Here is a 115,343-nt window from a genome sequence, read left to right on the forward strand (position 1 = left end):
CGGGTGTTCACCTCTTCCCATTCCGAACAGAGTCGTTAAGCCCCGGTGCGCCTATGGTACTGCCTTCACCGGTGGGAGAGTCGGTCGCCGCCAACCTTACAACAGGAAACCCTCTTGGATGCTTTCACCAGCAGCCAAGAGGGTTTTTGCTTGTAAATAGGCCCCCAAATGGCAATTCGCAAATGAGAAAATGAAATTGCGCAACAGAGCATAAAATCATTCAGTAGCAAAGGATAATAGGTCGTATTTTTGAGGTCTATTACTAATTAAACTGCAGTGCAAGTTTCACCGGCGCGTTACAGCCGAAGCGTTGATTGGATAACAGTACTCCTGTACGTAGTGCTAGTTGGATTGGGATGGGTTTGTATCTATGCTTCCAGTTATTCGCCAGATGCACCGAATAATCCGTTGAGTAGCATGAGCTTTGATAAGCTTATGGCCTTCAACTGGTTTAAGCAATTATTGTGGATTGGGACGGCATTGATGCTAATAGTTGTTCTGCTCGTGGTGGACTACAAGGCATACGACACCTTGGCGTATGGCCTTTATGCGGGGATGATAGTGTTGCTGCTGGTGACAATGGTGGTAGCGCGGCCAATTGCAGGCTCACGGTCGTGGTTGGAATTGGGGCCAGTGCGGCTGCAACCGGCTGAGTTCGCCAAGTTTACGACGGCATTGGCGGCTTCTCGGTTTATGGCGAGCATCAATTTGCGTAATCAGAACTGGCGTGACCAGTTGGTGCTGGCAGGCATTACTTTGTTGCCACCGCTTCTGATTGTGGCTTCGAATGAGTCGGGGCAGGCGCTGGTTTTTGGGGCTCTGCTGCTGGCTTATTTTCGTGAGGGCATGTCGCCACTGATTTTGCTGTTGCTGGCAGCGGCTGGAGTGATTCTGTTGTTGGCTTTGCTAGTGCCAAAACTCTGGCTCGTAATTGCGTTTACGGTGCTGCTGCTGGCGGTACTCGGGCTGAACCGGCGCATATTGCGCCACCATTTGCCGGTAGCGTTGGGGGTGTGGCTGGCCGTGATTGGGATGGTAGTGGGCGTCGACTTTTTCTATAACAAAGTGTTGCAGCCTCATCAGCGGCAGCGCATTGAAATTTTGCTTAATCCTTCTTCAGACCCGTTGGGTAAGGGTTGGAACGTAACCCAGAGTAAAATTGCGATTGGCTCGGGTGGGTTGGTAGGGAAGGGTTTTTTGCAGGGGACGCAAACGAAATTTGATTTCGTGCCAGAGCAGAGTACTGACTTCATTTTCTGCACGGTAGGGGAGGAGTTTGGCTGGATGGGCAGCTTGGTCGTCATCGGGCTGTTTATGACGTTGCTTTGGCGTATTATTTATGTGGCGGAGCGCCAGAAATCGGTGTTTGGGCGCACGTATGGTTATTGCGTGGCCAGTGTACTATTCTTCCATATGACAGTGAATATGGGCATGACGATGGGGCTGGCCCCGGTGGTAGGCATTCCGCTGCCATTTTTCAGTTATGGAGGTTCGTCGCTGTGGTCGTTTACTATTTTGCTGTTTAGCCTACTGGCTTTGGATGCGTACCGCAAACAGGATTTGGTGCGCTAATGGAGCGCGCGCGGGTACCGGGCTGGGTGTGGGTGCTGCTGGGGCTGGCGCACGTGTTGGCACTGACCTGGGCCTTGCACAGCGGCCGTTGGAATTTTCCGGACTCGGGACGGTATCGCCAGGCTGCCGCTAATTTGGTAGCGCACGGCCAATTATATGCCCGGAGCTGGCCCGCTGACGGTCCGCGCGGTCCAGAAGTACAGGAATTTACGATTCGCCCGCCAGCGTATCCGGCGGTACTGGTCGCTTTGGGGAGCTTTTCGACTAATCCGTGGCTGGTGTTGCTGGTGCAAAACGGCCTCAGCCTGCTGGCTTTGGGAGTTGTACTGAGTTGGTGGGCACGGCGAACGCAGCCTTTCCTCAGACATTGGGTCGGGGCGGTGGCATTAGTGCTCACATTTCCGGCGCAGCTGATTTACGCTAATGCGGTAATGAGCGAGGAGATGTTGCAGAGCCTTTTGCTGGTGGCGCTGGCAGCTGCCCTCGCATTCCATCGAACGGGCCGATTCCGCTACTGGCTGGGAATAGCGGGCGCGGTGACGCTGGCACTCCTGCTTAAACCGGTTTGTGGCATGCTGGCCCTGGGTATGGCAGTAGGCGGGCTGGTAATTGGTTGGCGAAAGCGTCAGTTGTCGTTGGCGGTTGTTGGGATGCTGCCATTAATAGTGATGGGAGCATATATGGCTTGGAATCAGCAGCGCACGGGCTACTTTCACTTTTCCAGCATTACGGAAATTAATCTGCTGCACTATAACGCGGCGGGCGTAGTGCGGCAAGTAGAAGGGCCGGCGGCTGAAGATGCCTGGGTGGCCAAAGTACTGCGCGACGCGAATGCGCAGGGAAATTTTGCTGCCCGGCAGCAATTTATTCAAACGAAGGCGGGAGCGGTGTTGCTGGCCCACCCGTTGGTATACGCCCGGCAGCATCTGCTGGGGATGGTCGCGTTTTTCCTCGACCCTGGCCGCTTCGATGTAAGTGAATTTCTGAACTTAGCGCCTTTGGCGGGCGGTGGGTTGCTGGCGCAGGCGCGGGCGGGCGGCTTGTGGCCCGCCATTACGCGGCTGCCGTTAGGAATGCTGACGGCTTTGCTGGTAATACTACTGGCTAATATTATCCGGCTGGTGCTGGCCGTGCGGGGCTTTCGGCGGCTTGGGCGGGAAGCGGGGGCCGGGCGGGCGGAACGATGGATTGCCGTAGGCTTGCTGGCGTATCTGGCGCTACTAACGGGACCGCTCGGGGCGGCCCGTTTCCTGATGCCAGTTTGGCCCCTGTTGTTGGCGCTGGCGCTGGTGGGGCTACGCGCGCCGACTACGCCTGCAGCAGGCGCCGCCAATGCGTGAAGACCAGGGCGAGCATGGTGCAGAAGACGGGGGCAACCAGATAGCCCATGCGGCCCAGGTCGCCGGACAATAGCATGTGCACTCCAACTACGGCAATCAGGCCGATTTCAGGGCTGCCCAAGGTTGTGAAGACGTTCGGCGACGGGCTTGAGGCGCGCCGTTGGAATGCCAGCGCCAGCGGCGGGATGAGGGTGAACAAGCCAAAGATGCTAAGTAGCTCGCCCAGGCCTTTGAGGGAAGCCGCCCGGCGCAACGAGTATGCAATGTTATCGAAGTGAGAGAGGGCATTGCTGACGGACTGACTGGCCGGCACGCCCAACTGGCTATCAATTAGCTGATGAACAATGAAAAACAAAAACAGCCCCCCCGCCAACGCCCCAAGCTGCCGGGGCCACGCCAGGGCCGGCCGCCCGAACCACAGCAGCCAGGGTACCAGAAAAAGAAAGGATTCTTTGGCTATCGGCCCGAGCAACAGGGCCAGCACTATTGCCCAGCCGCCGCCGGGGCCGCGCCGCACGGCATAGTAGCCCAAGCCGAAGACGAGTAGGTACAAACTGTCGGTGAGGGGCAGGCCCGCGGCGTACTCAGCCCAGCGGCTGGTGAGCACGGCCAGCATGGCCAACACAGCGGCGGTGGGAGCGGCACCGGCCTGCCGGGCAGCATTGAACCAGCAGGCCCCGGCAGCCCCCAACAGCAGGCAATTCACTAAGTAAAACGCGAAGCGCAACGGCCATTGGCCCGCGGGCCGGTGCGGCCAGACGCGCGCATACGCCCGGGCGATGGGGGCCGCCACGGCTGCCGCCGCGCCTGGCACCAGCACGCGATAGCGCCGCGTGACATTAACACTATCGAACCGCCCGCTGGCCATGCGCAGGTAGCTGCGGGTGTCGAGCGAGTGCGAGAAATCGTAGTGCACGTACATCGGGTAGGCCAGGTTGGCCAGGGCCGCTACGGCCAGCAGCCACGGCAGCAGCCAGCGGCGCAGGCGCGGGCCAAATGAGGGCACGATGGACGCGAGACTAGGCAAACTTGCGCTCGATGAGCTTCAGCAGCTTGTTGACGTGTTCTTCCTTGCGGCTCCAGTCGTAGCGCTGCGAGAGGTCGCCGCTGACGTAAGCGCGGGCCTGCTCGGTGGTGGGCAGCGAGTCGAGGTGCTGAATGGCGGCGTGGTAGTCCATGTTCTCCCCGTTGAACAGCTCGTTGATGAAGCTGAAGCGTTGGTTGATGGAAATAGCTTCGCGCAGGGTTTCCACCTTGGGGCCGGCGCGCTCGGCCAAGGTGGCGGACGCAGTCGTGGAGCGGAATGTATCGGCCAGAGCGGGCGCAGCGGGCTGGCCGGCCTTCAGCTTTTCGTGAAGCGGAATCGCAGTCAGGTCGGTATCGGGCAGCGGGCGAGCTGGGGTGGCTATGGGGGCGGGAGCAGCTACCGGCGCGGCAGTTGGGACAATCGTTTGAGGGGCGGCGGGAACTGGAGCCGGAATGGATACGAACGAAGGTGTAGCCACGGAAGCCGGCTGCGCGACTGGTTCGGCGGGGGTAGTTGCCGGCGCTGGTTCGGTCGGAGGCGCGTTCAGCGACGATACCGGGCCATCTTCCAGCAGGTCGGCCGTAGTGAGGGGCAGCAGGGCGCTGAGCTCTTCGACCAACCGCTGCATGGACTGAGGCGCGCGGTAGTTGGCCGCGTGGTAGAGTTCGAAGCGGTGCGTGAGGAAATCGCGGCTCAGGGCATTGTTGGCCGAAAGGCTGTCGAAGAATCCCTGGTAAAAAACTTTGTCGACATCGATGTACCGCAGGGCATCGCGCAGGCTGGCCAGCGTGGGTATTTCGCCCGCGCCCGATAGCAGGCGCTGGAAGCTACCCAGTGGGTCGGCCACCAAGCCCAGCGTACCGGCAGCGGCCTGGGCCAGCAAGGGCTCGAAAGCGGCGCGTCCGAGGCGAATGTGGCGCGAGAGCACGTTCATGAACTGCGTGAGGGCTAGCTGCACGGGCTCGGTTTCGAAGTTGAAGTAGGGGCTGCGCAGGCGGGCGGTTTCGGCCTGCCACTGGCCCAGCAGCTGGCGCACTACCAGCAGGTTGAGCTGGCGCACGGGCGTAAACCTGAGCACGGCCGGGCCGTCGAGCGTGGCATCGGGTTGGGTACCAAAGTGCTGGTCGCAGAGCCGGGCGGCCAGGCGGCGGCCGTATTGGGCGCACTTGGCGAGGCTATATTTGTCGTTCATAAAAAGGCCGGTTTCGGTGGCCGAAGTTAGGCACAAATGCCCCTGCTAACGATTGAAAACTTGCCCGGCATCCCCGTTGAGGTGCCGGCTGATGCGACGCTGCTGGCGGCCCTGCAAGCCGCCGGGCACGACTGGATGCACGCCTGCGGGGCCAAAGGCCGCTGCACTACCTGTCGCGTGCGCGTGTTGACCGGAGCCGAGCACTTGGGCCCGCTCACCGCCGCCGAGGAGCGCTACCGGGCTGCCGGCCGCCTGCTACCCACCGAGCGCCTCACCTGCCAGGCCCGGCTGCCGGCCGGCAACGTAACCGGCCGCGTGCCCGAAGCTACCAAACTGCCGCACGTGCGGTATTGCTAGCAGCTCGGCAATTCGACCCGCTCTAATGCAGCCGAGAAGCCAGCCAGTCAGCCGCTTTGCTTTTTTACGGGGTAACATTCGTTGCGGGGAGCCCTTTTCGCTTGGCCGTTCGTTGCTAACTTTAGGTTTCCAACCCACCTCAAACGCGCTGCATTTTGTTTATTGAACCCCGCGTCGGCAACCGGCACAACGCTCCGCGCCGGGGCTGGATTGAAGTGGTGTGCGGCTCCATGTTCTCGGGTAAAACCGAGGAGTTGATTCGCCGCCTCACCCGCGCCCGCATTGCCCGGCAGCGGGTCGAAATCTTCAAGCCCGCCCTCGATACCCGCTACCACGCTGAAGACGTGGTGAGCCACAACGCCGCCCGCATTCGCTCGACGCCGGTGGCTGTTGCCTCCGAAATCCTGCTGCTCGCGGCCGGCTCCGACGTGGTGGGCATCGACGAAGCGCAGTTTTTTGATGACTCGCTGGTAGATGTGTGCGCGCAGCTGGCCAATAATGGCACGCGCGTCATCGTGGCCGGCCTCGATATGGACTACCTCGGCCGGCCCTTCGGCCCCATGCCGGCGCTGCTGGCCACGGCCGAATACGTGACTAAAGTGCACGCCGTGTGCGTATGCTGCGGCGAAATCGCCTCCTATTCCTACCGCATTGCGGCCAGCGCCAGCCAGGTGCTGCTCGGCGAAACCGATTTGTACGAGGCCCGCTGCCGGCCCTGCTTCCTGGAAGGGATGCAGGCCAAGGCACCAGCCGCGGCCGAGCCGGCCCAGGCCGCGCACTAAACGGCCCCGCCGGGCGTTGGGCCCCGGCGGCTGGCGGGCCGGTATTCCTTTCACGTTGCCTTTTTTTTGCTGCGCGTATGTTGCACCTTTTTCGTTGGTTGGCGGGAGTAGTTGGGTTGATGCTGCTGGCCGGAGCGGCGCAGGCCCAGGGCACGGCCGGCTACGGCGACTGGCAGCTGCATTTGCCCTCCAGCCATCCCACCCGCCTGGCCGACGACGGCGACCGGATATACGTGGTGGCTGAAAACGCCTTTTATTTCTTCGACCAGAAGCTGAGCACCACGCAGGTGCTTTCGCGCCGCGATGGCCTGAGCGACGTGGCCGCCGTGGCCGTGGCCTACGACTCGACCACCCGCCAAACTGTAGTTGCCTATCGCAACACCAACATCGACGTGCTGACGGCCGGAGGCCGCGTGCGCAACCTGAGCGACATTCTACGCAAGTCGATACAGGGCAGCAAGGCCATCAATAAGCTGTCCGTTGAGGCCGGCAAAGCCTATCTGTCCACTACGTTCGGGCTGGTCGTTCTCGACCTCAATAAGCTGGAGGTGAGCGATACGTACAGCAACATTGGGCCCGGCGGCACCGTTGTGAACGTGTACGACGCGGCCGTGGCCAACGGCTATCTCTACGCGGCTACTTCGGCTGGCCTGCTGCGTGGCGCCCTGACCAGCAACCTGCTCGACTACCGCAGCTGGACGCAGTACCTGCCCGTGCCGCTGAGTGCCACGCAGCAGGTGTACCACTACGTAGCGGCTTACGATGGCAAGGTGTACGCGGCTGTGGGGCCCATGTTTTCGGGCTCGCTCTACGTGTTCAATCCGGCTGGGGCCGGGACTTGGCAGGGAGTGGCCAACACGTATACGGCGCAGTTTCGTAACCTGCGGGCCAGTAGCATCGGTGTGCTGATAATTGACGACGACTATGGCGTACGCCGGGTCGACCGAACCGGTGCCGTGAGCGTGGCGGTGGCTCCCTCGCGCGGTACCTCGATTCAGGACGCTGTGCGCGCACGCGACGGCAGCTATTTTCTGGCCAACTACGAGCAGGGCCTGAAGCGGCTGCGGCCCGGGCAGCCGGCCGAAACCTTCCTCGCCAACGGCCCCGAAAGCAGCCTGGCTTTTAGCCTACTCACCGATGCCCGCACCAGCACCGTGGACGTATTCACGGGCGGCTATTCCGAGCGCTATCAGCCCAATTTTTCGCGGGCGGGCTTCTACGAATATGCCAATGGACAGTGGACCAACATAACCGCTACCACTTTCCCCAACACTACTGATTTTCCTAACCCCACTAGCCCCGTGCGCGGCACCCGCACGCCCGATGGAACTTTGTACGTAGCCAACTACGGCGGCGGTCTGCTCGAATGGCAGGGGCCGGGCAAGTTCCGGCGCTTCGGCCAGAACACACCAATGGCTAACCCGCTGCTGGGCACGTTTGGCGATGCCAACCGCGTTGAAATTACCGACGTAGCGGCCACGCCCGAAGGCAAGGTGTGGGTGGTGAACCGCCACCTGCGGGAGGGAATTTCCGGCCTGTCGATTTTCGACCCGGCTGCTACCACCTGGAAAGTCATCCCCACCACGCCGGGCTTTGATGCGCTCGACCGCATTGCACTCGATAATTTCGGTTACGCCTGGGTGTCGGTTGCGCGCAAGTCGGACCGGGGCGGCGGGGCGGGCTCGGCTGCTTTGGGCATTTTTGCGGTCGACCCCGACAACGTTAGCCCACCGCGCTTCTTCACCAAAGCCAATGGCCTGCCCGATGACCAGATTTACGAACTGGCCAAAGACCGCCGGGGCTACATCTGGGCTGCCACTATTAAGGGGGTGGCGGTGTTCAACGACCCCAGCGGGCCTTTTCAGTCCACCCTTGGGTTTAACGCTCCCACCGTGCAGCGTGGCGAAGGTTCTGGCTTCCCGGCCCTGTTTACGGAGGCAGTACGGGCTATTGCCATTGATGGAGGCGACCGCAAGTGGTTTGGCACCGACCACGGCCTGTGGCTCTTCAGCCCCGATGCCGACGAGGCCCTGCTGCACTTTACGACCGCCAACAGCCCGCTGCCCTCCGACCGCATTGTGGATGTGAAGGTGAACGACAAAACCGGCGAAGTCTGGGTGGCCACCGACGCGGGCGTGGTGGCCTACCGCGGCGGCTCCACAATCACCGAAGGCGCGCCGAAGTGCGCGGCGGCCTTTCCTAACCCCGTGCGGCCCGATTTTCAGGGCCTGGTGGGCATCACTGGTTTGGCCAACAACGCCATTGTGAAAATTACCGACGTGGCCGGCCACCTCGTGTACGCTACCACGGCCGCCGGTGGTGCCGTGACCTGGAACCTGATGATGCCCGACGGCCAGCGCGTGCGCTCGGGTATTTACCTGGTGCTCTCGACCGATGCCGACGGCAAAAATGGCTGCGTGAGCAAAGTAGCCGTACTGAGCAAATGATTTGAAAATGTGCTGATGTGGGGAATGCGGATGAAGTGAACCTAGGAAAAAGGACCCGGCTCCGTGTTTCAACGGCCGGGTAAACTTGCACATCACGTACATCGCCCGGCTCTTCATATGGAATAAGATATGCTAATTAAAACGCGGGGCATCGTCCTCAGCTACCTCAAATACCGGGAAACCAGCATTATTGCCCGCGTGTATACCGAGCGCCTGGGCGTGCAAACCTACGTGGTGAACAGCGTGCGCAAGGCTAAGCCACCCGGGCGCATTGCCCTGTTTCAGCCCTTCACGCTGCTGGAGCTGGTGGCCTACGTGGCCCGCGGCAGCAGCGGCCTTACCCGCCTCGCCGAGTTTCGCTGCGCCGAGCCGTTTCAGACGCTGCCCTACGAGGTGGCGAAAAGCAGTGTGGTGCTATTTCTGTCGGAAGTGGTGGGCCGGGCTGTGCGCGAGGAAGAGCAGAACGAGCCGCTGTTCGCGTTTCTGCACGACTCCATACTGGCATTCGACCGCCAACCTCACGGCGCGGAGAATTTTGCCCTGGTTTTTCTGCTGGAATTGGCTAATTACCTAGGTTTCGGTACCAGCTCGGGGGGCGAGCTGACCGACCAGGTAATTATGGCCGGCCACGCGGCTACCGTTTCCGGGAGCACTGGCCCGGCTACCCTGCGCCTGCGCGAATTCGACCATTATTTCGACGAGCTGCTGCGCGACCCGGCTGGCAGCACCATTCCCAACGGCCGCGTGCGCCACGAGCTGCTGAACGTCCTCATCCGCTACTACCAGCTGCACGTGGAGCAAATGGGAGAGATTCGCTCCCTCGATATCTTATCGGAAGTGCTGAATTGATTCGCTGGCAGTTATTCGTTGCCAGGCAATAAAAGTCTGACAAATGCCAACGAATAAGTAGTCGCGCAGAAGTAGGCGCATTGATTCTAGAACGTCATGCTTAAGCGGACGCCAGATAAGCATGACCGCCTTTTGGGCTACGCTTACTTTTGCGTGACTGCGCTACCGCCAACTATTTAAAATCGAGCAGCTCGACTTCGAAGCGTAGCACGGTGTTCGGCGGAATGTCGGCCCCTGCCCCACGCGCCCCGTAGGCCAGCGGCGAGGGGATGAGCAGCACCGCTTTGCTGCCTTTGGTGAGCATGGCAATGCCCTGGTCCCAACCCGGAATTACCTGGCCCACGCCCAGCGTGAAGCTGAACGGGTCGTTGTTGCGCTTGGCTGTCGAGTCGAACTCCTTGCCCGTGCTGAGCACCGTGCCGCGGTAGAGCACGCGCACCGTCTGGCCCTTTTTGGGCGGCAGGCCGGTACCGGCTTTCTTGATGATGTAGTAGGTGCCACCGGCCGTCTTTTTGGCGGTAGCGTGGTTTTTCTTCAGGTAAGCCCCGATGAGGGCATTGTCCTTCAACAGCTGGCCGGCCGAAAGCTGCACGGCTTTCTTTTGCATTTCGGCCTGCAGCTGTTGCTGGCGGGCCTGCATCTGCTCCATCGTCAGCAGCTCGCGGGCGCTGGCCAGCACCGTGAGCGTATTGCCGCCGCGCTTAACGAAGGGCGGCACGGGCTGGCGGAAGGTTTTGGCGAATACCGTATCGGCCGGGAAGCGGAACACGGCGCTGTCGCCGGGTAGCAGCAGGCCCAGGGCCTCTTCGAGGCTACCGGGCGTAGTTTGGGGCGGCAGGGCCACGGGCTGAGCTGTGGGCTGCATGCGGCGCGAGCTCATAAGCACCGAGTCGCGCCCGGTGCGGAATTCCATGAACACGGTGAGCACCTGGCCGGCCCGGCTGGCGTAGGGCGCATCGGTAGGGGCCAGGGCGCGGGGCTGGTACTTGCCGGTCGCATCGGCCCGAAACAGGCGGTACTCGGTACCCGAAGGTAGGCGGGCGAAAGGCTGGTCCTGCGCCTGAGCGGGCCGGGCCAGGCCCAGCAAGGCGGCCAGCGCGCCCAAAAGAAAGTGTCGCATAGCGAATAGAAAAACAGAATAAATAGCCGGGTCCGTTAGCGGACACCGACAATCTCCAGCTCGAAGACCAGCGGCGTGCCGGGCGGTACCAGGAAACGGTCATCGTCGTCGGGGTGGCGTACGCCCTTGGCGGCGTAGCCCAGCGCGGCCGGAATCCAGACCCGCACGCGTGAGCCCACCGGCAGCAGGAGCATCACCTCGTCGAGCCCGGCAATGACTTCGTGCCGGCCCACCCGAAATTTCAACAGGCCACCCTGGGCCTCGGAAGCGTCAAAAATGTGGCCGTCGGGCAAGAAGCCGGTGTAGCGGGCACTCACGCGCTGGCCAGCCTGGGGCAGCGGCCCGGTACCACGCGCCCGAAACACGTAGCGCACGCCGTTGGGCGTGCGCTGCGGGGGCGTTTGCAGGGTATCGAGCGGCGGCAGGGGCGAGGTTGCGCCCGGCCCGGCTTGCGCCAGGGCGCTGCCAACCGGCAGCGCTAGCAACCCCAGTCCCAAAAACCAGGCGCGGAGCCAATCTTCGCCGGAGGTCCTCGTCGCCATGCGAAAAACGATTTACTGAATGCCGAGAATTTCCACGTCGAACAGCAGCGCCGAATCGCTCGGAACAATTACCTGCCTGGTGTTTGGGTCAGTGTAGCCACTGGGCCCGTAGCCCAGGCGCGAAGGCAGCAGCAGCAGTTTGCGGTCGCCCACGCGCATCAGCAACAGTCCTTCGTAAAAACCTGGTGCTAAGCCAGTACCAGCTACAAACACCGCGCAGCCGCACTGCGTGTTTTTGTCTGCCGAGTTGTCAAAAATAACTCCCTGCGGAAAGCGCGAGTCGCCCGGCGAAGCGGGGTAGCCCGTCGAGGACGGGTGGGCCCCGTTGCTCAGGACCCTGCCGATGTATTTCATGCGCACCCGGTCGCCGGCTTTCACCGTCGTTCCGGTCCCGTCCACTAGGTTCACTACGTACAGTCCCGAGTTGGTCTTGGTCGCTTTGGCGAGCAGATTGTTGCGCCGCAGGTAGCTCTGAATCGTATCATCGTCGATTTGCTTGAGCTGGTCCTGGTGCTCGCTCAGCTGCTTTTGCAGGGTGGTTTTGCTGTTGCAGCTCCACATGGTGGGAATAGCCAGCAGTAGCAGGGCTGCCAGCAGCCAGTGGCGCGTCCGAAGCAGGGAAGTATTCATGTCGACAAGAGCTAACATAATTCCGGCCAGCAGGGGCCCGGGCCGTGGCACCGTGCCACCCGTTGGCCGGAATCGGGAGAAATAAAAAGAACTATTGAACCGCTACCAGCTCCACTTCGAAGCGCAGGGGCGAGTTGGCCGGAATGTCGGCCCCCGCACCACGCTCACCGTAGGCCAGCGGCGACGGAATCAGCAGAATGGCTTTGCTGCCGGGGTTCAGCATGGCAATGCCTTCGTCCCAGCCCGGAATTACCTGGCCCAGGCCGATGGGAAAGTCAATCGGATGGCCCTGCTTGTCCGACGAGTCGAACAGCTTGCCGCTCAGCAGCGTGCCGTTGTAGTTCACGCTCACCACCTGGCCGGTTTTGGGCTTTTCGCCCGTGCCCGGCTTCAGCACCTGGTAGTACACGCCCAGGGGCGTTTTCTGCATCGTCAGGCCGTTTTTCTTGATGTATTCCTGCAGCAGGGCATCATCTTTCTTCATTTGCTCGGCCACCTTGGAGGTGCCCAGCATGGTCTTCAGCGCCTGCTGCTGACCGGCTACCTGCTTCTGGAAATCGGGCGAAGCCATGCGCTTCTTAATCTGGGCGGCCATCGAGCGCTTCTGCAGCTCGGGCTCCATCGCTTTTTCTTCCTCGGCCGTGGCCAGCTTAGGCGTGGTCGACACAAACATCTGCACGAACGGGCCGCCGCGCTTCAGGAAAGGCGGTACCGCCTGGCCCGACTTCGGCTTGATGAGCGAATCGACCTGGAAGCGGAACACGCCGCTGTCGCCGGGCTGCAGCAGCGAAAGCGCCTCGTCGGGCATGCCCTTCTGCTTCAGCTCCTGCAGGGGCATCGGCACGGCCATGCCCATGTCGGTGCGGGTGTTTTGCAGCACCGAGTCCTTGCCGGTGCGGTATTCGGTGTAGCCCATCAGGAACTTGCCCACCCGGTTCTTGTAGGTGGGGTCGCCGTCGGGGCCGATTTCGCGGCGCTCGTACTTGCCGTCCACTTTCTTAAAGACTTTGTACTCGATGCCGGACTTGGTTTTGGCAAAGTCGCCACCGCCTTTGTTGCAGGCCGTGAGCGAAGCGAAACTGAGCACGCCAGCCGCCAGGGCCAGCTGCCGCGCAGAGCGGGAGGAAAAACGCATGAAAATAATTAAAGGGGATGAAGGGTCAGAAACGGTGTAAAGTTACACCACCGGCGGCGCTACGGCGGCGGGCACGCCCGTCAGCTGCTCCTTGTACTCGGGCAGGATGCCCAGAAAGCGCTCCACGGTTGCATCGAGGGGCTCGTAGCTGATGCCACCGGAGGCATTGTGATGCCCCCCGCCGTCGAAATGCTTGCGCGAGAAGTCGCTGACGGAGAAGCTGCCCACCGAGCGGAACGAAATTTTGACGGCCACGCCGCGGTCGATAAATACCGCCGCGAACACGATGCCTTCGATGCTGAGCGCGTAGTTCACCAGGCCTTCGGTGTCGCCGGTTTTGCTCTGGTACTGGCGCAGTTCGTCCTGCGTGATGGCGATGTAGGCCGTGTTGAACTCGCGGTTTACCACCAGCTTATCCTTCAAAATAAAGCCCAGAAAGCGCAAACGAATTTCGGAGTGCGAGTCGTAGATGCGGCGGTGCACCGACGATAAATCAATCTGCACCTTCAGCAGCTCGGCAATAATAAGGTGCACGTTGCGCGAAGTGCTGGGATGGCGGAACGAGCCCGTATCGGTCATAATACCCGCGTACAGGGCCTCGCCCATGCCCTTGGTGATGAGGTCCTGGTCGCCCAGGTCGCGGATAATCTCAAAAATCAGCTCGGCCGTAGCCGCTGCCGTGGGCACCGAGAATACGATGTCGGCAAAGTCCTCGGGCTGCTGGTGGTGGTCGATGAGCACCTTGGTCGCGCTGGCCTGGCGGATGTACTCGCCCAGCTCGTTGATGCGGCCCAGGCAGCTGAAGTCGAGGCAGCAGATAACCTCGGCGCGGGCGATGAGGTCGCGCACCTGCCGGTCGTTCTGGCGCTTTTCGTAGATAACCACCTCGTCGTTGCCCTCCATCCAGTTCAGGAAGGCGGGGTAATCGGACGGCGTCACGACCGTGACGTGATGGCCCTTTTGCTTGAGGTAGCCGGCCCAGGCCAGCGACGAGCCCAGCGCGTCGGCGTCGGGCTTGTGGTGGGTAGTGATGACAACCTGCTTGGGCTGCGCCAGCAACGCCCGCAGGGCGGAAATGGAACTAGACATCGACAACGTGAATGGCCCTGTTAGAAACGGCGGGCCGGTGGCTTACAAAGAATTGGGCCGGCAAAAGTCGGAAGAAATCTTGTCTTAACAGCTAAAGCCCGCCGGAAGGTTCGCGCAAAAGTGCCGAACGGCTCCCTGCCGAAGCCCGGTAAATAACTTTACCGGGCCATTAGCCGCCTATTTAAAAATTTTATGCCTCCTCCTTTCGAATTGTCGCCACCGCCGCCGATGCCTAATCACCGGCTGAAACAGGGGTTGGCGGCCGGAGTGGTACTCCTGGGGCTCTGCGCGTGGTTCTATCACGATTCCATTACCAGCAACCCGGCTTTTAACCACGCGTGGGCCCAGGCCGACTGGTTTGCCCTAGCCTTAAAATTTCGCCAGGGGGGCTATGATTTTTTTCATCCGGCCACTTTCAACCTGCTCACCGACCAGGGAGTTACCGGGGCCGGCTTTCCGGTGCCCGCGTACCTGGCAGCCTTGCTCATGGGCCTGGTGGGTACCGATTCGCCGGCGGTGATGCGCCTCGTGACACTGGGATTTGGCCTGAGCGGGCTGCTGGCCCTGTTTAGCCTCATCAGGCGGGCCAGCGGGTCTTTTTGGAAAGGGTTGGCGGGGGCAGTATTCGCCTTGGTTTCGCCGATTTACGTGTTTTATCAGGCCAATTTCCTGCCGTCCGTGTCGGCTTTTGGCGTGGTGCTACTGGGCTATTACTGCTTTGTGCGGGCCCTGGAAGCCACGCCAACCGGCCGCGAGCCCGCCCCTCGCCGCTGGCTGGCCATCGGGGTGGGCCTGATGGCGGCGGCGGCGGCCATGCGCACCCCGTTTGCTGTTCCGTTGCTGGCTTCGCTGGGCCATCTGGTTGTTTTGCGGCCCCGGCGCCCGGCGGCTATGCTGGGTCGTGGCTGGGTAGCGGGGTGCTATGGGCTGGCTTTTGCGTTCGTGGCCGGCACGCTGCTCTACAACGCGCATTTGGCGGCAGTTTATCACGGCAGCATGTTTCTGGCCCAGCCGCTCCCGTTCACCTCCCTTGACGAAGCCCGCCAGATATCCCGCAACGTATTCAATGCCTGGGCCGGCAGCTTGCTGAGCCCGCCCCAATGGGGAGCGCTGGCCACGGTGGTAGCGGTAGTGCTGGTTCAGCAGGGGCGCCGGCTGGGGCGCTGGGAGTGGAGCGGGCACTGGCAGCTGCTGCTAAGCGGTAGCTGCTGCTACTACGTGCTGATGGGCAAGCAATACGAAGTGCACGATTATTACCTGATTGACACGTTCCTGCTGCCGCTGGTGCTGCTGGCGGCCGGCAGCCTCGTGTTGCTGCGCCGCCCGCCCCTGCGCGCCGTGCGGGTAGCGGGTGGGCTGGCCGGGGCCGGGGCGTTGCTGCTGGCCGCGTTGGCGGCCCGCTCCGAGCAGCAAAATCGCATCACGCAGGCCCCCGACGATGCCGGCCGGCTCACAGAACTGAATTTCCGGACCAGTGCCCGGTGGCTCGACTCGCTGGGGGTGCCCCGCGCGGCTACGCTGCTCGTGCTCGATGCCCGCTCCTACAACCTGCCGCTGCTGCTGGCCCAGCGCTCGGGATGGACGGTCGTGAACACCGCCGCGCATTTTCTGACCGATGCGCTCCAACTGCCGGCCGACTACGTGGTGACCCAAAACTTCAGCTACCTGACCGATATCGTCTACAATTATCCACTCATCACCGAGCGGCTGCAACCGGTGGCCACCAACGGCCACCTCACGCTGTGGCGGCTGCGCCCTACGGCAGTTGTCCCGCAGTGGCAGTGTTTCACCGACCTGGAAAGCCCCGACCCGGCCATGTGGCGCAACCTGCCGCCCGCCGGCCAGGGCCCGGCCCTGTCGGGCAGCACGGCGGCCTGGTTGCGCGATTCCCAAACCGTTGGCCTGACGTGGTACCGCACGGCGGCGGCGCTGGGCGTCGGCGGCGGCGAACGCCTGCTGATGACGGCGCGCTACCAGACCGAAGGCGACGCGCAGGCCCAACTCGTGTGCAGCCTCGAGCCCGCGCAGGGCGGGCCAGCCTACTGGCACCGTTCAATGCCCTGCCAGCCCACTTCGTCAGGCTCGTGGTGGAGCGTGGGCGGCGCATTTCCCCTGCCCAGGCCCCGCAATCCGGCCGATGTCCTCAAAGTGTACCTGGCGAAGGCCGGGGCGGGCGCAGTGGCGGTTGATGATGTTGAAATACAGTTAGTTCGATAACTGCTGCTCAATACCCGCCGTTGTGCCGTAATTTTGCGGCTGATTCCTATTTATCACTCACTCCTTAGCCCTTAAGATGGCCACCAACCGCACATTCACGATGATTAAGCCCGATGCCGTTCAGGAAAACCACATTGGTGGTATTCTGAGCATGATTGAGGCCGGCGGCTTCCGCATCGTGGAGCTCCAGAAAATTAACCTCACTGCCGAGCGCGCCGGCGAGTTCTACGCCGTGCACGCCGAGCGTCCGTTCTACAACGACCTCGTGAAATACATGTCGAGCGGCCCCATCGTGGCGGCTATTCTCGAAAAAGAAAATGCCGTGGCTGATTTCCGTACCCTCATCGGTGCCACCAACCCGGCCAATGCCGAAGAAGGCACCATCCGGAAGAAGTACGCCAAGAGCATCGAAGCCAACGCCGTACACGGCTCCGACTCGGACGAAAACGCCCAGATTGAAGGCGAGTTCTTCTTCGGCAACAAGTAAGCAGCCAGCGTGTGCCAGCCTAACCGCCGGTGCAATAAAGAAAAAGCCCGCTCTGCGCATGCAGGGCGGGCTTTTTCTTTATACTAAAAACAGACTGTTTTTATACCAATCTTGTATTGCCGAGCTTACTCAGGCTTGCTCAACCGAGAGTAGCGGCGCAACGTGCGACGCATCCTCGACCGACTGGGTGGTGTGCTTGTGCTTGAAAATGAGTACGAACAGCACGGCAATGGCCAGCGAGTAGCCCGCGAACGTGAGCCAGATGCTGTGCCAGTCCTTCACGCCGTTGGCATTGGTGAAGTAGTGCTGAATGATGAGGCCGCTGAGCGAGCTGCCCAGCACGGCCCCGAAGCCATTGGTCATCATCATAAACAGGCCCTGGGCGCTGGCCCGGATGCTGGGCTGCGTCTGGGTTTCGACGAACAGCGAGCCCGAGATGTTGAAGAAGTCGAAGGCCATGCCATACACGATGCACGAGAGAATAATCATCCAGAGGCCCTGACCGGGGTTGCCGTAGGCGAACAGGCCAAAGCGCAGTACCCAGGCAATCATGCTGAAAAGCATCACCTGCTTGATACCGAAGCGCCGTAAAAAAAACGGAATGGCCAGGATGAACAGCGTCTCGGAAATTTGCGAGATAGACATGATGATGGCCGGGTACTTCACCGTAAGGGTGTCCTTGTACGCCGGGTTCTGGTCGAAGTCGTGTAGGAAGGTGTCGCCGTAAGCGTTAGTGAGCTGCAGGGCGGCTCCCAGCAGCAGGGCGAAAATAAAGAAGGTCGCCATTTTGCGGTCGCGCAGCAGGGCAAATGACTTGAGACCCAGAATTTCTACCAAGCTCTGGCTCGACGAATTGGCCGACTGCGGTGGGCACTTGGGCAGCGTGAACGCATACAGCCCCAGCAGGATGGCAGCCCCGGCGGCCACGTAAAACTGGTTGGGTGATTTCTCGAAGCCGAGCAGGCTCACCGTCCACAGCGCCACGATGAAGCCGATGGTGCCCCAGACCCGGATGGGCGGGTAGTCCTTCACCACGTCGAGGCCTTCGGTCTTCAGCACCGAAAACGAGACGGCGATGGACAGCGACAGCGTGGGCATGTAAAAAATCATATTCAGCAGCATCACCCAGAACATGGTTGTGGGGTTATCGACCAGCGGGACGGTGAGCAGCACGATACCGCCCAGAATGTGCAGGATGCCGTAGAGCTTCTCCGCGTTCACGTACTTATCGGCCACGATGCCCATAAGCGAGGGCATGAAGATGGAAGCAATGCCCATGGTCGAGAAGATGGCCCCAAACTGGGCCCCGGACCATTGCTTCGTTTGAAACCAATAAGCGCCAATCGTAATCAGCCACGAGCCCCAGATGAAGAACTGGAGGAAACTCAGGACAGTAAGGCGCAGCTTCGTATTCATGCGGGAACGGGGCAAAAGGGGTGGGATAAGACAGATGCAGGCGCGGCGCACGGCCCACGACCGTCAAAGATAAATAAAAAAGCCCCTGCGAAGCGCCCGGCCGGGGGCGAGCTTCGCAGGGGCTTTATTTAGCCGTTGAGGGCTATTTTACGCCTCGTAGGTGGGCGAGAACGTGCCGGCGGGCTGGCCGTCGGCCGTGGGGTAGTCGGTGTAGCCGTCGGCGAAGCCGTTGGGGCCGGGGGCGTAGTAGGTAGCCTGGTCGCTTTCGGCCAGGGGCAGGCCTTTTTCGAGGCGCTCCACGAGGTCGGGGTTCGAGATGAAGGGACGGCCAATGGCCACGAGGTCGGCGTTGCCAGCTAGAGCGGCATCAATCTGCTCGACGTTGTCGTACCCGCCGCTCAGGATGAGGGTGTTGGTGAATTTCTCGCGGATGAGCGGAACGACTTCGGCCGGTACGGCCGGGGCACCCATGGCCTGGTGGTCGACGAGGTGCAGGTATACGATGCCGATTTTCTGAAGCCCCTCGGCCAAGTAGGCGTAAGTTTCGTTCGTCTCGGGATAAGCCGCCATGTCGTTGAACACGCCCCAGGGCGAGAGGCGGATACCGGTGCGCTCGGGACCAATTGCCTCGGCTACGGCCTTGGTAACTTCGAGCACGAAGCGGGCGCGGTTCTCAATGCTGCCGCCGTACTCGTCGGTGCGCTCGTTGCTGGCGGGGTTCAGGAACGTTTCCAACAGGTAGCCGTTGGCTCCGTGCAGCTCCACGCCATCAAAACCGGCTTCGATGGCCAGCTTGGCGCTTTGCACAAACCCGTCGCGCACTTTGGCAATTTCCTCCGGGCGCAGGGCGCGGGGCGTGGGCTGGTCCTGCATCTGCTGCTGGTCGGTCCACATCTGGCCTTTGGCGGCAATGGCGGATGGGGATATCCCCTCGGCCCCCTCGGGCAGGTTGAGAGGGTGGAACACGCGGCCGGCGTGCATCAATTGAATGAAGATATGGCCGCCGTGGTGGTGCACGGTTTCTGTAATGCGCTGCCAGTTGGTGGCTTGCTCCTGGTTGAACAAGCCGGGAATACGGGCGTAGCCCAGGCCATCGGCCGAGGGCGACGTGCCTTCGGTAATGATGAGGCCAGCGGTAGCGCGCTGGCGGTAATACTCAGCCATCAGCTCGTTGGGCACGTTGCCCAGGGCGCGGCTGCGCGTCATGGGGGCCATTACAAGGTGGTTGGTGAGGGTGAGGTTGCCCAGTTTGGCGGGCTCAAAAGCTTTGCTTGACATAAGGTCGATTAAAGTGGCGGCGTGCGTAGGCCACCGGGTTTGATGAAGCGCGGTGATAAAGCAGGTACGTACACGAATTGTTTTTGACTGATTTTCTGGCGTTATCGCACATAAAAAAAAGGCCCGCCTCCGGGGGGAGACGGGCCTTTTAGGGCAATAATATCAAATTGCTACGCCCGAAGCTAAGCGGCGTAAACTTCGGCAAAACGCTTGTTCACTTCGTCCCAGTTGATGAGGTTGAAGAAGGCCGCGACGTAGTCGGGACGGCGGTTCTGGTACTTGAGGTAGTAGGCATGCTCCCACACGTCGAGGCCGAGCACGGGGATGCCCTTGCAGCCCGACTCGGGCATCAGCGGGTTGTCCTGGTTCGGGGTCGAGCAAATTTGCACCGAGCCGTCGGCCTGCTTGCACAGCCAGGCCCAGCCCGAGCCGAAGCGCGTGGTGGCGGCTTTGGTGAAATCTTCCTTGAATTTGTCGTAGTTGCCGAACGTTTTCGTGATGGCTTCGCCCACCGCCCCGGTGGGCTGCCCGCCGCCGTTAGGCGACAGAATGGTCCAGAACAGGGAGTGGTTGTAGTGGCCGCCGCCGTTGTTGCGCACGGCCACGGGAGCCTTGGCAATGTTGTGCAGGATTTCCTCAATGGATTGGTTCTCCATTTCCGTGCCCGCGACGGCCGCGTTCAGGTTGGTCACGTACGCCTGATGATGCTTGCCGTGGTGAATTTCCATGGTTTGCGCGTCAAACGTAGGTTCGAGCGCATCGTAAGCGTACGGAAGTTTGGGAAGTTCGAAAGCCATAACTAAAAGGGTTTGGGTTGGTGAAGAGAGCGTGGGAAGTGTAGCTGTTTAACTCGCCGGCCGCGCGCATGGTTGCGCTTATCATCGGTTATGCTTCAAAAGTAGATTATTTCCGCTTCATACTGAAAAATTGCTGCATCAGTCCGGCGCAGGCCGCCGCCCGGATACCGCTGCGCAGCTGCGTGCGCCGGTGCAGCAGCTGCCCGTGGCGTCGAAAACCCACTTTGGGCTCCTCCGCGCCAAACACCACGGCCTTTAGCTGGGCCCAGTAGCTGGCCCCGGCGCACATTACGCAGGGCTCGATGGTGACGTACAGCGTGCAGTCGGCCAGGTATTTATTGCCGAGGTGATTGGCGGCAGCCGTCAGGGCCAGCATCTCGGCGTGGGCGGTTACGTCGCGCAAACGCTCGGTTTGGTTGTAGCCCCGTCCGATTATCTGGTTTTCGAACACAACCACGGCCCCGATGGGAATTTCATCGGCGGCGAGGGCTTTTTCGGCTTCGGCCAGGGCCTGGCCCATAAAATACTCATCGTCGGGGGCAGCCACGGCTTACTTCTTCATCACGATGGCTCCCATCACGGCCTGGGCCGTGGGTTGCCACTGGGCCTGCTCATCGGCGGGGGCCACAAAGGTGAACACATAGAGCTGCGTGCCTTCGATGGCATACTGCACCACCTGGTACCGTCTGATGGGCGTCAGCTGGCTATTGCGGCGGGTATCCGACACGGTTGATACAAATTCGAAGTAAATGAAGTCGCGCCCGTTCACGGTGCGGATGTCCTCCTTGATGAAATCGACTTTGGTGTAGAGCCGTTGGATGCTGGACTTATAAATCTTCAGCAGTACGCCGTAGTCGAAGCTTTCGAAAGTGGTGGGGCGCACGGCCACGCTATAATCAACGCGCCCGCTCGGGTTGGAATACACGGCCAGCGGCTTGCGCGGCGAGGGGTATTTCACGGCAATGCCGTCGTCGGGCAGGGCCGCGAACTCCTTGGGCACGCCCACCGACAGGGTGGAGGCCAGCTTCACGGTGGTGAGCTTGGGCTTGGGCGCGAAAGCCGTGAGGGCCAGCAGAAGGAGTAGAAACGGGGTGATTTTCATAGAAGCGTGGGAATAAAACAATGCAAAAGAACGGTAAAATGCACGGTTGCCCGCCGGGCCAAAAAGAACGTCATGCTGCGCTTATCGAAACATCTATACCGCGAAGAGTAATCAGTTACTGCTGCGGTAGAGATGCTCCGACAAGCGCAGCATGACGTTTTGGGAAGCGCTAAAGGGCAACTAGCGGCGCATCGCGGGGTATTTAATACGCACCTTTTTCCAATACACGTAGTTGCCGGTTTTGGCCTCCACGAGGTAAGTACCAGCCGGAATTTTGCCCAGGTTCACGGGCGCACCGGTGTTGTTGGCCGGGTCCAGCTCGGTCTGGTACATCACCTTGTTTTTGTAGTCGGTCATCACCAGCGTACCGGGCTTGGTGAACTGCTGGGTGAAGCTCAGCAGAATGTCGGTCGAGTTCGGCTTGGGGAAAACGTCGATGCCCGAGAGCGTTTCTACGCGCTTAATGGGGCCATCGAGCGTGACCGCGCCGGCCGTGCCCTTCGATTTAATTTCCATCCCGGTGGCATCGGACTTGGTTTTGGTTTTGATTTTAGTTTGGGCCTGGGCAGTGCTGGCTGCGAATAGGGCGGTGGCCAGGGCGAGCGCGGGGAGGAATTTCATGGGGATGTGAGGAGATTGAGAGAACAAAGGAACGCCGTTGTTAGCGGCCATTACATACTCCGTACCAAATTTCGAGTTTCGCCCCGGCGGCCTAGTGGCTACCTTCGCGGCAGATTCATTTAGCAATTATCCATTAACATTTAACAGGTGGTTGTCGACCGGAAGACCGTCGGAAGCTGCCAGAGGAATGTCGATAATTGTTAATTGCGAATTGTTACCTGTTAATTGACAAGATGCTACGTACCCATACCTGCGGCGAGCTCCGCCCCGAGCACATCGGCCAAACCGTCACCCTTTGCGGCTGGGTGCAGCGCACCCGCGACAAGGGGGCCATCCTCTGGATTGACCTGCGCGACCGGTACGGCCTCACCCAAATCACCCTCGAAGAAGGCGTGGAGGCCGAAGCCGTGCGCGAAACCGCCCGCCAGCTCGGCCGCGAGTTCGTGCTGAGCGTGACCGGTAAGGTGACCGAGCGCTACTCCAAGAACGACAAAATCCCGACCGGCGGCATCGAAATTCGCCCCGAGAAAGTCGAAATTCTGAATCCCGCCAAGCTGCCGCCCTTCCTCATCGAAGACGACACCGACGGCGGCGACGACTTGCGGATGAAATACCGCTACCTCGACCTGCGCCGCACCCCGGTGCGCAACAACCTGATGCTGCGCCACAAAATGGCCCAGGCCGTGCGCCGCTACCTCGATGGCCAGGACTTTATTGAAGTCGAAACGCCGGTGCTCATCAAATCCACGCCCGAAGGCGCGCGCGATTTCGTGGTGCCCTCCCGCATGAATCCCGGCGAGTTCTACGCCCTGCCGCAGTCGCCCCAGACGTTTAAGCAGCTGCTCATGGTATCCGGTTTCGACCGCTACTTTCAGATTGTGAAATGCTTCCGCGACGAAGACCTGCGCGCCGACCGCCAGCCCGAATTCACGCAGATTGACTGCGAAATGGCCTTCGTAACCCAGGAGGACATTTTGGACATGTTCGAAGGCCTGGTGCGCTACCTGTTCAAGGAAATCAAAAGCCTCGATTTCCCCACCGTGCCCCGCATGACCTACGCCGACGCCATGCGCGACTACGGCAACGACAAGCCCGACACCCGCTTCGAAATGAAGTTCGCCGACCTCACCGCAATGGTACGCGGCCAGGGCTTTCCCGTGTTCGACAGCGCCGAGCTGGTGCTGGGCATCAACGCCGCCACCTGCGCCGCTTACACCCGCAAGCAAATCGACGAGTTGACCGAGTGGGTGAAGCGCCCCCAAATTGGGGCCACCGGCCTCATCTACGCCCGCGTGGAAGCCGACGGCCAGGTGAAATCCTCGGTCGACAAGTTCTACTCGCAGGAGGAGTTGCAGAAGTGGAGCGTTGCCTTCCACGCCAACCCCGGCGACCTGCTGCTGCTGCTGGCCGGCTCCGAAGCCAAGACCCGCAAGGCCATGAGCGAGCTACGTCTCGAAATGGGCCGCCGCCTGGGCCTGCGCGATGCCAACACGTTCTCGCCGCTGTGGGTGGTCGATTTCCCGCTGCTCGAATACAGCGAGGAAGAAAACCGCCATTTCGCCATGCACCACCCCTTCACCTCGCCCAAGCCGGAGGATTTGGCCCTGCTCGACAATCCGGCTACCATCGGCCAGACCCGCGCCAATGCCTACGACCTCGTGATAAACGGCGTGGAAGTGGGCGGCGGCTCCATCCGCATCCACGACCGCGCCGTGCAGGCCCGCATGTTCTCGCTGCTCGGTTTCACGCCCGAAGAAGCCCAGGCCCAGTTCGGCTTCCTGCTCGATGCCTTCGAGTATGGCGCGCCGCCCCACGGCGGCCTCGCCTTCGGCTTCGACCGCCTGTGCAGCCTCTTCGGCGGCTCCGACAGCATCCGCGACTTCATCGCCTTTCCCAAAAACAACTCTGGCCGCGACGTGATGATTGATTCGCCCTCGCCCATTTCGGAGGTGCAACTCAAGGAGCTGAGCATCAAGACGGCCGTGGTGGCGAAGTAGGAATTTTAGAAGCTTTAGTAACCAGAAGCGGCGACTGATATTTCAGTCGCCGCTTCTGGTTTTGCCGTAGTTTACGTACTAATGTGGCAGGCTTTTCCTAACCATTTCTTATCGGGCAACAAATTTTACAAATGCGTAGCGGAAAATGTGAAAAACTATTGCCGTAATTGGATGGCGACTTTGCTTCTCGCTAAAATCAAGGTGATTCGATGATTTACAATTGGCATCATGCTCTCCGACCTCGACCGCACTACCCAACCCGCCAGCCTTCACGAGCTAAAAACTCAGCGCCAAGTCAGTCCGCAGCCTTCCCGGAGTTTGCGTGGCGATACAGCGCGGGTGCAAGCCATTGACGTGGTGCGCGGGTTGGTGATGGTCATCATGGCTCTTGACCACGTGCGCGAGTTCTGGAATCCTACGCTCATGCGGCCGGAGGACGTGGCACAGGCTTCGGTGCTGCTATTTTTCACGCGCTGGGTCACGCACCTCTGCGCGCCCACGTTCGTTTTTCTGTCCGGTATCAGCATCTACCTCTATCAGCAAAAGCAGCCCAGTCGCGCTTTAGCAAGTCGATTTCTGTTGACGCGGGGCCTGTGGCTGGTAGCGGTAGAACTCGTCGTTATCACCTTCATTCTGCAATGGAATTATAATCTGTTGCTATTGGAAGTGATTTGGGCCATTGGGGCAGGAATGGTGCTGCTTGCCGGGCTAATCTGGCTGCCCCGCTGGCTGCTGGCTGTGTTGTCCTTCGTCATTCTTGCGGGGCACAACTTGCTGTCGCCCATCCAGCCCGTAACGGCAGATAATGCCGGGTGGGCTATGCTGCACAACACCCCATTTGTATTGCCACTGCCCGGGTTGCCCCCGTTGCTGGTGGCCTATTCTCTGGGGCCGTGGCTGGGCGTGCTGGTGGCGGGCTACGTGCTGGGGCCGTGGTTCAAACTGCCGTTGGCCCTGCGGAACCAGCGGCTGCGCTGGGCCGGTATCGGTCTGCTGCTACTTTTTGTGGTACTGCGCGCCACCAATTGGTACGGCGACCTCACGCCGTGGAGCGTCCAGCCGCGGGACCTGGTGTATACCATCCTCTCCTTTCTGAACGTAACCAAATACCCGCCATCGCTGCTATTTCTCAGCCTCACCCTCGGGGTAGCGCTCTTGTTGCTCAGCGGTGCGGAGGAAACGGTGGGGTGGCTTAGCCGCCGGCTGCGGACGTTCGGTCAGGTTCCTTTTTTCTATTTCCTCCTGCACTTGCTGCTCATCAGCAGCAGTGCCTGGCTTTGGACGACCCTGGCTTTTGGCAAGGCCATTAACCTTTCGTTTGCTGCCGCCAAAGAGTACCCGCCTGCTTACGAACCGAGCCTGCTGCGAGCTTATGTGGTATGGGTCAGTGTCGTGGTGGTGGTGTATCTGCCCTGCCGCTGGTACCAGCGTTTCAAGCAGCAGCATGCTTACTGGTGGCTGTCGTATCTGTAAGTGCCATTGATACTTGTAAAACGGAAGCGGCTACTGATGCATCAGTAGCCGCTTCCGTTTTAGCCAATCTGGCCTGCCATGCCTCCAAGCGTCCGCACGCTGCCTAGCCCAACAGTGGATGTAGCCTGCGGCTAAAACCCGGTAAACTATCCCAGCCTGATGGCTTTCGCCGCACGTCAGCCTGCGCACCGCATTGAGTACGGTCCTGCACATAGTTCGGAATTGATGCCATAAAATCAATCGTTTACCGGGTAATTAAGCGTCTTTAACGAACGGCGAGTCTATTTGGGCGAAGTTGAAAATCCGCCGGTGCCCCGACTTAGTAGGTTTGTATCAGTTAACCACTTAAGCACTCGCATCCATGTCTAACCTGTACATTTTCGCCGCCGTCTTCCTCTTCTGGACTGCTCTTACTGCCTCGCTCATGCAAGTGCAGCTGGTGGCTTCGCCGGTACATGAGATGCGGGTGCCAACTTACCGTTCCAAGCCCATGCACGCCACGGTTATTGCGCAGGTGCAGGCGGGTGCCGCTACGGGCTCATATAATTAATTATGGACCCACCAACTATGGTAAGGCCAATTATGTGATAACTACCGATTGATAGTTCGTTCAATAAATTATGGATAAATAAAAGAGCCGTGCCCATTAGGCGCGGCTCTTTTGCGTAGTGGCCAAAACGAGAGCCAAGAAAGGCCGCTTCTGTATTTTTGCCAACACCTGCTGCTATTCAAGCCACGCGCTATGTTTACGGAAGCTGATTTAGAAGCCCTGGTGCCGCGCAAGATTTTCGAGCGCGGTAGCGCGTACTACGAAGACAATGCCGTAGGCCTTATTCGTCGCACCGACGACGTCTTCAAAGCCAATGTAGAAGGCACCGAAACTTACCGCGTCGAGCTAACTATCCGCGCTGGCAAGCCGCCGAAAATCTATTGCGACTGTCCCTATGACTACGGCGATGTGTGCAAGCACGGCATCGCCCTGGGCTTAGCCGTGCTCGACTGGTTTAGCAACGACGAACCCGAGATAGTCCCGATTGCCTCCGCAGTATTGACTGAAAAAGACCGCCGTGCCCGGTTGCTAACCGCCGCCTGGAACCGCACCAATGACCGCGAACGACTGGGGTTTCTGCGGCAGCTCCTGTTGCAAAAGCCCAAGATGCTCCGCCGTTTCCTGGAGGCATTCGAGTTTGATGAAGCCTTGTTGTTAGCGACGACGAATCATCCGCCGGCCCCCGTATCCCAGCCACGCGGCCGCCGGGCCGGGCCGCGCCGGCTGCTCACCTTCGTGGAGCAAGCCCATGCGCTTATCAACAACAACAGGCGTTCTGAGCTGCTGTCATTACTTCTATCGGTAGACTGGCTGCGCCAGCCCGAGGTTTACGATACCCAAGCCTGGCCCTACCTGCTGGCCGAGTCGGCCCGCGCCCAGCCCGAAGCGACCTTCGACGCGGTGATGGAACGCTTCGAAGGCTACCTGAATAATCAGGCCTTGCGCGGCAGTCCGCTCTATCAGTTCATTGCGACGATTTTGCGCAGCTTGGTGTCGCTACCAGCCCTTGCGCAACAGGTACTACTATTCGCTTCGGAACTAATGCAGCAATTTCACCGGCTTTCCTCGCTGCAAAAGGCCCTGACTACAGCTGGGTTTTTCCCAATTGAAAATGAGCTGGCTACGGGCCTGCCACCTAGAAAGAGGGGTCGCCCGCCCCAAAGCCCGAGTCGCTGAAAAGCAAAAAGAGCGCCCGACCGGACGCTCTTTTTGGGTTAGAATTCTTTCAGGAACGTTAAAAATTTCGCTCGCCCGTTTCGCGCTTGCCCAGCATCACCGAGCCCACCATGGCGGCTAGCAATAGGATGGAGGCCAGCTCGAATGGCAGCGCGTAGTCGCGGAACAGCACCATGCCTAGCTTATCAACCATGCCGATTTGCGAATCGAACGTCGCCGCATCGTAGCCAGCAGGATTGATGTTCCGCATCGCGGCCACCAATATTAGCAGGAGAGAGCCGCCGGCGATGGCGGCCGCGAATTTAGCCAAAGCCGGCTTGTGCGGCTCAGTATCTTCGTTCAGGTTCAGGAACATAATCACGAACAGAAACAGCACCATGATGGCTCCCGCGTACACGATGATGTTCACGGCGGCCAGGAACTGCGCATTTAGCAGCAGATAGTGGCCCGAAAGCGTGAAGAACGTGAGGATGAGGAACAGAACGCTGTGCACCGGATTTTTGGCCAGCACTACGCCCAATGCACTCAGCAGGGCCACGAAGGTGAGAAAGAGAAAAAGAGACATAAATCTGTCATGTTGAGCGCAGCGAAGCATCTTATCACGCTTGCGCCGCTCGGCGTTATAACTAAATCTGACGAAGGCAGCGGTGATAAGATGCTTCCTTCGTCAGCATGACAGGCGATTACGCCAGCTGCGTGCGCAGCTTATCGGCTTGCTCGGGCGTGAGCTGAATGCCGCGCTTTGAGCGGTTATCCGGCGTCACGGGCTCTACCAGTCGGTCTTTGCCGTAGATGAACTCGTCGCGCTCGAAGCGCGGCGGGGCCATTTTATCGGCTTGCAGGTACACGGCGGCTTTGGGGCAGGCTTCTTCGCACAGGCCGCAGAAGATGCAGCGCAGCATGTTGATTTCGTAGCTCACCGCGTATTTCTCCTCGCGGTAGAGGCCTTCTTCGCCCTTCTTACGCTCGCCGGCTACCATGGTAATGGCTTCGGCGGGACAGGCTACGGCGCAGAGGCCGCAGGCCGTGCAGCGCTCGCGGCCGGCTTCATCGCGCTTTAGCACGTGCAGCCCGCGGAAAACCGGGGAGAAAGGGCGCGTCTCTTCGGGGTAGCGAATGGTGATTTGCTTCTTGGTCGCCGCCCGGAAGAAGTGCTGCATCGTAATCGACAAACCCTGGAAAATTGCCGGCAGGTAGGCCCGCTCGGCCAGGGTCATGGGCTTCTTTTCGAGAACTTTGGCGCGGTTGCTTAAGGATTCCATAGGTCGTTATTTAATTACGCCGAACGTAATCAGGCCGCCCGTGAGCAGGATGTTAAAAATAGCCAGCGGGATGAGGATGGTCCAGCCCAGGCGCATCAGCTGGTCATAGCGGAAGCGCGGGAGCGTCCAGCGCACCCACATGAAGAAGAAAATGAAGGCGAAGATTTTGCCGAACAGGCCCAACAGACCCACAATGGTGATGATGTTCTGGGCCGTCACCAGCTCCAGCCCACGGCTCGATACCAACCAATCGCGCAGTTCGTACTGGAACGGAAAGTTGAAGCCGCCGAAGTATAGCACGCTCATCACGGCCGAAGCCACAAATACGTTGATGTATTCAGCGAACAGGTACAGGCCCATTTTCATCGAGCTGTACTCGGTGTGATAGCCGCCAATCAGCTCCGTTTCGCACTCGGGCAGGTCGAAGGGCGTGCGGTTGGTCTCGGCAAAGGCGCACACGATAAAAATGATGAAGCCCAGCGGCTGCTTCATCACATTCCAGTTGAAAATGTCGCGCCACACAAACGGCGCTTCCGAAGCCTGCTGGAACGTGATTTCGCGCAGCGACAAGGTGTGTGAAATCATCAGGATAGCAATCAGGGCCAGGCCCATCGCCAACTCGTAGCTAATGTTTTGTGAGGCGGCGCGGATGGCACCGAGCAGCGAGAACTTGTTGTTCGAGGCCCAGCCACCAATCATAATTCCGTACACGCCCAGCGACACCATGCCGAACACATACAGCATCCCAACGTTGATTTCAATGCCCTGCAGATGAATAGCGGTTTCGCCAAACTGCAGCACGTTGCCGAACGGAATGACCGCCGACGACATCAGCGCGGTGGTCATGGCCAAGCATGGACCGAACACGAACAGCGCCCGGTTGGCCCCGGCGGGAAAGAATTCTTCCTTGGTGAAAAGCTTCACGGCGTCGGCCAGCGGCTGCAACAGGCCGAAAGGCCCGGCACGGTCCGGGCCCACCCGGTCCTGCAGAAACGCGGCAATCACGCGCTCGGCGTAGGTGGAATAGGTGGCAATCAGCAGCGAAACGCCGAATACTACCAGAACGACGAGGCCTTGCCAGCCCAGAGCGGGGAGAGTCATAGTGTAATTGTCATGCTGAGCTTGCGAAGCATCTTATCACGTTCGCAGGGCTCGGGTAACTTATTCTGACGAAAGCAGCGGTGATAAGATGCTTCCTTCGTCAGCATGACAGACGATTAATTTAGTTATTCAGGCCACCCAATCGCAACGGCGGGTTGCGTTCCAATTCGCGGGTAGTGCTTTCCGGCAAGTCAGCCAGCACCTGCGGGTTCACTACCGGCAGCTCATAATGGTTTTGGGCAATAACCGAGGAACGGTTGATATGCGCCGGGCCTTCCAGCGTCCAGTCCGAGGTTTCCTTTTTATCGAAGCGGCAGGTGTTGCAAATCCACTCCTTCACTTCGCCGTATTCGTCCTTGCGGGCGGTTACGCGGAGCACGTCTTTTCCTTTATACCAGAGCGTGACGTGGCCGGCGCACTTGTCGGTTTCGCAGTCGCGGTGGGCATTCACGGGCTTCGTGAACCACACGCGCTGCTTGAAGCGGAAGGTTTTATCGGTCAGCGCGCCCACCGGGCACACGTCGATGACGTTGCCGCTGAAATCGTTGTCAATGATGTTCTCGATGTAGGTGCCAATTTCCGAGGCATCGCCGCGGCCCAGTACGCCGTGCACGCGCTCGGGCGTAAGCTGGTCGGCCACGTACACGCAGCGGTAGCACAGGATGCAACGCGTCATGTGCAGCTGGATGAGTGGGCCAATGTCGATTTTCTCGAACGTGCGGCGTTCTTCCTCGTAGCGGGTGGTGCTGAGGCCATGCTCGAAGGCAAAGTCTTGCAGGCTACACTCGCCGGCCTGGTCGCACACCGGGCAGTCGAGTGGGTGGTTGATGAGCAGCATCTCCACAATGCCCTTGCGGACATCCATCACCTGCTGGTTGATGGTGTTTTCGACCACCATGCCGTCCTGCACCGTCGTGATGCACGAGGCTACCAGTTTAGGCATGGGACGCGGGTCTTTGGCCGAGCCGGCTGAAACCTTCACTAGGCAAGCGCGGCACTTGCCGCCCGAGCCCTTCAGGGGGGTGTAATAGCACATGGCGGGCGGCACGATGCTACCGCCAATCTGGCGGGCCGCGTTCAGGATGGTCGTTCCATCCGGAACTTCCACCTCAATGCCGTCGAAGGTTATTTTAGCCATTGGTTTATCGGATTATTAGGTCATGCTGAGCGAAGCGCAGCGTAGCCGAAGCATCTCTACCTAGTAAGTAATTCAATCAACTCAACGAAGCGGTAGAGATGCTTCGGCAAGCTCAGCATGACGTTTTTTTAAGAGGGTTACGCCAATACCGCCGCGCCGCGATAAACTGCGCCGGGAGCCGTAGCTTCTTTTGGATGCTTCACGTGCCATTCAAACTCGTCGCGGAAGTGGCGCACTGCTGCCGCCACCGGCCACGCGGCCGCTTCGCCCAGCGGGCAAATGGTGTTGCCTTCAATCTGCTTGGCCACGCTCACGACCAGGTCGATGTCGTGCATCGAGCCGTGGCCGTGCTCCAGGCGGTGCAGCACTTTCTCCAGCCAGCCAGTGCCTTCGCGGCAGGGCGAGCACTGCCCGCACGACTCGTGGTGGTAGAAGCGGCTATAGTTCCAGGTGTTTTTCACAATGCACGTCGTTTCGTCCATCGCAATGAAGCCGCCCGAACCCAGCATGGTGCCCGTAATGAAGCCGCCGTCACTCAGCGACTCGTAGGTCATCAGGCGGGGCTCACCGGCGGCGGTTTTTAGAATGAGCTCCTTCGGCAGAATCGGCACCGACGAGCCACCGGCTACTACTGCTTTCAGGTCTCGGCCTTTCCAGATGCCGCCGCAGTACTCATCGGAGTAGATGAATTCTTCGACCGGCACGCCCAATTCAATTTCGTAGATGCCCGGCTTGTTGACGTGGCCGCAGGCCGAAATCAGCTTGGTACCAGTACTTTTCCCGACGCCGATTTTGGCGTACTCGTCGCCGCCCTCGTTCACGATAATCGGCACCGCCGCGATGGTTTCCACGTTGTTCACCACCGTGGGGCGGGCGTATAGCCCCTGCACGGCCGGGAATGGCGGCTTGTTGCGCGGGTTGCCGCGCTTGCCTTCCAACGATTCCAGCAGCGCGGTTTCTTCACCGCAGATGTAGGCACCAGCGCCGGGATGCACGTGCAAGTCGAGCGAGTAGCCCGAGCCGAGGATGTTCTCACCCAGGAAACCCGCCGCGTAAGCCTCCGCAATGGCCTTTTCCAGAATGCGCAACACGTACAACAACTCGCCACGGATGTAGATGTAGCTGGTGCGTGCGCCCAAAGCGTAGCTGCCCGTAATCATGCCCTCGATGAGCAGGTGGGGCAGTTTCGACATCAGCTGCCGGTCCTTAAAGGTGCCGGGCTCCGACTCATCCGCGTTGCAGACGAGGTAGCGCGGCACGCCCTCCGGCTTGGCCAGAAAGCCCCACTTCATGCCAGCGGGGAAGCCCGCGCCGCCACGCCCGCGCAGGCCCGACTTCTTCACTTCCTCCGTGACCTCATCGGGCGTCATCGTTTTGAGCGCCTTCTCCACGGAGCGATAGCCGCCGTGCTTGCGGTACACTTCGAAGGTGTTAATGCCTTCGACGTTGATGTGTTCGGTTAATAGCTTGCGTCCCATAATGGTAGGCGTTGGGCTGGAGACCAGCTGTTTAGTTATTTTGAACGGAGTTGGGCAGGCTGTTTTCTTCCCACGACAAAATGGGGCGGTGCACCAGACTGCGCAACTCGTTGAGCATGGCATCCACCGCTTCCGGCGTGTGCAGCTCCTCGTAATATTTCTCGCGCACCTGCACGATGGGGGCGAAGCCGCAGGCAGCCAGGCACTCCACTTCTTTCAGCGTGAACAGGCCGTCGGGCGAGGTTTCGCCCACTTTAGCTCCGGTGATGCGCTCCAGGTGCTCGGTCAGTTCGTCGGAGCCGCGCAGCATGCAGGGGCCCGTGCGGCAGATTTCCAGCACGTGCTTGCCCACCGGCTTGAGGTTGTACATGGTGTAGAACGAGGCTACTTCGTACACTTCAATCGGCTTGATGTTCAGCGTTTCAGCCACCAGGTCCTGCACCTCCGGGCTCACCCAGCCGCCGAATTCGGCCTGCGCGATGTGCAGAATCGGCAGCATCGCCGACTTGCTCCGGTCGGCCGGGTAGTGCGTGAGCAGGCGCTTGATTTCCGCTTGGCCAGCGGGCGAGAATTGCAGTTTCGTGGGCGAGGTCGTCGGCTCCATAGCAGTCAGTTTCAACAAAAACTAGGCGTCCAGCTCGCCGGCGATGACGTTCATGGACGAGAGAATAACAATGGCATCGGAGAGCGTGGTGCCCACGGCCATTTCGGGATAAGCCTGGTAATAAATGAAGCACGGCCGGCGGAAGTGCAGGCGGTAAGGCGTGCGGCCCCCGTCCGAAACCAGGTAGAAACCCAGCTCGCCGTTGCCGCCTTCCACCGAGTGGTACACCTCGCCAACGGGCGCGTCAATCTCGCCCATCACAATTTTGAAGTGGTAAATCAGTGCCTCCATGTTCTTGTACACGTCCGGCTTGTCGGGCAGATAGTAGTGCGGGGCGTCGGCGTGGTAGGGGCCTTCGGGCAGGTTGTCGAGCGCCTGATTGATGATGCGCAGGCTCTGCCAGATTTCCTCGTTGCGCACGATAAACCGGTCGTAGGTGTCGCCGTTGGTGCCCACCGGAATATCGAACTCGAAGTCCTCGTAGGAGGAATACGGGTTCATGGCGCGCACGTCGTAGTCGACGCCCGCGGCCCGCAGGTTGGGGCCGGTGAAGCCATAGCTCAGTGCCTTTTCCGCCGAAATAGGGCCCACGTTCACCACGCGGTCCATGAAAATGCGGTTGCGGTTGAACAAGTCCTCGAACTCCTTCATCACCACCGGGAAGCTTTTCAGCCAGGCGCGGAGCTTGGCGATAGCGGCTGGCGAAAGGTCGCGCTCCATGCCGCCCACGCGGCCCATGTTGGTGGTGAGGCGGGCCCCACACACCTCTTCGTAGATTTCGTATACCTTCTCCCGTTCCTGAAACAGGTAGAGAAAGCCCGTGAACGCGCCCGTGTCCACCCCCAGAATGGAGTTGCAGATGAGGTGGTCGGTAATGCGGGCCAACTCCATCATAATCACCCGGATGTACTGCGCCCGCTTGGGCACGGTCACGCCGAGCATCTTTTCCACCGTCATGTGCCAGCCCAGGTTGTTGATGGGCGACGAACAGTAGTTCATTCGGTCGGTGAGCGTTGTGATTTGGTAGAAGGGCCGGCGCTCGGCAATCTTCTCAAACGCCCGGTGGATGTAGCCAATGGTGGGCACGCCGGATACGATGCGCTCGCCATCCATTTGCAGGATGTTCTGGAAAATGCCGTGCGTGGCGGGGTGCGTCGGGCCCAGGTTCAACGTCGTCAGCTCCTGGCTGAAGTCGTTGAGAATGGGCATCAACTGGCCGGGGCGCTGGGCAGCGGCCTCTTCGATGATTTTGTGGGTGCCTGCCAGGGCGTCGTTTACTGCCATTGTTATTGGTGCCTGGTGCTTGGTTGTTGGTGCTTGGTAGCTAATGTCTGATGCTAATGCCTGGTCACGCTTCTGTTTGTGCCAAGCACCAAGCACGAACAACCACCAAATTTTATCGTCCGAAAAACAGGTCGGTTTTGTCTTCGCGGGTACCGTCTTCTACCGGGTACTGCTTGCGCATTGGGAAGTAGTCCATGTCCTCCACGTTGAGGATGCGAATGAGATTGGGGTGGCTGGTGAAGACGACGCCGTAGAAATCGTAGGCTTCGCGCTCCATCCAGTTGGCGGAGTTGTAGAGGTCAGTCAGGGTCGGAACCACCGGGTCAACGATGGGGAAGAAGATTTTCAGGCGCAGCCGAATGTTCTTCGTCATGCTGTGCAGGTGGTAAATCATGCCCAGCTCCTGGCCCGGATTTTCGGGGTAGTTGATGCCGCACATCGTGGTCAGGAAGTGAAATTTCAACTCCTGGTCCTGCTGCAGGCCGGCAATAACTGCGTGGATTTTCTCCCGCGTAGTGGTCGCCGTGAGCAGGCCGTAGGGCTCGTGCACGTCGGTGAACGTACCCTCTCCGAACAGGCGGGTAAGCAATGCCAATACCTGCGCATTCTGGGCCTTTATCGGGTCTTCGGCAACGGGCACTTCGGGCGCGGCGGCAGCATCTTGAGGAGTCATTTCTTAGCTGTTAGCTGGGAGCTATTAGCTGTTAGCTTGTCGTATAACCGTTGTCTGCTTTGCCCCACGGAGCTAACAGCTAACAGTTAATGGCTAACAGCTCAATTACTTGATGTTGTAAGACGCCAGTAGCGCCTGGTATTCGGGGGCGTTGCGGCGGCGGAAGGATTCGTTGCGGGCCAGGTCCTGCACGCGCATCAGGCCGTCGATGACCTGCTCGGGGCGGGGCGGGCAGCCGGGCACGTACACGTCGACCGGGATAATGCGGTCGATGCCCTGCAGCACGGAGTACGAGTCGAAAATGCCGCCCGAGCAGGCACAAGCGCCCATGGCCAGCACCCAGCGGGGCTCGGCCATTTGCTCATACACCTGCTTCACAATGGGGGCCATTTTCTTGGCAATGGTACCCATCACCATCAGCAAATCGGCTTGGCGGGGCGAGAAACTGGGCCGCTCGGAGCCGAAGCGCGAGATGTCGTAGTGCGAGCCCATGGTAGCCATGAACTCGATGCCGCAGCAGGAAGTGGCGAAGGGCAGGGGCCAGAGCGAGTTGGCGCGGGCCATGCCCACCACTTTTTCCAGCGAGGTAGCAAAGAAGCCAGCACCCTCAACGCCCTCGGGGGCTTCAACGGTTTTAATTTCGGGAACGCGGGTGTCAACCATAGGGATAGAGAACTAGCGGATTAGGCCGCCTTCGATACAGAAGCGGGCTGCTTTTCCAACATCGGGGCGGTAGCGAAAGTTTGGCTGGCCGGTGCTTCATTCCAGCGCAGGATGCCCTTTTTGATGATGTAGAAAAAGCCCGCCAGTAGCAGCGCCATAAACAAAATCATCTCGATAAAACCGGCCCGGCCGAGGGCGCGGAAATTCACGGCCCAGGGATACATGAAAATGACTTCCACGTCGAACAGCACGAACACAATGGCCGTGAGGAAGTATTTCACCGAAATTGGGGTGCGGGCGTTGCCCACCGACTCGATGCCGCACTCAAAGGAGGCGTCTTTCACGGTGCTGTGGCGCTTGGGGCCCACGAGGTGCGAAACAATCATGGCGAAAGCTACAAAAGCCAGCGCCAGACCAAACTGAATGAGTATCGGGAGGTAATCGGACGGCTGATAACCGTTGACGGGCAGGGCTAGGTACATAGCGGTCAATTATATAGTGCACAGGCCTCACGGGCGCTGAAGGGCAAAGGTAACGCCCACGGGGTTGGGGCGCAATGCCAAAGGAAACGGACGGGTTTGCGGGGGTATCTTTGGGGATAATACTCCGACTTATGGAACAGAAAAAACCCGCAGTCAGGCGCTACACGGTGGCAGAATACATGGCGCTGGAAGAGCAAAGCAGCGTGCGCCACGAATTCTTCGAAGGCGAAGTGTTTGCGATGGCGGGCGGCACGGCCCGGCATAATTTGCTCATCGGCAACTGCTACTCGGCTTTGCGCGCCGGGTTGCGCGGCAAAACTTGCCGAACGTTCTTCGAAAGCGTTCAGCTAGCAGTTGAACACGGACGCTACTACAACTACCCGGACGTAATGGTGACTTGTGCGCCCGACGACCTGTTGGCCGAGCGTACCATGAAATCGCCGACGCTGGTGATTGAGGTGCTCTCGAAATCGACCGAAACCCGTGACCGCAGCTGGAAATTCAATCAATACAAACAATTGCCTTCGCTACGCCACTACCTGTTAGTGTCGCAAGCAACCTGCCTGGTCGAATGGTTCCGGCGCGAGGAAAGCGGATTGTGGTCGTTTACGGCGCTGACGCTGTTCACGGATGAGCTGCTGATTCCTGAACTCGACCTGACGCTGCGCCTGCACGATATTTATGAAGACACCGGAATTACGCAGCTAGCTATTCGATTTGATTCGGAAGACCCCGATTATCGGAACAGAGAGGATATATAGCAAAAAGGCCCGCATCACTCGATGCGGGCCTTTTTCGTTGGGCTTACAAGCCTTTATCGCGGTTCAAATCCTCGGCCGGAGCGGCCCCCAGGAAGGGATAACGGTAGTCCGTTACAGGTACGAAGGTTTCTTTGATGGTGCGGGGCGATACCCAACGCAGCAGGTTAAGGATGGAGCCGGCCTTGTCGTTGGTGCCGGAAGCGCGGGCCCCGCCGAAGGGCTGCTGGCCCACGACCGCGCCGGTAGGCTTGTCGTTGATGTAAAAATTGCCGGCAGCGTGCACCAACTTCTTAGAGGCCAGGTCGATGGCGTACCGGTCCTGGGCGAAGATGGCCCCGGTTAGGGCGTAGGGCGAGGTGGTGTCAACTAGCTCCAGGGTTTCCTCGAATTTATCGGCATCGTAAACGTACACCGTGACGACGGGACCGAACAGCTCGTCGCACATCGTGATGTACTTCGGGTCTTTGGCCAGGATGACGGTAGGCTCGATGAAGTAGCCTTTCGACTTATCGTAGCCGCCGCCGGCGATTATTTCAGCGTTGGGGTCGGCTTTGGCTCCGTCGATGTACTGGGCGAGTTTATCGAAGGAAACTTCGCTGATAACGGCGTTGATGAAGTTGCCAAAGTCTTCCACGTCGCCCATTTTAAAGGAGGCGAGGTCTTCCTTCACGTAGCCGAGGATTTCATCGGCCAGGTTCGAGGGCAAGTAGACGCGGGAAGCGGCGGAGCATTTCTGGCCCTGATATTCGAACGCGCCGCGCGAAATGCCGACGGCCACGGCCTTGGCGTGGGCCGAGCGGTGGGCCACGATGAAGTCCTTGCCGCCGGTTTCGCCCACGATGCGCGGATAGGACTTGTAGTTGGCGATGTTCTGGCCGATTTCCTGCCAGATGGTTTGGAATACCTTGGTGGAGCCGGTGAAGTGGATACCCGCGAAGTCGCGGTGCTTGAAGATGACGTCCCCTACCACCGGGCCGTCGGCGTAGATGATGTTGATGACGCCGGCCGGTACGCCGGCTTCTTCGAACAGTTCCATCAGCACCTGGGCCGAGTAGATTTGGGTATCGGCGGGCTTCCAGACCACCACGTTGCCCATCATGGCAGCAGAGGAGGGCAGGTTGGCGGCGATGGAAGTGAAGTTGAACGGCGTGAGGGCGAACACGAAGCCTTCGAGGGGACGCTGTTCCAAGCGGTTCCACATGCCGGGCAGGCTCTCGGGCTGCTGCTGGTACACCTGCTGCATGAAGTGCACGTTAAAGCGGAAAAAGTCAATCAGCTCGCAGGCGGCGTCGATTTCGGCCTGGAAGGCATTTTTGCTCTGGGCCAGCATGGTGGCCGCGTTGATGCGGGCGCGGTAGGGGCCGGCCAGCAAATCGGCGGCTTTGAGAAAGATGGCGGCGCGGTGCTCCCAGGGCATATCGGCCCAGGCGGTGCGGGCAGCCAGAGCCGCGTCGATGGCTTGCGTAACGTGGGCAGCCGTGCCGTAGTGGAAGTGGCCAAGGGTACGCTGGTGGTCGTGCGGCGGGCTCATGCGGCGCAGGTCGCCGGTGCGGACTTCCTGCCCGCCGATGTGCATGGGAATATCCAGCTCCAGATTCTTCAGATGCCTGAGCTGCTGCTGAAGCTCCAGCTTCTCTTTCGAGCCGGGCGCATAGCCTTTGACGGGTTCGTTAATCGGGACGGGGACGTTGAAAAAGCCGGTGGCCATAGTGGGTTTCGGATTGGTTTGAAAGAGAATTCTGGGTGGGATGGGACAAAGGTAGGACGATAAAATAGCAGCTATAGTAGCGGATGCTCGACAAGTCAAGGTGCGGTGAATGATTTAGGGTCAATCTCAAGATTGCCTAATAGAACATACAGTTCGGTAACATTAGCCGCGTAAGACGTTGTTTGATTAACAATTGCTAAATCTTCATCCCCAAACTCCGTATGCTGTTTCAAGAGCGCAGTATCAAATTCTGTGTCGATAACACAATAGCGATGCGGTGGCTGCACTGCAATAGCATGCCCGTTGGTAGCGTAATGAATGGCTACCCAGCGGTTTCGATTGCTTGCTGATGAGGGGGCAATAGCCGCAATCGGATGGTGCAGCATTTCTATCCAGTTCCAGACTTTTATCGGGATAGTTTTCATCATTCTAACTTCTACAGCCGCGCCAGCAGCTCGCGCACCTGTTGGGTTAGGTCGTCGCGCGAGCCGGTGTTGTGCAGGGTGGCAGCGAAGTGCGGGTAGTCGTCCATGGCGACTTCGCTGGGGTGGTTGTCGTCGCGGGTGCCGTCGCCGCGCTGGTGCAGCGGGTCGCCCTCCACGCGCAGCATGAGGCCGCCGCGGGCCCGAATGGGGTCGGCCTCGTTGGGAAAGCGGATGTCGGGCACCAGCACGAAGGCATCGGGCGGCAGGGCGGCGAAGAAGGCATCGACCCAGACCAATGGTTCCCACGCGCGCAGGGCCAGGCCCACCTGCTGCAGCATTTCGCCCCGCGTGCGGTGGAAGGTGGGCACGATTTCGGCCTTGCCGCGCTGGGAGTAGTACGGGGCCACATCTTCGCCCGTGAGGGCAGCGCAAACGGACTTAATGGAGTCGCCGAAGGAGCGAATCTGCCAGATGCGCTCGGGCTGGAGCTGCTGCAGAATGCGGGCCACGGTGTCCTTGCCGCTGCCCCGGCGGCCCGAGAGGCCAATGAGGTGTACCATGGGGTGGGGAATCAGAACGCCAGATGAGCATGACGTTCTTTTTATTCAAGGTTCTTACAAAAACTCCTTCAGCTCGCTCAAACAGCTGATTTCGTGGGTAATATCATTAAAATGACGCCGCTTATCGGGGTTAAAATACACTTGGTCGATGCCGGCGTTGTATGCGCCCAACACATCGCATTCCAGGTTGTCGCCAATCATCAGGCTCTCGGTTGCCGTGGCACCGGTGCGCTCCAGGGCGTGGGCGAACATGCGCGGGTCGGGCTTGAGATGGCCGCTGTGCTCGGAGGTGATAACTTCCTCGAAGTAATGAGCTAGGTTGGAGGACGCCAGCTTGAGGCCCTGCACGTCCTGAAAGCCGTTGGTGATGAGGTGCAGCCGGTAGTTGGGCTTCAGGTAGTCGAGCACTTCGTGGGTATAGGGAAAGACTGCTGATTTCTGCGGCAGAATATCCGTGAACTCGGCCGAGATGGTGGCCGGAATATCCGCTTCGGGCACGCCAAGCCGCGTCAGGGTACGCACAAAGCGTACCTCGCGCAGCTGGGTTTGCGTGATTTTATTGCTTTGGTACAAGCGCCAGAGCGCGTGGTTGATGTCGCTGTACAGCCGGATAAACTCCTCCACCGAAAACGTGCCGAAGCGAGCAAAATCGTGTCGCTCGTAGAGGGTGTGCAGGGTTTCGTTGGCATTTTTCTCGAAGTCCCACAGCGTGTGGTCGAGGTCGAAGAAGAGGTGACGGTATTTCATTAGCAGTGGTTAATGATTAACGATTAGTGGTTAATAGTCGAAGCGGAACGGGAAAGTGGGTCACTCATTGATACTAGTAATTAATCACTGACCGTTAACCATTATAATGAGCCGGCAAGGGCCATGCTCAGCACGCCGGCCAGCATGATGCCCTTGCAGAACGTGCTGAGGTGCCGAAAGTGCCGCCGCCGGTCGGCCCGGATGAGCAGGCGCGCCAGCTGAGCCATAGGTAGCAGCACCAGCAGCGTCAGCCACAGACCCAGCGGCCAGTGCCCGCTCGCAAAAAGCCGGCCCGTCGCCCCAAGGGTGAGCAGCGCCAGGCAAGCCAGGAAAAAACCGGCTACCCACTTGGTGCGCGCCACGCCCCAAACCAGCGGCAGCGTGCGGCAGCCGTGCTGCGCGTCGCCGCGCATGTCTTCCACGTCCTTCATAATCTCGCGCACCACCGTTAGCAGAAACGCGGCCAGCGCGTAGGGCCACACCACGCTGTGGCTGTCGTTGCGCTCCAGCTGCAATTGCAGCTCGGGCAGCAGCACCAGCGCCGCCGTGAGGGTGGCAATGCTGACATTGCCCACCAGCGCCACCCGTTTGAACCGCGCCGAATAGCCCCACAGCAGCAGCGCCGTGCCCAGCGTAACGGCCCCCAGCACCGGATGCAGCCAGCCCGCCACCAGCACGCCCACCCCGCTCAGCGCCAAGTGGGCCAGCATGGCCATGCGCCGGTTCACCACGCGGCCAATCACCAGCCGGTCGGGCCGGTTGATGGCGTCAATTTTCACATCGTAATAGTCGTTGATGATGTAGCCCGCCGCGGCCACCAGCAGCGCCGCCCACACCAGCAGCCCGAAGCGCGGGGCCAGCAGCGACTGGCGCAGCGGCAGCTCCGGCAGCAGCAGGCCCGCCCGCACCAGGGCCAGACACAGCAGCATAATCAGCAGGTTGGGCCAGCGCACCAGCGTGGGCAGCGCCGTGCGCAGGTGCTCGGCCGGGGGCGGCGGCGGCAGGGCAGGGGGCTTGGGGGGCAGCGGGTTCATCGGTGGGGGCGCGGAGCGGAAGCGCAAAGGTCGGCGAAAGAGGCGGGCTTGCGGGAGCGGGATGAGGGTGGGCGGGATACAAAAAAGCCTCTCCGTGACGGGAGAGGCTTATGCGATGGCGCGGGGCGCGGCCACCAATTTGCTTTCAAGCTCAGATTTTGCGCACGTTGACGGCGTTGATGCCTTTGCGGCCTTCCTGCGTTTCAAATTCCACCCGGTCGTCTTGCTGCACGGTGGCCCCGTTCAGGCCGGTTACGTGTACGAAAAAATCTTCTTTCGTTTGGTCGTCGGTCACGAAGCCATAGCCCTTGGCTTCGTTGAAAAATTTAATGATGCCGGTTTTCATGCAAAAAAACAAAAAGGAAAAGAAAAACCGCCCGGGTAAAGGCTGCGGAAAGGCCTAAAACGGCCGCAAAGCGCCATTTCAAACCCGCTTACGCGGGAATCCGGCGTGGGGTTGGCTGGCCAGCGGCCCCGGCACTTCCATTATTGGTTATCGCGCCACTCGTATACCCACTTGGCTTGGATTTGCTCCAGATGGCCCTCCGTCGATTGCTCCCGGGTGCCATCGAAGTTGTCCAGGGTCAGTATCCACTCAATTAGCTCGGTAAAGCGGATGCGGTAGATTTTGGCCTCGGTGAAGTCGTTGCCGAACTTCTCGTAAAGGGCCATGGCGATATCCTCGTGGTCGGCCCAATGCATGGGCGGCTCGAAATGGGGCATTTTGTTAGGGTATGAGGGTAAGGGGGTAGGAGGGTAGGAGTTGCTGCTAGCAGAATGAAAAAGGGCAATAAAACGCATGCCTTCCTACCCCTACACCCTCTTACCCCAAAAACTAGTGGCCCAGGAAGTGCTGGGGGGGGATGCTGACGACCAGCTGCATATCCGGCTCCACTACGCACTGGCAGGCCAGGCGCGAGTTGATGCGCGGGTTCTCGGCGCGGTCGATGAAATCTTCTTCCTTGTCGGAAATCTCGGGCAGGTCGTCGCCGCCCGCGTTGATGTAAACGTGGCAGGTGCTGCACCCGCACACGCCACCGCAGTTGTGCTGCAGCTGAATGCCATTGTTCAGGGCCACGTCGAGCACCGACTCGCCGGCGGCCGCCACGTGGGTTTGGGCCGGCTGGCCGTCGCTGAACTGGAAGGTGATGGTGGTAGCGGGAACAGCCAAAACAGGAATCAATAAAGACGAATAATACACGGCATTTGCCGCCGCAAAGGTACTCCCCCCGGTCCCGGCATCAAAGCTGCGCCTGGATGCTGGCCGTGAGCTGCACATACAGGGCCTGCCAGGCCGGATGGGCGGCCAGGGCTGCCTGGTGGGCGGCCAGCGTGGGCGCATCGTGCCGCACGGCCGGGCCGGTTTGCCCTTCGAAAGGGGAGTTGGCCAGGGCTTTGGCAATTGTTTCGCGCACCAGCGGGGCCAGGAGCGCGGCGGGCAGGTCGGCTTCGGCCAGCAAGGCATCAGCAATTCCCAACAGGTGGTTGGTGAAATTGTTGGCGAAAACGGCCGCCACGTGCAGCTTCAATCGTTGGGCGGAATTGAGGCGGCGCACGTTGCGGCTCAGGCTGTGGGCCAGGGCCAGCAGAGTAGCTTCGGTCTGATTATCAGCTGCCTCAATGCACAGCGGCACCGTGGGCCAGTCGATGGACCGGCCGGGACTAAACGTTTGCAGCGGGTAGAACACACCGGCACGCACGTCCGGCTGCGCTTCAAGAACCGCTAGCGACAGCGCCCCGGCCAAGTGGGCCACCAGCGCCCCGGCGGGCCAGGTGGTGGCGGCCAGCAGCGGGGCCACGGCGGCATCGGGCACGGCCAGGAGGTACACGTCGGCCGGTGGCAGGGGCGGGGCGGGGGTGGGCAGCGCCGTTGTGCCGGGCAACTGGCTCGCCAGAATTTTAGCAGCGGCCGGCGTGCGGCTCCATACAAATACTACCTGATGGCCCGCCGCTACCAGGGCTGGACCCAACTGGCTGGCCACGCGGCCCGCGCCAAACAAGCCAATGCGTAGCGGGGTGGCAGGAAGCACTGAAGATTTAATCATGAATGATAGTAGCAAAAAGCCGCTCCGTTAGCTGGAGCGGCTTCTTGCCTCAGATATGGTCGGAACTAGCCCGCCGGTTGGGGCCGCACGGCGCGGCCCGTGGGCGCGGCTGAAACTTCAACTTCGGCCGCCACCTCGTTGCTGAGCACGCCTTTGCCACCGCGCTGGCGCACGCTCAGGCCGAAGCCAATGGCCATGAGCAGGGTACCGCTCCAGAGTAAATTGATGAAGGGTTTCTCCATCGCTTTCAAAATCACGTAGTCCTTCTGGGTGGTGCTCACCCCGAAGGTGAACTTGCCTTTTACCGGGTCGATGGCGTTCAGGCTCAGGCGCACGCCGAGGTCTTCGACTTCGTCGGGCACGCGGCCCACCATGCGGTTGCGCACCACAAACACGGGGTGGGCGTGGTATTCACGCTTCTCGCCGCTCACAATCATGTCGGCCTGCAGGGCGAGGTCGCCCTTTTGCATGTTGAGACCAGCGGTTTCGTGGGCCGGCTCAATGGCCCGGAACACGGCGAAGTAGTCGTTCAGGAAGATGGTGTCGCCCACGCTCAGCGTGTATTCTTTGGCCTCGCTCCAGGGCTTTTCCTTGCGCGGGTCAAGCACCGAGTTGATGTGCGTGTAGATATCGTGGCCCCAGAATTTCTTGATGGCCGGGGAAGCTAATAGGCCGCCACCGCCCATCTCGTCGTTTATCTGGGCGCGGGGGTATAGCACGAATTGCTCGCCCGACTTCTGGTCGCGGTAGTTGATGCGGTAGTAGGTGTTTTCCGGCAGGATGTTCACTGTGTCGCCGGTGGCGTAGTACGTTTTGCCTTCTGCGGCAATGGGGGCGCGGGCTACGGCTTTATAGTCGTCATCAGTGCGGAAGAGGAACTGCTTATCGACGTAGCCGGGCACGCCGGGTACCTCGAAATACTGGCCGGTGTAGGTGAGCTGATAACCGTGCATGGGGGCGGTTTCGTTGCGCCACAGCAGCACATTATCGCGGTTCAAATCCTCGCTGAATTCGCGCGAATACAGCAGGCCCGACACGTTGCGCGAGATGATGTTGGAGTAGCCCGACGAAGCCAGAATGCCCAGCAGCATCAGGGCAATGCCCAGGTGGGCCACCGCGCCGCCCGACAGGCGCACGCCGCGCCGCAACAGCGTGAAAATCATCCCAAAGTTGGCCAGCACGCCAAACAGGCCCGCCAGCGTGAGCACCACGTAGGCCGGCGAAATGCTGAGGCCATTGTAACGCACCAGCAGGACTACCAGGGCCGTACCCAGCAGGGCCAGCAGCGTGGGCGCGGTGAGGGAGTTGATGAGCGTTTCCTTGTTGTTGCGCTGCCACCACATCACCTGCGCGATGCCCGAAAGCAGGGCCACGCCCACGCCCATCCACAATTGCAGCTTGGAGTAGTGGGCAATTTGGTCGGCGGGCAGGGCCACGTTGGTCTTGATGCCAATGAGCCCCATAAACGAGTTATACACCGGAATACTGGTTGTAAACAGCACCTGGAACGCGCCGAGGCATAGCACCGTGGCTCCCACAAATACCCACAGCTCGGGATTGTAGGCATCCAGCTCCTTTGCCGAAATCGGGATTTCCTTCCAGCGCGAAATCAGCAGCGCCACGGCCAGCACCGTGAAAACGGCCATGTAGATGAACAGCTGGCCCGACAGGCCGAGGTCCGTAAACGAGTGCACCGAGGCGTTGCCCAGCACGCCGCTGCGCGTGAGGAAGGTCGCGTAGAGGATGAGTACGAACGTAGCCACCACCAGCGCAAACGCGGTGCGCAGGCCCGTGCGGCGCTTCTGCCACAGCACCAGGCCGTGCAGCGAGGCCACCAGCACCAGCCACGGAATGTACACGGCGTTTTCGACCGGGTCCCAGTTCCAGTAGCCACCGAAGTTTAGCGTTTCGTAGGCCCAGTAAGCGCCCATCACCACGCCCACGCCCAATACTCCGCCGCCAATGAGCGTCCAGGGCAAGGCCGGTTTCACCCAGGCCGTGAGCTCACGCTTCCAGAGGGCGGCGATGGCGAAGGCAAAGGGCACGAGCGTAAGCGCGAAGCCCAGGAACAACGTGGGTGGGTGAATCACCATCCAGTAGTTCTGAAGCAGGGCGTTGAGGCCGGTACCGTCCTTGGGCACGAAGTTGGGGTTCATCTTCCACACCGGCAGGTCGGTGAGGAACTCGCGCAGCAGGATAAAGGGCGACGAGCCAATGCGCACGCCACCGACCACCACGCCCACAATCATGCTCACCAGAAACACCTGCACGCCGCTGAAAACGGCCATCACCGGGGCTTCCCACTTCTTGTTGTAGCGCATGATGAACAGGCCGATGACGACGTGCCAGAAAATCCAGAGCAGGAACGAGCCCTCTTGGCCTTCCCAGAAACAGGAAATCATGTACTGCACCGGCAGGTGGTTCGAGCTGTGGCTCCAGGCGTAGTAATATTCGTAGCGGTGCGCGTGAATGATGTTGAACAGGCACACTATCACGGAGATGATGGCCGCGCCGTGCACGAAAAACGCGCCGCGCGCCAGCCGCAGCCAACTCGGGTCTTCCTGGCCCAGCGCCCGGCCCCGCGAGGCCTGGAAATAGCCATACGCCGCCACCAGCGCCGCCGCGAAGGCCAGAATAACGCTGAAATGGCCGATTCGTCCTACTAATAAGTTCATAAGCAAATAATATCGGGCAAATTTACGGCCGCGCCGCCGGAGCCGGGAGACTCAATAACAAACGGTCGACGAAAAAGTCGCCGCTCGGGGGATGACAAATGATTTCGACGGCAATTTTTTTTAGCCCCCCGTCCTGCCATTTGCTTACCGGGAGCCAGCCTTGGCTTTTGTCGTCGGGCTTGCTCACCAGTTGCCGCGAGAGCAGCACCTGCCCATTGGCCGGGTTGGAGATGATAACCGACAGCCGGGCATTGCGCGGGTACTTGCCCAGCGGCAGCACGAGGTGCGGCACCTGAGGCGGCTGGTCCAGCAGCGGGTTCAGCTGGCTGAACGACACCCATTGCTGCCGCAGCAGCGCGGGCGGCTGGCCGTCGGGGCCGGCATCAGCGACTATTTGGTAGAGGTAGTAGCCCGGGTGGGGCAGGGTATCGGTGGCGGTATAGGCAGTAGGCTGGCCGCCCAGCGTGTTGCGGCCCACTGGCACCCGCACCCGCTCGCTGCTTCTGAACTCGCGCAACTCGCGGCGTAGCACCCGGCAGCGCGCGGCGGCCGCCAGCGAGTCGGGCAACGTCCATTCGAGGTGAACGACGCGGTTGCTGCCCGGTAGTGCGCCGGCTATCGTAGCGGGCAGCGGCACGGCTGGTACGCCCACCGCACGGTCGCTCACCTGCAGTTTGAACTGACAAAAATCCTTGAGGTAACCATCCACGTCCAGCAAATAGGGCTGGCCGGCGCGCAGCGAATCCAGCGTCACGAACACGTCGTCCTGGGTGCCGAGCGAAGTGCAGCTGAGCACCCGGTACGTGGCTGGCTGGCACGGCTGCCCGGTCGTAACCACCAACTGTACGCCCCGCACATCGCGGCATTTTTGCCCCCCGATGTTCACAAAATAACGCCCCGCAACCTTTGGTGTGAACTCAAACCACTGGTCGTTGTGGTATTCGATGCACTTGCCGGTCAGGCGCTCGTCCACGCAGCTACGCTGCACGGTGCAGCCGGCGGTGCTGGAGGTAATGGTTTCGCCGGCGCGCAGCATGCGGCGGTTTTCGATGTTGTCGTTGGCTACCTGAGCTAAGGCGTTGCCAGCTAAGAAGCCAGCCAGCAGCAATGAAAACAGCACCCGTTTTCCGACGCGACGAAGCGTGACAGAAACCGGGTGCTGCAAAGGGAGTGGGCTCGCCAGCAATTAATTGACCGAAGCCGTCGCGCCCTGCAAGTCCTTCTTCACGTACTTGCTGGGGCACTTCAGCAATATGTTATCGGCCATGAACACTTCTCCCTTCATGCAGCCCGTGATAACTACCTGCTCGGAAGCGTCGAAATCCTGCGGCTTGGGGTTGTTGTACACCACGCGCTGGGCTAGGTGGGTGGTATCAACCAGCGTAAAGGCAAAGTAGTTGGGGTCCGTCACGGGGTCGTATTCCAGGCCCATGGGGTGCTTTTGTGCGTCGCGGGGGAGCTTGCCCACCACGTGCACCTTGGTGCTGTTGCCCTCGGCGGCACGGGCGCGGGCCTCGCCGAAGCCCACGTACACACTGGCATCGGCGGTGGTGCTGAGAATGATGGCGGCGGCCACCGCAATGATGGCGATGACAAACAGGTGCGTCTTCTTCATAAACGACGGTTTAGCACGGTTTTAAGCGGATTTCACAGAGTTCAGCTCACGCTTACTTTCGGTTGCAAACGGCGCTGTTGCCGGGCAGTTATTTAAGTATAGACTATGATGAGATGATAACAAGTCTGGTGGGGCTTGGGTGCCCGGCTAGGCCTTAATTTCTTTTTCGAGGCGGCTCACCTTCCGGTCGAGCGAAATGAGGTAGGCCAGCAACCCCGCCACGATAACGGCCACCACGGCCACCACCACGTAAATTTTGCCGCTGGCGCGTAAGTCATCGGCCATGGCCGGGGCGGCCTCGGGCGTTTGGGCAAAAGCCATTGAGGCTAGAAACAGCAGCGGTAGGAGTAGTTGAAAGAAGTAACCCAGCGGGCGGGCAAAAAGCTTATTATTCATCGTGTTTCAGTTTCAGGAAAACGTAGCGGCTGCTTACCTGGGCCACCCAGAAGGCAAACAAAATCCAGCCGATAACGGCGGGGTAAAACACCTTGCGCATGGTGTTGTCGAGGTCGTATTGGTTGAAGCCGGGGTTGCCGGTCTGGCCCGGGTGCAGCGAAGGCCCGCTCAAACGGGGCAGTACGAAGAGCAGCGGAATGACCGCCGCGAAGGCGAAAATGTTATAGATGGCCGACACCCGTGCCCGCTGCTGCTCATCCTGAAAAGAGCCGCGCAGCACCAGGTAAGCGCCATAGATGAGCATGGCTACGGCCGCGCCGTTCAGGCGCGGGTCGGGCGTCCACCACGCGCCCCAGGTGTAGCGCGCCCACAGGCTGCCGGTAGCCAGGCCCAGCAGGCCCAGCACAATGCCGGTTTTGGCCGACTCGTGGGCCAGTACATCGAGCCGCGCCGACGGCTCGCGCAGGTAGCGGATGGAATACCACACCGACACGAGCAGCACCATTATCATGGCAAACCACATGGGCACGTGGAAAAACAGGTTGCGAATGCTTTCATTCACGATGGGTAGGGCCGGCACCGGGGCCAGCAGGCCGGCCACCGAGGCCCCCACAATCAGGAGCACGGCCAGGCCTTTCCACAGTGCGCCGCCACCGCGCTGCTCCACCAGGCGCTGCCCGCCCCACACGCCGCCCACCGTCATCACGATGCCCGATACACTGCCGATAATTGCCGCTGTACTCATAAATAAGTGCTTAGTAAAGAATAGTAAGTAGTGAGACCGTCATCATGCGAGAAGCCGGGCGATAATTGCTGTCTTACTTCTTACTACTAATGACTTAATCCGCAAGAGAGTTTTAGCCGCGCCATAAAAAAGGAAACAGTACGTACGAAGTCGCGCCCACTATCATGTTCAGGGCCAGCAGCGTGAGTAGCGCTTGCTGGCTCAGGCCGCGGTCCAGCCCATCGAGGGCGTTCTTACTCACCTTGATGAGCAGCAGCAGCATGGGCACCATCAGCGGGAAGCCCAGGATGGCCATGAGCGTGGCCCCGTTGCCGCCCGCCTTGGCCGCGATACCCGACACCAGCGTGAGCGTAGTAGCAAAGCCCACGGCCCCCAGCAGCAGGTTGGCCACGAATAGTGGTGCATCCTGAATGGGGTTACCCAAAAACACGGTGTAGAGAAACAGCCCGAGCAGCGCCACCGCTATCAGCAGCAGGGTGTTGTAGAGCATCTTGGCCAGAATAACGGCCTGGGGCCGCACCAGCGTGTAGTAGTACAGCCGCTGCCCGGGACTTTCCTGCATGAAGCCTTTGGCCACTGCATTTAAGGCCGCGAATAGTAGAATCACCCACAGCAGGGCATTCCAGGCCGGAGGCGGGGGCGTGCCGCCGCGCAGGCTAAAGCTCAGAAAGCATACGAACACCGTGCTGCCTACGTAAAGCAGCAGGCCGCCCAACGCCGCGCGCTGCCGCCATTCGAGGCGGAAGTCTTTGGCCAGCAGGGTGGATATTTCGCGGAGCAGCACGGACGCAGGTTGGGTTTCGGGCCGCAAAGATACGCCCGAACTGCCCAGCGGGGGGATAAAAAACAACGCGCCAGGCGGAGCTAATCCGGCCTGACGCGTTGCTTGATACCAGGGATTGGCGGCCGCGACCTTAGAAGTCGTAGCCCAGCGTGAAATAGTAGTGCGGGCTGGTCGTCACGTAGTTTTCCTGGCCCCAGGCCACGTCGAACTTGCCGTAGAAGCCCAGCAGCGTGCTCCGCACTCCCGCCCCATAACCAATCAGGAAGGGGTTGCGAAAGTTGATAACCGTGGCCGAGAAGTACTGGCTGTACTCCCGCCGGCGGGTATTGGCCGAGTTGTCGGTGCTGAAGGGGTTGGTGCCCGAGTAGGCGGTGCCCGCATCGGCGAAGCCCGAAAGCTGCAGGTTGCGGAAAAAGCCCGAGTAAATGGGCCGCCGCGCGAAGTACTGCACAATCGGAAAGCGCAACTCACTATTGAAGACCAGATAGCGCGGGCCGTTGCGGGCTCCGTAGTCGAAGCCGCGCATGTTGGTTACGAACTCCTGCCCGAATACCTGGTCGACGGCACTGTAATTGGGCAGGAAGCGAGAGTCGGCGTAGCCGGCATTCAACCAGTCATCCATGCCGCCGAGGCGGAACACCTGCGCGCGCGGACCAAAAAACTGCCCGTAGCTGGCCCGGTTAGCCCACACCAGCGAACGGCTGATTTTCTGGTAGTGGCGCAGGTCGACGACAAACTTGCCGTAGCTCAGGCCGCCGTCGTTCAGGTTTTTCAGGCTCAGCACGCTGGCCTTCATGCGGGTGCCTTGCATCATGTTTACCCCGGTTATCAGGGTGTTATCGAAAACCAGCTCCGCATTCACCCCGGCATAGTTGAACGACTGGTCGTTATCCGTCGAGATATCCCCCAGAATAGTGCGCGAGATGTTCATGAGCCGGGGCCCACCGCGCACGCTCAAATTATGCGTGAGCGGGTAGCTGATGGTGGGCGCAACCTCGTGCCGGCCGTAGCGCAGGCTACCACCGTTGCCGGCTTCAAAAAAATAGGCCTGTTTCTGGTAGGATACGCCCCAGTCGTAGCGGTGGGTGAGGTTGGTGTAGGCCAGCCGGATGTTGCTGGTGCGCAGGTCGAACAGGCCAAACAGGCTGGCATCGAGCCGCTGGTTTTCAAGCACGTCCGTGAGCACAGCCTTGAACTGCAGGCCCAGGCCCAGCAGCGGGTCCACGTACAGCGCGCTCGACACGTTGTCGACCATGAAGCGGGTATCGTAGCGGTAGGGGCCGGCCACGGGGTTGGCAGTTTGCGCGGCGGTGGCCGCAACAGCGGCGTTAGACGCCGCCGTTGGCGTGAGGCGTCGCCGCCGGGCTGCCGCCGAAGGAACGGTACCGTTGGCCGGCGTCGGCTCGTCTTCCTCGAACTGGTAGTCGCTGGTGTTCACGGCGGTGTCGGTCTTTTTGCGGCGGCGGGCCGGTACCGGCGTAGCGGTCGAATCGGTGACCATGCCGGTCGTAGGTGCCGCCGTTGCCGGCTCGGCCGCCGTGGGTGCCGGAGCCGGCTTGGGGGCTACAGCCGCTACCGACCGGTCCTCCAGGGTTTTCTGGCGGGCGGTTTTGGTGAGGGGCAGCGCCGGGGGCAACTCATACTGCGGGTACACATACAGGATGTCGCGGGCCTGAGCCGGGGCCACGAACACCAGTGCCTTGCTTGTGGTGTTATAGTCGAAATCCTGGGTGTTGGGCAGCCAGTTGCTAACCAGCGTTTGCTGCTTGGTCGTTAGAGAGTACCGGTAGAGGGCACGCACGCCGCTTTCCTCGCCGAGGTACATAATCTCGTCGTCGGACAGGGCGCGGGGCCGGGTTTCGTTCGAGATGGTGCTCACCAGCGTTTCCACGGGCAGGGCGCGGCCGTCGAGGTGGTAGGCAAACAGGTCGTAGTTGTTCACCACGTTCTGGAACGAGGCCGGCCGGGCGCGGCCCAGCGAATCGAGGTAGCGGTTCGAGCTGAAAACCAGGCTTTGCCCACTGGGCAGAAATACCGGCTGCACGTCGTCGAACAAGTCGTTGGTAAGCTGCTCAACTTTGCGGCTGCCGGCGCGCAGGATAAACAAGTCGTTCTGCCCGTTGCGCACGGCGCTAAACACCAATGCCTTGCCATCGGGTGAATAGCTCATGCTCAGCACCTGCTCGAAGCCCGAGAACACCGACTCGGGCCGCGACAACCGAATGGCCTCCCGCACCCGCGCTACCAGCCCACGGCCGCCGGCATCGTAGAGGTGCAGGTCCATTTCGCCGTGGCGCATCTCGGCCACGGCTACCTGGCCGTTGCCGCGCCAGGCCACCAGGGGCAGGCGGGTTTCGACCTGCTGGTCGGGGGTTTTGTAGCCGCCCCGGCGCAAAATGCGGCGGTGCTTGCCATCGCGGTCCACCACCATTACGCGGTAGCGGCCGCCCTCGTTCTGGGCATAGGCAACCAGCTGGCCATTGGGGCTGATAACGGGCTGCGAAAACACGTCGGCGTGGCGGTTGCGCCCGTTCTGGCGAAATTTGGCATCGGGCTCGACCAGCGTGGCCACGGGCTGGCCGTTCAGGTCGCGGTAGTAGCCCAGCCAGTCTTTAAGGAAGACCTTATAAGGCACGTTCAGCGACGAGCTGATGCCCACCTCCACGTCGCGCGTGATGCGCGTCAGGTTCAGAATGTTCTGGATAGTGGTGTAGCCGTAGCGCTCGGCCACGTAGTTCCAGATGCTTTGGCCGGCCAGCGTGGGGCTGCGCAGAAAGAACGGGGCCGTGCGGTTGCCGGCGGGGTAGCGCTTGGTCATGTCGCGCATGTAGCCGTCCATGTCCACGCTCCAGCCTTCGGCGGCGTAGGCCGAAGCCCCGCCGATAAACCAGTCGGGCAGCTGCAACAGGTAGCTGCTTTGCAGCACTTCCTTCAACGAGCCGCCGTACATCATGTCGTTGAGCAGCACCTGGGTTATCTGGGTGCTGAGCTCGCGCTTAAACTCGGTTTCCTGGCCGCTGAAGGCAATCTGCACCTTGCTCATGCGGGCCAGCGGGGTTTCGCCGCCGTTAATCTGCTGCTGCGTGGCCGTCAGGCCAATGTTGCTCTGGCGCAGGTCGCCCACCGAGTTGTAGAATAGCAGCGTGGTTTTCGAGTACGGGTAGTAGCCAATGAGCGCCGTGATGCGGCTCAGCTCCTTTTCGGCGTACTCGGCGGCGCGGCGGGCACTGGCTTCGCCCCCCTGATAATACAGAATATTGAAATTCTGGGTCGTGAACTGCTGCCAGCGCGGCTGCTGGTACTGCACCCGCACCCGGCCGAAGGGCTCCTGCGCCGTCTGGGCCTGCGCGGTGGGGGCGAGCAGGGCTCCGGCCAGCCCCAGCAGTCCGGCCAGGGTCGCTTTTGCGAATACTGAGTTAGTCATAGTAGGAGGGCAACGAGCAAAAGCAAAAAATTAATCCGTCGGCGTAGAAAAAAAATTCCAGTCCGGGTTTAACCCCGTCCGCAGCCGTTTGGAGCGGGTAACAAGCCGGGTAAGGTAGGGGCGAAAAGGTAGAGTTGATGCCGGGTGCTTGCGGAGGCTGCCCCGCGCTCACCGTACGCCGACGGGCTGCAAGGCGTTGTAGCGCTGCACGCTGGCATCGGGCCAGAGTTCGGCCTGGCCCACCAGCCAGTCGGCCAGCAGCGTAGCCAGGCGTGGGGCCAGCATCACGCCCTTCGAGCCGTAGCCGCCACAAAAGCTGAGGCTGGGCACGGAGGGGTGGGGGCCGATGAGCGGCCGGCGGTCGCGCACAGCGGGCCGAACCCCGGCACGCTGCTCCACTACGGCAAACGGTAGGTCAGTGACCACGGTGAGCCGCGCCGCCAGCTCCTCGCGCCCCACAGCCGTGATGCCCGGGGCAAACGGTGGCCAGCGGTAGGTGGCACCCACCCGAAAGCGCCCACCGCCCACCGGCACTACGTAGGCCCCGCGGTTCAGTACCTGTGCCGGGCTCAGGTCGGCGCATTCCACGTCGAGCACCTCGCCCTGGTTGGGCGTGAGCGGCAGCCAGCTGAAATAGGGATTGCGCACGGCGGCTGCGCCTTCGCAGCACACCAGATGGCGGGCGCGTACCTGCCCCGCGTAGGTAGCCCCGGTGGCATCAAACTGCACCTGCGTCCAGTCGAAGGCCTCTGGTCGCAGCCAGCCGGCTTGGTGGCCCTCTTCGGCCAGGGCAGCCAGCAGCTCGCGCACGGCCACGTGGCCGCCGTGCCGCAGCCAGGCCCCGCCGAAGGGCGCGTGCACGCCGGGCAGGCCCGGGTCGGTGGTGGCGAGCGAAGCCACGAAATCGCCCCAGGGACGGTCGGCGCTGCGGGCCAGCACGTTGTTTTGCTCTTCGGGCGAGCTGAAAATTTTGAAAATCGGGGTCTCCGTGAAGAAGGACTGGCCGAAGCGCTGCCCGATGGCGCGGTAGAAAGTAGCGGCGGCGGGCAGCAGCTCGGCGGCGCGCCAGCTCAGAGCGAAGCGCTTGCCGGCCACCGGGTTCATCAGTCCGGCCGCCACGTTAGAGGCCGAATTGGCCTGGCCGGGGTCGTACACGAGCACACGATGACCGCGCTCGCGCAGCACATAGGCCAGCGTGGCACCCGCGATGCCATGGCCCACCAGCAAGAAGTCACAGTCCGTCATGGCTGGCAAGGTAGGGAAATGGCCCGGAAAGCACCAGCTTTGGGAGCACTTAATTTTGGCAACATACTGATGTTTATATTCTAACGGATTCTATGTCAAAGCAGCCTGCGGAGCCTCGCGCTTCGGGCGTATCAGCCATTGGTAGTAGCACCAGCCCACGCAGAAACCGGCGATGCTATAAATCAGCAGCAACCATACATCATAGGGCCACTCAAGCCAAGTGTACCAGGGTTTTTGCGGTTCGCCGGCCAGCGCGTGCAACGCATAGATACGTCCGTAGCTGTAACCCCTGAACAAGCAGTAGCCCGCCAGTAGCAAAGCACCGAGGGCGGTGCCAAGCAGCAGCGCCACGCGCCGGGCCTGCGCCGTGCGGGCTACCCAAGGGGCCAGCACGGCCAGCACGCCAATGCCCAGCAGATAGTACGGCCACAGCCGGAACAGCTCAAACAGCGCCACTCCCGTAGCGAGCCCCAGCTTATTGCGCAGCGGTTCGGCCCACCAGATGGAAATCGGCACTTTCAGCCAACCGGCTACTGTAGCCCCCACCAAGGCCAGCAGCAAGTAGTAGAGGAAGGATTTGAGACGCATAAAAAGGGGGCGTTGGCATACTAATCGAAGGTAGCCAAAGGGCAGAACAAGAACATAATCAATCAGGCGTGTCGGGCGCGGAGGGGCCGGGGCCGGGGCTTCGGGGGCACGGGGCATTCGGGTGGCGGTTGTACCTTTCCGCTTTGCATATCTACACCTAGAAGTCGCTATGACGGTCGCCGGTTTCACGTTCAACGCTTTTTCCGAAAATACCTACCTGCTCATCGACGAGGCCACCCAGCAGTGCGCCATCGTGGACCCCGGCTGCTACTCGGCTGGCGAGCAGCAGGCCCTGCGCAGCTACATCGAGGAGAATAACCTGCAGGTGGCGCTGCTGCTGAACACCCACGCTCACATCGACCATGTGCTTGGCAACCAGTTCGTGCTGAGCACCTGGCCGGGTACGCCGTTTCTGCTGCACCCGCACGATTTGCCCACCCTGCGCGCCGTGCCCAGCTACGCCGGCAACTACGGCTTTCCGCAGTACCAGCCGGCTGAGCCCACCGGTGAGTTGGCCGCCGGCCAGCCCGTACGCATCGGCCAGACCGAGCTGGAAGTGCGCTTCGCGCCGGGCCACGCCCCGGGCCACGTCGTCTTCTACCACGAGCCCACGGCGACCGTTATCGGGGGCGACGTGCTTTTTCAGCGCAGCATTGGCCGCACCGATTTGCCTGGCGGCGACCATGCCCTGCTGCTGCAAAGCATCGCCACCGAGCTAATGACCCTGCCCGATGCCACCACCGTATACCCCGGCCATGGCCCCGCCACCACCATCGGCGAGGAGCGCCGCGGTAACCCGTTCCTACAATGAGTAGCGAGCAGAAAGCAATGAGCAAGGCTGTTCGTTGCGCTGCATCTTTGCTCGTTGTTTATTGCTAACTGATAATTGACCTTTGAAAAGACATCTGCCCAACGCCGTTACCTGCCTCAACCTGCTGTGCGGCTGCCTGGCGCTGAAATACGTTTTTGCCGGAGAACTCGAAACGGGTGCCTGGCTGGTAGCTGCGGCGGCCTTGGCCGACTTTGCCGATGGCCTGCTGGCCCGGGCATTGCGCGTATCGTCGGCCATCGGCAAAGACCTGGACTCGCTGGCCGACATGGTATCGTTTGGCGTGGTGCCGGGCGCGATGCTGTTTAGCTTGCTGTATATGGCAACCGGGCAGGAACCCGGCGATGCGGGCTACGCCTTACGAAGCACGGCCCTGACCGAAATACTGCCTTACGTGGGGTTCTCAGTGAGCATCTTTTCGGCCCTGCGGCTGGCCAAGTTCAACAACGACACCCGGCAGACTACCTCCTTCATCGGCCTGCCCACCCCGGCCTGCACGCTGGTGGTGGCTTCGCTGCCGCTCATTCTCTCGCACGACACCTTTGGGCTGAAAGCCGTCATCCTGAACCCGATAGTGCTGGTGGGGCTCACGATACTGCTATCGGGCCTGCTGGTAGCCGAGCTGCCGCTGTTCGCCCTGAAATTCAAGACCCTGCGCTGGGCGGATAATCGCCGCCGGTTCATTTTCCTGCTGCTGGCGGCAGGATTATTGCTAGGGCTGCAGGCCGCCGCCGTGCCGCTCGTGGTGTTGCTCTACGTGTTGCTGTCGGTGCCCAAAACGGCAGCGCGCTGATACATGGCAATAGTTGGAGGCGGCGTGGCAATAAATTCCGGTTTCGGCGGTTAAAGAAGCCGCTGGCCGGCGAACCCCCAGGCCCGCCCTGCTGTTGCGAGGGCGGCCCGGCCGACGATACGTAGCAAATTATCAGGTGTATATGCGTCCTTTTTCTCTCTTGGTTGCGTTGGTGGGGGTGATAGCGGGGCTGGGAGCAGCCCCGGCGCAGGCCCAAAACGCCGTGCACGGTGTTATCAAGTGGGGCGGCTACGCCGAGGTTCCCACCCGGGGTACCCGCCATCAGAAAGTGCCGACTTTTGAGGAAGCCCGCGCGGTTTTCGACGACCAGGTGGGCTGGTACAGCCTGCGCCTGCCCGGGGCCGCTGCCCAGGGCGAGTTGCTGAACCTGGTGTACGAGCCCTTCACCCCAGCTGATGCCAAGCTCTTTGATGCCGCCCGCCTGCCCACCAGCCCCGAGCCGCGCCTGAACACCGGCACCGAAATGAAGCTGCCCGTGACCTACCTGAGTGTGCGCCCGGTCCGCCGCAGTCCCCAAACCGGCCAGCCCGAGCGCCTCGTGGCGTTCGACTACCGCTACCAGCCCGTGGCGGCGCGTACTACGGCTGGCGCGGCCCACGTCTTCGGCCCGAGTTCGGTGCTGGCCAGCGGCGACTGGTTTAAAATCGGCGTGGCCGAAAGTGGCGTGTACAAGCTCGACAAGGCTACCCTGAGCAAAATGGGCCTGAACGTGGCCAGCCTGAACCCCAAAAACCTGCACCTCTACGGCAACTCGATGGGGATTCTGCCCCAGCCCAACGCTGCCAAGCGCCCCGATGACCTGGCCGAAAACAATATTCTGTTCGTCGATGGCAACAACGACAACGTATTAGACGACAACGAATACTTCCTGTTCTACTCGCCGGGGGCCCACACCTGGGAGGCGCAGGGCGGCGTGTTCCGGCATCGCAACAACATTTACACCGACACCACTTACTACTTTGTGGGGGCCAACGGCCGGGCGGGCCTGCGGGTGCCTACCGCCGCCGCGTTGCCCGTAGCCGGTGCTGCCACCGTCAGCACCTTCACTTATCGCGCTTTTCACGAGCACGACCTGCTGAACCTATTGCACTCGGGTCGCGACTGGGTGGGCGAGGGCTTCCGGGCCGGTGGGCAGCAGGATTTCGCGTTTTCGGGAATTCCGGACTTGGTAGCCGGTGCGCCGGTGCGCGTGTTTGCCTCGGTGCTGGCCGGTTCAACTACGCCCAGCCTGTTCCAGTTTACCCTTAATGGCGCGGCGCTGGGCAGCATTACGCTCACCCAACGCCCCAACTGCGATTATTGCGCCGTGGCTACTACGGGCACTTCGACCTTGCAGGCCACGCTGGCCAGCCCCGGCAGCGAGCTGAAAGTGGGCCTGACGTACAGCAGCCCCGACGGCACCGCCGGCGGCTACCTCGACTACCTCGACCTTAATGCCGAGCGCCAGCTGCGCCTGAGCGGCGCGCAGCTCGAGTTCCGCACGCTGGTCAACATCGCACCCGGGGCCCGGAACCGCTACGTGCTCGCGGGTACCACCGCCAACACCCAGGTGTGGGACGTGACCAACCCCCGCCAGGCCCGCGCCCAGCCGCTTGACCCGAGCGGGACCTTCGTGGCTCCGGCCGATACCCTGCGCGAATTCGTGGCTCTGGAGCGCGGCGGCACGTTTGCCACGCCGCGGGCCTTTGGCAAAGTATCCAGCCAGAACCTGCACGCCATCAACCTCGACCAGCGCCTCGACCTGGTGATTGTGGCTCCGCCTGCGTTCCGGGGGCAGGCCCAGCGCCTGGCCGACCACCGTGCCCAGCACGACAACCTGCGCGCCGTGGTGGTAACGACCACCGAGGTGTACAACGAGTATGCCTCGGGCGGGCAGGACGTGACGGCCATCCGCGACCTGATGAAGCAGGTATATGAGCGGGCTCCGGCTGGCAAGCACCTGCAGCTGCTGCTCTTCGGCGATGCTTCATTCGACTATAAATCGGACCCTTACAATAACAAGGACTTCGAGCCGACCTGGTGGCGCGACCGGGTGCCGTTCAAGAGCGACGCCGATTTCGACAAAGCCAACCAGAACCTCGTGCCCACCTACCAGTCGCGCGAGTCGCTGACGGCCTTTGGAGCGGTGAGCAGCTACTCCTCGGACGACTATTACGCTTTGCTCGATGACAACGAGGGCGAGTGGAGCGAAACCACTCCCGGTACCGAGCTGCTTGATGTGGGCGTGGGCCGGCTACCCGTGCGCCAGCCCAAGGGCGAGCTCACCAGCACCGACCAGGCTCGGACGATGGTCGACAAAGTGAAGAGCTACGACGCGGCCCCGTCGTTCGGCAAGTGGCGCAACCGCATTACGCTGGTGTCGGACGATGGCAACGGCGACCTGTTCGTGGGCTACGGCTCGGAGTTGATTACGGACATTATCCAGACCAACCACCCGGTGTACAACGTGCACAAAGTGTACCTAGACCTTTACCCGCAGCTGGCCGTGGCGGCCGGGCAGCGCTCACCGGCCGCGAATCAGGCCATCGACCAGTCCATCGAGCAGGGCTCGTTAATTGTGAACTACCTGGGCCATGGCGGCCCCAAAGGATGGGCCGATGAACAGATTGTGAGTAATGCCTCGGTGCTGGCGCTGCGCAACAGCAACAACCTCGCATTCTTCACCACGGGCACCTGCGATTTCAGTACCTACGACAATCCGGACTTCACCTCGGCCGGCGAGCAGGTGCTGACTGACAACACCACCGGCGGCGCGATAGGCTTGTTCACCACCACGCGGGTGGTGGATGCGGGCTCGAACGCGGAGCTCAACAAGGCCTACTTCAACCGGATACTGCAGCCGCTGGCGGGCGGGCAGTTCCCGGCCATTGGCACGGCCATTATGTTGAGCAAGAATGACTATCCGGGGCCGGGGCTGCCGGGCGTTATCAACAACCGGAACTACACGCTGCTGGCCGACCCCAGCATGACGCTGGCTTACCCACGCCAGACGGTGGTACTCGACAGCGTGCGCCGCCGCAACACCAAAGGAGCCTGGGTAACGGCCGACACGCTGCTGGCCCTGTCGCGCGTGCGCCTGCACGGCAAGGTGCTGAGCGGCGGTGCGCTGAGCACCAGCTTTACCGGCCGGGCCCAGGTCACTATTTACGACAAGCCCACCAAGGTGAAGACGTTGGGCGACGAATATATCGCCAGTCTGCCTATTACATGGGGAGATTCAAGCCGGGCTGTAATAGTACAAGAGAGCATCATCTATGGCGGGCAGGCCGATGTGGTGAATGGGCAGTTTAGCCTGAGTTTCGTGGTGCCCAAGGACATTAACTACAACGTGGGCGTGGGCAAAATCAGCCTTTATGCCGCCGACGCCGGCCACGGCACCGATGCCAACGGCTACCAGCTGCCCAAAGTGGGCGGTGCCTTCAAGGGGGCACCCAGCGACACCAAGCCGCCGGAAATCAGCTTGTTTATGGACAGTGAACAGTTTGCCTTTGGTGGCCTCACGGCTCAGAATACCACGCTGCTGGCCAAGCTGCAGGACGAAAGCGGTATCAACACCACTGGCGCGGGCATTGGGCACGACATCACGGCCATCCTCGACCACGACCCCACCAAACTGCTGACGCTGAACGATACGTACGTGGCTAATGTGGGCGACTTCACCATCGGCCGCGTCAATAACCCGTACAAGGCGCTGGCCGCCGGGCCGCACTCGCTCACGCTCAAGGCCTGGGACACCTACAACAACTCGGCCGAGCGCACGATTGAGTTTATCGTGGCCCACGACGAAAAGCTAGCCCTCGACCATGTGTTGAACTACCCCAATCCATTTGCCCATCATACTACGTTCTTCTTCGAGCACAACCAGGCCGGAGCCGAGCCCGACAACCTCGACGTGCAGGTGCAGGTTTTCACGGTCGCCGGCCACCTGGTGCGTACCCTGAACACCAGCGTAGCCACCACCGATGGCTACTCGCGCAGCCTGAGCTGGGACGGCCGCGACGATTTTGACGACCCGCTGGCCCGGGGCGTGTACGTGTACCGCCTCACCGTGCGCTCGCAGCGTACCCAAACCGTGGCTTCGAAATACGAAAAGCTCGTCATTCTCAACTAATCTTATTTCCGCGTTTCTTTGCGTCCCGGCCGCGCCCTGGCCGATTTGTTCCCCCTTATGCAACTACTCGTTTCGCGTTCGCGCCTGGCCCTGGCGGCGGGCTTGCTGGCTTCGGCAGCCACGGCCCAGGCCCAGAATCAAGCCAATCCCCACACCATCACCACGGCGGTGCCCATTCTCACGCTCGCGCCCGATGCCCGCTCGTCGGCCCTCGGCGATGCCGGGGTGGCCACCTCGCCCGATGCCAACGCCTCGTACTTCAACCCCGGCAAGCTGGGCTTCGTGCCTTACAAGTACTCGGTGGGCCTGTCGTACTCGCCCTGGCTGCGCAACATCACCGACGACATGAGCATCTCCTACCTGTCGGGCTACGGCAAGGTGGGGGCGCGCTCGGCATTCGGGGCGTCGCTCATGTATTTTGATTTGGGCACCATTGACTACCGCACGCCCAACAACACGCCTTACGGCTCGTTCAGCCCCAAGGAGTACGCTTTTGCGGTGTCGTACGGCCTGCAGCTTACCGATAATTTGGGTGTGGGCGTGTCGGCCCGGTACATCCGCTCCAACCTGGTCGGGGCCATTCAGGGCAACGACGCCAAGCCCGGCAACGCGGCGGCCGTCGACCTGGGCGTGTACTACCACAAGGACCTGACCATCGGTACCGGCATTTACAACCTGGCGCTGGGCGGGGCCCTGAGCAACCTGGGCAATAAGATTACATACACCGACCCTGAGAATCCGAGCTTCCTGCCCACTACGCTGAAGCTGGGCACGGCCATCACCCGTGAGATTGACCAGTATAACAAAATCACCCTGGTTTTCGACGCGAGCAAGCTGCTGGTGCCTTCGCCCTACTACGAGGAGTTGATTGTGGGCGGCACCCCGGCCGAGCGCGACGCGCAGCTGGAGCGTATTAAGCTGAAAAACCGGGACCTTAATAAACAAACCATCGTCCCGGCTTTATTCAGCTCGTTTGGTGATGCTCCGGGCGGCTTCAAAGAGGAAGTGCGCGAGATTGTGCTCTCGACCGGCCTCGAATACAACTACAACGACCTGCTGTACGCCCGCGGCGGCTACTTCTACGAAGCCCCCGACAAGGGCGACCGCCAGTACGTGAGCCTGGGCCTGGGCGTGCGCTACCAGGTATTCGGCATCGATGGCACCTACTTGGTGCCCACCGGCAGCGGCACCAAAAACAACCCGCTGGCCCAAACCATTCGCATCGGCCTGCACTTTAACCTGAACAAGCTGGCCGACGCTTTCGACGAGAACGGGGCCGGTGGCACCCGCGGCGACACGCCCGCTAACTAGTCTCGCTATTTGGCCCTCAGAACGTCATGCTGAGCTTGTCGAAGCATCTCTACCGCGCAAAGCAACTAATTACTTTGCGCGGTAGAGATGCTTCGACAAGCTCAGCATGACGTTCTTTTTATGTTCTTCATCCCTCTTTTTTCCTGACAATGCTTGACCGTACCCTTGCTCCTCCCGTGCAGCCGCTGGCCCGCGTGGCCCTGCCCGCCGCCGAGGTGCTGAACCTGCCCAGCGGGGCCCGCCTCCATGTGCTGGCCAACGATGCCCAGCCCGTGGTGCGCCTGCAAGCCGTCTTCAAAGCAGGCAAGCTGGCCGAGCCTACGCCCGGCCTGGCCTCCCTCACCGCCCGCATTCTGTTGGAAGGCACCACTACCCGCACCGCCCGCCAGATTGCTGACGAAGTAGCCTTTTACGGCGCGTCGCTGGAATGCGACTCGGGCTTCGACCGGGCCACGCTCACGCTCTATTGCCTCACGCGCCACCTGCCCACGCTGCTGCCGCTGGTGCTGGATGTGCTGACGAATCCCGCCTTCCCGGCAGCCGAATTGCAGCAGCTAAAAACCCGCACCATTCAGAACGTGCGCGTGGAACGCCAGAAAACCAGCTACCTCGCCACCGAGCGTTTCAATGAGCTGCTTTTTGGGGCGGATACCGCCTACGGCCAGCCTTTCGACGAAGCGGCCTACCAGAGCCTCACCGCCGAACAGGCCCGCGCCTTTCACCGCGCGGCCTACTCGCTGGCCAATGCCGAGCTGTTTTTGTGCGGCGACGTGGCCGCCGAGCGCGACCTGGTGGCCCAGGCCTTCGGTACCGACGCGCTGGCCGGCGCGGCCCTTCCCAACCCTAACGCTGTGTTGCCTGAAGCCGCCGTGACCGCGCCCGACCGCGTGGCCGTGCCCGGCAGCCTGCAAGCGTCCATCCGCATGGGCCGGCCGTGGCCCGCGCCCACCCACCCCGACACGCACCACCTGAAACTGCTGGCCAACGTGCTGGGCGGCTACTTCGGCTCGCGCCTGATGCGTAACATCCGCGAAGACAAGGGCTTGACCTACGGCATCTACGCCAGCGTGGCTCCGCGCGAGTACGGTACTTACCTCGTAATCGGTACCGACGTGAAAGGCGAAAGCGCCGACTTCGCGGTGAGCGAAATTGAATCGGAGCTGCGCCGCCTACGGGAAGAATCCATCCCGGCCGAGGAGCTGGAAACGGTGAAAAGCTATTTGCTGGGCAAGTTCGCCAACGAATTGTCTACCGTTTTCGAGCAGTGCGACAAGTACAAGAACCTGGTGTTTCTGGGGCTGCCAGCCGATTATTACACCCAGTTTGTGCAGCAAACCGAAGCCGCCGATGCCGAGGCGCTGCAGGCCCTGGCGCAGCACTACCTGAATGCCGAAGATATGCAGGTTGTGGTGGCGGGTCCGGCTATCGCCTAACAAATAGCTACAGAAGCACGTCATGCTTCGGCTTCGCTCAGCATGACGTGCTTTAATCAAACTAAAACAGCCCTTTACGCTTCCACTTGAATGGCCGGCGGCGTGGCATTATACTCGGCCGTGGCGGTGCGATGTTCGGCGCTTTTTTTGCCCCGGTCATCCTTCACATCGCGCCGACTGAAAGGGCGGATGATGAGGCGCAGGGCCTGGTCGGAGCTAAAGTAGCTGAAAGCCCAGTCGACCAGGGCCACCACCTTATTGCGGAAGCCGACCAGCGTCATCAGGTGCACAAACAGCCAGGTGAGCCAGCCGAAAAAGCCGCGAAAGTGAATGTTGCCGGGCAGGTCGACCACGGCCTTGTTGCGGCTCACGATGGCCATTGAGCCCTTGTTGTTATAAACAAAGTCGAGCGGTTTCTCGATGCGCAGCATGCGCTGGAGGTTGGTGGCGAGGTGGTCGGCGTGCTGCTGGGCTACGGGGGCGAGCATGGGCATGCCTTGGGGCATGTCGGCCGTTACCATGTTGGCCACGTCGCCGATGGCGAAGATGTTGTGCTGGCCCTGCACCAGATTCCAGCCGTTCACGGTGATGCGCTTGTTGCGGGTCACGGCTTCGGCGGGCAGGCCGGGCACTTCGGCCCCGTTCACGCCGGCGGCCCACACCAGGTTTTCGGTCGGAATAAACTCGGTATCGGAATAGTAGGCCTTGCCATCCTCATAGCGCTTAATGGCCGTGTTCAGATGCACGAGCACACCTAGCTCGTTAATGTAGCGCAGCGCGTCGGCCTGCGAGGCGGCCGACATTGGCCCGAGCAGCGCCGGCCCGGCTTCGACCAGAAAAATCTGCATGGCGCGCAGGTCGAGCTCGGGGTAGTCTTTGGGCAGTACGTGCTTGCGCATCTCGGCCAGCGAGCCGCTGATTTCGACGCCCGTGGGCCCGCCGCCCACGACCACGATGTTCAGCAGCGCCTGCCGCTCGGCGGGGTCGCTGGTGAGCAGGGCCTTCTCGAAGTTCTGAAAAATGAAGCTGCGCAGGTTCAAGGCATTGGGGATGCTCTTGATTTGCATGGCGTTGCGCTCTATGCTCTCCAAACCAAAGAAATTGGTGAGCGAGCCCGTGGCCAGCACCAGGTAATCGTAGCGGATATCGCCCACGCTGGTGATTAGCGTGTTGGCGGCCGGGTCGACACGTTGCACATCGGCCATGCGGTAGAAGAAGTTTTCCTGCCCCGCGAAAATCTTGCGAATCGGGTACGCAATGCTGTCGGCTTCGAGGGCCCCGGTGGCTACCTGGTACAGCAGCGGCTGGAAGTTGTGGTAGTTATTGCGGTCGACCACTACGACTTGCACCGGCGCTTTGCGCAGTGCCTGGGCCAGACGCAGGCCGCCAAAACCACAGCCCACGATGACCACGCGGGGCTTATCCGAAACGGGAAGGTTAGTATCCATAGAGACCTCAGATTAGACAGATTCCAACGAACTGAACGGATTTTTTGTGGTTCAGCGGGGGCAAGCCGTCAAGTTAAAACGCGAAAAAACCGGCCTTTGTTTATAAAGGCCGGTTTATACTATTGTCAGCAGCAACGTCCGTTCCAGTCGCAAGCCGAAGCTCGGTAAGGCCCGGAGACGAAAAACAGAGGCTTATTCAGTGCCAGTCCGTTGAATTCGGATTTAATAGTCGTCGTTGCTGGCTTTTTTCTTAAACTCGCCCTTTTTCACCTGCTGAATAAGCTGGAGCCAGCTGAAAGGATTGAGCAGCGGGTTGTTGGAATATTGGTTGGGAGCCATGCCCATTTTGCGGTCGTAGTCGAGGCTCTGGTTGCTCATCGTCTGGCGGAAGTTGGCCGTCGCGCCCACGGGCTGGGTGCGGAAAATGCGGTTCATCAACTCCTCGTTCAGGTTGTCGGCGGCAGCGCTGCCGCGCTCGGTGGGCAGGCGCAGGGCCAGAAAAGCCTTTTTGAAGTCGCGCTCGGTGGTGTATGGAAACACGCGCACCTCGGGCAGCACGGTGGCATCCTCAATCAGCTGAATGACGACCGAATAGCTCTGGCGGCGGAAATCGGGCGGAATAACGATGGTTTGGTTGGCGTAGCCCAGCGAACGAATCACAATGCTGTCGCCGGCCAGCACAGCCATCGAAAAGTAGCCGTATATGTTGGACGAGGTGCCGCGCCCGGCCTTGGGCACGTAGATGGTGGCCCCAGGCACGCCAAGCAGGCTATCGCCGCTGGCCACGATGCCGGTGAACTGAATGACTTGGCGCTTGCCCTGGGCATGCGCGCCGGGCGCGGCCAGCAGCAAACTCAGCAGGAGCACGGCAATAAATACGGGAAGGCCTCGAAGGCGCAAGAAATCAGGCATATTCAGATAGCGGAAGAACAAATATACGCTTGCCGGGGCGGGGGCGTTGATACCTTTGGGTGAGAATGAACGAAGGGCGGAACTCCCTTCCCAGACAGCAGATGCGCTTGAAACATTTCACGGTTGCTTTCGGGCAGCAACTTTTTAAATCGTTGGGCGACGAAAGCCGCGTCCGCATCCTGCATTTGCTGTGGCGCAACCGCGAAATGGTGGTGGCCGACCTCGAACAGGTGCTTGATTTTACGCAGACCAAAACCAGTCGGCAATTATCGTACTTAAAGAATGCAGGTTTGGTGAACGTGCGCCGGCTCGACAATTGGATGTACTACTCGCTGAAGGAAGAGACGGTCGAATTGCTTCAGCAGTTGCTGGCAATGATGGAAAAAGACCCGCAGCTGCTGCACGACCAGCAGATATACCAAACCCTGTGGTCGAACCGCGAGCTGGCCGCCTACAAGCTGCAAAACCGCCACTGGCACGGCCGGTAGGGGAGGGGGAGGAGGAAGCAGGAAATAAGCCCGAGATGCCTCGGCTGCGCTCGGCATGACGCTTCGCTTGTCGCAGCACTTGGCTTTCCGGCAACGCCCGTGCCTCGTCTGCGTTCTACCAGGCATATGAAGCAAATTCGCCGCCTGTTTGTGTGCACCGCCCAGAAATCGGGCGTGGGCAAGGACGTCGCCAAAGCCCTGAAAAAAGAACTGAAGCGCCAGGGCCTGCAAAAGCAGGACGTGGATGGCGAAACCGTGCGCGTTCAGGTGCAGGCCTGCGACTGCCTCGACCTGTGTAAGCACTGCAAAAAAGGCCCCGGGGCCGCCCTCATCGCCTACCCCGAGGCCGTGACGTACGGCGACGTGCTGCCCGCCGACGCGGCTGAGCTGGTGGCCGAGCATTTTGGCCGGGGGCAGGTATTAAAGCGCTTGCACGTGGTGAAATAACGATAGTAGGACCACCAACGGGTTTGCTATGGCCGCCGCTTTCCAACCGTAGCGGGCGTTAATCCGTTGATAGGGCAATTCATTGTTTTTTCACCCCACCGCTCCTATGCGCTTTTCTCTCGCAGCCCTGCTTCTGACAGGGTTGGCTTTCAATGCGGCCGCCCAGCCCGCCGCGCCCCCCGATTCCGTCTATACTAATTCGACCTCGGCCCCGGGCCTGGCCCCGCTCACCACTCAAATGCAGTCGCGCGCGACCAAGTCGTTTGGCCAGCTGGGCAAGAATAAAACGCTGACCCTGCTGCCTATTCCGGTTATCTTTTACCAGGCCGAAACCGGCTTTGGCTACGGCCTGGGCGCGCTGTTGAGCGGCCGCTTCTCGCAGGATACGCTGACGCGGCCCTCCAACGCCCGCCTGCAGTACTGGACGACCACCAAAGGCCAGTCGCTGATTCAGCTGGTGCACTCCGTTTATACGCCGGGCGAGAAATTTTACCTGAATGGCGAAATCAGCGCCTACGACATTCTGCTGTACTACTATGGCAAAGGGCCGAACACGACCAGCGCCAGCGAGTCGGAAACCAATTATAAGCTGTTCATCATCAACCAGCGCCTGCAGAAGCAGGTAGCGCCCAAGCTGTTTTTTGGTGCGCTGTACCGCTACACCAGCATCACCAACGTGAGCGCGCCAGGCAGGACCACGAATGATGGCATGACCAACGTGTTCTACACCGACCCGCGCATAACCGAGCGCGAGCGCCAGAACACGCGCATCTCGGGCTTGGGTCCGGTCATCACCTACGATACCCGCGACGTGCCCCTGGCCGCCTTTCACGGCGATTTGCTGGATTTTGGCGCGACGTTCAACGGCACCGGCCTGGGTTCGGACTACCGCTTCGTGCGCTACCAGCTGGATGCCCGCCATTTCCAGCCGCTGGGCTCGACGCGCACCATTCTGGCGGCGCAGTTTCTGGGCCAGTTCCATACCGGGGACGTACCGTTCCGCGAGCTGGCCGGGTTGGGGGCTAACCTCGGTGGCACGCTCTACAACAACGCCAACCTGCTGCGCGGCATCTACGAGCAACGCTTCCGCGACCGCCAGATGATTATGTTTCAGGCCGAGCTGCGTCAGAAATTGTTCTGGCGCATCGATGGGGCCATATTTGGCGGCGTGGGCAACGTAAACCAGTACATCGACAAGTTTGCGCTGAAGGACACCAAGTACGCCGGCGGCGCAGGCATTCGCTTCAACTTTCTGCAGCGCGACCGCGTGAACCTGCGCCTCGACTACGCCGCCGGGACCGGTAGCTCGCCGGGCATCCTGTTTGCCATCGGCGAAGCTTTTTAAGGCAAACTTCTGTCATTTTAAAAAGCCTCTTCCAGTTACTGGGAGAGGCTTTTTTGGTTTTAGTGCTCACCATCGACAGCTCGGTCGGGATGGTGCCGCCGGCGTTTAATATCTTAATAAATAGCGCTATGCGGTGTCTGGGCGCGGACTTACCGGAGTTTTGGGAAATAAGCTCAGCTTTATCCTTTCGCGCGGCCCGGCGTACACCCGGGCCATGGACCACGCTACCCCCGCGCGATTTCTGGCGGCCCACGAAACCACGGCGCTTGCCCCGCTATTGCCGCGGGCTGCCCCCCGCGATGCCTGCGCCGTGCGCCTGCATCGCCAACTGCCACCACCGCGCGCCGGCTTGCGCATCAGTGTCATCATTCCGGCCAAAGATGAGGTTGCCAACCTACCGGCCACCCTGGCTGCGCTGGCGGCGCAAACCGACTTGGCCGGCCAGCCACTGCCCGTTGATAGCTACGAAGTTATCGTGCTGGCCAATAACTGCCTGGATGATACGGCGGGCCTGGTGCGCCGGCACGCCCGGCAGTTTCCGTGGCTGGTGCTGCACGTGGCCGAGCTGTGCCTACCCGGCGAGTACGCCCACGTAGGCCGCGCCCGCCGCCTTTTAATGGACGAAGCCTGCGCCCGCCTCGAATGGGTGGGGCAACCCACCGGCATTATCGCCAGCACCGACGCCGATACCCGCGTAGCACCCACGTGGCTGGCTGCCATTCAGGCTGAAATTACGGCCGGGGCCGATGCCGTAGGCGGCCGCATTCTGACCGAAGCCGAAGAGTTGGCCCAAGCGGGCCTATCCGCGTTGCAGCGCCTGCAAGCGCGCGATGCCGCCTACCGCCTGCTCTGCGCCCGGCTCGAAGACCTGCTCGACCCCGCCGCTGCCGACCCCTGGCCCCGGCACCACCAGCATTTTGGGGCCAGCCTGGCCCTCACGGCGCAGGCTTACCGCCGGGTGGGTGGCCTGCCCGAAGTTCGTTTTCTGGAAGATGAGGCATTGTGCCAGCAGCTGCGGCGCCACGACTTAACCCTGCGCCACAGCCCGCACGTGCGGGTGCTCACCTCGGCCCGGCGCGATGGGCGCGTGGAGGTAGGCTTGTCGTGGCAGCTGCGCGAGTGGCTGCGCCTGAGCCAGCAGCAGCGCGAGCCCCTCGTTGACAACCCCGTGCAGTTGGCCCGGCAGTGGCAGCTGCGCCGCCAGCTGCGGGCCTGCTGGGCCAACGCGCCCGGGGCCGAAACCGATGCGGTCCTGACGCGCCTGGGGTTGCCAGCCGCCGAAGTGCTCGCCCAAATGAGCGCATGCGCTACGTTTGGCCAACTTTGGGAATGGATGCTGGCGCACAGCCCCAGCTTACGCCTGAGTTCAGTGCCGTTGTGTGAAGCACTGCTGGTGCTGCCGCGCCTAATTCGCACCAATGCCGCTGCGTCGGGGCGGGCTGCTGGAGCGGCTTAGTGCTTCTCCAGCAAATCGAGCCGGTAAGTTTCGTGCCGCTGGCCGGTGAGGTGCCGCAGCGGGCCGCCGGAGCCGGTTTTAGCGAGGAAGAATTGGTGCACGTCGTCGCCCGTCAGGGGGTAGTCGTGCACCGGGGGCGTCCAGTGCACCAGCAGCAGCTGGCCGCCGGGGTTCAGGGCCACAATGAGCTGGTCGGCGGCGCGGGCCAGGTCGGCCGCCGACCAGTAGTAGCCCACTTCCGAGAGCATAATTAAATCGAACTGTTGAGCCGGAAACTCTTCGGGCACGCGCATCAGGCTTATTTCAACCTGTGGCAGCGCCGCGCAGCGGACCCGCGCCTGGGCCAGTGCGGCTTCGCTCACATCCACGGCCAGCAGGTGGCCGCAGCGCGGAGCCAGCTGCGCCGTAAGCACGCCCAGCGAGCAGCCGATTTCAAAGACCTCGGCGTAGTGCGGGCGGGGCAGGGCGGCCAGCGTGGCGGCGTACTTAGCGCGCTCGTAGGGGCTGGTTTCGAAGTTCCAGGGGTCGCGGTTGGCCTGGTACACGTGGTCGAAATACGCGGGCGGCAGGGTGTTGGACTGGTGCTGGCTCATGGCTGGTTTTTTGGCTGACTGGCTTCAAAATATACTTCGTAGGGCGCGGCAAAATGCGCCAGCATTTCCGGCGAAAGCAAGAAGCCACCGGGGTCGTCGGTAAAAACGCCGGGCGCTACCTGCGAGCGGTGCGCAGCAATGGCCCGCTGCTTCTGCGACATTACCGGGCCTATGTCAAGCCGGAACCCTAGCACGGCATCCGCCGCCGTGGGCAGGTCCTCCGGCGCGGCGCGCTCCCAGGCCCACACCACGTATTCGAGGCGGCGCGGCGGCTGTGGCAAGCCGGCCAGTGCCGCCTGCACCAGTGCGGCGGTAGCGCGGTGGTCGGGGTGCGGGTCGCGCCGCCAGGGTATCAGCACGGTGGCCGCCCGCTGCTGCCCCAGAAACGCGCGCAGTTGCTCAACGGCGGTTACAAAGCCTGGCTCGTCGGCGGTATCGGGTACGCGGCTGTCGGGCAGGTGCAAAAGCAGCGGTTCGGTAGCATCGGCTCCCAGGATAGTGAGCGCGTGGTGGAATTCGGCCTCGCGCACCGCCCGCCGGGCATTCGGGGAAAACGTCTCAGAATTAGGATGCGACATGCTGCCGTCGCTCACCAGCACGGCCGCCGTGGGCTGGCCGGCCCGATGCAGCAGCGCCAGCAGCCCGCCGCAGCCCAAGGCCTCGTCGTCGGGGTGCGGGGCAACAACGACCGTAGGGCCAAGGGCAGCGGCGAAATCGGCGGGCCGCAACGGGTATTCAGCAAAAGGAAGCAAGGCGGGGAAAGGAAAATCTTGATAACTAAAAATGGATAACTAAAACGTCTTGCCATCCAGCACAAACCGGCCTACATCGGCCAATGCGCCGTCGGGGGCGGGCTGGCGCAGGTAGTGCGTGAGGTCGCGATGCAGGCGCTCGAAGGGCTGCGGCCGGAGCAGGCCGCGCGCGCCCACGCACCGCTCGGCCAGCCGCAGCATATCGAGGCAAATGGCTTCGATGGCGGTGCGCATCATGTTGGCATAGGCCACGGTGGCCTCGGCCCCCTCGGGCGTGGCGGCCCCGGGCCGGGCGGCGTGCTCGGCGGCCCCGCGCACCCACTGGCGGCCGCTTTCCAGCAAAATGGCCATTTCGCCCAGGCGCTGGCGTTGGTAGGGGTCATCCGTCCGGCCCAGGCCGCGCAGAAAATCCCGGGTTTCGGCAAACACGGCCTCGGCCCCGCCCAGCTGCACGGCGGCGAAACGAATGGCCCCGCCGCTAAAAGCGGGCTGCTGATAATAGGCATTGGGCGGGCCGATGAGGTCGTTCGCGTCCAGCTCCAGCCCGGTCAAATCGGCGCGAAAGCTGGCGGTGGCCCGCATGCCCAGCGGCTGCCAGAAGGAGCGGTCGAGCGCCGGCGGCTGCGCCTCGGCTGGTAGCACAAACAGCTGCCAACCCCGCCCATCGGGCAGCGCCCCGGTGATGAGCGGCCGGCTCACCTGCCCGGCCCCCGAAGCGAATGTTTTGGCCCCCCGCAGGCGGTAGCGGCCATTGGGCAGGGCTTCCAGGTGCACGCCCTCAGCCGGGGCTTCCGTGTTCCAGACACCGAACAGGTGGCCGGCGCGGGCATCGGCGGCGTAGCGCGCTACCTGCGCCGCCGTTGCCAGCTGCTGGATGAGCAGCAGCGCGTTCAGGTGGCCCTCGTATACGCGGCCCACGGCCAGATTACCGCGCCCCACGTGCTGCAATACCCGCAGCAGCGGCAGCGTAGCCGTCGGCGCATCGAGCCCGGCTCCGCCAAGGGCCGCCGGCAGCGCCACCGTGAGCAGCCCGGCCACGGCCAAATCGGCAAACGACTGCGTGGGGAAGCTGCCTTCCACGTCAGTTTCGGCGGCTTGGGAAAATAGGCGCGGGGCCTGCTGCGCGGCGGCAGCTTCGGCCGCATCGGGCGTGGCCAGCGAGCAATGAACGGTAGGCAAAATGGGTGTAAAAGCAGCAGTCATGATGAGGAAAAGGACGTTTTCGGTAGCCCCAACCGTTGGCAGGTGGCGTAAGGAAGTGGCTCTGATTGGGAAGCAGAGCCGACAACTGGCTATACTTAAGAAAGCAGTGCCGTGTTCAGGTTTCTGCATTGCGGCAGGTGCGGAGAAGCGCAATATGCGGTAGTAACAATTCGGTAACTCCGCAATGGCCCCGCGCCGCCGGGCTCCGGCCCTACCTTTGTGCCGGCAATTATGCCTCCCCAAACCGCCCGTTTTATGTCGTCCCGTCCCATTCGCGCTGCGTTGCTTTCCGTGTACCACAAAGACCGCCTGGCCCCGCTGGTGCAGGTATTGCGCCAGCACGGCGTCACGCTATACTCCACGGGCGGCACGCAAAAGTTTCTGGAAGAAGAAGGTGCCGAGGTAACTGCCGTGGAAAACCTCACGGGCTTCCCCGAAGTATTTGGCGGGCGGGTGAAAACCCTGCACCCCAAGGTGTTCGGCGGCATTCTGTACCGCCGCCACGACGTGGGCGACCTCGCCGAAGCCGAGCAGCACGATATTCCGCCCATTGATTTGGTGGTAGTTGACCTCTATCCCTTCAAGGAAACCGTAGCCAGCGGGGCCGAGGAGCAGGACGTTATTGAGAAAATTGACATCGGCGGCATCTCGCTGTTGCGCGCCGCCGCCAAAAACTTCCGCGATGTGCTCGTGGTGAGCAGCCGCGACCAGTATGCCGCCGTCACCGAACTGCTAACCGCCAAAAACGGCGCGACCGACCTCGACGACCGCCGCCACTACGCCGCCGCCGCCTTCGCCACCACTTCGCACTACGATACCGAGATTTTCAAGTACATGCGCCAGGGTACCAGCCTGGCCAAGGCCAATGAAGTGTCGACGACCGAAAGTGCGGCCGTCCCTGGTTCCTCCTTTCTTCTTCCTCCTTCTTCGTTGGCCGCTGCGCCCATCGCCCTGCGTTACGGCGAGAACCCCCACCAAGCCGGCACGTTCTACGGCGACCTCGCGGCCTTGTTCGACCAACTCCACGGCAAGCAGCTCAGCTACAACAACCTGGTTGACGTGGACGCCGCCGTGGCCCTGATGGCCGAATTCACGGATGGCGCGCCGGCCTGCGCCATTCTTAAGCACACCAATGCCTGCGGTGTGGCCCAGGCCGCTACCCTGCGCGAAGCTTACCTGAACGCCCTGAGCTGCGACCCGACCTCCGCCTTCGGGGGTGTCATCATCGTGAACAAGGAAGTGGACGCGGCCACCGCCGCCGAGCTCAACCAGCTGTTTTTTGAGGTGCTGATTGCGCCCAGCTTCGCCGCCGAGGCCCTGCCGGTGCTGCAAAGCAAGAAAAACCGCATTTTGCTGCTGCAAAAGCCGGTGGAATTCCCGCAGAAGCAAATCAAAACCCTGCTCAATGGCATCATCGAGCAGGATGCCGACCGCCAGACGGAATCGGCCGACGATTTCCGCGTCGTGAGCCAGTCGGCCCCCACGGCTGAGGAGACGGAAGCCCTCGTATTTGCCGGTAAAATCTGCAAGCACACCAAAAGCAACACCATCGTGCTGGCCCGCGCCGGCCAGCTGCTGGCCTCCGGCGTCGGCCAGACCTCGCGCGTGGATGCCCTGCGCCAGGCAATTGAGAAGGCCCGCGCCTTTGGCTTCGACCTGCACGGTGCCGTGATGGCCTCCGACGCCTTTTTCCCCTTTCCCGACTGCGTGGAAATTGCCGGCGCGGCCGGCATCCGCGCCGTGGTGCAGCCCGGCGGCTCTATCAAAGACGCCGACAGCACCAAAGCCGCCGACGAGCTGGGCATGGCCATGGTGCTTACGGGCACGCGCCACTTCAAGCATTAGTCAAAAAGGGCATAATCTGTTCATTCAGAACGTCATGCTCATCTGGCGTCCGCGCAGCCGAAGCATGACGTTCTGGTTTATGACTGCTTCGCTCCAACCGTAATGACTGCCGCAACCCGCCCAAACCTTATGACGCAACCCCGCGCAAACCTTCCGTACCTTTGCGCATTGTTCCGCCCGGCTACCAATCCGGGCTCCGCCTTATTGCCGCTAACTCAATGGGTTTCTTTAATTTCCTGACCAGCGATATCGCCATCGACCTGGGTACGGCCAATACGCTCATCATTCACAACGATAAAATCGTGGTGGACGAGCCGAGCATCATCGCCAAAGACCGCACTACCAATAAAGTCATCGCCGTGGGCCGCCAGGCCCAGCAGATGCACGAGAAAACGCACGATAACATCCGCACCATCCGCCCGCTAAAGGATGGGGTAATTGCCGATTTCCACGCCGCCGAGGAAATGATTAAGGGCATGATTAAGATGATTGACACGCGCAATCGCCTGTTTCAGCCCTCCCACCGCATGGTTATCTGCATCCCCTCGGGCATCACCGAAGTGGAGAAACGTGCCGTGCGCGACTCCGCCGAGCACGCCGGGGCCAAGGAAGTGTGGATGATTCAGGAGCCCATGGCCGCCGCCATCGGCATTGGCATCGACGTGGAGCAGCCCGTGGGCTCGATGATTATTGACATTGGGGGCGGCACCACCGAAATCGCAGTTATCGCGCTGTCGGGCATCGTGTGCGACCAGTCGATTAAAACTGCCGGCGACGTGTTCAACCAGGATATTCTCGACTACATGCGCCGGCAGCACAACCTGCTTATTGGCGAGCGGAGCGCCGAGCGTATTAAAATTGAAGTGGGTGCGGCCCTCACCGAGCTCGACATGCCGCCGCCCGACCACGAAGTGCGCGGCCGCGACCTGATGACGGGCATTCCGAAAGTTATTAAAGTAACCTTCTCGGAAATTGCTATTGCCCTCGATAAATCGGTGGCTAAAATCGAGGAAGCCGTATTGAAAGCCCTCGAAATTTCGCCGCCCGAGCTGTCGGCCGATATTTATGAAAACGGCATTCACCTCACCGGCGGTGGGGCGTTGCTGCGCGGGCTGGATAAGCGCCTGGCGGCCAAAACCAAGCTGCCCATTCACATTGCCGAAGACCCACTGCGCGCCGTAGTGCGCGGTACGGGCAAGGCTATCAAGGATATCCAGGCCTTCAAAGGGGTGCTGCTGACGTAATTGCCGAACAAAATCCAGAACGTCATGCTGAGCTTGCCGAAGCATCTCTATTGTAGAAGTAATTAATTACTGCTGCCCGCGAGATGCTTCGACTACCCTCAGCATGACGTTCTTTTGCTGGCTGTTCTGTTATTAATTAATTGATGCCCCGTGCGGAATTTGTTTCTCTTTATTTTTCGCTTTCGCGGGGCGTTGGTATTTGGCTTGCTGGAAATTATCTGCCTGTTTCTATATATTACCAATAACTCGTACCAGCGGGCGGCTTTTTTCAATTCGGCTAACAGCTACGCCGGTACAGTGCTGGCCCGCCGCACTCAGGTGAGCGACTACTTCCACCTGGCCGAGCTGAACCAGCAGCTGACGGCCGAAAACGCCAGCCTGCGCCAGCAGCTCTACCCGGCCGACTCGGCCCGGCGCGAAGCCGACTCGGTGGCCCTGCCGCCCGCCCTGCTCGATTCGCTGAAGCGGGTACGCTACCAGCGCCCGGCTCGCCGGCCCGATACGTTGCTGCTCGGCCAGCAGGCCATCGCAGCCCGCGACCCGAGTTATCCACTTATTCCGGCTCGGGTTATCAACAATATGCTGCGAAATGTGGATAACTACTTAACCCTGAACGTGGGCAGCGCCGATGGCGTGGTATCGGGCCGGGGCGTGGTGGCCGCCAACGGCGTGGTGGGCCGTGTGAAAGTGGTAAGCGAACACTACGCGACCGTCACCAGTCTGCTGCACTCGGAAACGCGTATTGCCTCGAAAATTGAGCGTGATGGCACGATTGGGACCATCCGCTGGCTCGGCGACGACCCTACGCACGCCTTGCTCGACAATGTGCTGCGCGAAACTAAGCTGGTGCGGGGCGACACCATTGTTACTTCCAGCTACAACTCGGTGTTTCCGGAGGGCATTTTTATTGGTACCATCGACTCGTTTGTGAAGGAGCCCGACAAGAACTTCTGGACCATCCGGGTGAAACTGGGCATTAATTTCTCGAATCTCAGCTACGTGTACGTCGTCACCAACCGCCAAAAAGCTGAGCGCGATACGCTGGAAGCCCGCACGTTACGGCCGGTGTCGGCGGGCAAGCCCACGGCCGTTCCTACCGCCGCCCCGAAAGGAGGGAAGCGCCCATGAGTGGTTTGCGGGACATTATCGTGCAGCTGTTTCGCTTCGTGCTCTACGCGGCCGTGCACGTGCTGCTCATTAGCCGGCTGGTGCTCTTCGACCTGGGTTGGTGCTTTCTGTATCTGGGCTTTCTGTTGTTTCTGCCGTTGCGCACGCCCATTGTGGTGCAACTGGTGCTCAGCTTCGCGATGGGCCTGACGATGGATATTTTCTACGACACGGGCGGGCTGCACGCGGCGGCGGCGGTGCTGCTGGGCTTCCTGCGGCCGTGGGTGCTGCGCATCCTCACCCCGCGCGACGGCTACGATAGTGGCGACACTGTGAACGTGCACCAAATGGGCTGGCAGTGGTTCGGAGTATACCTGCTGCTGCTGGTAGTGCTGCATCACACGGCATTTTTCGTGCTGGAGCTGGGCAGCTTCCGTCATTTCGGCACTACGCTGGGAAAAATTCTGATGAGCGCACTCTTTACCAGTGTCGCGCTGTTAATTATTCAGCTGCTGTTTTACCCGGTGCGGCGGGGGCGTAATTAATGGTTAGTTGTTAATGGTGTTACTCGCATGGTCATGCAGAGCGTAGCGAAGCATTTTTACCGTGAGAGTAAATCAGTCGATTGAATTGCGCCGGGCGGTAAAGTTGCTTCGCTACGCTCTGCATGACGCTCCAAGTTAGTTATTTATAAAAATGCAATATCTCGAAGGCCGCAAATACGTTGTGCAGGGTATTTTCCTGTTGGTGGCCCTCATCTTTCTGACGCGGCTGTTTTTCATGCAGGTGCTCGATGGCACTTATAAGCTGGCAGCCGATAAAAATACGCTGCAGCGCATTGTGCAGATTCCGTACCGGGGGCTGATTTACGACCGCAAAAACCAATTGCTGGTGCAGAACACGCCCGTGTACGACCTCATGGTGGTGCCCCGCGACGTGAAGCAGCTCGACTCGGCCCGCTTTTGCGAGTTGCTCCAGATTCCGCAAGAGCAGCTGCGGGCCAGTTTGAAGGCGGCGAAGAAATACTCGCGCATCAAGCCCTCGCCGGTGGTGCAGAACCTGACCACGCCCGACCTGGCCGCTATTTCCGACCGGCTGGCCGACTTCGCGGGCTTCCGCATCCAGGCGCGCATGGCGCGGGCCTACCGCACACCTAATCTTGCGCACGCCCTGGGCTACGTGGGAGCCATCACGCCGGCCTTCCTCGAAAAGCCGCGCTATGCCAGCTACCAGGCCGGCGAAAACGTGGGCATTTCGGGGCTCGAGTCTTACTACGAGGACACGCTGATGGGCCGGCGCGGCGTGCAGTTCAAGATGGTGAATGTGCGGGGCATCGAGAAAGGCAAGTTTCGGGGCGGCGAGTTCGATACGCTCTCGGTAGCCGGGCAGGACTTGCACCTGAGCATCGACGCGGAATTGCAGGCCTACGGCGAGAAGCTGCTGGCCGGCCGGCGCGGCTCCATTGTAGCCATCGACCCAAAATCGGGTGAAATTCTGGCCTTCGTATCGGTACCGAACTACACCCCGCAGCTGCTTACGGGCAAGGGAGCCGGCAACCGCTACATGGCCCTGCTCAACAACCCCGACCGCCCACTCTTCGACCGCCCCCTAATGGCGACCTACCCGCCCGGCTCGGTTTTTAAGCTGGTGAACGAGCTGGTGGCCCTGCAGTTAGGCGTCGTCACGCCCGGCACGGGCTTCGAGTGCAACCAGAAGCTGGTGCGCTGCACCCACCGCCACGAGCCGCCGCGCAACGTGAGCATCGCCATTAAGCAGAGCTGCAACCCTTATTTCTATCAGGTGTTGCGGGCGGCGGTGGTGCGCGGCCAGGCCCCCAATAAGTACGACGATGCCCACATTGGTCTGGCGCAGTGGCAGAAGATGGTAAAATCTTTCGGCTTGGGCGAGAAGCTGGGCGTAGACATGAGCCAGGAAAAGCGCGGCCTGATTCCGTCGCCGGAGTTCTACGACCACAAGTTTTTCAACAAGAAGGAAAACCGGCAGCACCGCTGGAGCTTCCGCAACGTGTACTCGCTGGCCATCGGGCAGGGCGAAATCGGCATTACCGGCCTGCAAATGGCTAACGTGCTGGCCACTATCGCCAATCGGGGCTGGTACATTACGCCGCATTTCGTGCGCGGCATCGGCCAGGGCGGCCCGCTGCCCCAGTTCCGCCAGAAGCACTACACGGCTATCGATACCACGCTGTTCAAGTATATTATTCCCGGTATGCAAATGGTGGTGGATGGCAACGGCGGCACCGGCAATCTGGCTTCGCTGGCCCAATACGGCATTTCGGTGGCCGGCAAAACCGGTACCGTGCAAAACCCCCACGGCTTCGACCACGCTACTTTCGCCGCCTTTGCTCCGGCCAACGACCCTAAAATCGCCATTGCGGTGTTCATCGAGAACTCCGGTTTTGGGGGTACCAGCGCTGCCCCCGCCGCTGGCCTGATGATTGAGAAATACCTGCGTGGCCAAGTAGCGCCTTATCGCCACCGCATGGAGGACTGGATTATGCACGGCGACTTCACCAAGAAGCTGCACGGAATGTAGGCTTTTGTCTATCATCCTGAGCTTGCGAAGGACCTTATCACGCTTGCGCCGATTAGATTACTGCAAATCGTTCAGCCGTGATAAGGTCCTTCGCAAGCTCAGGATGATAGACAAAAGCCAACAATCTCCTTTCAGCCGGGTTATGGCACCTCCCCAACCAATCGCATAAACACATGGAATCCCTCCAAGGAAAAGTCGCCCTCGTCACAGGCGCGGGCAAAGGCATCGGCCGGGCTGTGGCCCTGGCCCTGGCCGCCGAAGGCGTACACGTTGGCTTGCTGGCCCGCACCGATAGTGACCTTCAAACGCTCGCTGATGAAATCAAAGGCGCTGGCGGCACGGTCGCGACCGTCGTGGCCGATGTAGCCGACCGCGCCGCCGTGAACACCGCCGTGGCCAAAATCCACGACGAGCTCGGCCCGATTGACATCCTCATCAACAACGCCGGTATTGGCAGCTTCGCCAAGTTTCTGGAGATGGAGCCCGAGCAGTGGGAGCACATCATCCAGGTGAATTTGATGGGGACGTACTACGTGACCCGCGCCGTACTGCCCGTGATGATTGCGCGCCAGACCGGCGATATTATCAATATTTCCTCGACTTCGGGCCTACGGGCCGCCGCCGGCAGCAGCGCCTACAGTGCCTCCAAATTTGCTATCATGGGCCTCACCGAGGCGCTGATGCAGGAGGTGCGCAAGCACAACATCCGCGTGTCGGCTCTTACGCCGAGCACCGTGGCCACACCGCTGGCTCTGAATAACGGCCTGACCGACGGCAACCCCGACAAGGTAATGCAGCCCGAAGACCTGGCCGAGTTCATGGTGTCGCAGCTCAAGCTAAACCGCCGCATATTCATCAAAGAGGCTGGCATGTGGTCGACCAATCCGTAGCGGATTGATTGATACTGGCAGTAGTGAAAGCGCCCCCGCAACCTGAGTTGCGGGGGCGCTTTCGCTTCACAGTCGCTCAAACGGCACGTCTTCAATCGGGTACGACTTCCAGTCCCGGAAATCGAAGTGCCACCACTCGGCAGGTAGCACCGTGAAGCCGTGGGCTTCCATCAGGCGGCGCAGCAGGTCGCGGGGCGTACGCTGAGCCGGAGTACCACCCGCGTAGGCGATGTAGGAGCGGGGGCTCATCTCATCGTAGCTGCCAGTCATTTCGATTTCGCGGCCGGTAGCGAGGTCGCAGAGCGTGAGGTCGACGGCGCAGCCGCGGTTGTGGCGCGAGCCCTTACGTGGGTCGGCCACGAACTCCTTTTTGTCGGCCGGCGTATGGTCCCACATCTGCTTGGTGATGCGCCAGGGCCGGTAGCCATCGAACACCAGCAGGCCGTAGCCGAGCGGCTGTAGCTCGGCCTGCACCCGGGCCAGCGCCTCGGCTGCCGGCCGCTGCAAAAACGCCCGCGCCTGCGGATACAGCACCCGGCCCATGAAATTATGCGTGGTCGCGTAGCGGATATCAAGTCGGATGCCGGGCACCATGCGCGTGAGCTCCACCAGTTCGCCGGGGCGGAAGGGGCCGGCCTCGTGCGGCGGCCGCGCCGCGCAGCTGCTGAAGATGCTGAGAAGCGCCGCCAGCCAGAAAAATTGGAATCCTCGAGGTAGCATAGGTTGAAGTAGGGGCGGGGCTCGCCCCCGCCCGTCGTTGAACGGAATCGTTGTGACGGTGCAAACACCTGGGCGGGGGCAAGCCCTACCGGGTACGACCCCGCCCCTACACCGACCGTAATAGAAAGCTAAATAAACATAAAAAGCAGCCCGGAAGGCTGCTTTTTATGTTTTCAAAATCGAAAGCCAATTCTACAAAATCCCGCTCAGAAAGCCTGGGGCGATACCCAGCAGAATCGTGAGCAGCGCCAGCACCACTAGCGTCGCGGTCTGGATGCCATCGACTGGCACCGACGTGGCACCCTCAGGAGCCGGCTGCAGATACATGGCGATGAGGGGCCGCAGGTAGTAATACAGGCCCACCATACTCATGATGACGGCGAACACGACGAGGCCGATGTAGCCCTGGCCCACGGCGGCGGCCAGCAGAAAAAACTTGCCGAAGAAGCCGCCCGTGAGCGGGATGCCAGCCAGCGAAAGCATCGCCACCGTCATCACGAAGGCCAGCAGCGGATTGGTCTTGCCCAAGCCATTGAGGCCGGCGTAGGAGTCGTCCTGGCGGTGGTCGGTTACCAGTTTCAATACGCCGAAGGCGGCTACGGTAGCGATGGCGTAGGCCAGCGAGTAGAAGAAGATGGCGCTGGCGGCCTCACCCACCAGCACGCCCTTGCTGGCCACGAGGCCAATGAGCAGGTAGCCGGCGTGGCTCACGCTGGAATAGGCCAGCATGCGCTTGGTGTTGGATTGGGCCGCCGCGCCCACGTTGCCGAGCAGCAGCGTGAGGGCACACATGGCCTGAATAGTGGGCATCCAGAAGCCCTGGGCGGCGGGCAGGGCCACGGCCAGCAGCTTAAGGAAGGCGGCAAAGCCGGCCGTTTTCACCACCGTACTCATGAAGGCGGTGAAGAAGGTGGGCGTACCCTCGTACACGTCGGGCGTCCAGAAATGGAACGGCGCGGCTGATACCTTGAAGCCAATGCCGATAATCATCATCAGAATGCCGATGTAGAGCATGGGCTGCAGGCTGGCATTGGCCGGGTTGGCCACGGCCGCGCCCAGCTGCGAGAGCGAGAACGTGCCGGTCGCACCATACAGCAGCGCAATGCCGAAAAGCAGGATGCCGGTAGCAAACGCACCCATCAGGAAGTATTTGAGAGCGGCTTCGTTGCTGCGCGAGTCGCGCTTGTTGCTGCCGGCCAGCACGTACATGCTGATGCTTAGGATTTCAATGCCCACGAAAAGCATTAGCAGGTGGTCGTAGCCAATCATCATGATGGCCCCGACCAGCGAGAAGAGCAGCAGCGCGTAGTATTCGGCCAGGTTGGGCTCGCCCGAGGTGACGTAGCTGCGCGAGAAGGGCAGCAGCAGAATGGTCGTAATCAGCACGATGCCGGTGAAGGCGACCGTGTAGTTATCCACCACCAGCATGTGGTTGAAGTAGGGGGCGTGCACGACGTTCCAGTCGGCGTAGTTGGCCCCGAACACGGCCAGCAGCAGCAGCATGGCACCGGGCAGCAGCACCTTGTTCGAGCGCAGAAAGCCCAGAAACAGGTTGAGGATGCCGAAGACGGAGAGGAGAATGATGGAGGTCATGTAATAACTGCAAAAAAGACGCTGGGCTATAAGCAGTGCCCCAACAGAACGTCATGCTGAGCGCAGCCGAAGCATCTCTACTGCGCAAGTAATTAATTAGTATTGAGGTAGAGATGCTTCGGCTGCGCTCAGCATGACGTTCCTTTTATCATTGAAACAAAGGCATTTTACCGCCCGACCAGCGCCAGAATATTCATCACGGCCGGCTCCGAGATGTGCAGGAAGGTGTTGGGAAACAGGCCCAGCCAGAAAACCAGAACGATGAGCGGTACGAAAATCAACAGCTCGCCGCCGGTGAGGTCGGTGATGGTTTCGGAGTGAGCCGAGTCGGGGCCGAGCATCACGCGCTGGAACATGCGCAACAGGTACACCGCCGAGAAAATGATGGTGAGGCCCGCGACCGCACCCACCCAGGCGTTGTACTGATACACGCCGGCCAGCAGCAGGAACTCGCCCACGAAGCCGCCCGTGAGGGGCAGGGCCACCGTGCTCAGCAGCAGCAGCAGGAAGCAGACGGTGAGCAGCGGCGTGCGGCGGGTGAGGCCGCCAAGGTCGGGGATGAAGCGGGTGCCGGTGCGGCGCTCGATGGCATCGGCCACCAGGAACATGCCCACCACGTTCACGCCGTGAGCCAGCATCTGGATGACGGCACCCTGCAGGCCGATTTGGGTGAGCGAGAACACGCCGGCCGCCATTAGCCCCACGTGGCTAAGGGACGAGTAGGCGATGAGGCGCTTCACGTCGCGCTGCCGGATGGCGATGATGGCCCCGTAGATAATGCCGATAACGGAGAGAATAATCACCGGCTTCTGCCACTGGCTCACGCCGAGCGGCACCACCGGCAGCAGCCAGCGCAGGGTGCCGTAGATGCCCATTTTCAGCATGATGCCCGAGAGCAGCATGGTGGCGGGGGCGGGCGATTCGGTGTAGGTATCGGGCTGCCAGGTGTGAAAGGGGAAGATGGGCATCTTCACGGCGAAGGCCGCGAAAATCAGCCAGAACAGCCACGACTGCTCGGCGGCGCTCAGCTTCAGATTATAGAAAGCAGTGAGCTCGGACGAGTGCTGGGCCAGCGAGCCGGCCGCCGGGCCGGTTTGCAGGTAGAGGTACACGAAGCCGGCCAGCATCAGCAGCGAGCCGACCACGGTGTAGAGGAAGAATTTGAGGGTGACGGCCACGCGCCGCTCGCCGCCCCAGGCTCCGGCCAGAAAGTAAATCGGAATCAGGGCCACTTCCCAGAAAAAGTAGAACAGGAAGGCATCGAGCGAGGTGAACACGCCGAGCAGGCCCGTTTGCATGAACAGCACGAGGGCGTAGAAGGTCGACGGGTTGTCGTAGTCGTGCTTGAAGGCGCTGAGCAGAATCAACGGCACCAGGAAGGTGGTGAGCAGCACCATCAGCAGACTCAGGCCATCGAGCCCGAGGTGGAAGTTGATGCCGGCCGAGGGAATCCAGCGGTAATCGAGGTTGTAGGCAGTGGAGCCGTGGCGGGTGAAGTCGAAGGCGACGAAGGCCGCGAGGGCGAATTCAACGAGCGAGGCCCCGAAAGCGAGGGCGCGGGCGGCGGCTCCCTTGACGAATAGCAGCAGCAAAGCGGCGGCCAAAGGGAGAAAAAGCAGTACAGCAGTCAGCATCAGCAGGCGGATTGGGCGCGTTGCGGCACGGGGGAACCCGGGCGCAAATTGACCGCAAACTTACGCACGGACCCGCAAGGCACCACCGTTTTTGCGCAACTTCTACTCGCGGGCTACTTTTCGGCTCATCAGCACGCGCCCGTTGGCATCGAGCCACTGCGCCGTGTAAAGCCCCGATACCAGCCCCGCGACCGAAACTGAAGTTTCCGGCCCGGCGGTGGGTTGGCGTAGTACTTCGCGGCCCAGGGCATCGAGCAGGCGTACGCTGGCGGCGGGGCGACCGGGCTGGCGCAGGATGAGCAGTTCGGCCGTCGGGTTGGGAAAGGCCAGGAAGCCGGCCGCTTCGGCCGCGGCGGCCGTGGCGGTGGGGCGGCAGAAAATGGCCATGATTTTCGCCCATAGCTCGTTATCGAATGAGGACGCGGCCAGGCGGCTGGCTCCCGCCGACTGGCCCTGGCGCACCACCACGAGCCCCAGGCTGGGCACCACGTAAATCTTCTGGTCGTTTTTGCCGAGGGCGGCGATGAGGTCGGCGGGGGCGGCGGGAATGAGTGGGCCGGGCAGCTTTGCCTGTGACCCGGGCAGCTGGTAGCTGGCCTGCCCGTTCAGCCACCAGAGGTAGCCGTAGCTGCGGTTCTGGGCCTGGCTGGGGGTGGTCATGCGGCGAAAATAGGCCGTGTCCAGAATCTGGGTCCCGTTCCAGCTACCGCGCGCCAGGACGAACAGGCCGAACCGCGCCATGCTGCGGGCTTTGCTGTAGAATACGTCGTTGGCCCACAGCCCCGTCATGCCGATGCGATTACCCAGGCGCTGGTTGGTGTAGGTGGTGATATTGGCCGCGCCGCTGGCTTGCACCAGCACGTTTTGCAGGGTGCGATAGGCCCCGGTGTGGTAGGCCCAGCGGGTGGTGGGCGGGGCAAGGTAGAGTAGGCAGGCGGGCGTGGTGCTCTCGTTGGTGCAGGGCGCGGGCGGCGAGTCGTCGAGTCCGGTGCTCATCGTGAGCTGGTGCAGCAGCTGAATCTGGCGCTGCTGCGGGCGGGTGGCGCTGGTCCAGCGGCCGAGGTATTTCGAGGTGCTGTCGGTCAGGGTCAGCAGGCCGTCCTGCCGGGCCAGGCCCACGAGCATGGCCGTGAGCGACTTGCCTGCCGAGGCCCAGTACCAGGCCGAGTCGGCGGTGTAGGTGCCGTAATACTGCTCCACTACCATCCGGCCATCCTTCAAAATGAGCAGCGACTTGCTGCCCTTGCGTCCGGCAAATGCCAGGAGGGAGTCGAGCGGCGGCTGGCACCAGCCCAGGCTGGCGGGCGGGGTGCTGGCCCAGGTGCTGCCCGTAAGGGGCGGGAAGTACAGGTTGGCCGTTTGGGCGGCGGCCCGGCCCGGGGGGAGCAGCAGCGCCAGCAGCAGCAGGCTCGTCAGCAGTAGCGGTTGTTTCATGGCAATAAGTAATAGCGTGGCAATATGCAGCTTGACTGGGATAAATGGCCGGAGTTTAGTTGAGCCGCGCTGGAAAATTCTGTTGCGCGAACTTTGCCGCTTGCACTCCCGCACCTATACCGTTATGCGCGCCCTTTCCACAATAATTCCCGTCCTACGCGTGGCCCGGCCTACCGACAACTTGTCGGCGCTGCTCCGCTTTTACTGCGAGGGTCTGGGCCTGCAGCTGCTTACATCCTTCACCGCGCACAACGGCTTCGATGGCGTGATGCTAGGCCATCCGCACGCGCCCTACCACCTGGAGTTCACGCACCAGCCCGGGCACTGCGTGGGCCGCGCTCCCACAACCGACAACCTCCTCGTGTTCTACCTGCCCGAGGCGGCCGAATGGCAGGCGGCCGTGGACCGAATGATGGCGGCTGGCTTTGCCGCAGTACCTGCCTGCAACCCGTATTGGGACCAGCAGGGCCGCACTTTCGAAGACTCCGACGGCTACCGCGTGGTACTGCAGCAGGCAGCGTGGATGCTGTAGCTAACTGATAAACCCATGTCGCCGACAATGCCCCTTCCGCCGCCCGTCGTTTCGCGCCTCGCGCCCACGCCCAGCGGCTACCTGCACCTTGGCAATGCCGTGAACTTCGTGCTCACTTGGCTGCTCACGCGGCAGGCGGGCGGCACGCTGCACCTGCGCATCGACGACCTGGACCGCGCCCGCCTGCGCCCGGCATACCTGGATAACATTTTTCAAGTCATCGACTGGCTGGGGATTGACCATGACCACGGCCCCAGCGGCCCCGACGATTTTCTGCGCCACCATTCCCAACTACTGCATCTGCCCGAGTACAACCGCGTGTTGCGGCGCCTGGCCTTGGTGCCGGGTCTGGTGCAGGCCAGCCAGCGCACCCGCACCGGTGGTCCCATTGCGCCCGTGCCCCTCGAAACGCCCGGTGCGGCGTGGCGGGCGCAGGTGCCGGCCGGCACCGAAATTCGGTTTGCCGATGCCTGGCAGGGCCCAACCCGCGTGCCGCTGGGCGCGCTCATGCCCGACTTTGTCGTCCGCAAAAAAGATGGCGTGGCCGCCTATCAGGTGGCTTCTATCGTGGACGATTTACGCCTCGGTACCACCCTGATTGTGCGCGGGCTCGACCTGCTGCCCAGTACCGCCGCGCAGCTGTGTCTGGCCGGGCTATTGTCAGAAACAGCCGCTTTTAGCGCGGTGCGGGTCACCTTCGGCCATCATCCGCTGCTCACAAACGCGGCGGGGCAGAAGCTCTCCAAGTCGCAGCAGCTGCCATTGGATGCGGGAGTGCTGGCGCAGGAACAGGGAAAGCAAGTGGTGTTTCAGACGGTGGCGGAGCTGCTGCGGCTACCCCCTGCCGCGGCCGAAACGCTAGCCACGCTGCAAGCGGCGGTCAAGTCGGTGGAACCCCCTTTTTCCGCTTTTTAATTTCGGTGCGAAATGGCTACCGCACCTCCTGTTTGAATTCCTCCGCCCAATAATCAGCCAACCGGGTTGGCTCGGGCAGCTTGTATCCCTTCAAACAGGCCAGCGTGAGGCGGGTGGCCGTGGCCTGGTCGCAGCGGTGGCCGGGGCTCACGAACAGCGGCAGCACCTTGTCTTTGCTGCGGATGACTTCGCCGATGAGCTCGCCGGACTTGGTGTCGAGCAGCGGCTCGCTGCTGCCGCGTTCGATTCCCGGCTCTGTGAAAATGCCCGTCAGCTTCTGCTTGGCTACGCCGAAAGTGGGCATGTCGAGCAGCACGCCCAGGTGGGCGGCAATGCCCATGCGGCGCGGGTGCGCGATGCCGTGGCCGTCGACCATGATGACATCGGGTTTATGTTCCAGCTTGGCAAAGGCGTGGATAACATTGGGGGCTTCGCGGAAGGAGAGGAAGCCGGGCACGTAGGGCATGTCCACGGGGCCGTAGTTGTACACTTTCTCCACCAGCTCCAGCGACGGAAACTTGAGCACTACGAACACCGACAGAATCGTGTCGGGGGTGGGGAACGAGGAATCGCAGCCGGCAATCAGGCGGGGCTCGTGCGCCAGTGGCTCGTGGCGCACGCGCTGGCGCATTTCCTGCTGCTGCTGGGTGAGGCTGCGCACGAGGGCCGGGTCGGGCGGTGGGCCGGGTGGGCGGTAGTAGGCCATTCGTTGAGTTAAAAGTCAGGAGTTATAAAGATGAAAACGAAGGCCACATCAGGGCATCTTCGAAGGCTGAAGGGCGTATACGCAACAAGGGGTTTTAACTCTCAACTTTTCACTTTTAACTCCTTCGCCGTGGCTGATAAGCATTCCGAACAACCCGCTGCCACCGGCTCCGGCCCGCTGCTGGAGCGCCGCTACTTTATCGACGTGGCCCGGGCGCGCCTCTCGCCGGCCCAGCTTATGGCCGAGGTGCAGGCCGACGTGCCCCACTTCTCGCCCGAGGCGCTGGCCGATTTTAAAAAGAAGGACGGCGACGACGGCCCGGTTAAGGTGGGCGACGAGTTCAGCATCACCATTCTGGGCCCCTGGGATGGCTGCGTGCGCGTCACCGACGTGGGCACCACGTTCTTCGAGTTCATCACCCTCGAAGGCCACCCTGAGGCCGGCCGCATCCGCTTTGAGGCTCATTACCTCGACGAGTCGCCCGGGGTGCTGCGTTTTGAAATCCGCTCTTCGGCCCGCTCGCGCGACGGGTTGGTTGCCTTTGCCTACGATACGCTCGGCGGCGGCAAGCTGCTGCAGGAAGCTACCTGGACGGAGTTTTGCCGGCGCGTGGCCCAAGCCAGCGGCGGCCAGGCGCTGGACAACGTAGTCGTCGAAACCTTCCGGCACGACGAGGCCGGCCACGTTCAGCATACCCGCCATGAGTAACCAGCCTACCGCCGGGCCCATCCCGGCCCGGCCGGGTACCGCCAAACCACCCGCCTGGGAGCAGTACCGCGCCCAGCTCGGTGCCTACGCCAACGCCGAGGTCAACTATGATTTCGCGCGCCAGAGCGAGTACACCGGTGCCACCGGCTGGCGGCTAGACGACTACGCTACCGACCTGCCCACCGAGGCTCCCGGCCCACCCGAGGCTGCTGGCTCCTTCGCTGCTGCCCAGAACGTGCTGCGCCGCTACGCCTTTCCACCGCCCGACCTCATCACTGGCTACTTCGACCCCGCCGTGCCGCTCGAAAAGCGCGTGATGGTGCTGCGGGCGCATTTTCTGGTGTTCAATTTCTATTTCGGCGTGCGGGTGAGCGTAGTGACCGACGAAGCCGCCCGTGCCGCGCCCAGTGGGCCGGAGCGGGTTTGGGGCTACGGCTACCGCACCCTCGAAGGCCACTTCGAACGGGGACAGATTGACTTCACCATCCATAAAAACCTGACGACCGGGGCAGTGCAGTTTCGCATCCACGCCGTGTCGCAGGCCGGCCAGATTCGCAACCCGTTCTACTGGCTGGGCTTCAAGCTGTTTGGGCGAATTCTTCAGCGCAAGTTTGCCCGCGAGTCGTTGCGGCGCATGCGCGAGTTGGTGGCTGCCAGCCTGGCCGGCCAGCCACTGCCGTCGCAACCTTTGGCGGTGCCGTCCAGTTCTAGCAGTACTTAATGAACGTCATGCCGAGCGCAGCCGAGGCATCTCGCGTGGGGTAGTAATCCAATCGACTGGATTTACCATTGCACGCCAGATGCCTCGGCTGCGCTCGGCATGACGTTCTGATTATTCCATTCACCCCCAACCATTCATAAGATGCTTCCAACGAAAGCTTATGCCGCCCCGGCCGCCAGCGTGCCCCTCGCTCCCTTCGATTTTGAGCGCCGCGAAGTCGGTCCGCACGACGTACTGATTGATATTGCCTTTTGCGGCGTGTGCCACTCCGACCTGCACCAGGTGCGCGACGAGTGGGGCGCGGGCATTTTTCCAATGGTGCCGGGCCACGAAATCGTGGGCCGTATCAGCAAAGTGGGCGACCACGTGAAGAACTTCAAAGTGGGCGACCTGGCCGGCGTGGGCTGCATGGTCGACTCGTGCCGCACCTGCCCCAGCTGCCAGGAAGGCCTGGAGCAGTACTGCGAAACCACCGGCATGGTGGGCACCTACGGCGGTACCGAAAAGGAAACCGGCCGCCCCACCTACGGCGGCTACTCCAACCAGATTGTGGTTGATGAGAAGTACACGCTCAAGGTGTCCGAAAAGCTCGACCTGGCCCGCGTGGCTCCGCTGCTCTGCGCCGGCATCACCACCTACTCGCCCCTGCGGCAGTGGAAAGTGGGCCCCGGCCACAAAGTAGGCGTGATGGGCCTCGGCGGCCTCGGCCACATGGCCGTGAAACTGGCCGCCGCCATGGGGGCCGAAGTAACCGTGCTCAGTACCTCGCCCGGCAAAGAAGCCGACGCCAAAGCCCTGGGTGCCCACAAGTTTGTGGTAACCAAGGACGAAGCTCAGATGAAATCGGTGCGCAACTACTTCGACTTCATTATCAACACCGTATCGGCTCAGCTCGACCTGGCCACCTACGTGAACCTGCTGGGCCGCGACGGTACCATGATTCTGCTGGGCGTACCCACCGAAGCGCCGCACATCCACGCCTTCAACCTCATCAGCAAGCGCCGCCGCATTGCCGGCTCGCTCATCGGCGGCATCGCCGAGACGCAGGAGATGCTCGACTTCTGCGCCGAACACAACATCATGTCCGATATCGAGCTGATTGACATCAAGGACATCAACGAATCCTACGAACGCATGCTGAAAGGCGACGTGAAGTACCGCTTCGTGATTGATTTGGCGACGCTGAACAACTAGGTGCAGCCGGCACAAGCCGATGACACCGGAACGTCGTGCTGCGCTTACCGAAGCCTCTCTACCGCAATAGTAATTAATTACTTGCGTGGTAAAGATGCTTCGGCAAGCGCAGCACGACGTTCTTTTTTTGTTCGCCGCTCGCCGCTACACCACCCGTCGCATGGGGGCTGGCGTGGCGTCGGCATATACAATGTGCTCGTCGCGCACGGGCTCCTCGCCCCGGAACTTTTGCAGGATGCGGGCCGTGGTAATGATGTCCTTCTGGCAGTATTGGGCAATGCGGGCTAGGTCGTTTTCCTCCCAGTACACCCGCGCCACGTCGGCTCCGGTAATATCGTCTTTGGGCGTGGGGATGCCGAACAGCGCGGCCAGCAGGTTGAGTGAAGTGTAGGACTTGCGGTCGCCGAATTTCCACAGCTCCATGGTGTCGTGGTGGGGCACCTCCCAGGGCTTCTTGCCGGCCAGGTCGAGTTGCGGGGGCAAGGCAAGGCCATTTACAAGCAGGCGGCGGCCGAGGTACGGGAAGTCGAATTCCTTGCCATTGTGGGCGCAGAGCAGGAATTTAGGTTTGTTGGCCAATAGTCCGGCGAAATCGCGCAGCAGCTGCTGCTCATCGTGGTCGGCGTAGCTTTTCACCCGGAAGCGCACGATTTCCTCCTCCTTATCAACCACGAAGTAGCCCACCGACACGCACACCACCTTGCCGAATTCGGCGTAGATGCCCGCCTGCTCGAACAGACTGGCGGCCGAGAGGTGGTCGGGGAAGGGCTCGGCGGCCTGCGGCCGGCCGGTGTAGCCCTGCTGGCGGCGCAGGCTTTCGCTCTTGTGCTCCCAAAGCTGGCGCAGCATGTCGTCGAGGCTGTCGTGACAATCCACGCAGGGCACGGTTTCGATGTCGATGACGAAGAGCTGGTCGAGCGGCGTGCGGTGCAGATGCTGCATGGATAGAGGCGGAAAAGGAATTGGAACAACCGAAGATACAGGCGGATGCCTCAGTTACCGAACGAATGAAATATAGATAACAACCAGGGCCGGTCGTGGCTTTATGGAAGCCAGACCCGGCCTGCCGTTTGGGCCGAAGGTCTATTCCGTATTTTCGTCGCCATGTTCTTCCAGTTCGGCCTGCATAGTTCGCTGCTTTTGCCGTTTGTGGTGCCGGGGGCGGTGGCTACGCTCTGGCTGCTGGCCCGGGCCTGGCGGCGCGGCAGCCCCGCCGATGCCCTGCTGGCGCTGCTGGTGCTGGTGCCGACCCTCAGCGTGAGCCAGTGGATGTTGGGCTATGCCGGCTGGTTCGATAGCCACGACGGCCACTCCACGGTGATGTTTTACGTGCCCTGGCGGGCCAACATGCTGTTGGGCGGTACCTACTACCTGTATTTTCGCAGCCTCACCAACCAGGATTTCCGCTGGCGGCCGGCCCTGAAGCACCTGCTGCCGGGCCTGCTCGAATGGGCCGCGTTTGGGGCCGTGGCGGCCTACGACCTGCTCTGGTACCACGGCCTGCGCGGCCGGCCGCTGCCCGATTTCTTTGGCACTAAAGGCGTCGGCGCTACCGTGCTCGACGCCACGGCCCTGCCCGCCGCCCTGCTCAGCTCGGCGCTGCTGCTGGGGTATGGCCTGCGCCTGCTGGCCGACTACCGCCACTACCGCCGCTACCTGAACGACAACTTCTCGGACCCCGAGCGCCTGCGCTTTGCCGGACTGCGGCAGTTGCTGGCCCTGCAGGCGCTGGTGCTGGTGCTCAGCCTATTATTTACGACGCTGAACCAGGTGTTCGATTTTAGCTACGACACGGCCTGGTACTTCTTCGCCCTGCGCGGCGTGCTGATTTACGGGCTGATTGTGGTAGGTATTCAGGCCAATTATGCCGCCGCTACCAGCTCATTGCGCTTCGGGGCTGGCAATGCAGCTGCCGCCGAAGCTGCCGTAGCGCCCGAACCGCTGGCCCTGGAAGAGCTGGAAGTCACCGCTGCTTCCGCCACCGTGCCCACCGCCATTGTGCCGGTTCCCCCGGCTACATTGGTGCCCCGAGGTGCGTCGGTAGCAGCCGCCACTAGCGAAGCAGTGCCAGCGGCCGCGGCCGAAGCGCAGAGTGCTGCCGCGCCCATCCCCGCCGGGCTGCCCCCGGAGCTGCATCCCTGGCGCGAGAAGCTGCTGCGCCTGATGGAGCAGGAGCAGCCCTGGCTGGAGCCCGAGCTCACCCTGACTGAGCTGGCCCACCGCCTGCGCACCCACCCGGCGCTGCTGTCCAAAGTCATCAACGCGGGTTGTGGGCAGAACTTCAACGACTTCGTGAACACCTACCGGGTGCAGGAAGCCCGCCGCAAGCTGGCCAATGGCCGCTTCGCGCACTACTCACTGGTAGGCGTGGCCCTGGAGAGCGGATTCAACTCTAAATCAACGTTTAACCGCGTGTTTAAGAAGCTGCTGGGCCAGGCCCCCAGTGAAGTGATGCGGCCCAAATCATAAGTTGGGACGGACCAGATAATGGTTTGGAGCGCCGGCCGGGGGGTGAGGCAGGACCTTTGGGTCATTCAATCACCTCACCCTAATCCCTCGTTCGCCATGCGTAATTTCCTGCTGACCCTGGCCCTACTGCTGCCCCTGAGCGCCGTGTTCGCCTTGGGCGATATTCATTCCGTCACCACCATCAAAGTCGGCCAGCAGTTCGTGCTGGGTGGGCAGCAGCGCGGAGCCTTCCGGGTGAAAGCGCGCAACAGCGGCCCGGTGCCGGTGAGCGTGGCCGAGCGCCGCGCCAACGGCGCGCTCACCGAGCTTGGCCGCCTCGAGCCGGGGCAGCGCGCAACGCTGGCTTTCGCCGCTGGCTCGGCGGCGCTGGTGCGCAACTTGGGCGAGCGCGAGGCCGAGCTAACTGTCGTCATCAGCGGCGACACCTCCTTTGGGATGGGCATGGGGTATGAGGGACTAAAAAAATAACAGGACCCGCTGTAACGTTTGGCCCCTGGCCCTGATAACTGGGGGGGGGGCAACTGGCAAGTAATCCGGTCGTTGCGGCCAACCTGCCCACCCGCCCTTTTCGCTATTTTCTAAACTTTCTTTCCTTTTCGCTGCTGATGAAACGTGCTACTCTCCGCCCGCTGGGCGCATTGCTGGTGGCGGCCCTGCTGCTGGCCCGCCCCGCCACCGCCCAAATCCCGGCTGCCGCGCCCGCGGCCACTACTGCCACCGCCACCGCCACGGGCTCGCTGAGCGGCACCGTGCTCGACTCGCTCAAGCGCGAGCCCGTGCCCTACGCCACGGTGGTGCTGCTGCCGGCCCGCGGCGACGACAAGCCCATTACCGGCGTGGCGGCCGACGAGGCGGGCCAGTTCTCCCTCACCAAGCTCCAGCCCGGCGCATTTCGGCTGCGGGTGAGCTACGTGGGCTACGGCACCCAGACCCGGTCCGTGAGCGTGAGCGCCGGCCCGACCGCCGTGCCCGCCTTCCAGCTGCCGGTGGCGGGCACGGCGCTGGGCGAGGCGGTGGTGATTGGCACCAAGCCCGTGGTGGAGGTGCGCCCCGACCGGCTGGTCTACAACGCCGACCAGGACGTGACCAACGCCGGGGGCACGGCGGCCGATGTGCTGCGCAAAGCTCCGCTGCTGGCCGTGGACGGCGAGGGCAACGTGAAAATGCGGGGCTCCAGCAACTTCAAGGTGCTGGTCAACAACAAGCCCTCGCCCACGCTGGCCAGCAACCTGGCCGAGGCGCTGAAAGGCATTCCGGCCGAGCAGATTAAGTCGGTCGAAATCATCACCACGCCGCCGGCCAAATACGACGGCGAGGGCACGGCCGGCATCATCAACATTGTGCTGAAAAAAGGGGTGGAGCAGGGCCTGAACGGCCGGGTGGGCCTCACGGCCGGCAGCCGCAACTCGGGCGTGAACAGCTCGTTGAACTTCAAGACCAAGAAGCTGGGCTTCACCTCGTCGGGCGGCACGGGTGGCTGGTACGGGCCGAACCAGTCGGAGCTCACCCGCACCGGCCAGCTCGATGGCTCGACCCTGCGCCAGCGGGGTACGGGCAACTACGGCGGCCAGTGGTACTACGGCTCGTTGGGCCTCGACTACGACCTAAGCGACAAGCAAAGCCTGTCGCTGGCCGCCTCGGTGAATGGCTACGCCGGCCACAACTACAACACGATGCTGAACGAATATGCCGCGCCCGCCGCGCCGCAAACCAACCAGCTGTTCACCCGCGCCACCAACAGCGTATTCAGTGGCCTCAACAGTGAATTGACTGGTACCTACACCAAAACCTACGCCCTGCCCCGCAAGGAGTGGAGCGTGCTGGGCCAGTATGCCAACAACGGCGGCACTTTCGGCTACGACTTCGACCAGTACCAGAATTCCTACACCAACCTCGAAACCAGCCGCGCCAACTACCGCGAGCGCAGCCGGGGCCGCACGCCGGGCTCCGAAGTCACGTTCCAGACCGATTTGGTGCAGCCTTTCGGCGAGAAGCAGACGCTGGAAACCGGCCTCAAAAGCATCTGGCGGCGCACGGGCTCGGTGGCCAGCGTGGACGGGGATAGCCTGGTGCGGGGCCAGCGCACGGGGTTTGCACAACTGTCCGGCCGCTCCACCGATTTCAGCTACGCTCAGGACGTGCAGGCCGGCTACGCTACCTACACCAATAAGCTGAGCAAGAAGCTAACCCTGAGCCTGGGCAGCCGCCTCGAGCGCACGGCGCTGTCGGCCACCTTCCGCACCACCAACTCCGATATTCCGGCCCGCAGCTACCTCTCGCTGCTGCCCAATGGCAACGCCCAGTATGCGTTTAGCGACAATAACAGCCTGCGCCTGGCCTACAGCAAGCGCATCACCCGGCCCTATATCGACTACCTCAACCCGTTCGTAGACCGCTCCGACCCGAAAAACCTCGTGTACGGCAACCCCGCGCTCGACCCCGAGCTGACGGATTCCTACGAGCTGGCTTTCAATACCAACGGCAAGGCCGGCTCGCTGAACATCGCGGCCTCGATGCGGCGCACGGGCAACGCCATCGAGTCCATTCGCCTGGGGCCCGACGCGGACGGTATTACGCGGCAGACCTACGCCAACGTGGCGGCCAATGCCTATTACCAGCTCAATTTCTATGGCTCGGCCAAGCCGGCGAAGGGCTGGGATATCAGCGGTGGGCCCGATATTCAGTACATCGTGCGCCGGAGCCCGGCGCTGGGCATCGAGCGGCGCGGTTTTACGGCCAGCCTGAATCTCAACACCTCTTATAAGCTGCCCAAAAAATTCACGCTGCAGGGGTTCCTGGTGGGTTCGCTGCCCTCGCCCGATTTGCAGGGCCGCGGCTCGGCCAACCTCTACTACCAGCTGGGAGCCAAGAAAACCTTCCTCAAAGACAAGGCCGACGTGGTGCTGAACTTGGCCGCCCCCTTCAACAACTACTGGCTCTACCGTAACACCATCGAAACGCCCACTTTCCGCGAAACCAACCTGAACTACGCCTATCAGCGCTGCTTCCGGTTCGCGTTCAACTACCGGTTTGGGCAGGCGCAGCAGGGGGGCAAGCAGCGCAAGTCCGTTTCGAACGACGATGTGAAGAGCGGAGGCAGCAAGCAGGGTGGGCAGTAGGTGCTGGCAAGGGCGTGGGCTGGATTTCGTCATCAGCGACGACGCTTCCGTCAGTATGGATATGAGATGTGAATGGACGAAGAAATAATTGGCCCGTCAATGCGTTAGGCCTCCAGTCCGGATGCCTGCGCTGCCAGGGGTAATTATTCTGGCTATCGCAGGCAACCTAGTCGCGCGTATTTCCATCTGTTTCTCGAATCCTCCTTTCCTTTTTGCTGCTGATGAAACCTGCTACCCGTCGCCTACCGGGTGCGCTGCTGCTGGCTGTCCTGCTACCACTGGCCCGCCCCACCACCGCCCAAACCCCGGCTGCCGCGCCCGCGGCTGCTACCACCACCACCACCGCCACCGGCTCGCTGACCGGCACCGTGCTCGACTCGCTCAAGCGCGAGCCCGTGCCCTACGCCACGGTGGTGCTGCTGCCGGCCCGCGGCGATGACAAGCCCCTCACGGGGGTGGCGGCCGACGAGGCGGGCCGGTTCTCCCTCACCAAGCTCCAGCCCGGCGCATTTCGGCTGCGGGTGAGCTACGTGGGCTACGGCACCCAGACCCGGTCCGTGAGCGTGAGCGCCGGCCCGACCGCCGTGCCCGCCTTCCAGCTGCCGGTGGCGGGCACGGCGCTGGGCGAGGCGGTGGTGATTGGCACCAAGCCCGTGGTGGAGGTGCGCCCCGACCGGCTGGTCTACAACGCCGACCAGGACGTGACCAACGCCGGGGGCACGGCGGCCGATGTGCTGCGCAAAGCTCCGCTGCTGGCCGTGGACGGCGAGGGCAACGTGAAAATGCGGGGCTCCAGCAACTTCAAGGTGCTGGTCAACAACAAGCCCTCGCCCACGCTGGCCAGCAACCTGGCCGAGGCGCTGAAAGGCATTCCGGCCGAGCAGATTAAGTCGGTCGAAATCATCACCACGCCGCCGGCCAAATACGACGGCGAGGGCACGGCCGGCATCATCAACATCGTGCTCAAAAAGGGTGTGAACCAGGGCCTGAACGGCCGGGTGAGCGCCTCGGGCGGCAACCGCAACGCCGGCGGCAACGGCTCGCTGAATTTCAGACAAAACAAATTCAACTTCACCTCCGCACTTAGCGGCGGGACTAATTTTGGCCCGAGTGAATTCATCCGCGACCGGGTTGGGATTTCGAGTCAGGGCAACGACTTGCTGTCGCAGCGCAGTGCTGGTAGCTACCGAGGTAGCTACTTTTACGGCACGCTGGGGGCCGATTACGACCTGACCGACAAGCAAAGCCTGTCGTTGTACGGCTCGCTGAACGGCTATAAAGGCCAGAACGACAACGACCTGGTGAGTCGCTACACGGCCCCCAACGCGGCCCTGAACAAGCTGTTTACCCGGGCCACCAACTCGGTTTATCAGCGCATCAACGGGGAGTTGACGGGCACGTACACCCACACCTTCGCGCAGGCCCGCCGCGAGTGGAGTGTACTGGGCCAGGTGGCCCACAACAACGGCTCGAATAACTACACCCTGAGCCAGTTTCCCAACTCCGATGTGGCCCTGGACCTCGGCCGGGCAGACTACCGCGAGCGCAGCGAAAACCGCACTCCCGCCACGGAATACACTGCGCAAACGGATTTCGTACAGCCCTTTGGCGAAAAACAAACCTTGGAAACGGGCGTGAAAGCCATCTGGCGGCGCACCGGAGCCGTGGGTACCGTGGACGGCTTCACCCCCGGCCAGGCCACCGATTTTGTGCGCCTGCCCGCCCGCTCCACCGATTTCGACTATGGCCAGGACGTGCAGGCGGCCTACGCCACCTATTCCTTCGCCGCCAGCAAAAAGCTGAACATGAGCCTAGGCAGCCGCCTGGAGCGTACGGCGCTGGCCGCGAGCTTCCGCACCACCGAGTCTAACTTTTCGCGCAGCTACTACACGCTGCTGCCCAACTGGTTTGCCCAGTATGCCCTCAGCGAGTCGAGTAGCCTGCGCCTGGCCTACGGCCGCCGTATCACCCGGCCCTACATCTACTACCTCAATCCCTTCGTCAACAAATCGGATACCCTGAACATCTCCTACGGCAACCCCAACCTGGCCCCGGAGCTGACGGATTCCTACGAGTTGAGCTATAACACCAACGGCAAGGCCGGCTCGCTCAACGTCGCGGGGTCGGTGCGGCGCACGGGCAACGCCATCGAATCGTTGCGCCTCCCTACGGCCAGCCCCGGCGTCACGGTCGAAACCTACGCCAACGTGGCCTCCAACGTGTATTACCAACTCAATTTCTACGGCTCGGCCAAACCGGCCAAAGGCTGGGATATCAGCGGCGGGCCCGATATCCAGTACATCGTGCGCCGCAGCCCTTCGCTGGGCATTGAGCGGCGCGGCTTCTCGGCCAGCCTCAACCTCAATACCTCGTATAAGCTGCCGAAAAAGTTTACGGTGCAGGCCTTCGGCTACGGCTCCTTGGCCGGCCCCGAGCTGCAGGGCCGCGGCCTGGGCTACCTCTACTATTCGCTGGGCTTCAAAAAGACTTTCCTGAACGACAAAGCGGACCTGAACGTCAACGTCTCGAACCCCTTCACCCGCTACACGGCGTTTGGCAGCACACTCAGCACGCCCTATTTCGAAGAGCGGCAGGAGTACCGCTCGTACCAGCGCAGCGTGCGCGTCAGCTTCGGCTACCGCTTCGGGCAAGAGCAGCAGAGCAAGCGCCGCAAATCCATTTCGAACGACGACGTGAAGGGCGGTAACAGCAAGCAGGGCGGGCAGTAGGGGGTGAATGAAACAGCACGACCGTTCTTTTTCCCTGTCATCACCTCACCCGCTCACCGCAAATGCCGCCGCAAGGCCTGCTCACGGGCAGCCCGCAGGCTGCGCCAGCCGCAGGTTGCCGCGGAAGCGCTCCTGACCAGCCAGGTGTATGGGGTAGTATTTGTGGCTTTTACAGTAGGGAACTGGTTGGTGGGCAGCTGGCTGTAATGCGTGGGCCCGCTCCGGCGATATATTCGTTGTCGTCTTCAAACGCCCCGGCGCTTGCCGCCGGTAGCCAGCTCATGAAAAACATTCGTAAATACGGGCCGCGTCTGGCCCTGGCGTTGCTGGGGGCCGCGGCGGGCGTGCTCATTGGCAAGTACCTGGGCCACGCCGCCCGGTCGGCTGGCGGAGCCGGAAATCCGTGGCAGACCATGGGGGCGCTGCTGGTGCTGCTGCCGCTGGCCTGGCTGGTGGCGGTGGGGCTGCACGAACTGGGCCATGCGCTGCTGGGCCGCCGCCAAGGCTTTCGGTTTCACTGGCTGGCGGTGGGGCCGTTTATGTGGAAGATGCGCGAAGGCCGCCTGCGCTTCGAGTGGAACAAAAACCTGAACACCGCCGGTGGCATGGTGCTCAGCACGCCCACCGGCGACCATGACCTGCGCCGCCGGTTCATGGCGTTTGCCGCCGGTGGGCCGCTGGGCAGCGTGGTGTGGGCCGGGTTGGCGCTGGGGGCCTACGCGCTGCTGCCCACGCCGGCCTCGGAGGTGGGGCGGCTGCTGCGGGTGGGCCTGGGGGCCAGCGGCGGCATTTCGGGCCTATTGGCCGTGCTCACCCTTATTCCCATGCACACCGGTGGGTTTTATAGCGACGGGGCGCGGGTGCTGAACCTGTGGCGCGACGGCGCGGCCGGGCAATTCGAAGTCGCCGTGGTGTCGGCCATGGCCCGCTCCGTGAACGGGGTGCGGCCCCGCGAGCTACCCCGGCAGCTGCTCGAAGCCGCCGCCACCCGCCCCGAAGAGCTGCCCTTCAAGCTTTACGTTCATTATTACCTCTACCTGGCCACCCTCGATGCGGGCCAGCTGGAGCCGGCCGCGCACCACCTGGCCGAGTACCGCCACCGCCTGGCCGCCACGCCCGCCGCTTTGCAGGGCAGTGGCTGGCTCGAATCGGCGTTTTTCGCGGCGGCCTACCAACACGATTTAGCGGCGGCCCGCACCTTTATGGCCCAAGCCAAGCCCTCCGCTCATATCGAGGCCGACGTGTGGCCCAGGGCCGAAGCCGCCCTGGCCCGCCTGGCCGGCGATGCCGACCGCGCCCGCACCCATGCGCAGGCCGCGCTGCAAGCCTTGCCCAGCAACCTCGACCAGGGCAGCGCCCACTTCTACGCCGAGTGGCTGGCCGACACCCTGCGGTGGGCCGACGTGGCGGAGCTGCCCACGGGTGTTGCGTCGGCTTCCCAGGCAACCAATGAGGGCCGGGCCGCATCTGCCGGGTCCGGCGGCGATGCCGACGGCTGACGCGCTACCTTGCCAATCGTAACTTATTGCCTTCGAACTCACCTTTTTTCTGCGAAAATGTCCCTTACCATTTCCAATCTTTCCAAAACCTACGCCAACGGGGTGCAGGCCCTCAAAAACGTCAGCCTCGACATTCCGACCGGCATGTTCGGTCTGCTCGGCCCTAATGGGGCCGGCAAATCGAGCCTGATGCGCACCATTGCCACGCTGCAGGATGCCGACACCGGCTCCATCATGCTCGACGACCTCGACGTGCTGAAGGACAAGGACGCCGTGCGCCGCGTGCTGGGCTATTTGCCGCAGGAATTCGGCGTGTACCCGCGCGTATCGGCCGAGGAGCTACTCGACCACCTGGCCGTGCTCAAGGGCATCGGGAATAAGAAGGAGCGCAAGGAAATTGTGGAGGCCCTGCTCCAGCAAACCAACCTCTGGAACGCCCGCAAGAAGAACCTGGGCGGCTATTCGGGCGGCATGAAGCAGCGCTTCGGCATTGCCCAGGCCCTGCTCGGCAACCCCAAGCTCATCATCGTCGACGAGCCCACCGCTGGCCTCGACCCCGCTGAGCGCAACCGCTTCCACAACCTGCTGAGCGAGATTGGCGAGAACATCATCATCATTCTGAGCACGCACATCGTGAGCGACGTGACGGATTTGTGCCGCCACATGGCCATCATCAGCCAGGGCCAGGTACGCCTCACCGGCGACCCCCTCACGGTGGTGGAGCAGCTGCGCGGCCAGGTGTGGCGCAAGCTGGTGAACAAGGACGAGGTGGCCGCCACCCAGGCCGAGCACCACGTCATCAGCTCGCGCCTGTTCGCGGGCAAAACCATCGTGCACGTCCTCAGCGACACGCGGCCCGATGGGACTTTTGAGGAGGTGAACCCCGATTTGGAGGACGTGTATTTCGCGCAAATCGCGGAGCGGCCGATGGCGCAAGCCGTCGCAGTCTAGTTGGTCATGTCGAGCGCAGCCGAGACATCTCGCGTGCTGAAGTAATTCAATCGTCAGACGAAACGAGCGAGCTGTCTCGGCTGCGCTTGACATGGCGTTTTGCTTTCCCATCACTGCTCACCTTTCTGCAATCATGTTCCTCCCCATCTTTCTTTTTGAGCTTAAATACCGCCTGCGCCGCCCGGCCACGTGGATATACTTCATCGTGCTCGCCCTTATGGGCGGACTCATTACCTCCGCCGCCGGGGGCATTTTCGGGGCCGGTACCAACATCAGCCTCGGGGGCGATGGCGGCCACGTGCACGTCAACTCCCCGTTTTCGCTGAATGCGGCCATCTCGCTGCTCAGCTGCTTTGGCATTCTCATCACCTCGGCCATCATGGGCAACCCCGTGTACCGCGACTTCGAGCACCGCACGTACGCGCTGTTTTTCACCAAGCCCATTAGCAAGGCCAGCTATTTGGGCGGGCGGTTTTTTGGCTCGCTGGCGGTGTGCGCGCTGGTGTTTGGCGGTATTTTGCTGGGTACCTGGGTGGGTGGCCTGCTGCCGGGCGTAGAAGCCGACAAGTTCGGCCCCAACCACCTGAGCTACTACCTGCGGCCGTTCCTGGTGTTCGTGCTGCCGAACCTGCTGTTCACCGGGGCCATTTTCTTCACGCTGGCCACGCTCACGCGCAACATCCTCAGCACCTACATCGGCGCGGTGCTGCTGCTGGTGGCCTACCTGATTTCCTCGTCCTTCCTCGGCGACCTCGATAACATTACCCTGGCCTCGATGCTCGATGCCTTTGGCCTGGGGGCCAGCTACTACACCACGCGCTATTTCACAGCTGCCGAGAAAAATACCGTCCTGGTTCCCATCAGCCAGTACATTCTGCTCAACCGGGCGTTTTGGGTGGGGCTGGGCGTGGCGCTGCTGGCGCTGTGCTACGCGCGCTTCCAGTTCTCGGCCTTTGCTTCGGATAAAGCGCCCTCGAAAAAGAGCCGCGCTGCCTCGGCCCTGGCCGAGCTGGTGGCCGCGCCCATGGGCGGGCGGCTGGTGCTGCCGCGCGTCACGCAGCTGTTCAGCAATGCCATGAGCCTGCGCCAGTACTGGAGCCTGACCAAGCTGGAGTTTCGCGGCATCGTGCGGAGCGTGTACTTCGCGGCTATCGTGGGGGCGGGCGTTATTTTCCTGCTCGTGAGCGGCTGGCAGGTGGGCAAGCTCTACGACACCACCACTTACCCCGTTACGGCCGAAATGGTAGAGCTGCTCAGCGGCACCTTCGCCCTGTTCATCCTCATCATCATTACTTACTACGCCGGCGAGCTGGTGTGGCGCGAGCGCGACGCGGGCGTGGCCCAGATTACCGATGCCCTGCCGGTGCCCAACTGGGTGCCTTTCCTGAGCAAGCTTTCGGCCCTGGGGTTGGTGCAGGTGCTGCTGCTGGGGGTGGTGATGGCCTGCGGCCTGCTGCTACAAACCCTGAAAGGCTATTTCCACTACGAAGTGGGCCTGTATATTGAAACGCTATTCGGCTTCAAGCTGATTGACTACCTGCTGCTGTGCGTGCTGGCCATGCTGGTGCAGGTGATTGTGAACAACAAATACCTGGGGCATTTCGTGATGGTGGTGTACTACCTGGCCACCATTTTTCAGAGCCAGATGGGCATCAACCACAAGCTGCTCGACTACGCCGGCAATCCCGCCACGCCCTATTCCGACATGAACGGCTACGGGCACTTCGTGGAAGGGTTTACCTGGTTTAAGCTGTACTGGGCGGCCGGGGCGCTGCTGCTGGCGCTGGTGGCCAACATTTTCTGGGTGCGGGGCACCGATGCGGCCTTCGTGCGCCGCCGGGCCGAAGCCAGCCGCCGCTGGGGCCGCCCCGCCTGGACGGCCCTGGCCCTGGGCTCCCTGGTGATGCTGAGCGCCGGCAGCTTCATCTTCTACAACACCAACGTCGAAAACCGCTACCTCACGCCCAAGGCCCAGCAAAAGCTCCAGCTCGGCTACGAGCAGCAGTACCGCCGCTTCAAGGACCTGGCCCAGCCCCGCGTGGTGGCCGTGAACCTGAAAACCGACCTGTACCCCGCCACCCGCCGCGTGCACATCGACGGCAGCATCTGGCTGAAAAACCGCCACGCCCGCGCCCTCGACACGGTTATTGTGCAGGTGCCGCAGCGGGCGCGGGTGCGCAAAATGGAGCTGGGCCGCCCGGCCGCCGCGCTCGTCCTCGACGACAGCGCCGTGAACGTGCGCTTCTACCGCCTGGCCCGGCCGCTGGCCCCCGGCGACTCGCTGGAAATGACCACCGTGCTCGACTACGGCGAAACCGGCTTCCCCAACTCCGGCTCTAACACCGACATCGTGCAGAACGGCATCTTCCTGAACAACGGCAACTACCTGCCCAGCATTGGCTACAACGAACAGGGCGAGCTCGGCGACGACGACGTGCGCAAGCGCAACGGCCTGAAGCCCAAGGACCGCATGGCTCCCGCCACCGACCTGGCCGCCCGCCAGAACATGGGCCTGGCCCAGGATGCCGACTGGATTCGCTTCGAAACCACCCTGAGCACCAGCGCCGACCAGTTGGCCGTGGCCCCCGGCCGCCTCATCAAGGACTGGAAGCAGGGCGACCGCCGCTACTTCCACTACAAGATGGAGCAGCCGATGCTCAACTTCTACACTTTCCTGTCGGCCCGCTACCAGGTGTACAAGGATGCGTGGCAGGACTCGGCCGGCCACCGCGTGGTGCCCATCGAAATATATTATCAGCCCGGCCACGAGTACAACCTGAAGTCGATGGCCGCCGCCGTGAAGGAGTCGTTTGCCTACTACACCAAAAACTTCGGCCCCTACCAGCACCCGCAGGTGCGCATTCTGGAGTTCCCGAAGTACGCCAGCTTCGCCCAGAGCTTTGCCGGCACCATTCCGTTCTCCGAAAGCATCGGCTTCATCGCCAAAGTCGACCCCACCGACCCCGAGGACATCGACTATCCGTTCTACGTGACGGCCCACGAAATTGCCCACCAGTGGTGGGGCCATCAGGTGGCGGGCGGCAACGTGCAGGGCGAAACCATGCTCGTCGAAACCATGGCCCAGTACTCGGCTCTGATGGTGATGAAGCACCACTACGGGGCCTACACCATGGGCAAGTTCCTGGATTACGAGCTGAACAGCTACCTGCGCGGCCGGGCTTTCGAACGCAAGAAGGAGGTGCCGCTGGCCAAGGTCGAAAACCAGGGCTACATCCACTACCGCAAGGGTTCGGTGGTGATGTACGCCCTGCAGGACTACATCGGCGAGGCCCAGGTGAACACCGCCCTGCACCGTTTCCTCGAACAGCACAAGTTTGAAACCGCGCCCTACACCACGGCCCCCGAGCTGGTGGCCGAGTTCCGCAAAGTCACGCCCGATTCGCTCCAGAACCTAGTTACGGACATGTTCGACCGCATCACGCTCTACGAAAACCGCATTACCGATGCTGCCGTGAAGAAGCTGCCCAACGGCAAGTTCCAGGTCAACTTCACCGTCAACAGCAAGAAGCTGCTGGCCGACAGCCTCGGCACCGAGCGCCCCGTGGCCGAAAACGATTACCTGCCGCTGGCTGTGTTCGCGGCCGTGGGCAAAGACAAGAAGCCCGTGCCGCCGCTACTACTCACCAGGCGCCGCCTGCACGCCGGCGACAATAAGTTCGAGTTCATCACCGCCCGCGAACCCGCCAAAGTCGCGGTCGACCCCTACCACGAGTTCATCGACCGCGTGCAGAAGGACAACAGCCAGGAAGTGAAGCTGTAAGATGGCTGAGCCGCTGTGATTGAGCACTCGGGCATAAGCATCGTATTCGCTCGAACGTCATGCTTCATCTTGCGTCCGCGCAGTCGAAGCATCTCTACTGCTTCGTTCAACGGCTCATGCGAAGCGGTAGAGATGCTTCGACTGCGCGGACGCAAGATGAAGCATGACGTTCCATTCAATGCGCTTACTTATGCTTGACTATTTAACCAAAAAATCCCCAGCCTGGATGGCTGGGGATTTTTGCGGTCGGGCCGCCGCAGTAGCTGCGGGGGTAATAGTTGTTAGCGCATGTTGCGGCGCACTTCGCGCAGGTCATGGTTGGCTTCTTTGCGGGCCGTTTTCAGGTAAAATTTAAGCTGCTGCCGGCGCGCCATTGGAATTTTATGCTCGTCCGACAGCGTGACAATTGGCTCGGCATCGTCGGTGTTCAGGGTAAGGGTTTCGTCGGCATAGCCCGCGAACGATACCACGGCTTGCAGCGTGCGGGTACTGGCCGGCACCACAAACTGAAACTCGCCTTCGGAGTTAGTTACGGTCATTTGCTTGGTAACCAATAGGGTTACAACGGCACCCGGCAGTGGCCCATCGGGGTTGGTGATGCGGCCGGCCAGCACTACCGTCGGCTCGGAAGGCGGCGTACCGTCATCCGTCGAATGCGGCGTGTTGCTGGCGAGCAGCACTTGACCCTTGGCGGCTGGCGAGGCAGCAGCCAGGCAGGCCGCAGCGAAAAAAAGTAGCATAGTACGCATGATAATACTGGCTAAAAGTTGGCGTAGGGAGGGCTGATACAGTCAGTGTACAGCGTCAGGGTAGTTGGTGGTTTTCACTTCATGCGTCCCTTTTGGCATCCAGGCTAACCCATTGGAAAATCGGTTGCCGAAGCGAAATTCATCGGATGCGATGGGCGAAAAACCCCTGGCTATGAAGGACCAGGGGTTTTTTTCGACAGGGTGTGGTTTGCAGAAAAGAAAGGTGGTGTGAAGTGTATTTGCAGAAAAAAGGTGGTGTGAAGCGTGTTTGCAGAAAAAAGGAGTAGTGAGAAAAGCTAGTTGGCAGTTGATTATTTTGATTTGATGGCGTGCGGGCGCAGCAGATACACCGAGCCCATGGCTTGCACCGGGGGCAGGCGCACTACTTCGTCCTGCAGACCGGCGTAGCCGCAGGTCAGCTCGATTACCTGCGCCTCGGCGGGTACGCGCAGTTCAAATTCGCCCTCAGCATTGGTGACTGCGATGGTGCGGGAGCCGTGTAGCCAAACCGTTGCGCCAGGCAGCGCGCCTTGCTGGCCCTGCACCACCCCGTGCACGGTTTTGTAGGCGCTGGCTTTGGGGCTTTCCTCGGGGTCGGGGTGGGCCATCGCCAGGGCAGGCTGCGTCGCGCTGTTAAAGGCAAACTGGGCCCGGCCGGGCAGTCCGGCAAGAAGCAGCATGCATGCAGCGGCCAGGGCGGATGCGCGGTGGGAAAGCATTGTCGATTGCACTAATTGAATTAATTTTAGAACGATGCAAACATACAAGGTTCAGAACTATCCTGCAACTTTTTATTCAAAATAAATTCACGTTTAATCTAGGATTAAAACAAAAAAATAAAACAAAATCGGGATTTTACAACGCAAAAGCCCCCGCATGTGAAATGCGAGGGCTAACGGATGTGACAAAAATAAATGATAATGAGAATAAAAAAAATATGCTTAATGCAAATTATCTATCCATTGAACACTCGCTGCACTCTTTTAAGGAGTGGCAACCTGCCGAAAAACGAGGTGTTGGTTAGGTTAATGGCTAATTGAGTGATGGCTGCGCCCAGCATAACCAAGGAAAGAAAAGCGCGTTTGTTATTGCCGCGCCCCTTTTTGGCGTTGGGTTACGGGCTTTAGGCTGGTTGCTGGGTGGTGTGCGCGGCGGGAGCTTCGGGCTGGCGGCCCCAGCCGGTGCCACAACGGCTGCGCATCTGCTGACGGAACTTCTCGCGGGCTTCGGGGCTGAGGTGTTCCATGCGGCCGGTCATGCGCTGCTGCCACTCGCGGCGTTTGCGGGCCCAGCCGCCGGGCCGCCCCCCGCCCCGAAAGCCGCCAAATAGAATGCGGCTTAGCAGCAGCAGGCCAAATGTTTGGCCCAGGGTGATGAACGGCAGGCGGAAAAGGGCCGGCATCAGCCAGTTCCAAAGGGCCTGAGTAATAAAGCCGGCTGCGGTTATAAACAGCACCGCGAAGAAGAAGAAGCGAAGGCCGCGCAGCAGCCAGAATTTACGGTCCATGATAAGGGAATGGTTAACGGTCGGTGGTTAATGGTTGATGATTAAGATGCAAGACACAGGCTAAAAGCAGTCACTCAGCAATTAACTGCCCTGCTACTGATTGCTGCACTCTGGTTATTCGGTTAATAATTGTTATTCAAAAAATCAACCATCTAACCGTTAATCATTAACCGCTAATAAATCAGTCGGTGAACAGCTCGGTGTAGAGCGTTTGCAGGCGCTTGCGAAGGTGCAGCACAGCGTAGTGCTTGCGCGAAATCAGGGTTTTGAGCGGCACGCCGGTTTCGGCTTCCATTTCACGGAAGGTTTTGTCTTCCAACTCGTGCCACACAAATACCTGGCGTTGGGCGGCGGGCAGTTCGGCCAGCGCATCGGAAAGGGCGTCCATAAGGGTTTCGCGCAGCAACCGGTTTTCGGGCGAGTCGTCGGGAGCGGGCAGCAGGTCGGCCAGCAGCAGGCCCTCGCCGTCGTCGCTGGCCTCGGCCGCCCCGAAGGCTGCTTCGAGGCTCACGGGGCGCTTGCGGCGGTAGAGGTCGGTGATGCGGTTGCGAGCTACCCGAAAGAGCCAGGCCGCGGCCTGCTCCACAGGCTTGAGCAGCCGGTAGCTTTCGACGAGCTCGGCGAACACATCCTGGAGCAGGTCTTCGGCCTCGGCCTCATCGGGAATGCGCCGCCGGATGAACTGCAGCAGCCGGGGCCGCTGCTGGCGCACGGCTTCGGCAATCTGGTGGTCTTGCTGCGAAGCCGTCATCGGCGCGAGGGGGGAGGGGAGCGAGAGAGTCATGGCATTCATTCTGCCTAAACAGACGCCCGGGCTCTGAAATTACTTTATTTCGACTGGAAAGCACAGGGAGGAAGCAGGCTAAGATACCAATACATTAATTGAATTAGGTATACCTCGCGTGAAGGCCAGAAGCGTACCTTTGGGGCGGGCTTGGCCCGCAATTAGGTTTTTCCATTCACCAATTTCCACAACCACCAAATGAAATATTTTTATCGATTGGGATTGTTTCTGGGCCTGATGGTTCAGGTGCTGCTGCGGCCCGCCGTGGCAGTCGCGGCACCCTTCACCCCCGGCAATATTGTGGTTGCCCGGGTGGGCGAAGGAGGCACGGCAGCACTTACATCTACCTCTACGGCGGTGTTTTTGGATGAATACACGCCGGGCGGCACGCTGGTGCAGTCGGTGGCGCTGCCCACATCCATATCTGGCAACAACCGCGCCCTGACCGTGAGCGGAACTACTCCTTCTGAACTAGGCCTGGCCCGCTCGGCCGATGGCCGGAGCCTAGTGCTGGCTGGCTATGGTACCTCCCCCGGTGGCACGCCTACGGTAAGCAGCTCATCCGCCGCCAACGTAGTGCGCGTTGTTGGATTGGTAGGGGCCGACGGTTCGGTGGACACCAGCACGAGCCTGCAAGGGGCTTTCGACGGCGTGAGTGTGCGGGCCGTAGCCTCGCCGGATGGCAACAGCTTTTATGTGATTGGAGCTAATTCGGGTGTGCAGTACGCGCAGCTGGGGGGCTTTAGCTCCACGCAGCTTAATACGGCACCCACCAACCTGCGCGGCGTGCGCGTAGCTGCGGGCAACCTCTATATTACGGCGGCTTCCAGCACTTATTACGGTGTGAGCATGGTGGGCACGGGCCTGCCTACTACTGCCGGCCAACCGGTGACGGTGTTGCCCGGCTTTCCGGGTGCTACAACGGGTTCCAGCTCTTACGCGTTTTACATGGCTGACCTGAGCGCTGCGGTGCCGGGCATCGATGTTATTTACGTGGCCGACGACCGTGGCGCAACCGGTGGCATCCAGAAGTGGAGCCTGGTTGGCAGCACCTGGACGCTGAACGGCACTATCGCCAGCCCTTCTACCGCTACGGTGCGGGGCCTTGATGGCAACACCACGGGTAGCACGGTATCGTTGGTAGCCACCAGCCCGAATGGGCTCTTTATTCTGAGCGATAATTCCGGCTACAATGTTGCCCCTACGCTTTCGAGCTTGCCGGCTGCTATTATTACTAACCCCACCAATACGGCATTCCGAGGCGTGGCTTTCGCACCGTCCGTACCGGCCCCGACCATCACGAGCTTCACGCCTACCAGCGGCCTGGCCGATGGCACGGTCACGGTAACGGTGACCGGCACCGACTTCACGGGGGCCACGGCCGTCACCCTGAATGGCGTGGCCATCACCGGCTTCACGGTGGTGAATGGCACGACCATCACCTTCGTGGTGCCCACTGGTGCTACCAGCGGCCCCATTGCCATAACCACGGTCGGCGGCACGGCTACCAGCACGGGCACCTTCATGGTGAACGCGCCAGCTAATCCGATGCCGGCCATTACCAGCCTCGCGCCCAACACGGCGGTAGCGGGCAGCGCGGCCTTCACCCTCACGGTGAACGGCACGGGCTTCGTGAGTGGCTCGGTAGTAAATTTCAACGGTGCGGCGCTGGCTACCACCTATGGTTCGGCCACGCAGCTGACGGCACCGGTACCGGCTTCGGCCGTTGCTACCGCTGGTGCCTATAACGTGACCGTGACGAGTCCGGCTCCGGGCGGCGGTACTTCGGCGGCGGCCACCTTCACGGTTACGACTCCGGCCCCGACCATCACGAGCTTCACGCCTACCAGCGGCCTGGCCGATGGCACGGTCACGGTAACGGTGACCGGCACCGACTTCACGGGGGCCACGGCCGTCACCCTGAATGGCGTGGCCATCACCGGCTTCACGGTGGTGAATGGCACGACCATTACCTTCGTGGTACCGGCCGGGGCCTCGTCGGGCACCATCGCCGTGACTACGCCCACCGGTACGGCTACCAGCACGGGCACCTTCACGGTGATTGTGCCGAACACGGCTCCCGTCATTACCAGCCTCACGCCCAGCACGGCTACGGCCGGCAGCGCGGGCTTCACCCTCACGGTGAACGGCACGGGTTTCCTGAGCAGCACGGTGATTAATTTCAACGGTACGGCGCTGGCTACCACCTTTGTTTCGGCTACGCAGGTAGCGGCCCTGGTGCCGGCTTCGGCAGTGGCCACGGTAGGTACCTACGCCGTCACGGCAACGAACCCCGCCCCAGGCGGCGGCACCTCCGCCGGCGTAAACTTCACGGTGACGACTCCGGCTCCGACCATTGCCAGCTTCACACCTACCAGCGGCCTGGCCAATGGCACGGTGACGGTGACGGTGACCGGTACCGATTTCACGGGAGCTACGGCCGTCACCCTGAATGGCGTGGCCATCACCGGCTTCACGGTGGTGAATGGCACGACCATCACCTTCGCGGTGCCTACCGGCGCTACCAGTGGCCCCATCGCCGTGACCACGCCTAGCGGCACGGCTACCAGCACGGGTACCTTCACGGTGACGTTGCCGGCTCCGACTATCGCCAGCCTTTCGCCCAGCACGGCGGTGGCGGGCAGCGCGGCCTTCACCCTCACGGTAAACGGCACGGGCTTCCTCAGCGGCTCGGTGGTCAACTTCAATGGCACGGCCCTGACGACCACCTTTGGCTCGGCTACGCAGCTCACTGCTGCCGTACCCGCTTCGGCGGTAGCTACGGCCGGCACCTACAACGTCACGGTTGCTAACCCCTCGGCCAACCAGGGTGGCACTTCGGCGGCGGCGGCCTTCACGGTAACTACGGCTGCCCCGACCATTACGAGCTTCACGCCCACCAGCGGCCCGGTTTCGACGGCTACGGTGCCAACAACGGTGACGGTGACCGGTACCGATTTCACGGGGGCCACGGCCGTTACCCTGAATGGCGTAACAATCACCGGTTTCACGGTGGTGAACAACACAACCATCACCTTCAACGTGCCGACCGGGGCCACAAGCGGTGTAATCACCGTGACGACGCCCACCGGTACGGCTACCAGCACCGGTATTTTCTCGGTGGCACCGGCCATTACGGCCCTCAGTCCCAACGCGCAGGTGGCAGGCGGCCCCGCCCTCACGCTCACGATTACGGGCACGAACTTCACCACGGCCTCGACGGTAAATTTCAATAGTGTGAGCTACACGCCAACCAGTGCCACGGCCACCACCATTGTGGTCACTATCCCGGCTAGCGTGCTGGCTACGGTGGGTGCCTTCCCGGTGAGCGTGACCACGGTTGGCGGTACGTCGAATGTGTTCACCTTCACGGTATCAAATGCCAGCACGGCTAACGCTTACGAGAACTTCGAAGCGGGCACCAAAACGAGCTACGCTGCCGGCCCCGTAACGCTGACTAGCGGCGTGTGGACCTTCGCCAACGCCCTCATTGGCGATTCGTTTGCCGATAAGTTCAACGGCCTGAAGTCGGCGCGTATCCGTACCGGCGGTTCTATTGCCATGACCTTTGACAAACCCACCGGCGCAGGTACCGTGATTATCAACGCGGCGCTGTATGGCACGACCGACACCGGCGCTTCGTTCCTGCTGGAGCAGTCGACCGACGGTGGCACCACCTACACCACGGTGCCCGGTGCCCCGGCTACGCTCACTGGTACGCTTACGCCCTACACCTTCACGGTGAACACGGCCGGCAACGTGCGCTTCCGCATCAGCAATACGGTAACGGTGACGACCAATTCTTTCCCGCGCATCAACATCGACGACATCTCGATTAGCAACTTCACGGCTGCGCCGACCATCACGAGCTTCACGCCCACTACGGGCGGCCCCGGCGCGACGGTTACCCTGACCGGTACGAACCTGACTGGCGCGACTGCCGTGCGCATCGGCACGTTTACGGTAACGAATTTCACCGTGGTAAATGCGACGACCATCACCTTTGTAGTGCCCACTGGTACGGGTAGCGTCAACGGCTTTATCTCGGTAACGACGCCGGGTGGCATTGCTACCAGCACCACGCCGTTCAACCTGGTATCGGCCACGCTTGCTGCCAACGCCCTGCCCGGCCTGACGGTGTTCCCGAACCCCGCCACCGACCGCCTGACCGTGGAGTTGCCTACTTCGGCTCCGGCCACGGTGGCGCTGCGCGACCTGGCCGGCCGCCTGGTACTGGCCCCCGCGCCGCTGGGTGCCGACCATCAGCTGCTACTGCCGGCCTCGCTGGCCAGCGGTGTGTACCTGCTCGAAGTGCGCCAGGGTGCCACGGTGGCCATTCGCCGCATCGAGAAGAACTAACCAACCCGGCCCGCGCTTCGTGCGCGGACTGAGTCCTCGTGCCAAGCCCCGTCCGGATTTCCGGGCGGGGCTTTTTGCTGGGCCAATGTGCCGGCGGTACCGGGTAGGGGGGGCACTCGCTAAATCACCCGGAAGCAAGTCTTTTGAATGTGATTTGACAAGCGTCAGATGCTGCCACCTTTGCCGCGGTCACGCTTGCCCGACTGTTGTTTAAAAATGTCTTCATTTTAGTAGTAACACGCTGATAGAAAGAAATTTATGATTCAAATTAAAGCTCAGTATTGCTTGAAGCAAAGCACTGCGAAGGAGCAATTGCCAGGTCGATTTCATTAACCGAATTCCCGCCGTTTACGACGGGTGATGAGCCAACGATTGTGCCTATGCATTCAAACAATTGAAGCAAATGGTCACCTCGGTAAAGTCTTAGCAGACGTGGACATTTTGGTAGCCACTATTTCCACTTTTTGTGCTGCCGGGCTGGGCCCCCGAGCCCCCGGCAAGTGCGGGGCTCCGGGGTGGAGCGCTGCTGGTGCCGCCCCGAGAAGCTGAGCATCGGATACCCCTGCAACCCACAATCAAGGCGCTGATGAGCCAGGCTGCGACGCGCGGCTGCTGGCAACCGATATCTATCCTCATCAAGAAGCGAAATGCGAAATTGGCCGACGAGCGTGAAGCGCATTCTTGCGTCTGGTCGTTAGGTGGTAGTCGTGCGGATGGGCCGGCCGGCAAAACTCGAGCAAGTATCTCTACACCTACTTAACGCGTTTCGTAAGTCAACTTCGTGGTGGGTATCAAACTGTATGTGAGGGAGCTGTCGGCTGGAAATACGAGCGGTGAGATTGCAAGGCGCACTAGCCGGAGAATCCGCGCCCGACGTCAGTTCATATCGGCCAATCAACAGGTCCAAGTAGCTCGGACCCATTAGTGCTCGGCCCATTCGAGCGCAACTGGGATAGTGCGTTTCGCATGCGCTATCAATAACGGGTGATAAGGGAACATCTACGCATCTGGCGTATCCTAGCACACTGAAAAGAAAACACTCCTCAAATATTCTTTGGGGAAACAAGGCATTGACTTACAAGAAGTTTCGCATTAAACTGGCTCAGCGTTTCAGGCTGGTGCTCTAGTGCCGGAATATGGTGCTGGCTAGCTGCCGGCTATTTATCGGGGCGTTTTCCCGGCGCGCAAGAGCCAGAGTTCCCGAAATCGAACCGGAAATCCCTGTCCAGGCGCTAAAGTGCCGGGCAAAAACTGTTAGAAACTATCCCATCAGTGCTACCTCCCTCTCGCACTTCCTGGATGCCCTCATCAATTGTCAGGCACAAAAAAAGTCCCGGCTACAAGCGCAGCCGGGACTTTTCGTAGGGTAAAAAGTGGAGGTTATTCCACCGATACCTTGGTTGTCAGCTTCACACCGTCGGCGGTAGTCCAGGTGGCGATGTACATGCCGCTGGCCAGCGGCTGGGTGGGCTGCACAGTGGCTTCGACCATGCCGGCAGCTACCGTCTGGCTGAATACCAGGCGACCGACATTGTCGAATACCCGCACCGTACCGTTGGTCGAAGCCAGGTTTGAAGTGGCCAGGTGGAAGCCGCTGCCCGTGGTTGGGTTGGGGTAAGCCACCAAGGCAGGTGCGCCTACTTTGCCGTCGAAGCGCACAGTGGCCACGTTCGAGTAGGCGGTGGTACCGTCCTTATCTACCTGGCGCAGGCGGTAGTAGCTGGTGCCTCCTAAGGGTAAGCCGTCGAGTGTGCCGTAGTCGTGGCGGGCAGTGCTGCTGCCGAGAGCCTCCACGCGGGCAATTTCACTAAACGCGCGGCCATCGGCCGAGCGCTCCACTGCGAAGTAGGCACTGCTTTTTTCCGAAGCCGTGGCCCAGGCCACTTGCACGGCCGCACCCTGGCGGGTAGCCGAGAAAGTAATCAGCGTCACGGGCAGGGGGGCGGAGCCCGTCAGCGGGTTGTCGACGCGGTTGGTTGAAGCCAGCGCGAAGAACGAGTTGCTGGTGATAGCCGTCAGGTTAGTTGCCGAGATGGTGTAGCCACGCGGGAAATCGGGCGAGAATACGCCGGCCCCGCCAGCCGTAGCCCAGACCGTGCTGGCCCCGATAGGACCGGTAGTTTTGGCTACGCGCAGGTTGCCGGGTACGTTCACTATCTCATCTGCCACGTCGGTGTTGAAGCTCAGCTGAATGGTAGGATTGGTGATACTACCCGACTGCAGCTGAATGCGGTAGTAGCGGTTGGCCGAAAGGTTATCCAAAGTTTGGTCCACATTGCCAGCCGGCGCACCGTTGATAATCTCGACCAGTACCACGGCATTTGTCGAGCCGCCGACGTTCTTAATCGTCACCGGGCGGTAGCGCTGGCCCGCGCCTACCGGGAATACACGGCTGTTGCCGGCAACATTGGGCATCGTCATGGCCAGGCGGCCTACCACGTACGACGTCAGGGTATTGCCCACGATGGGTTGAATAGCACCGTTGTCGAGGTAGAGAACGTTGTTCGTATTGGCACCAGTAAAGATAACGCTGTTCTGAATCGTCATCAGGCCGGTCACGTGCACGTCGGTGCTGGTACCCAGGGTGAGGGAGCTGTTGCCCAGCTTCTGTAGGTTGCTGAACGTAGTGCTGCCATTGAGGATTCGGTTGGCATCCGTAATGAACTGCACCAGGCTCGTGCCCGACGTGAACGTGCCCCGGTTGGTGAAGTTGTTGCGCAGTACGAGGTTGGAAGTGCCTGCATCGAAGCTGCCGCCGGCCAGGTTGAAGAACTCGCCCGTAGCGTGCATGATGTTATTCGTGTTGGCCGTATAAGTGCCGGCGTTCGAGAAGATGCCCCCGGCATTTACCTCGCCGAGGTTGGCCGTGAAATCGCCGGTGTTGGTCAGGTTGTTAATCACTTCCAGGTTGCCCACTTTCGCGACGTAAGTACCGCTGTTAGTGAAGTTCTGCGCGACGGCCACTTTGCCCGTGTTGCCATTGAAAGTACCGGCGTTGGTGAGCGAAGTACCCACGCTCACCAGGCCCGAGCCTTGGTTGATGGTGCCCCCGGCGAGCGTGGCCAGCGTGGTGCCAGTCGTGACGGTGCCCGCCCCCAAGTTGAGGGTGCCAGTGACGCCGCTGGTGAGCGAAGCGCCGGTGGTCAGGTTGCCGTCGAACAGGTTGAACGTGCCGTTGATGGTCGCGCCACTCGTGGCCGACGTCAGAGTCAGATTCTGGCTGCTGGCATTGTCCACCTGCGTGTTAGCCGCCACGTTCAGCGTGCCGTTGATGGTCAGGTCGAGGTTGCTCAGCAGCTTGGCCGTACCCCCCGAGAGGCTTAGGTTGTTATACGTATCGCGGGCGGGCAGCTGCCCGGCCCCAGTGAAATCCACCGTGCCGGTATTCGCCATCACAAAGCCCGAGTAGTTGCCGGCCGGGAACAAGGCCGAGCCAATGCGCAGGATGCCCGTGCCGGTTACCGTGTTGAAGTTGTTCGCGGCAAACGTGCTCAGGTCCAGCGTGCCATTAAGGAGCAGCGTAGCCGCCCCGAGGCCCGAGGCGTTCGAGTAGATGAGGTGGTTGGGAAGAATCACAACGGGGTTGGCCACGGTCGGGAAGGTGGCGGGCAGCGGCGATGAGTCGCTGCCGTCGGGGTTGAATGTCCAGGCCGTAGCACTGGTCCAAGGCGCGCCCGTTGCTACGCCGGCCGTGGCATTGCGGCTATAGAAGGCCGGCACGGCTCCGAATTCCGAAGGCTCGCCGCCGGTGTAGTCGCCGTCGATGGCGGTCGTGCCGTTCGAAGTAAGCGTGTGCAGGCTGGTATTCACCGCGCTGCCCAC

At 61.3% G+C, this 115,343-nt stretch carries 97 protein-coding genes, 1 rRNA gene and 2 pseudogenes (1 of these 100 running past the window's edge); 43 read left to right on the forward strand and 57 right to left on the reverse strand.

Annotated features, from left to right (window positions below; all coding sequences use genetic code 11):
• From rrf to ABIB44_RS18020, 3 genes are all read left to right on the forward strand, one after another.
• A 5S ribosomal RNA gene (gene rrf / locus ABIB44_RS18010) occupies positions 1-96 on the forward strand; the annotation flags it as partial.
• Positions 97-276: 180 nt separating this feature from the next.
• Positions 277-1,572, forward strand: coding sequence for a rod shape-determining protein RodA (gene rodA, locus ABIB44_RS18015; RefSeq protein ID WP_354586066.1), 1,296 nt, complete (start codon positions 277-279; stop codon positions 1,570-1,572).
• 680 nt (positions 1,573-2,252) lie between these two features.
• Positions 2,253-2,912 (forward strand): hypothetical protein, encoded by a 660-nt coding sequence (locus ABIB44_RS18020; protein ID WP_354586067.1) that lies wholly within the window; start codon positions 2,253-2,255, stop codon positions 2,910-2,912.
• Here the strand turns inward: ABIB44_RS18020 and ABIB44_RS18025 are convergent.
• Positions 2,881-3,939: a hypothetical protein gene (locus tag ABIB44_RS18025; protein WP_354586068.1), complete on the reverse strand. Its 1,059-nt coding sequence runs from the start codon at positions 3,937-3,939 to the stop codon at positions 2,881-2,883. The two genes, ABIB44_RS18020 and ABIB44_RS18025, sit on opposite strands and share 32 nt — an antisense overlap.
• Positions 3,932-5,131 carry a DUF8457 domain-containing protein gene (locus ABIB44_RS18030; RefSeq protein ID WP_354586069.1) on the reverse strand — a complete coding sequence of 400 codons (1,200 nt, stop codon included), beginning with the start codon at positions 5,129-5,131 and terminating at the stop codon, positions 3,932-3,934. The genes ABIB44_RS18025 and ABIB44_RS18030 overlap by 8 nt, the downstream gene beginning before the upstream one ends.
• Before the next feature lie 36 nt (positions 5,132-5,167).
• On the opposite strand from ABIB44_RS18030, the gene ABIB44_RS18035 reads away from it, so the two are divergent.
• The 4 genes from ABIB44_RS18035 (at position 5,168) to recO (ending at position 9,566) form a co-directional block, all read left to right on the forward strand.
• Entirely contained in the window at positions 5,168-5,488 is a 321-nt protein-coding gene (locus tag ABIB44_RS18035; RefSeq protein ID WP_354586070.1) for a 2Fe-2S iron-sulfur cluster-binding protein, read from the forward strand.
• A 155-nt stretch (positions 5,489-5,643) separates the two neighbouring features.
• Positions 5,644-6,270: a thymidine kinase gene (locus ABIB44_RS18040; RefSeq protein WP_354586071.1), complete on the forward strand. Its 627-nt coding sequence runs from the start codon at positions 5,644-5,646 to the stop codon at positions 6,268-6,270.
• Between the two features lie 77 nt (positions 6,271-6,347).
• The gene (gene porZ / locus ABIB44_RS18045) at positions 6,348-8,717 is read left to right on the forward strand and encodes a type IX secretion system anionic LPS delivery protein PorZ (RefSeq protein WP_354586072.1); all 2,370 of its coding nucleotides are present in this window, start codon (positions 6,348-6,350) and stop codon (positions 8,715-8,717) included.
• A 129-nt stretch (positions 8,718-8,846) separates the two neighbouring features.
• Positions 8,847-9,566, forward strand: a complete 720-nt coding sequence (recO, locus tag ABIB44_RS18050; RefSeq protein ID WP_354586073.1) for a DNA repair protein RecO — start codon at positions 8,847-8,849, stop codon at positions 9,564-9,566.
• A gap of 172 nt (positions 9,567-9,738) precedes the next feature.
• Here recO and ABIB44_RS18055 read toward each other — a convergent pair whose 3' ends face one another.
• The 5 genes from ABIB44_RS18055 to ABIB44_RS18075 all read right to left on the reverse strand — a co-directional run bounded on the left by ABIB44_RS18055 (position 9,739) and on the right by ABIB44_RS18075 (position 14,082).
• Positions 9,739-10,686, reverse strand: coding sequence for an FKBP-type peptidyl-prolyl cis-trans isomerase (locus ABIB44_RS18055; protein ID WP_354586074.1), 948 nt, complete (start codon positions 10,684-10,686; stop codon positions 9,739-9,741).
• A gap of 35 nt (positions 10,687-10,721) precedes the next feature.
• Positions 10,722-11,228: an FKBP-type peptidyl-prolyl cis-trans isomerase gene (locus tag ABIB44_RS18060; protein WP_354586075.1), complete on the reverse strand. Its 507-nt coding sequence runs from the start codon at positions 11,226-11,228 to the stop codon at positions 10,722-10,724.
• Between the two features lie 12 nt (positions 11,229-11,240).
• Positions 11,241-11,858 carry an FKBP-type peptidyl-prolyl cis-trans isomerase gene (locus tag ABIB44_RS18065; protein WP_354586076.1) on the reverse strand — a complete coding sequence of 206 codons (618 nt, stop codon included), beginning with the start codon at positions 11,856-11,858 and terminating at the stop codon, positions 11,241-11,243.
• A 91-nt stretch (positions 11,859-11,949) separates the two neighbouring features.
• Positions 11,950-12,993: an FKBP-type peptidyl-prolyl cis-trans isomerase gene (locus ABIB44_RS18070; RefSeq protein ID WP_354586077.1), complete on the reverse strand. Its 1,044-nt coding sequence runs from the start codon at positions 12,991-12,993 to the stop codon at positions 11,950-11,952.
• A gap of 42 nt (positions 12,994-13,035) precedes the next feature.
• Positions 13,036-14,082, reverse strand: coding sequence for a DHH family phosphoesterase (locus ABIB44_RS18075; RefSeq protein ID WP_354586078.1), 1,047 nt, complete (start codon positions 14,080-14,082; stop codon positions 13,036-13,038).
• A 192-nt stretch (positions 14,083-14,274) separates the two neighbouring features.
• Between ABIB44_RS18075 and ABIB44_RS18080 the strand changes: the two genes are divergently transcribed.
• On the forward strand, positions 14,275-16,299 hold the full coding sequence (locus ABIB44_RS18080) for a glycosyltransferase family 39 protein (RefSeq protein ID WP_354586079.1): 2,025 nt from the start codon (positions 14,275-14,277) through the stop codon (positions 16,297-16,299).
• 76 nt (positions 16,300-16,375) lie between these two features.
• The gene (locus ABIB44_RS18085; protein ID WP_354586080.1) at positions 16,376-16,786 is read left to right on the forward strand and encodes a nucleoside-diphosphate kinase; all 411 of its coding nucleotides are present in this window, start codon (positions 16,376-16,378) and stop codon (positions 16,784-16,786) included.
• A gap of 129 nt (positions 16,787-16,915) precedes the next feature.
• On the opposite strand, the gene ABIB44_RS18090 is transcribed toward ABIB44_RS18085, so the two are convergent.
• From ABIB44_RS18090 to ABIB44_RS18115, 6 genes are all read right to left on the reverse strand, one after another.
• Positions 16,916-18,202 (reverse strand): nucleoside permease, encoded by a 1,287-nt coding sequence (locus ABIB44_RS18090; RefSeq protein WP_354586081.1) that lies wholly within the window; start codon positions 18,200-18,202, stop codon positions 16,916-16,918.
• A gap of 147 nt (positions 18,203-18,349) precedes the next feature.
• Positions 18,350-19,480: an alkene reductase gene (locus ABIB44_RS18095; RefSeq protein ID WP_354586082.1), complete on the reverse strand. Its 1,131-nt coding sequence runs from the start codon at positions 19,478-19,480 to the stop codon at positions 18,350-18,352.
• 182 nt (positions 19,481-19,662) lie between these two features.
• Positions 19,663-20,277: a superoxide dismutase gene (locus ABIB44_RS18100; protein WP_354586083.1), complete on the reverse strand. Its 615-nt coding sequence runs from the start codon at positions 20,275-20,277 to the stop codon at positions 19,663-19,665.
• A gap of 106 nt (positions 20,278-20,383) precedes the next feature.
• The gene (locus ABIB44_RS18105; protein ID WP_354586084.1) at positions 20,384-20,824 is read right to left on the reverse strand and encodes a nucleoside deaminase; all 441 of its coding nucleotides are present in this window, start codon (positions 20,822-20,824) and stop codon (positions 20,384-20,386) included.
• Positions 20,825-20,827: 3 nt separating this feature from the next.
• On the reverse strand, positions 20,828-21,379 hold the full coding sequence (locus tag ABIB44_RS18110) for a hypothetical protein (protein WP_354586085.1): 552 nt from the start codon (positions 21,377-21,379) through the stop codon (positions 20,828-20,830).
• A 180-nt stretch (positions 21,380-21,559) separates the two neighbouring features.
• Positions 21,560-22,000 carry a T9SS type A sorting domain-containing protein gene (locus tag ABIB44_RS18115; RefSeq protein WP_354586086.1) on the reverse strand — a complete coding sequence of 147 codons (441 nt, stop codon included), beginning with the start codon at positions 21,998-22,000 and terminating at the stop codon, positions 21,560-21,562.
• A 233-nt stretch (positions 22,001-22,233) separates the two neighbouring features.
• On the opposite strand from ABIB44_RS18115, the gene aspS reads away from it, so the two are divergent.
• The 4 genes from aspS to ABIB44_RS18135 all read left to right on the forward strand — a co-directional run bounded on the left by aspS (position 22,234) and on the right by ABIB44_RS18135 (position 27,196).
• Positions 22,234-23,997 carry an aspartate--tRNA ligase gene (aspS, locus tag ABIB44_RS18120; protein WP_354586087.1) on the forward strand — a complete coding sequence of 588 codons (1,764 nt, stop codon included), beginning with the start codon at positions 22,234-22,236 and terminating at the stop codon, positions 23,995-23,997.
• A 228-nt stretch (positions 23,998-24,225) separates the two neighbouring features.
• Positions 24,226-25,470 (forward strand): acetyltransferase domain-containing protein, encoded by a 1,245-nt coding sequence (locus ABIB44_RS18125; protein ID WP_354586088.1) that lies wholly within the window; start codon positions 24,226-24,228, stop codon positions 25,468-25,470.
• Between the two features lie 361 nt (positions 25,471-25,831).
• Positions 25,832-26,020, forward strand: a complete 189-nt coding sequence (locus tag ABIB44_RS18130) for a hypothetical protein (protein WP_354586089.1) — start codon at positions 25,832-25,834, stop codon at positions 26,018-26,020.
• 192 nt (positions 26,021-26,212) lie between these two features.
• Complete coding sequence (locus ABIB44_RS18135) at positions 26,213-27,196, forward strand: SWIM zinc finger family protein (protein ID WP_354586090.1); 984 nt, start codon at positions 26,213-26,215, stop codon at positions 27,194-27,196.
• 58 nt (positions 27,197-27,254) lie between these two features.
• Here ABIB44_RS18135 and ABIB44_RS18140 read toward each other — a convergent pair whose 3' ends face one another.
• The 10 genes and pseudogenes from ABIB44_RS18140 to ABIB44_RS18185 form a co-directional block, all read right to left on the reverse strand.
• Positions 27,255-27,761 carry an NADH-quinone oxidoreductase subunit J family protein gene (locus ABIB44_RS18140; protein ID WP_354586091.1) on the reverse strand — a complete coding sequence of 169 codons (507 nt, stop codon included), beginning with the start codon at positions 27,759-27,761 and terminating at the stop codon, positions 27,255-27,257.
• A gap of 118 nt (positions 27,762-27,879) precedes the next feature.
• Complete coding sequence (locus ABIB44_RS18145) at positions 27,880-28,458, reverse strand: NuoI/complex I 23 kDa subunit family protein (protein WP_354586092.1); 579 nt, start codon at positions 28,456-28,458, stop codon at positions 27,880-27,882.
• Between the two features lie 6 nt (positions 28,459-28,464).
• Entirely contained in the window at positions 28,465-29,559 is a 1,095-nt protein-coding gene (gene nuoH / locus ABIB44_RS18150) for an NADH-quinone oxidoreductase subunit NuoH (RefSeq protein WP_354586093.1), read from the reverse strand.
• Between the two features lie 121 nt (positions 29,560-29,680).
• Complete coding sequence (locus ABIB44_RS18155) at positions 29,681-30,697, reverse strand: NADH-quinone oxidoreductase subunit G (protein WP_354586094.1); 1,017 nt, start codon at positions 30,695-30,697, stop codon at positions 29,681-29,683.
• 137 nt (positions 30,698-30,834) lie between these two features.
• Positions 30,835-32,175, reverse strand: coding sequence for an NADH-quinone oxidoreductase subunit NuoF (gene nuoF / locus ABIB44_RS18160; protein ID WP_354586095.1), 1,341 nt, complete (start codon positions 32,173-32,175; stop codon positions 30,835-30,837).
• Between the two features lie 31 nt (positions 32,176-32,206).
• A complete protein-coding gene (locus ABIB44_RS18165) occupies positions 32,207-32,779 on the reverse strand; it encodes an NADH-quinone oxidoreductase subunit NuoE family protein (protein ID WP_354586096.1) in 573 nt (190 codons plus the stop codon).
• 21 nt (positions 32,780-32,800) lie between these two features.
• Positions 32,801-33,988, reverse strand: a complete 1,188-nt coding sequence (locus ABIB44_RS18170; protein ID WP_354586182.1) for an NADH-quinone oxidoreductase subunit D — start codon at positions 33,986-33,988, stop codon at positions 32,801-32,803.
• A gap of 187 nt (positions 33,989-34,175) precedes the next feature.
• Positions 34,176-34,736 carry an NADH-quinone oxidoreductase subunit C gene (locus ABIB44_RS18175; RefSeq protein ID WP_354586097.1) on the reverse strand — a complete coding sequence of 187 codons (561 nt, stop codon included), beginning with the start codon at positions 34,734-34,736 and terminating at the stop codon, positions 34,176-34,178.
• 105 nt (positions 34,737-34,841) lie between these two features.
• Entirely contained in the window at positions 34,842-35,399 is a 558-nt protein-coding gene (locus ABIB44_RS18180; RefSeq protein ID WP_354586098.1) for an NADH-quinone oxidoreductase subunit B, read from the reverse strand.
• A 101-nt stretch (positions 35,400-35,500) separates the two neighbouring features.
• Positions 35,501-35,881, reverse strand: a pseudogene (locus ABIB44_RS18185) (NADH-quinone oxidoreductase subunit A); the annotation flags it as partial.
• Positions 35,882-36,012: 131 nt separating this feature from the next.
• On the opposite strand from ABIB44_RS18185, the gene ABIB44_RS18190 reads away from it, so the two are divergent.
• Positions 36,013-36,642 (forward strand): Uma2 family endonuclease, encoded by a 630-nt coding sequence (locus ABIB44_RS18190; protein ID WP_354586099.1) that lies wholly within the window; start codon positions 36,013-36,015, stop codon positions 36,640-36,642.
• A gap of 43 nt (positions 36,643-36,685) precedes the next feature.
• Here ABIB44_RS18190 and pruA read toward each other — a convergent pair whose 3' ends face one another.
• The 18 genes from pruA to ABIB44_RS18280 form a co-directional block, all read right to left on the reverse strand.
• Positions 36,686-38,350, reverse strand: coding sequence for an L-glutamate gamma-semialdehyde dehydrogenase (gene pruA / locus ABIB44_RS18195; protein WP_354586100.1), 1,665 nt, complete (start codon positions 38,348-38,350; stop codon positions 36,686-36,688).
• 95 nt (positions 38,351-38,445) lie between these two features.
• Positions 38,446-38,778: a hypothetical protein gene (locus ABIB44_RS18200; RefSeq protein WP_354586101.1), complete on the reverse strand. Its 333-nt coding sequence runs from the start codon at positions 38,776-38,778 to the stop codon at positions 38,446-38,448.
• 8 nt (positions 38,779-38,786) lie between these two features.
• Positions 38,787-39,335, reverse strand: coding sequence for a nucleoside/nucleotide kinase family protein (locus ABIB44_RS18205; protein ID WP_354586102.1), 549 nt, complete (start codon positions 39,333-39,335; stop codon positions 38,787-38,789).
• 54 nt (positions 39,336-39,389) lie between these two features.
• Entirely contained in the window at positions 39,390-40,082 is a 693-nt protein-coding gene (locus ABIB44_RS18210) for a YjjG family noncanonical pyrimidine nucleotidase (protein ID WP_354586103.1), read from the reverse strand.
• A 101-nt stretch (positions 40,083-40,183) separates the two neighbouring features.
• Positions 40,184-41,143 carry a geranylgeranylglycerol-phosphate geranylgeranyltransferase gene (locus tag ABIB44_RS18215; protein WP_354586104.1) on the reverse strand — a complete coding sequence of 320 codons (960 nt, stop codon included), beginning with the start codon at positions 41,141-41,143 and terminating at the stop codon, positions 40,184-40,186.
• A gap of 124 nt (positions 41,144-41,267) precedes the next feature.
• Positions 41,268-41,462 (reverse strand): cold-shock protein, encoded by a 195-nt coding sequence (locus ABIB44_RS18220; protein ID WP_354586105.1) that lies wholly within the window; start codon positions 41,460-41,462, stop codon positions 41,268-41,270.
• Positions 41,463-41,602: 140 nt separating this feature from the next.
• Complete coding sequence (gene iscX / locus ABIB44_RS18225; RefSeq protein WP_354586106.1) at positions 41,603-41,839, reverse strand: Fe-S cluster assembly protein IscX; 237 nt, start codon at positions 41,837-41,839, stop codon at positions 41,603-41,605.
• 112 nt (positions 41,840-41,951) lie between these two features.
• On the reverse strand, positions 41,952-42,287 hold the full coding sequence (locus ABIB44_RS18230; RefSeq protein ID WP_354586107.1) for a 2Fe-2S iron-sulfur cluster-binding protein: 336 nt from the start codon (positions 42,285-42,287) through the stop codon (positions 41,952-41,954).
• Positions 42,288-42,357: 70 nt separating this feature from the next.
• Positions 42,358-43,161 (reverse strand): Rossmann-like and DUF2520 domain-containing protein, encoded by an 804-nt coding sequence (locus tag ABIB44_RS18235; protein ID WP_354586108.1) that lies wholly within the window; start codon positions 43,159-43,161, stop codon positions 42,358-42,360.
• A gap of 65 nt (positions 43,162-43,226) precedes the next feature.
• On the reverse strand, positions 43,227-45,836 hold the full coding sequence (ccsA, locus tag ABIB44_RS18240; protein ID WP_354586109.1) for a cytochrome c biogenesis protein CcsA: 2,610 nt from the start codon (positions 45,834-45,836) through the stop codon (positions 43,227-43,229).
• 22 nt (positions 45,837-45,858) lie between these two features.
• On the reverse strand, positions 45,859-46,956 hold the full coding sequence (locus tag ABIB44_RS18245) for a hypothetical protein (protein WP_354586110.1): 1,098 nt from the start codon (positions 46,954-46,956) through the stop codon (positions 45,859-45,861).
• A 66-nt stretch (positions 46,957-47,022) separates the two neighbouring features.
• On the reverse strand, positions 47,023-47,451 hold the full coding sequence (locus ABIB44_RS18250; protein WP_354586111.1) for a cytochrome c maturation protein CcmE domain-containing protein: 429 nt from the start codon (positions 47,449-47,451) through the stop codon (positions 47,023-47,025).
• Between the two features lie 147 nt (positions 47,452-47,598).
• Positions 47,599-47,847: a CcmD family protein gene (locus tag ABIB44_RS18255; RefSeq protein ID WP_354586112.1), complete on the reverse strand. Its 249-nt coding sequence runs from the start codon at positions 47,845-47,847 to the stop codon at positions 47,599-47,601.
• Entirely contained in the window at positions 47,840-48,592 is a 753-nt protein-coding gene (locus ABIB44_RS18260; protein WP_354586113.1) for a cytochrome c biogenesis protein, read from the reverse strand. The genes ABIB44_RS18255 and ABIB44_RS18260 overlap by 8 nt, the downstream gene beginning before the upstream one ends.
• Positions 48,593-48,704: 112 nt before the next feature.
• Complete coding sequence (locus ABIB44_RS18265; RefSeq protein WP_354586114.1) at positions 48,705-49,376, reverse strand: heme exporter protein CcmB; 672 nt, start codon at positions 49,374-49,376, stop codon at positions 48,705-48,707.
• Positions 49,377-49,506: 130 nt separating this feature from the next.
• Entirely contained in the window at positions 49,507-52,800 is a 3,294-nt protein-coding gene (locus tag ABIB44_RS18270; protein ID WP_354586115.1) for a hypothetical protein, read from the reverse strand.
• A 168-nt stretch (positions 52,801-52,968) separates the two neighbouring features.
• On the reverse strand, positions 52,969-54,045 hold the full coding sequence (locus ABIB44_RS18275; RefSeq protein WP_354586116.1) for an NAD(P)/FAD-dependent oxidoreductase: 1,077 nt from the start codon (positions 54,043-54,045) through the stop codon (positions 52,969-52,971).
• Positions 54,046-54,135: 90 nt separating this feature from the next.
• On the reverse strand, positions 54,136-54,633 hold the full coding sequence (locus tag ABIB44_RS18280) for a hypothetical protein (protein ID WP_354586117.1): 498 nt from the start codon (positions 54,631-54,633) through the stop codon (positions 54,136-54,138).
• A gap of 169 nt (positions 54,634-54,802) precedes the next feature.
• On the opposite strand from ABIB44_RS18280, the gene ABIB44_RS18285 reads away from it, so the two are divergent.
• From ABIB44_RS18285 to ABIB44_RS18305, 5 genes are all read left to right on the forward strand, one after another.
• Entirely contained in the window at positions 54,803-55,444 is a 642-nt protein-coding gene (locus ABIB44_RS18285; protein WP_354586118.1) for an MBL fold metallo-hydrolase, read from the forward strand.
• A gap of 82 nt (positions 55,445-55,526) precedes the next feature.
• Entirely contained in the window at positions 55,527-56,255 is a 729-nt protein-coding gene (locus ABIB44_RS18290) for a CDP-alcohol phosphatidyltransferase family protein (protein WP_354586119.1), read from the forward strand.
• A 142-nt stretch (positions 56,256-56,397) separates the two neighbouring features.
• Positions 56,398-60,387 (forward strand): type IX secretion system sortase PorU, encoded by a 3,990-nt coding sequence (porU, locus tag ABIB44_RS18295; RefSeq protein WP_354586120.1) that lies wholly within the window; start codon positions 56,398-56,400, stop codon positions 60,385-60,387.
• A 57-nt stretch (positions 60,388-60,444) separates the two neighbouring features.
• Complete coding sequence (porV, locus tag ABIB44_RS18300) at positions 60,445-61,698, forward strand: type IX secretion system outer membrane channel protein PorV (protein WP_354586121.1); 1,254 nt, start codon at positions 60,445-60,447, stop codon at positions 61,696-61,698.
• A gap of 149 nt (positions 61,699-61,847) precedes the next feature.
• Positions 61,848-63,131, forward strand: a complete 1,284-nt coding sequence (locus ABIB44_RS18305; protein WP_354586122.1) for a M16 family metallopeptidase — start codon at positions 61,848-61,850, stop codon at positions 63,129-63,131.
• A gap of 74 nt (positions 63,132-63,205) precedes the next feature.
• On the opposite strand, the gene ABIB44_RS18310 is transcribed toward ABIB44_RS18305, so the two are convergent.
• Positions 63,206-64,579, reverse strand: coding sequence for an NAD(P)/FAD-dependent oxidoreductase (locus ABIB44_RS18310; RefSeq protein WP_354586123.1), 1,374 nt, complete (start codon positions 64,577-64,579; stop codon positions 63,206-63,208).
• Positions 64,580-64,801: 222 nt separating this feature from the next.
• Positions 64,802-65,491 carry a carboxypeptidase-like regulatory domain-containing protein gene (locus tag ABIB44_RS18315; RefSeq protein WP_354586124.1) on the reverse strand — a complete coding sequence of 230 codons (690 nt, stop codon included), beginning with the start codon at positions 65,489-65,491 and terminating at the stop codon, positions 64,802-64,804.
• 101 nt (positions 65,492-65,592) lie between these two features.
• On the opposite strand from ABIB44_RS18315, the gene ABIB44_RS18320 reads away from it, so the two are divergent.
• From ABIB44_RS18320 to ABIB44_RS18335, 4 genes are all read left to right on the forward strand, one after another.
• Complete coding sequence (locus ABIB44_RS18320; protein WP_354586125.1) at positions 65,593-65,979, forward strand: ArsR/SmtB family transcription factor; 387 nt, start codon at positions 65,593-65,595, stop codon at positions 65,977-65,979.
• Between the two features lie 126 nt (positions 65,980-66,105).
• Positions 66,106-66,426: a (2Fe-2S) ferredoxin domain-containing protein gene (locus ABIB44_RS18325; protein WP_354586126.1), complete on the forward strand. Its 321-nt coding sequence runs from the start codon at positions 66,106-66,108 to the stop codon at positions 66,424-66,426.
• Between the two features lie 106 nt (positions 66,427-66,532).
• The gene (locus tag ABIB44_RS18330; RefSeq protein ID WP_354586127.1) at positions 66,533-67,771 is read left to right on the forward strand and encodes a BamA/TamA family outer membrane protein; all 1,239 of its coding nucleotides are present in this window, start codon (positions 66,533-66,535) and stop codon (positions 67,769-67,771) included.
• Between the two features lie 160 nt (positions 67,772-67,931).
• Positions 67,932-69,227 (forward strand): glycosyltransferase family 2 protein, encoded by a 1,296-nt coding sequence (locus ABIB44_RS18335; protein ID WP_354586128.1) that lies wholly within the window; start codon positions 67,932-67,934, stop codon positions 69,225-69,227.
• Here ABIB44_RS18335 and ABIB44_RS18340 read toward each other — a convergent pair.
• From ABIB44_RS18340 to ABIB44_RS18350, 3 genes are read right to left on the reverse strand one after another with little or no spacing between them, the layout of a single operon-like run.
• Entirely contained in the window at positions 69,224-69,820 is a 597-nt protein-coding gene (locus ABIB44_RS18340) for a class I SAM-dependent DNA methyltransferase (RefSeq protein ID WP_354586129.1), read from the reverse strand. The genes ABIB44_RS18335 and ABIB44_RS18340 overlap by 4 nt on opposite strands.
• On the reverse strand, positions 69,817-70,572 hold the full coding sequence (locus ABIB44_RS18345) for a PIG-L deacetylase family protein (RefSeq protein WP_354586130.1): 756 nt from the start codon (positions 70,570-70,572) through the stop codon (positions 69,817-69,819). Before ABIB44_RS18345 ends, ABIB44_RS18340 begins: the two co-directional genes overlap by 4 nt.
• A gap of 39 nt (positions 70,573-70,611) precedes the next feature.
• A complete protein-coding gene (locus tag ABIB44_RS18350) occupies positions 70,612-71,775 on the reverse strand; it encodes an acyl-CoA dehydrogenase family protein (RefSeq protein WP_354586131.1) in 1,164 nt (387 codons plus the stop codon).
• A gap of 255 nt (positions 71,776-72,030) precedes the next feature.
• Here ABIB44_RS18350 and purH point away from each other — a divergent pair, with 255 nt between their 5' ends.
• The 6 genes from purH to ABIB44_RS18380 all read left to right on the forward strand — a co-directional run bounded on the left by purH (position 72,031) and on the right by ABIB44_RS18380 (position 79,417).
• Entirely contained in the window at positions 72,031-73,620 is a 1,590-nt protein-coding gene (gene purH / locus ABIB44_RS18355; RefSeq protein WP_354586132.1) for a bifunctional phosphoribosylaminoimidazolecarboxamide formyltransferase/IMP cyclohydrolase, read from the forward strand.
• Between the two features lie 218 nt (positions 73,621-73,838).
• On the forward strand, positions 73,839-74,864 hold the full coding sequence (locus ABIB44_RS18360) for a rod shape-determining protein (protein WP_310395926.1): 1,026 nt from the start codon (positions 73,839-73,841) through the stop codon (positions 74,862-74,864).
• A 150-nt stretch (positions 74,865-75,014) separates the two neighbouring features.
• The gene (gene mreC / locus ABIB44_RS18365) at positions 75,015-75,992 is read left to right on the forward strand and encodes a rod shape-determining protein MreC (RefSeq protein ID WP_354586133.1); all 978 of its coding nucleotides are present in this window, start codon (positions 75,015-75,017) and stop codon (positions 75,990-75,992) included.
• Positions 75,989-76,516 (forward strand): hypothetical protein, encoded by a 528-nt coding sequence (locus tag ABIB44_RS18370; protein WP_354586134.1) that lies wholly within the window; start codon positions 75,989-75,991, stop codon positions 76,514-76,516. Before mreC ends, ABIB44_RS18370 begins: the two co-directional genes overlap by 4 nt.
• Positions 76,517-76,667: 151 nt before the next feature.
• Positions 76,668-78,527: a penicillin-binding protein 2 gene (mrdA, locus tag ABIB44_RS18375; protein WP_354586135.1), complete on the forward strand. Its 1,860-nt coding sequence runs from the start codon at positions 76,668-76,670 to the stop codon at positions 78,525-78,527.
• A 173-nt stretch (positions 78,528-78,700) separates the two neighbouring features.
• The gene (locus ABIB44_RS18380) at positions 78,701-79,417 is read left to right on the forward strand and encodes a 3-ketoacyl-ACP reductase (RefSeq protein ID WP_354586136.1); all 717 of its coding nucleotides are present in this window, start codon (positions 78,701-78,703) and stop codon (positions 79,415-79,417) included.
• A 66-nt stretch (positions 79,418-79,483) separates the two neighbouring features.
• Here ABIB44_RS18380 and ABIB44_RS18385 read toward each other — a convergent pair whose 3' ends face one another.
• From ABIB44_RS18385 to ABIB44_RS18400, 4 genes are all read right to left on the reverse strand, one after another.
• Complete coding sequence (locus ABIB44_RS18385) at positions 79,484-80,137, reverse strand: M15 family metallopeptidase (protein ID WP_354586137.1); 654 nt, start codon at positions 80,135-80,137, stop codon at positions 79,484-79,486.
• 192 nt (positions 80,138-80,329) lie between these two features.
• Positions 80,330-81,730 carry an NADH-quinone oxidoreductase subunit N gene (locus ABIB44_RS18390; RefSeq protein WP_354586138.1) on the reverse strand — a complete coding sequence of 467 codons (1,401 nt, stop codon included), beginning with the start codon at positions 81,728-81,730 and terminating at the stop codon, positions 80,330-80,332.
• Positions 81,731-81,897: 167 nt separating this feature from the next.
• Positions 81,898-83,364: a complex I subunit 4 family protein gene (locus ABIB44_RS18395; RefSeq protein ID WP_354586139.1), complete on the reverse strand. Its 1,467-nt coding sequence runs from the start codon at positions 83,362-83,364 to the stop codon at positions 81,898-81,900.
• Positions 83,365-83,466: 102 nt separating this feature from the next.
• Positions 83,467-84,798, reverse strand: a complete 1,332-nt coding sequence (locus ABIB44_RS18400; protein WP_354586140.1) for a serine hydrolase domain-containing protein — start codon at positions 84,796-84,798, stop codon at positions 83,467-83,469.
• Positions 84,799-84,922: 124 nt separating this feature from the next.
• On the opposite strand from ABIB44_RS18400, the gene ABIB44_RS18405 reads away from it, so the two are divergent.
• Positions 84,923-85,330: a VOC family protein gene (locus tag ABIB44_RS18405; protein ID WP_354586141.1), complete on the forward strand. Its 408-nt coding sequence runs from the start codon at positions 84,923-84,925 to the stop codon at positions 85,328-85,330.
• A 27-nt stretch (positions 85,331-85,357) separates the two neighbouring features.
• On the forward strand, positions 85,358-86,245 hold the full coding sequence (locus ABIB44_RS18410) for a glutamate--tRNA ligase family protein (protein ID WP_354586142.1): 888 nt from the start codon (positions 85,358-85,360) through the stop codon (positions 86,243-86,245).
• 16 nt (positions 86,246-86,261) lie between these two features.
• Here the strand turns inward: ABIB44_RS18410 and nfi are convergent, their stop codons facing one another.
• A complete protein-coding gene (gene nfi / locus ABIB44_RS18415; protein WP_354586143.1) occupies positions 86,262-86,951 on the reverse strand; it encodes a deoxyribonuclease V in 690 nt (229 codons plus the stop codon).
• 129 nt (positions 86,952-87,080) lie between these two features.
• Between nfi and ABIB44_RS18420 the strand changes: the two genes are divergently transcribed.
• The 3 genes from ABIB44_RS18420 to ABIB44_RS18430 all read left to right on the forward strand — a co-directional run bounded on the left by ABIB44_RS18420 (position 87,081) and on the right by ABIB44_RS18430 (position 89,574).
• The gene (locus ABIB44_RS18420) at positions 87,081-87,659 is read left to right on the forward strand and encodes a DUF1990 family protein (protein WP_354586144.1); all 579 of its coding nucleotides are present in this window, start codon (positions 87,081-87,083) and stop codon (positions 87,657-87,659) included.
• Positions 87,652-88,380 carry a DUF1990 domain-containing protein gene (locus ABIB44_RS18425; protein WP_354586145.1) on the forward strand — a complete coding sequence of 243 codons (729 nt, stop codon included), beginning with the start codon at positions 87,652-87,654 and terminating at the stop codon, positions 88,378-88,380. The genes ABIB44_RS18420 and ABIB44_RS18425 overlap by 8 nt, the downstream gene beginning before the upstream one ends.
• A 141-nt stretch (positions 88,381-88,521) precedes the next feature.
• Positions 88,522-89,574 (forward strand): NAD(P)-dependent alcohol dehydrogenase, encoded by a 1,053-nt coding sequence (locus ABIB44_RS18430; RefSeq protein WP_354586146.1) that lies wholly within the window; start codon positions 88,522-88,524, stop codon positions 89,572-89,574.
• Between the two features lie 144 nt (positions 89,575-89,718).
• Here the strand turns inward: ABIB44_RS18430 and ABIB44_RS18435 are convergent, their stop codons facing one another.
• Complete coding sequence (locus tag ABIB44_RS18435) at positions 89,719-90,516, reverse strand: 3'-5' exonuclease (RefSeq protein WP_354586147.1); 798 nt, start codon at positions 90,514-90,516, stop codon at positions 89,719-89,721.
• Between the two features lie 162 nt (positions 90,517-90,678).
• Between ABIB44_RS18435 and ABIB44_RS18440 the strand changes: the two genes are divergently transcribed.
• The 8 genes and pseudogenes from ABIB44_RS18440 (at position 90,679) to ABIB44_RS18470 (ending at position 104,122) form a co-directional block, all read left to right on the forward strand.
• The gene (locus ABIB44_RS18440; RefSeq protein WP_354586148.1) at positions 90,679-92,043 is read left to right on the forward strand and encodes a helix-turn-helix transcriptional regulator; all 1,365 of its coding nucleotides are present in this window, start codon (positions 90,679-90,681) and stop codon (positions 92,041-92,043) included.
• A 96-nt stretch (positions 92,044-92,139) separates the two neighbouring features.
• The gene (locus tag ABIB44_RS18445; protein WP_354586149.1) at positions 92,140-92,511 is read left to right on the forward strand and encodes a hypothetical protein; all 372 of its coding nucleotides are present in this window, start codon (positions 92,140-92,142) and stop codon (positions 92,509-92,511) included.
• A 137-nt stretch (positions 92,512-92,648) separates the two neighbouring features.
• A pseudogene (locus ABIB44_RS20550) lies at positions 92,649-93,359 on the forward strand (carboxypeptidase-like regulatory domain-containing protein); the annotation flags it as partial.
• 96 nt (positions 93,360-93,455) lie between these two features.
• A complete protein-coding gene (locus ABIB44_RS18450; RefSeq protein ID WP_502916504.1) occupies positions 93,456-95,162 on the forward strand; it encodes an outer membrane beta-barrel family protein in 1,707 nt (568 codons plus the stop codon).
• 221 nt (positions 95,163-95,383) lie between these two features.
• Positions 95,384-97,891, forward strand: a complete 2,508-nt coding sequence (locus ABIB44_RS18455) for a TonB-dependent receptor (RefSeq protein ID WP_354586151.1) — start codon at positions 95,384-95,386, stop codon at positions 97,889-97,891.
• Positions 97,892-98,172: 281 nt separating this feature from the next.
• Positions 98,173-99,390, forward strand: a complete 1,218-nt coding sequence (locus tag ABIB44_RS18460; RefSeq protein WP_354586152.1) for a M50 family metallopeptidase — start codon at positions 98,173-98,175, stop codon at positions 99,388-99,390.
• Positions 99,391-99,447: 57 nt separating this feature from the next.
• Positions 99,448-100,341 (forward strand): ABC transporter ATP-binding protein, encoded by an 894-nt coding sequence (locus ABIB44_RS18465; RefSeq protein ID WP_354586153.1) that lies wholly within the window; start codon positions 99,448-99,450, stop codon positions 100,339-100,341.
• Between the two features lie 133 nt (positions 100,342-100,474).
• A complete protein-coding gene (locus tag ABIB44_RS18470; RefSeq protein ID WP_354586154.1) occupies positions 100,475-104,122 on the forward strand; it encodes an ABC transporter permease/M1 family aminopeptidase in 3,648 nt (1,215 codons plus the stop codon).
• A 281-nt stretch (positions 104,123-104,403) separates the two neighbouring features.
• Here ABIB44_RS18470 and ABIB44_RS18475 read toward each other — a convergent pair whose 3' ends face one another.
• The 4 genes from ABIB44_RS18475 to ABIB44_RS18490 all read right to left on the reverse strand — a co-directional run bounded on the left by ABIB44_RS18475 (position 104,404) and on the right by ABIB44_RS18490 (position 107,162).
• Complete coding sequence (locus ABIB44_RS18475) at positions 104,404-104,862, reverse strand: carboxypeptidase regulatory-like domain-containing protein (RefSeq protein WP_354586155.1); 459 nt, start codon at positions 104,860-104,862, stop codon at positions 104,404-104,406.
• Positions 104,863-105,182: 320 nt separating this feature from the next.
• A complete protein-coding gene (locus ABIB44_RS18480) occupies positions 105,183-105,551 on the reverse strand; it encodes a peptidase associated/transthyretin-like domain-containing protein (RefSeq protein WP_354586156.1) in 369 nt (122 codons plus the stop codon).
• A gap of 443 nt (positions 105,552-105,994) precedes the next feature.
• Positions 105,995-106,378 (reverse strand): hypothetical protein, encoded by a 384-nt coding sequence (locus tag ABIB44_RS18485; RefSeq protein WP_354586157.1) that lies wholly within the window; start codon positions 106,376-106,378, stop codon positions 105,995-105,997.
• Positions 106,379-106,559: 181 nt separating this feature from the next.
• Positions 106,560-107,162, reverse strand: coding sequence for an RNA polymerase sigma factor (locus tag ABIB44_RS18490; protein WP_354586158.1), 603 nt, complete (start codon positions 107,160-107,162; stop codon positions 106,560-106,562).
• A gap of 198 nt (positions 107,163-107,360) precedes the next feature.
• Between ABIB44_RS18490 and ABIB44_RS18495 the strand changes: the two genes are divergently transcribed.
• Positions 107,361-111,521 carry a choice-of-anchor Z repeating domain-containing protein gene (locus tag ABIB44_RS18495; RefSeq protein WP_354586159.1) on the forward strand — a complete coding sequence of 1,387 codons (4,161 nt, stop codon included), beginning with the start codon at positions 107,361-107,363 and terminating at the stop codon, positions 111,519-111,521.
• 1,380 nt (positions 111,522-112,901) lie between these two features.
• Here ABIB44_RS18495 and ABIB44_RS18500 read toward each other — a convergent pair.
• On the reverse strand, positions 112,902-115,343 hold the end of the coding sequence (locus ABIB44_RS18500) for a beta strand repeat-containing protein (RefSeq protein WP_354586160.1). 5,502 nt of this gene lie beyond the right edge of the window; only the last 2,442 of its 7,944 coding nucleotides appear in the window; its start codon lies off the right edge, out of view; the stop codon is at positions 112,902-112,904.

Source organism: Hymenobacter sp. UYCo722, assembly GCF_040547115.1.
GTDB lineage: Bacteria > Bacteroidota > Bacteroidia > Cytophagales > Hymenobacteraceae > Hymenobacter.

What these genes read in the sequence shown, in the direction of transcription:
- recO (WP_354586073.1), top strand. Translation starts at nt 8,847, where the DNA reads ATGCTAATTAAAACGCGGGGCATCGTCCTCAGCTACCTCAAATACCGG.
- ABIB44_RS18110 (WP_354586085.1), bottom strand. Translation starts at nt 21,379, where the DNA reads ATGAAAATCACCCCGTTTCTACTCCTTCTGCTGGCCCTCACGGCTTTC.
- ABIB44_RS18130 (WP_354586089.1), top strand. Translation starts at nt 25,832, where the DNA reads ATGTCTAACCTGTACATTTTCGCCGCCGTCTTCCTCTTCTGGACTGCT.
- ABIB44_RS18135 (WP_354586090.1), top strand. Translation starts at nt 26,213, where the DNA reads ATGTTTACGGAAGCTGATTTAGAAGCCCTGGTGCCGCGCAAGATTTTC.
- ABIB44_RS18370 (WP_354586134.1), top strand. Translation starts at nt 75,989, where the DNA reads ATGAGTGGTTTGCGGGACATTATCGTGCAGCTGTTTCGCTTCGTGCTC.
- ABIB44_RS18495 (WP_354586159.1), top strand. Translation starts at nt 107,361, where the DNA reads ATGAAATATTTTTATCGATTGGGATTGTTTCTGGGCCTGATGGTTCAG.
- ABIB44_RS18090 (WP_354586081.1), bottom strand. Translation starts at nt 18,202, where the DNA reads ATGAATACGAAGCTGCGCCTTACTGTCCTGAGTTTCCTCCAGTTCTTC.
- ABIB44_RS18205 (WP_354586102.1), bottom strand. Translation starts at nt 39,335, where the DNA reads ATGGTACACCTCATTGGCCTCTCGGGCCGCCGGGGCAGCGGCAAGGAC.
- purH (WP_354586132.1), top strand. Translation starts at nt 72,031, where the DNA reads ATGTCGTCCCGTCCCATTCGCGCTGCGTTGCTTTCCGTGTACCACAAA.
- ABIB44_RS18060 (WP_354586075.1), bottom strand. Translation starts at nt 11,228, where the DNA reads ATGGCGACGAGGACCTCCGGCGAAGATTGGCTCCGCGCCTGGTTTTTG.
- ABIB44_RS18250 (WP_354586111.1), bottom strand. Translation starts at nt 47,451, where the DNA reads ATGAAGAAGACGCACCTGTTTGTCATCGCCATCATTGCGGTGGCCGCC.
- ABIB44_RS18155 (WP_354586094.1), bottom strand. Translation starts at nt 30,697, where the DNA reads ATGGCTAAAATAACCTTCGACGGCATTGAGGTGGAAGTTCCGGATGGA.
- ABIB44_RS18400 (WP_354586140.1), bottom strand. Translation starts at nt 84,798, where the DNA reads ATGAAACAACCGCTACTGCTGACGAGCCTGCTGCTGCTGGCGCTGCTG.
- ABIB44_RS18460 (WP_354586152.1), top strand. Translation starts at nt 98,173, where the DNA reads ATGAAAAACATTCGTAAATACGGGCCGCGTCTGGCCCTGGCGTTGCTG.
- ABIB44_RS18475 (WP_354586155.1), bottom strand. Translation starts at nt 104,862, where the DNA reads ATGCTACTTTTTTTCGCTGCGGCCTGCCTGGCTGCTGCCTCGCCAGCC.
- ABIB44_RS18080 (WP_354586079.1), top strand. Translation starts at nt 14,275, where the DNA reads ATGCCTCCTCCTTTCGAATTGTCGCCACCGCCGCCGATGCCTAATCAC.
- ABIB44_RS18170 (WP_354586182.1), bottom strand. Translation starts at nt 33,988, where the DNA reads ATGCCCATTCTCAACGACTTCAGCCAGGAGCTGACGACGTTGAACCTG.
- porU (WP_354586120.1), top strand. Translation starts at nt 56,398, where the DNA reads ATGCGTCCTTTTTCTCTCTTGGTTGCGTTGGTGGGGGTGATAGCGGGG.
- ABIB44_RS18260 (WP_354586113.1), bottom strand. Translation starts at nt 48,592, where the DNA reads ATGAGTACAGCGGCAATTATCGGCAGTGTATCGGGCATCGTGATGACG.
- ABIB44_RS18220 (WP_354586105.1), bottom strand. Translation starts at nt 41,462, where the DNA reads ATGAAAACCGGCATCATTAAATTTTTCAACGAAGCCAAGGGCTATGGC.
- ABIB44_RS18445 (WP_354586149.1), top strand. Translation starts at nt 92,140, where the DNA reads ATGCGTAATTTCCTGCTGACCCTGGCCCTACTGCTGCCCCTGAGCGCC.
- ABIB44_RS18390 (WP_354586138.1), bottom strand. Translation starts at nt 81,730, where the DNA reads ATGACCTCCATCATTCTCCTCTCCGTCTTCGGCATCCTCAACCTGTTT.
- ABIB44_RS18385 (WP_354586137.1), bottom strand. Translation starts at nt 80,137, where the DNA reads ATGCTACCTCGAGGATTCCAATTTTTCTGGCTGGCGGCGCTTCTCAGC.
- ABIB44_RS18100 (WP_354586083.1), bottom strand. Translation starts at nt 20,277, where the DNA reads ATGGCTTTCGAACTTCCCAAACTTCCGTACGCTTACGATGCGCTCGAA.
- ABIB44_RS18455 (WP_354586151.1), top strand. Translation starts at nt 95,384, where the DNA reads ATGAAACCTGCTACCCGTCGCCTACCGGGTGCGCTGCTGCTGGCTGTC.
- ABIB44_RS18055 (WP_354586074.1), bottom strand. Translation starts at nt 10,686, where the DNA reads ATGCGACACTTTCTTTTGGGCGCGCTGGCCGCCTTGCTGGGCCTGGCC.
- ABIB44_RS18210 (WP_354586103.1), bottom strand. Translation starts at nt 40,082, where the DNA reads ATGAAATACCGTCACCTCTTCTTCGACCTCGACCACACGCTGTGGGAC.
- ABIB44_RS18255 (WP_354586112.1), bottom strand. Translation starts at nt 47,847, where the DNA reads ATGAATAATAAGCTTTTTGCCCGCCCGCTGGGTTACTTCTTTCAACTA.
- ABIB44_RS18325 (WP_354586126.1), top strand. Translation starts at nt 66,106, where the DNA reads ATGAAGCAAATTCGCCGCCTGTTTGTGTGCACCGCCCAGAAATCGGGC.
- ABIB44_RS18470 (WP_354586154.1), top strand. Translation starts at nt 100,475, where the DNA reads ATGTTCCTCCCCATCTTTCTTTTTGAGCTTAAATACCGCCTGCGCCGC.
- ABIB44_RS18095 (WP_354586082.1), bottom strand. Translation starts at nt 19,480, where the DNA reads ATGTCAAGCAAAGCTTTTGAGCCCGCCAAACTGGGCAACCTCACCCTC.
- ABIB44_RS18430 (WP_354586146.1), top strand. Translation starts at nt 88,522, where the DNA reads ATGCTTCCAACGAAAGCTTATGCCGCCCCGGCCGCCAGCGTGCCCCTC.
- ABIB44_RS18360 (WP_310395926.1), top strand. Translation starts at nt 73,839, where the DNA reads ATGGGTTTCTTTAATTTCCTGACCAGCGATATCGCCATCGACCTGGGT.
- ABIB44_RS18085 (WP_354586080.1), top strand. Translation starts at nt 16,376, where the DNA reads ATGGCCACCAACCGCACATTCACGATGATTAAGCCCGATGCCGTTCAG.
- nuoH (WP_354586093.1), bottom strand. Translation starts at nt 29,559, where the DNA reads ATGACTCTCCCCGCTCTGGGCTGGCAAGGCCTCGTCGTTCTGGTAGTA.
- ABIB44_RS18465 (WP_354586153.1), top strand. Translation starts at nt 99,448, where the DNA reads ATGTCCCTTACCATTTCCAATCTTTCCAAAACCTACGCCAACGGGGTG.
- ABIB44_RS18380 (WP_354586136.1), top strand. Translation starts at nt 78,701, where the DNA reads ATGGAATCCCTCCAAGGAAAAGTCGCCCTCGTCACAGGCGCGGGCAAA.
- mrdA (WP_354586135.1), top strand. Translation starts at nt 76,668, where the DNA reads ATGCAATATCTCGAAGGCCGCAAATACGTTGTGCAGGGTATTTTCCTG.
- ABIB44_RS18145 (WP_354586092.1), bottom strand. Translation starts at nt 28,458, where the DNA reads ATGGAATCCTTAAGCAACCGCGCCAAAGTTCTCGAAAAGAAGCCCATG.
- ABIB44_RS18115 (WP_354586086.1), bottom strand. Translation starts at nt 22,000, where the DNA reads ATGAAATTCCTCCCCGCGCTCGCCCTGGCCACCGCCCTATTCGCAGCC.
- aspS (WP_354586087.1), top strand. Translation starts at nt 22,234, where the DNA reads ATGCTACGTACCCATACCTGCGGCGAGCTCCGCCCCGAGCACATCGGC.
- ABIB44_RS18065 (WP_354586076.1), bottom strand. Translation starts at nt 11,858, where the DNA reads ATGAATACTTCCCTGCTTCGGACGCGCCACTGGCTGCTGGCAGCCCTG.
- ABIB44_RS18490 (WP_354586158.1), bottom strand. Translation starts at nt 107,162, where the DNA reads ATGACTCTCTCGCTCCCCTCCCCCCTCGCGCCGATGACGGCTTCGCAG.
- ABIB44_RS18280 (WP_354586117.1), bottom strand. Translation starts at nt 54,633, where the DNA reads ATGCGTCTCAAATCCTTCCTCTACTACTTGCTGCTGGCCTTGGTGGGG.
- ABIB44_RS18410 (WP_354586142.1), top strand. Translation starts at nt 85,358, where the DNA reads ATGCCCCTTCCGCCGCCCGTCGTTTCGCGCCTCGCGCCCACGCCCAGC.
- ABIB44_RS18305 (WP_354586122.1), top strand. Translation starts at nt 61,848, where the DNA reads ATGCTTGACCGTACCCTTGCTCCTCCCGTGCAGCCGCTGGCCCGCGTG.
- ABIB44_RS18425 (WP_354586145.1), top strand. Translation starts at nt 87,652, where the DNA reads ATGAGTAACCAGCCTACCGCCGGGCCCATCCCGGCCCGGCCGGGTACC.
- ABIB44_RS18310 (WP_354586123.1), bottom strand. Translation starts at nt 64,579, where the DNA reads ATGGATACTAACCTTCCCGTTTCGGATAAGCCCCGCGTGGTCATCGTG.
- ABIB44_RS18125 (WP_354586088.1), top strand. Translation starts at nt 24,226, where the DNA reads ATGCTCTCCGACCTCGACCGCACTACCCAACCCGCCAGCCTTCACGAG.
- pruA (WP_354586100.1), bottom strand. Translation starts at nt 38,350, where the DNA reads ATGGCCACCGGCTTTTTCAACGTCCCCGTCCCGATTAACGAACCCGTC.
- ABIB44_RS18340 (WP_354586129.1), bottom strand. Translation starts at nt 69,820, where the DNA reads ATGAGCCAGCACCAGTCCAACACCCTGCCGCCCGCGTATTTCGACCAC.
- ABIB44_RS18330 (WP_354586127.1), top strand. Translation starts at nt 66,533, where the DNA reads ATGCGCTTTTCTCTCGCAGCCCTGCTTCTGACAGGGTTGGCTTTCAAT.
- ABIB44_RS18180 (WP_354586098.1), bottom strand. Translation starts at nt 35,399, where the DNA reads ATGGTTGACACCCGCGTTCCCGAAATTAAAACCGTTGAAGCCCCCGAG.
- ABIB44_RS18235 (WP_354586108.1), bottom strand. Translation starts at nt 43,161, where the DNA reads ATGATTAAATCTTCAGTGCTTCCTGCCACCCCGCTACGCATTGGCTTG.
- ABIB44_RS18350 (WP_354586131.1), bottom strand. Translation starts at nt 71,775, where the DNA reads ATGACTGCTGCTTTTACACCCATTTTGCCTACCGTTCATTGCTCGCTG.
- ABIB44_RS18175 (WP_354586097.1), bottom strand. Translation starts at nt 34,736, where the DNA reads ATGACTCCTCAAGATGCTGCCGCCGCGCCCGAAGTGCCCGTTGCCGAA.
- ABIB44_RS18140 (WP_354586091.1), bottom strand. Translation starts at nt 27,761, where the DNA reads ATGTCTCTTTTTCTCTTTCTCACCTTCGTGGCCCTGCTGAGTGCATTG.
- ABIB44_RS18275 (WP_354586116.1), bottom strand. Translation starts at nt 54,045, where the DNA reads ATGACGGACTGTGACTTCTTGCTGGTGGGCCATGGCATCGCGGGTGCC.
- ABIB44_RS18395 (WP_354586139.1), bottom strand. Translation starts at nt 83,364, where the DNA reads ATGCTGACTGCTGTACTGCTTTTTCTCCCTTTGGCCGCCGCTTTGCTG.
- ccsA (WP_354586109.1), bottom strand. Translation starts at nt 45,836, where the DNA reads ATGAACTTATTAGTAGGACGAATCGGCCATTTCAGCGTTATTCTGGCC.
- porZ (WP_354586072.1), top strand. Translation starts at nt 6,348, where the DNA reads ATGTTGCACCTTTTTCGTTGGTTGGCGGGAGTAGTTGGGTTGATGCTG.
- ABIB44_RS18285 (WP_354586118.1), top strand. Translation starts at nt 54,803, where the DNA reads ATGACGGTCGCCGGTTTCACGTTCAACGCTTTTTCCGAAAATACCTAC.
- ABIB44_RS18435 (WP_354586147.1), bottom strand. Translation starts at nt 90,516, where the DNA reads ATGCAGCATCTGCACCGCACGCCGCTCGACCAGCTCTTCGTCATCGAC.
- ABIB44_RS18200 (WP_354586101.1), bottom strand. Translation starts at nt 38,778, where the DNA reads ATGATGAAAACTATCCCGATAAAAGTCTGGAACTGGATAGAAATGCTG.
- ABIB44_RS18190 (WP_354586099.1), top strand. Translation starts at nt 36,013, where the DNA reads ATGGAACAGAAAAAACCCGCAGTCAGGCGCTACACGGTGGCAGAATAC.
- porV (WP_354586121.1), top strand. Translation starts at nt 60,445, where the DNA reads ATGCAACTACTCGTTTCGCGTTCGCGCCTGGCCCTGGCGGCGGGCTTG.
- ABIB44_RS18020 (WP_354586067.1), top strand. Translation starts at nt 2,253, where the DNA reads ATGGCTTGGAATCAGCAGCGCACGGGCTACTTTCACTTTTCCAGCATT.
- ABIB44_RS18030 (WP_354586069.1), bottom strand. Translation starts at nt 5,131, where the DNA reads ATGAACGACAAATATAGCCTCGCCAAGTGCGCCCAATACGGCCGCCGC.
- nuoF (WP_354586095.1), bottom strand. Translation starts at nt 32,175, where the DNA reads ATGGGACGCAAGCTATTAACCGAACACATCAACGTCGAAGGCATTAAC.
- ABIB44_RS18485 (WP_354586157.1), bottom strand. Translation starts at nt 106,378, where the DNA reads ATGGACCGTAAATTCTGGCTGCTGCGCGGCCTTCGCTTCTTCTTCTTC.
- ABIB44_RS18165 (WP_354586096.1), bottom strand. Translation starts at nt 32,779, where the DNA reads ATGGAGCCGACGACCTCGCCCACGAAACTGCAATTCTCGCCCGCTGGC.
- ABIB44_RS18315 (WP_354586124.1), bottom strand. Translation starts at nt 65,491, where the DNA reads ATGCCTGATTTCTTGCGCCTTCGAGGCCTTCCCGTATTTATTGCCGTG.
- iscX (WP_354586106.1), bottom strand. Translation starts at nt 41,839, where the DNA reads ATGCCCCATTTCGAGCCGCCCATGCATTGGGCCGACCACGAGGATATC.
- ABIB44_RS18480 (WP_354586156.1), bottom strand. Translation starts at nt 105,551, where the DNA reads ATGCTGCTTCTTGCCGGACTGCCCGGCCGGGCCCAGTTTGCCTTTAAC.
- ABIB44_RS18270 (WP_354586115.1), bottom strand. Translation starts at nt 52,800, where the DNA reads ATGACTAACTCAGTATTCGCAAAAGCGACCCTGGCCGGACTGCTGGGG.
- ABIB44_RS18075 (WP_354586078.1), bottom strand. Translation starts at nt 14,082, where the DNA reads ATGTCTAGTTCCATTTCCGCCCTGCGGGCGTTGCTGGCGCAGCCCAAG.
- ABIB44_RS18405 (WP_354586141.1), top strand. Translation starts at nt 84,923, where the DNA reads ATGCGCGCCCTTTCCACAATAATTCCCGTCCTACGCGTGGCCCGGCCT.
- ABIB44_RS18070 (WP_354586077.1), bottom strand. Translation starts at nt 12,993, where the DNA reads ATGCGTTTTTCCTCCCGCTCTGCGCGGCAGCTGGCCCTGGCGGCTGGC.
- nfi (WP_354586143.1), bottom strand. Translation starts at nt 86,951, where the DNA reads ATGGCCTACTACCGCCCACCCGGCCCACCGCCCGACCCGGCCCTCGTG.
- ABIB44_RS18320 (WP_354586125.1), top strand. Translation starts at nt 65,593, where the DNA reads ATGCGCTTGAAACATTTCACGGTTGCTTTCGGGCAGCAACTTTTTAAA.
- ABIB44_RS18035 (WP_354586070.1), top strand. Translation starts at nt 5,168, where the DNA reads ATGCCCCTGCTAACGATTGAAAACTTGCCCGGCATCCCCGTTGAGGTG.
- ABIB44_RS18440 (WP_354586148.1), top strand. Translation starts at nt 90,679, where the DNA reads ATGTTCTTCCAGTTCGGCCTGCATAGTTCGCTGCTTTTGCCGTTTGTG.